General features: G+C 64.7%; 109 protein-coding genes (2 of these 109 only partly in view). 49 read left to right on the top strand and 60 right to left on the bottom strand.

Features of this window, described 5'->3' with window-relative positions; translation table 11 throughout:
• The 5 genes from OGL92_RS06745 to infA all read left to right on the top strand — a co-directional run.
• Positions 1–638 carry the 3' portion of a M48 family metalloprotease gene (locus tag OGL92_RS06745; protein WP_263142005.1) on the top strand. It extends 118 nt beyond the left edge of the window, so the window shows 638 of its 756 coding nt (coding positions 119–756); the start codon falls outside the window, past its left edge; the stop codon is at positions 636–638.
• A 63-nt stretch (positions 639–701) separates the two neighbouring features.
• Complete coding sequence (gene trxB / locus OGL92_RS06740; protein ID WP_263142003.1) at positions 702–1,649, top strand: thioredoxin-disulfide reductase; 948 nt, start codon at positions 702–704, stop codon at positions 1,647–1,649.
• A 50-nt stretch (positions 1,650–1,699) separates the two neighbouring features.
• On the top strand, positions 1,700–2,380 hold the full coding sequence (aat, locus tag OGL92_RS06735) for a leucyl/phenylalanyl-tRNA--protein transferase (protein WP_263142001.1): 681 nt from the start codon (positions 1,700–1,702) through the stop codon (positions 2,378–2,380).
• Between the two features lie 53 nt (positions 2,381–2,433).
• Positions 2,434–3,141 carry an arginyltransferase gene (locus OGL92_RS06730; protein WP_263141998.1) on the top strand — a complete coding sequence of 236 codons (708 nt, stop codon included), beginning with the start codon at positions 2,434–2,436 and terminating at the stop codon, positions 3,139–3,141.
• A 99-nt stretch (positions 3,142–3,240) separates the two neighbouring features.
• Entirely contained in the window at positions 3,241–3,459 is a 219-nt protein-coding gene (gene infA / locus OGL92_RS06725; RefSeq protein WP_002553999.1) for a translation initiation factor IF-1, read from the top strand.
• Positions 3,460–3,573: 114 nt separating this feature from the next.
• On the opposite strand, the gene clpA is transcribed toward infA, so the two are convergent.
• Together clpA and clpS are read right to left on the bottom strand one after the other, a co-directional pair.
• Entirely contained in the window at positions 3,574–5,844 is a 2,271-nt protein-coding gene (gene clpA / locus OGL92_RS06720) for an ATP-dependent Clp protease ATP-binding subunit ClpA (protein WP_263141996.1), read from the bottom strand.
• Between the two features lie 29 nt (positions 5,845–5,873).
• Entirely contained in the window at positions 5,874–6,236 is a 363-nt protein-coding gene (gene clpS, locus OGL92_RS06715; RefSeq protein WP_263141994.1) for an ATP-dependent Clp protease adapter ClpS, read from the bottom strand.
• Positions 6,237–6,460: 224 nt separating this feature from the next.
• On the opposite strand from clpS, the gene cspD reads away from it, so the two are divergent.
• Complete coding sequence (cspD, locus tag OGL92_RS06710) at positions 6,461–6,724, top strand: cold shock domain-containing protein CspD (protein WP_263141992.1); 264 nt, start codon at positions 6,461–6,463, stop codon at positions 6,722–6,724.
• A 65-nt stretch (positions 6,725–6,789) separates the two neighbouring features.
• Here cspD and icd read toward each other — a convergent pair whose 3' ends face one another.
• On the bottom strand, positions 6,790–8,046 hold the full coding sequence (gene icd, locus OGL92_RS06705) for an NADP-dependent isocitrate dehydrogenase (protein WP_263141991.1): 1,257 nt from the start codon (positions 8,044–8,046) through the stop codon (positions 6,790–6,792).
• 318 nt (positions 8,047–8,364) lie between these two features.
• Here icd and OGL92_RS06700 point away from each other — a divergent pair, with 318 nt between their 5' ends.
• From OGL92_RS06700 to nuoN, 23 genes are all read left to right on the top strand, one after another.
• Positions 8,365–8,811, top strand: a complete 447-nt coding sequence (locus OGL92_RS06700) for an NUDIX hydrolase (protein WP_263141988.1) — start codon at positions 8,365–8,367, stop codon at positions 8,809–8,811.
• 109 nt (positions 8,812–8,920) lie between these two features.
• The gene (gene mnmA / locus OGL92_RS06695; RefSeq protein ID WP_263141986.1) at positions 8,921–10,036 is read left to right on the top strand and encodes a tRNA 2-thiouridine(34) synthase MnmA; all 1,116 of its coding nucleotides are present in this window, start codon (positions 8,921–8,923) and stop codon (positions 10,034–10,036) included.
• Entirely contained in the window at positions 10,033–10,653 is a 621-nt protein-coding gene (gene hflD / locus OGL92_RS06690; RefSeq protein ID WP_263141983.1) for a high frequency lysogenization protein HflD, read from the top strand. The genes mnmA and hflD overlap by 4 nt, the downstream gene beginning before the upstream one ends.
• Before the next feature lie 2 nt (positions 10,654–10,655).
• Positions 10,656–11,525: a DMT family transporter gene (locus OGL92_RS06685; RefSeq protein ID WP_263141981.1), complete on the top strand. Its 870-nt coding sequence runs from the start codon at positions 10,656–10,658 to the stop codon at positions 11,523–11,525.
• 84 nt (positions 11,526–11,609) lie between these two features.
• Complete coding sequence (purB, locus tag OGL92_RS06680) at positions 11,610–12,980, top strand: adenylosuccinate lyase (RefSeq protein ID WP_263141978.1); 1,371 nt, start codon at positions 11,610–11,612, stop codon at positions 12,978–12,980.
• Positions 12,981–13,043: 63 nt separating this feature from the next.
• A complete protein-coding gene (locus OGL92_RS06675; RefSeq protein WP_263141976.1) occupies positions 13,044–14,210 on the top strand; it encodes a cupin domain-containing protein in 1,167 nt (388 codons plus the stop codon).
• Positions 14,203–14,628: a GNAT family N-acetyltransferase gene (locus OGL92_RS06670; RefSeq protein WP_263141973.1), complete on the top strand. Its 426-nt coding sequence runs from the start codon at positions 14,203–14,205 to the stop codon at positions 14,626–14,628. Before OGL92_RS06675 ends, OGL92_RS06670 begins: the two co-directional genes overlap by 8 nt.
• A gap of 13 nt (positions 14,629–14,641) precedes the next feature.
• The gene (locus tag OGL92_RS06665; protein ID WP_263141971.1) at positions 14,642–15,271 is read left to right on the top strand and encodes a histone acetyltransferase HPA2; all 630 of its coding nucleotides are present in this window, start codon (positions 14,642–14,644) and stop codon (positions 15,269–15,271) included.
• Positions 15,268–16,074 carry a secretin N-terminal domain-containing protein gene (locus tag OGL92_RS06660; protein WP_263141970.1) on the top strand — a complete coding sequence of 269 codons (807 nt, stop codon included), beginning with the start codon at positions 15,268–15,270 and terminating at the stop codon, positions 16,072–16,074. The genes OGL92_RS06665 and OGL92_RS06660 overlap by 4 nt, the downstream gene beginning before the upstream one ends.
• Before the next feature lie 469 nt (positions 16,075–16,543).
• Positions 16,544–18,139, top strand: a complete 1,596-nt coding sequence (locus OGL92_RS06655; protein ID WP_263141967.1) for an isocitrate lyase — start codon at positions 16,544–16,546, stop codon at positions 18,137–18,139.
• Between the two features lie 545 nt (positions 18,140–18,684).
• Positions 18,685–19,098: an NADH-quinone oxidoreductase subunit A gene (locus OGL92_RS06650; RefSeq protein ID WP_263141966.1), complete on the top strand. Its 414-nt coding sequence runs from the start codon at positions 18,685–18,687 to the stop codon at positions 19,096–19,098.
• 10 nt (positions 19,099–19,108) lie between these two features.
• Positions 19,109–19,786 (top strand): NADH-quinone oxidoreductase subunit B, encoded by a 678-nt coding sequence (locus tag OGL92_RS06645; protein WP_263141962.1) that lies wholly within the window; start codon positions 19,109–19,111, stop codon positions 19,784–19,786.
• Between the two features lie 60 nt (positions 19,787–19,846).
• Positions 19,847–21,628: an NADH-quinone oxidoreductase subunit C/D gene (gene nuoC / locus OGL92_RS06640; RefSeq protein WP_263141955.1), complete on the top strand. Its 1,782-nt coding sequence runs from the start codon at positions 19,847–19,849 to the stop codon at positions 21,626–21,628.
• Between the two features lie 12 nt (positions 21,629–21,640).
• The gene (gene nuoE, locus OGL92_RS06635; RefSeq protein ID WP_263141953.1) at positions 21,641–22,141 is read left to right on the top strand and encodes an NADH-quinone oxidoreductase subunit NuoE; all 501 of its coding nucleotides are present in this window, start codon (positions 21,641–21,643) and stop codon (positions 22,139–22,141) included.
• On the top strand, positions 22,138–23,502 hold the full coding sequence (gene nuoF, locus OGL92_RS06630) for an NADH-quinone oxidoreductase subunit NuoF (protein WP_263141951.1): 1,365 nt from the start codon (positions 22,138–22,140) through the stop codon (positions 23,500–23,502). The genes nuoE and nuoF overlap by 4 nt, the downstream gene beginning before the upstream one ends.
• 182 nt (positions 23,503–23,684) lie before the next feature.
• On the top strand, positions 23,685–26,420 hold the full coding sequence (nuoG, locus tag OGL92_RS06625; protein WP_263141948.1) for an NADH-quinone oxidoreductase subunit NuoG: 2,736 nt from the start codon (positions 23,685–23,687) through the stop codon (positions 26,418–26,420).
• The gene (gene nuoH / locus OGL92_RS06620) at positions 26,417–27,409 is read left to right on the top strand and encodes an NADH-quinone oxidoreductase subunit NuoH (RefSeq protein WP_263141946.1); all 993 of its coding nucleotides are present in this window, start codon (positions 26,417–26,419) and stop codon (positions 27,407–27,409) included. Before nuoG ends, nuoH begins: the two co-directional genes overlap by 4 nt.
• Positions 27,410–27,419: 10 nt before the next feature.
• Positions 27,420–27,968 (top strand): NADH-quinone oxidoreductase subunit NuoI, encoded by a 549-nt coding sequence (gene nuoI / locus OGL92_RS06615; protein ID WP_263141944.1) that lies wholly within the window; start codon positions 27,420–27,422, stop codon positions 27,966–27,968.
• 9 nt (positions 27,969–27,977) lie between these two features.
• A complete protein-coding gene (gene nuoJ / locus OGL92_RS06610; protein ID WP_263141942.1) occupies positions 27,978–28,478 on the top strand; it encodes an NADH-quinone oxidoreductase subunit J in 501 nt (166 codons plus the stop codon).
• Between the two features lie 3 nt (positions 28,479–28,481).
• Positions 28,482–28,790, top strand: a complete 309-nt coding sequence (gene nuoK / locus OGL92_RS06605) for an NADH-quinone oxidoreductase subunit NuoK (protein ID WP_263141941.1) — start codon at positions 28,482–28,484, stop codon at positions 28,788–28,790.
• A complete protein-coding gene (nuoL, locus tag OGL92_RS06600) occupies positions 28,787–30,634 on the top strand; it encodes an NADH-quinone oxidoreductase subunit L (RefSeq protein WP_263141940.1) in 1,848 nt (615 codons plus the stop codon). Before nuoK ends, nuoL begins: the two co-directional genes overlap by 4 nt.
• 38 nt (positions 30,635–30,672) lie before the next feature.
• Entirely contained in the window at positions 30,673–32,202 is a 1,530-nt protein-coding gene (nuoM, locus tag OGL92_RS06595) for an NADH-quinone oxidoreductase subunit M (protein ID WP_263141938.1), read from the top strand.
• 8 nt (positions 32,203–32,210) lie between these two features.
• Entirely contained in the window at positions 32,211–33,701 is a 1,491-nt protein-coding gene (nuoN, locus tag OGL92_RS06590) for an NADH-quinone oxidoreductase subunit NuoN (protein ID WP_263141932.1), read from the top strand.
• Between the two features lie 201 nt (positions 33,702–33,902).
• Here the strand turns inward: nuoN and OGL92_RS06585 are convergent, their stop codons facing one another.
• Positions 33,903–34,826: a LysR family transcriptional regulator gene (locus OGL92_RS06585; RefSeq protein ID WP_263142122.1), complete on the bottom strand. Its 924-nt coding sequence runs from the start codon at positions 34,824–34,826 to the stop codon at positions 33,903–33,905.
• A 99-nt stretch (positions 34,827–34,925) separates the two neighbouring features.
• Here OGL92_RS06585 and OGL92_RS06580 point away from each other — a divergent pair, with 99 nt between their 5' ends.
• A complete protein-coding gene (locus OGL92_RS06580) occupies positions 34,926–35,438 on the top strand; it encodes a DMT family transporter (RefSeq protein ID WP_263141930.1) in 513 nt (170 codons plus the stop codon).
• Positions 35,439–35,765: 327 nt separating this feature from the next.
• Here OGL92_RS06580 and OGL92_RS06575 read toward each other — a convergent pair whose 3' ends face one another.
• Positions 35,766–36,830 carry an AI-2E family transporter gene (locus OGL92_RS06575; protein ID WP_263141927.1) on the bottom strand — a complete coding sequence of 355 codons (1,065 nt, stop codon included), beginning with the start codon at positions 36,828–36,830 and terminating at the stop codon, positions 35,766–35,768.
• A 261-nt stretch (positions 36,831–37,091) separates the two neighbouring features.
• On the opposite strand from OGL92_RS06575, the gene OGL92_RS06570 reads away from it, so the two are divergent.
• Positions 37,092–38,711, top strand: coding sequence for a methyl-accepting chemotaxis protein (locus tag OGL92_RS06570; protein WP_263141925.1), 1,620 nt, complete (start codon positions 37,092–37,094; stop codon positions 38,709–38,711).
• A 49-nt stretch (positions 38,712–38,760) separates the two neighbouring features.
• Here OGL92_RS06570 and OGL92_RS06565 read toward each other — a convergent pair whose 3' ends face one another.
• Together OGL92_RS06565 and OGL92_RS06560 are read right to left on the bottom strand one after the other, a co-directional pair.
• A complete protein-coding gene (locus OGL92_RS06565) occupies positions 38,761–39,144 on the bottom strand; it encodes a cupin domain-containing protein (RefSeq protein ID WP_263141923.1) in 384 nt (127 codons plus the stop codon).
• 75 nt (positions 39,145–39,219) lie between these two features.
• Complete coding sequence (locus OGL92_RS06560; protein WP_263141921.1) at positions 39,220–40,035, bottom strand: AraC family transcriptional regulator; 816 nt, start codon at positions 40,033–40,035, stop codon at positions 39,220–39,222.
• A gap of 278 nt (positions 40,036–40,313) precedes the next feature.
• Between OGL92_RS06560 and OGL92_RS06555 the strand changes: the two genes are divergently transcribed.
• Positions 40,314–42,458, top strand: a complete 2,145-nt coding sequence (locus OGL92_RS06555; RefSeq protein ID WP_263141920.1) for a methyl-accepting chemotaxis protein — start codon at positions 40,314–40,316, stop codon at positions 42,456–42,458.
• Positions 42,459–42,591: 133 nt separating this feature from the next.
• Complete coding sequence (locus tag OGL92_RS06550) at positions 42,592–43,188, top strand: NAD(P)H-dependent oxidoreductase (RefSeq protein ID WP_263141917.1); 597 nt, start codon at positions 42,592–42,594, stop codon at positions 43,186–43,188.
• Between the two features lie 61 nt (positions 43,189–43,249).
• On the opposite strand, the gene queF is transcribed toward OGL92_RS06550, so the two are convergent.
• A complete protein-coding gene (gene queF, locus OGL92_RS06545; RefSeq protein WP_263141915.1) occupies positions 43,250–44,080 on the bottom strand; it encodes an NADPH-dependent 7-cyano-7-deazaguanine reductase QueF in 831 nt (276 codons plus the stop codon).
• Positions 44,081–44,202: 122 nt separating this feature from the next.
• Positions 44,203–44,754 (bottom strand): plastocyanin/azurin family copper-binding protein, encoded by a 552-nt coding sequence (locus tag OGL92_RS06540; protein ID WP_263141913.1) that lies wholly within the window; start codon positions 44,752–44,754, stop codon positions 44,203–44,205.
• 148 nt (positions 44,755–44,902) lie between these two features.
• Here OGL92_RS06540 and OGL92_RS06535 point away from each other — a divergent pair, with 148 nt between their 5' ends.
• Together OGL92_RS06535 and OGL92_RS06530 are read left to right on the top strand one after the other, a co-directional pair.
• Positions 44,903–45,583, top strand: coding sequence for a heavy metal response regulator transcription factor (locus tag OGL92_RS06535; RefSeq protein WP_263141909.1), 681 nt, complete (start codon positions 44,903–44,905; stop codon positions 45,581–45,583).
• On the top strand, positions 45,583–46,956 hold the full coding sequence (locus OGL92_RS06530; protein ID WP_276583793.1) for a heavy metal sensor histidine kinase: 1,374 nt from the start codon (positions 45,583–45,585) through the stop codon (positions 46,954–46,956). Before OGL92_RS06535 ends, OGL92_RS06530 begins: the two co-directional genes overlap by 1 nt.
• 56 nt (positions 46,957–47,012) lie before the next feature.
• Here the strand turns inward: OGL92_RS06530 and OGL92_RS06525 are convergent, their stop codons facing one another.
• From OGL92_RS06525 to OGL92_RS06515, 3 genes are all read right to left on the bottom strand, one after another.
• Positions 47,013–47,789, bottom strand: coding sequence for an ABC transporter permease (locus OGL92_RS06525; RefSeq protein ID WP_263141907.1), 777 nt, complete (start codon positions 47,787–47,789; stop codon positions 47,013–47,015).
• On the bottom strand, positions 47,786–48,718 hold the full coding sequence (locus tag OGL92_RS06520; RefSeq protein ID WP_263141904.1) for an ABC transporter ATP-binding protein: 933 nt from the start codon (positions 48,716–48,718) through the stop codon (positions 47,786–47,788). The genes OGL92_RS06525 and OGL92_RS06520 overlap by 4 nt, the downstream gene beginning before the upstream one ends.
• Before the next feature lie 65 nt (positions 48,719–48,783).
• Complete coding sequence (locus OGL92_RS06515) at positions 48,784–49,404, bottom strand: glutathione S-transferase (RefSeq protein WP_263141903.1); 621 nt, start codon at positions 49,402–49,404, stop codon at positions 48,784–48,786.
• Positions 49,405–49,866: 462 nt separating this feature from the next.
• On the opposite strand from OGL92_RS06515, the gene OGL92_RS06510 reads away from it, so the two are divergent.
• Both OGL92_RS06510 and OGL92_RS06505 read left to right on the top strand, forming a co-directional pair.
• Entirely contained in the window at positions 49,867–52,314 is a 2,448-nt protein-coding gene (locus tag OGL92_RS06510) for an acyl-CoA dehydrogenase (protein WP_263141901.1), read from the top strand.
• Between the two features lie 73 nt (positions 52,315–52,387).
• The gene (locus OGL92_RS06505; RefSeq protein WP_263141898.1) at positions 52,388–52,798 is read left to right on the top strand and encodes a PA2817 family protein; all 411 of its coding nucleotides are present in this window, start codon (positions 52,388–52,390) and stop codon (positions 52,796–52,798) included.
• 54 nt (positions 52,799–52,852) lie between these two features.
• Here the strand turns inward: OGL92_RS06505 and OGL92_RS06500 are convergent, their stop codons facing one another.
• The 5 genes from OGL92_RS06500 to OGL92_RS06480 all read right to left on the bottom strand — a co-directional run bounded on the left by OGL92_RS06500 (position 52,853) and on the right by OGL92_RS06480 (position 56,844).
• A complete protein-coding gene (locus OGL92_RS06500) occupies positions 52,853–53,662 on the bottom strand; it encodes an OmpA family protein (RefSeq protein ID WP_263141897.1) in 810 nt (269 codons plus the stop codon).
• Positions 53,659–54,015 (bottom strand): DUF4398 domain-containing protein, encoded by a 357-nt coding sequence (locus tag OGL92_RS06495; protein WP_263141895.1) that lies wholly within the window; start codon positions 54,013–54,015, stop codon positions 53,659–53,661. The genes OGL92_RS06500 and OGL92_RS06495 overlap by 4 nt, the downstream gene beginning before the upstream one ends.
• Positions 54,016–54,024: 9 nt before the next feature.
• Entirely contained in the window at positions 54,025–54,846 is an 822-nt protein-coding gene (locus OGL92_RS06490; RefSeq protein ID WP_263141894.1) for a transporter substrate-binding domain-containing protein, read from the bottom strand.
• A 319-nt stretch (positions 54,847–55,165) separates the two neighbouring features.
• The gene (locus OGL92_RS06485) at positions 55,166–56,095 is read right to left on the bottom strand and encodes an FAD-binding protein (RefSeq protein WP_263141891.1); all 930 of its coding nucleotides are present in this window, start codon (positions 56,093–56,095) and stop codon (positions 55,166–55,168) included.
• Positions 56,095–56,844 (bottom strand): electron transfer flavoprotein subunit beta/FixA family protein, encoded by a 750-nt coding sequence (locus OGL92_RS06480; protein WP_263141889.1) that lies wholly within the window; start codon positions 56,842–56,844, stop codon positions 56,095–56,097. The genes OGL92_RS06485 and OGL92_RS06480 overlap by 1 nt, the downstream gene beginning before the upstream one ends.
• A 315-nt stretch (positions 56,845–57,159) precedes the next feature.
• Here OGL92_RS06480 and OGL92_RS06475 point away from each other — a divergent pair, with 315 nt between their 5' ends.
• On the top strand, positions 57,160–58,812 hold the full coding sequence (locus tag OGL92_RS06475) for an electron transfer flavoprotein-ubiquinone oxidoreductase (protein ID WP_263141888.1): 1,653 nt from the start codon (positions 57,160–57,162) through the stop codon (positions 58,810–58,812).
• A 64-nt stretch (positions 58,813–58,876) separates the two neighbouring features.
• Here the strand turns inward: OGL92_RS06475 and OGL92_RS06470 are convergent, their stop codons facing one another.
• From OGL92_RS06470 to OGL92_RS06455, 4 genes are all read right to left on the bottom strand, one after another.
• Positions 58,877–59,446, bottom strand: coding sequence for a DUF1285 domain-containing protein (locus OGL92_RS06470; RefSeq protein WP_263141886.1), 570 nt, complete (start codon positions 59,444–59,446; stop codon positions 58,877–58,879).
• A gap of 9 nt (positions 59,447–59,455) precedes the next feature.
• On the bottom strand, positions 59,456–60,058 hold the full coding sequence (locus OGL92_RS06465; RefSeq protein WP_263141884.1) for a DUF4823 domain-containing protein: 603 nt from the start codon (positions 60,056–60,058) through the stop codon (positions 59,456–59,458).
• A 95-nt stretch (positions 60,059–60,153) separates the two neighbouring features.
• On the bottom strand, positions 60,154–61,122 hold the full coding sequence (locus OGL92_RS06460) for a radical SAM protein (RefSeq protein ID WP_263141882.1): 969 nt from the start codon (positions 61,120–61,122) through the stop codon (positions 60,154–60,156).
• Positions 61,123–61,205: 83 nt separating this feature from the next.
• Positions 61,206–61,844 (bottom strand): TetR/AcrR family transcriptional regulator, encoded by a 639-nt coding sequence (locus OGL92_RS06455; RefSeq protein WP_263141879.1) that lies wholly within the window; start codon positions 61,842–61,844, stop codon positions 61,206–61,208.
• Between the two features lie 73 nt (positions 61,845–61,917).
• On the opposite strand from OGL92_RS06455, the gene OGL92_RS06450 reads away from it, so the two are divergent.
• Entirely contained in the window at positions 61,918–63,051 is a 1,134-nt protein-coding gene (locus OGL92_RS06450; RefSeq protein ID WP_263141877.1) for an aminotransferase class V-fold PLP-dependent enzyme, read from the top strand.
• 218 nt (positions 63,052–63,269) lie between these two features.
• On the opposite strand, the gene OGL92_RS06445 is transcribed toward OGL92_RS06450, so the two are convergent.
• From OGL92_RS06445 to OGL92_RS06385, 13 genes are all read right to left on the bottom strand, one after another.
• A complete protein-coding gene (locus OGL92_RS06445) occupies positions 63,270–64,049 on the bottom strand; it encodes a TatD family hydrolase (RefSeq protein ID WP_263141876.1) in 780 nt (259 codons plus the stop codon).
• A 43-nt stretch (positions 64,050–64,092) separates the two neighbouring features.
• Positions 64,093–64,449, bottom strand: coding sequence for a PilZ domain-containing protein (locus OGL92_RS06440; RefSeq protein ID WP_263141875.1), 357 nt, complete (start codon positions 64,447–64,449; stop codon positions 64,093–64,095).
• A gap of 37 nt (positions 64,450–64,486) precedes the next feature.
• Positions 64,487–65,473, bottom strand: coding sequence for a DNA polymerase III subunit delta' (locus OGL92_RS06435; protein ID WP_263141872.1), 987 nt, complete (start codon positions 65,471–65,473; stop codon positions 64,487–64,489).
• Positions 65,466–66,098 (bottom strand): dTMP kinase, encoded by a 633-nt coding sequence (tmk, locus tag OGL92_RS06430; protein ID WP_263141870.1) that lies wholly within the window; start codon positions 66,096–66,098, stop codon positions 65,466–65,468. Before tmk ends, OGL92_RS06435 begins: the two co-directional genes overlap by 8 nt.
• Positions 66,095–67,177 (bottom strand): endolytic transglycosylase MltG, encoded by a 1,083-nt coding sequence (mltG, locus tag OGL92_RS06425; RefSeq protein WP_263141868.1) that lies wholly within the window; start codon positions 67,175–67,177, stop codon positions 66,095–66,097. Before mltG ends, tmk begins: the two co-directional genes overlap by 4 nt.
• A gap of 3 nt (positions 67,178–67,180) precedes the next feature.
• Positions 67,181–67,996, bottom strand: coding sequence for an aminodeoxychorismate lyase (gene pabC, locus OGL92_RS06420; protein WP_263141867.1), 816 nt, complete (start codon positions 67,994–67,996; stop codon positions 67,181–67,183).
• Positions 67,996–69,240: a beta-ketoacyl-ACP synthase II gene (gene fabF / locus OGL92_RS06415; protein WP_263141865.1), complete on the bottom strand. Its 1,245-nt coding sequence runs from the start codon at positions 69,238–69,240 to the stop codon at positions 67,996–67,998. Before fabF ends, pabC begins: the two co-directional genes overlap by 1 nt.
• Before the next feature lie 250 nt (positions 69,241–69,490).
• Complete coding sequence (gene acpP / locus OGL92_RS06410; protein ID WP_003283670.1) at positions 69,491–69,727, bottom strand: acyl carrier protein; 237 nt, start codon at positions 69,725–69,727, stop codon at positions 69,491–69,493.
• 189 nt (positions 69,728–69,916) lie between these two features.
• Positions 69,917–70,660, bottom strand: a complete 744-nt coding sequence (gene fabG, locus OGL92_RS06405; protein ID WP_263141834.1) for a 3-oxoacyl-ACP reductase FabG — start codon at positions 70,658–70,660, stop codon at positions 69,917–69,919.
• A 13-nt stretch (positions 70,661–70,673) separates the two neighbouring features.
• Complete coding sequence (gene fabD / locus OGL92_RS06400) at positions 70,674–71,612, bottom strand: ACP S-malonyltransferase (protein WP_263141831.1); 939 nt, start codon at positions 71,610–71,612, stop codon at positions 70,674–70,676.
• 102 nt (positions 71,613–71,714) lie between these two features.
• Positions 71,715–72,725 (bottom strand): phosphate acyltransferase PlsX, encoded by a 1,011-nt coding sequence (gene plsX, locus OGL92_RS06395; protein ID WP_263141827.1) that lies wholly within the window; start codon positions 72,723–72,725, stop codon positions 71,715–71,717.
• A gap of 3 nt (positions 72,726–72,728) precedes the next feature.
• Entirely contained in the window at positions 72,729–72,911 is a 183-nt protein-coding gene (rpmF, locus tag OGL92_RS06390; RefSeq protein WP_013791824.1) for a 50S ribosomal protein L32, read from the bottom strand.
• A 13-nt stretch (positions 72,912–72,924) separates the two neighbouring features.
• Positions 72,925–73,455, bottom strand: a complete 531-nt coding sequence (locus OGL92_RS06385; protein WP_263141819.1) for a YceD family protein — start codon at positions 73,453–73,455, stop codon at positions 72,925–72,927.
• A 107-nt stretch (positions 73,456–73,562) separates the two neighbouring features.
• Between OGL92_RS06385 and OGL92_RS06380 the strand changes: the two genes are divergently transcribed.
• Entirely contained in the window at positions 73,563–74,141 is a 579-nt protein-coding gene (locus OGL92_RS06380) for a nucleoside triphosphate pyrophosphatase (RefSeq protein ID WP_263141816.1), read from the top strand.
• Positions 74,142–74,150: 9 nt separating this feature from the next.
• Here the strand turns inward: OGL92_RS06380 and sppA are convergent, their stop codons facing one another.
• The 3 genes from sppA to rluC are packed head-to-tail and all read right to left on the bottom strand — an operon-like array spanning position 74,151 to position 76,768.
• Positions 74,151–75,131, bottom strand: a complete 981-nt coding sequence (gene sppA / locus OGL92_RS06375) for a signal peptide peptidase SppA (protein WP_263141814.1) — start codon at positions 75,129–75,131, stop codon at positions 74,151–74,153.
• Positions 75,121–75,822 (bottom strand): HAD-IA family hydrolase, encoded by a 702-nt coding sequence (locus OGL92_RS06370; protein WP_263141813.1) that lies wholly within the window; start codon positions 75,820–75,822, stop codon positions 75,121–75,123. Before OGL92_RS06370 ends, sppA begins: the two co-directional genes overlap by 11 nt.
• Entirely contained in the window at positions 75,812–76,768 is a 957-nt protein-coding gene (rluC, locus tag OGL92_RS06365; protein WP_263141812.1) for a 23S rRNA pseudouridine(955/2504/2580) synthase RluC, read from the bottom strand. The genes OGL92_RS06370 and rluC overlap by 11 nt, the downstream gene beginning before the upstream one ends.
• Positions 76,769–77,333: 565 nt before the next feature.
• Between rluC and rne the strand changes: the two genes are divergently transcribed.
• Positions 77,334–80,495 (top strand): ribonuclease E, encoded by a 3,162-nt coding sequence (rne, locus tag OGL92_RS06360; RefSeq protein WP_263141810.1) that lies wholly within the window; start codon positions 77,334–77,336, stop codon positions 80,493–80,495.
• 84 nt (positions 80,496–80,579) lie between these two features.
• On the opposite strand, the gene murB is transcribed toward rne, so the two are convergent.
• The 11 genes from murB to OGL92_RS06305 form a co-directional block, all read right to left on the bottom strand.
• Positions 80,580–81,593: a UDP-N-acetylmuramate dehydrogenase gene (gene murB / locus OGL92_RS06355; RefSeq protein WP_263142119.1), complete on the bottom strand. Its 1,014-nt coding sequence runs from the start codon at positions 81,591–81,593 to the stop codon at positions 80,580–80,582.
• Positions 81,590–82,060 carry a low molecular weight protein-tyrosine-phosphatase gene (locus OGL92_RS06350; RefSeq protein ID WP_263141807.1) on the bottom strand — a complete coding sequence of 157 codons (471 nt, stop codon included), beginning with the start codon at positions 82,058–82,060 and terminating at the stop codon, positions 81,590–81,592. Before OGL92_RS06350 ends, murB begins: the two co-directional genes overlap by 4 nt.
• Before the next feature lie 3 nt (positions 82,061–82,063).
• The gene (gene kdsB, locus OGL92_RS06345) at positions 82,064–82,828 is read right to left on the bottom strand and encodes a 3-deoxy-manno-octulosonate cytidylyltransferase (RefSeq protein WP_263141804.1); all 765 of its coding nucleotides are present in this window, start codon (positions 82,826–82,828) and stop codon (positions 82,064–82,066) included.
• Positions 82,829–83,014 carry a Trm112 family protein gene (locus OGL92_RS06340; protein WP_263141801.1) on the bottom strand — a complete coding sequence of 62 codons (186 nt, stop codon included), beginning with the start codon at positions 83,012–83,014 and terminating at the stop codon, positions 82,829–82,831. It abuts the gene before it with no gap.
• Positions 83,015–83,066: 52 nt separating this feature from the next.
• On the bottom strand, positions 83,067–84,071 hold the full coding sequence (lpxK, locus tag OGL92_RS06335) for a tetraacyldisaccharide 4'-kinase (RefSeq protein ID WP_263141798.1): 1,005 nt from the start codon (positions 84,069–84,071) through the stop codon (positions 83,067–83,069).
• Between the two features lie 2 nt (positions 84,072–84,073).
• The gene (locus OGL92_RS06330; protein WP_263141796.1) at positions 84,074–84,505 is read right to left on the bottom strand and encodes a biopolymer transporter ExbD; all 432 of its coding nucleotides are present in this window, start codon (positions 84,503–84,505) and stop codon (positions 84,074–84,076) included.
• On the bottom strand, positions 84,502–85,182 hold the full coding sequence (locus tag OGL92_RS06325; RefSeq protein ID WP_263141793.1) for a MotA/TolQ/ExbB proton channel family protein: 681 nt from the start codon (positions 85,180–85,182) through the stop codon (positions 84,502–84,504). Before OGL92_RS06325 ends, OGL92_RS06330 begins: the two co-directional genes overlap by 4 nt.
• A 72-nt stretch (positions 85,183–85,254) precedes the next feature.
• Positions 85,255–87,477, bottom strand: coding sequence for a DNA internalization-related competence protein ComEC/Rec2 (locus tag OGL92_RS06320; RefSeq protein WP_263141791.1), 2,223 nt, complete (start codon positions 87,475–87,477; stop codon positions 85,255–85,257).
• A gap of 90 nt (positions 87,478–87,567) precedes the next feature.
• Positions 87,568–88,812, bottom strand: a complete 1,245-nt coding sequence (locus tag OGL92_RS06315; RefSeq protein WP_263141790.1) for a lipoprotein-releasing ABC transporter permease subunit — start codon at positions 88,810–88,812, stop codon at positions 87,568–87,570.
• On the bottom strand, positions 88,812–89,495 hold the full coding sequence (lolD, locus tag OGL92_RS06310; RefSeq protein ID WP_263141788.1) for a lipoprotein-releasing ABC transporter ATP-binding protein LolD: 684 nt from the start codon (positions 89,493–89,495) through the stop codon (positions 88,812–88,814). Before lolD ends, OGL92_RS06315 begins: the two co-directional genes overlap by 1 nt.
• Positions 89,488–90,744 (bottom strand): lipoprotein-releasing ABC transporter permease subunit, encoded by a 1,257-nt coding sequence (locus OGL92_RS06305; protein WP_263141787.1) that lies wholly within the window; start codon positions 90,742–90,744, stop codon positions 89,488–89,490. Before OGL92_RS06305 ends, lolD begins: the two co-directional genes overlap by 8 nt.
• 93 nt (positions 90,745–90,837) lie before the next feature.
• Here OGL92_RS06305 and OGL92_RS06300 point away from each other — a divergent pair, with 93 nt between their 5' ends.
• The 3 genes from OGL92_RS06300 to OGL92_RS06290 all read left to right on the top strand — a co-directional run bounded on the left by OGL92_RS06300 (position 90,838) and on the right by OGL92_RS06290 (position 92,808).
• Positions 90,838–91,422, top strand: coding sequence for a PilZ domain-containing protein (locus OGL92_RS06300; RefSeq protein ID WP_263141785.1), 585 nt, complete (start codon positions 90,838–90,840; stop codon positions 91,420–91,422).
• 197 nt (positions 91,423–91,619) lie between these two features.
• Entirely contained in the window at positions 91,620–91,916 is a 297-nt protein-coding gene (locus OGL92_RS06295) for a phosphodiesterase (RefSeq protein WP_263141783.1), read from the top strand.
• A 169-nt stretch (positions 91,917–92,085) separates the two neighbouring features.
• The gene (locus OGL92_RS06290) at positions 92,086–92,808 is read left to right on the top strand and encodes a glycerophosphodiester phosphodiesterase (RefSeq protein WP_263141782.1); all 723 of its coding nucleotides are present in this window, start codon (positions 92,086–92,088) and stop codon (positions 92,806–92,808) included.
• Positions 92,809–92,850: 42 nt separating this feature from the next.
• On the opposite strand, the gene sthA is transcribed toward OGL92_RS06290, so the two are convergent.
• From sthA to OGL92_RS06270, 4 genes are all read right to left on the bottom strand, one after another.
• The gene (sthA, locus tag OGL92_RS06285) at positions 92,851–94,245 is read right to left on the bottom strand and encodes a Si-specific NAD(P)(+) transhydrogenase (RefSeq protein WP_263141780.1); all 1,395 of its coding nucleotides are present in this window, start codon (positions 94,243–94,245) and stop codon (positions 92,851–92,853) included.
• A gap of 179 nt (positions 94,246–94,424) precedes the next feature.
• A complete protein-coding gene (locus OGL92_RS06280; protein ID WP_263141777.1) occupies positions 94,425–95,465 on the bottom strand; it encodes an FAD:protein FMN transferase in 1,041 nt (346 codons plus the stop codon).
• A gap of 16 nt (positions 95,466–95,481) precedes the next feature.
• Complete coding sequence (locus OGL92_RS06275) at positions 95,482–96,885, bottom strand: amino acid permease (RefSeq protein ID WP_263141774.1); 1,404 nt, start codon at positions 96,883–96,885, stop codon at positions 95,482–95,484.
• Positions 96,886–96,979: 94 nt separating this feature from the next.
• Positions 96,980–98,428, bottom strand: coding sequence for a glyceraldehyde-3-phosphate dehydrogenase (locus OGL92_RS06270; protein WP_263141772.1), 1,449 nt, complete (start codon positions 98,426–98,428; stop codon positions 96,980–96,982).
• Positions 98,429–98,586: 158 nt separating this feature from the next.
• Between OGL92_RS06270 and mfd the strand changes: the two genes are divergently transcribed.
• The 3 genes from mfd (at position 98,587) to OGL92_RS06255 (ending at position 105,142) form a co-directional block, all read left to right on the top strand.
• Positions 98,587–102,027 (top strand): transcription-repair coupling factor, encoded by a 3,441-nt coding sequence (mfd, locus tag OGL92_RS06265; protein ID WP_263141770.1) that lies wholly within the window; start codon positions 98,587–98,589, stop codon positions 102,025–102,027.
• 86 nt (positions 102,028–102,113) lie between these two features.
• Positions 102,114–102,506 (top strand): hypothetical protein, encoded by a 393-nt coding sequence (locus OGL92_RS06260; RefSeq protein ID WP_263141769.1) that lies wholly within the window; start codon positions 102,114–102,116, stop codon positions 102,504–102,506.
• Between the two features lie 23 nt (positions 102,507–102,529).
• Positions 102,530–105,142 carry a DEAD/DEAH box helicase gene (locus OGL92_RS06255; protein ID WP_263141768.1) on the top strand — a complete coding sequence of 871 codons (2,613 nt, stop codon included), beginning with the start codon at positions 102,530–102,532 and terminating at the stop codon, positions 105,140–105,142.
• Positions 105,143–105,189: 47 nt separating this feature from the next.
• Here the strand turns inward: OGL92_RS06255 and OGL92_RS06250 are convergent, their stop codons facing one another.
• The 3 genes from OGL92_RS06250 to OGL92_RS06240 form a co-directional block, all read right to left on the bottom strand.
• Positions 105,190–105,927, bottom strand: coding sequence for an S-methyl-5'-thioinosine phosphorylase (locus OGL92_RS06250; RefSeq protein WP_263141767.1), 738 nt, complete (start codon positions 105,925–105,927; stop codon positions 105,190–105,192).
• A gap of 8 nt (positions 105,928–105,935) precedes the next feature.
• A complete protein-coding gene (gene nagZ / locus OGL92_RS06245) occupies positions 105,936–106,934 on the bottom strand; it encodes a beta-N-acetylhexosaminidase (protein WP_263142118.1) in 999 nt (332 codons plus the stop codon).
• A gap of 178 nt (positions 106,935–107,112) precedes the next feature.
• The gene (locus OGL92_RS06240; RefSeq protein ID WP_263141764.1) at positions 107,113–107,820 is read right to left on the bottom strand and encodes a TetR/AcrR family transcriptional regulator; all 708 of its coding nucleotides are present in this window, start codon (positions 107,818–107,820) and stop codon (positions 107,113–107,115) included.
• 234 nt (positions 107,821–108,054) lie between these two features.
• On the opposite strand from OGL92_RS06240, the gene lexA reads away from it, so the two are divergent.
• Together lexA and sulA are read left to right on the top strand one after the other, a co-directional pair.
• Positions 108,055–108,663: a transcriptional repressor LexA gene (lexA, locus tag OGL92_RS06235; protein ID WP_263141762.1), complete on the top strand. Its 609-nt coding sequence runs from the start codon at positions 108,055–108,057 to the stop codon at positions 108,661–108,663.
• A 10-nt stretch (positions 108,664–108,673) separates the two neighbouring features.
• Positions 108,674–109,150 carry an SOS-induced cell division inhibitor SulA gene (gene sulA, locus OGL92_RS06230; RefSeq protein ID WP_263141760.1) on the top strand — a complete coding sequence of 159 codons (477 nt, stop codon included), beginning with the start codon at positions 108,674–108,676 and terminating at the stop codon, positions 109,148–109,150.
• Positions 109,151–109,210: 60 nt separating this feature from the next.
• Here sulA and OGL92_RS06225 read toward each other — a convergent pair whose 3' ends face one another.
• From OGL92_RS06225 to fadA, 5 genes are all read right to left on the bottom strand, one after another.
• Entirely contained in the window at positions 109,211–109,444 is a 234-nt protein-coding gene (locus OGL92_RS06225) for a hypothetical protein (RefSeq protein WP_263141757.1), read from the bottom strand.
• A gap of 175 nt (positions 109,445–109,619) precedes the next feature.
• Positions 109,620–110,141, bottom strand: coding sequence for a DUF6586 family protein (locus tag OGL92_RS06220; protein ID WP_263141756.1), 522 nt, complete (start codon positions 110,139–110,141; stop codon positions 109,620–109,622).
• Between the two features lie 159 nt (positions 110,142–110,300).
• A complete protein-coding gene (gene topA, locus OGL92_RS06215; protein ID WP_263141754.1) occupies positions 110,301–112,907 on the bottom strand; it encodes a type I DNA topoisomerase in 2,607 nt (868 codons plus the stop codon).
• A gap of 116 nt (positions 112,908–113,023) precedes the next feature.
• Positions 113,024–113,260: a DUF1653 domain-containing protein gene (locus tag OGL92_RS06210; protein ID WP_263141751.1), complete on the bottom strand. Its 237-nt coding sequence runs from the start codon at positions 113,258–113,260 to the stop codon at positions 113,024–113,026.
• Positions 113,261–113,349: 89 nt separating this feature from the next.
• Positions 113,350–114,356, bottom strand: the 3' portion of a protein-coding gene (gene fadA / locus OGL92_RS06205; RefSeq protein ID WP_263141750.1) for an acetyl-CoA C-acyltransferase FadA. 169 nt of this gene lie beyond the right edge of the window; 1,007 of the gene's 1,176 nt are visible here — the last part of the coding sequence; its start codon lies beyond the right edge, outside the window; it ends in the stop codon at positions 113,350–113,352.

Below are 114,356 nucleotides of genomic sequence, written 5' to 3'. Positions count from 1 at the left end.
TGAGCGATGCCGAGGTGAAGAAGCTCTCCGATGGCGCCTGCGCTGAAATGGACAAAAGCAACAAGGTCGCCCCCGCCAGCAGCAAGTACACCCAGCGCCTGAACAAGATCGCCAAGGCCCTCGGCAACGACATCGACGGAGTCCCGGTCAACTACAAGGTCTACCTCACCAAGGAAGAGAACGCCTGGGCCATGGCCAACGGCTGCGTGCGGGTCTACAGCGGCCTGATGGACACCCTCAACGACAACGAAGTGGAAGGCGTCCTCGGTCACGAAATGGGCCACGTCGCACTCGGCCACACCAAGAAGCGCCTGCAGATGGCCTACGCCACCCAAGCCGCGCGCCAGACCGCAGCGTCCTCCAGCAACGCGGCCGTCTCATCCCTGTCCAGTTCCGACTACGGTGCGCTGGGCGAAGCGCTGATCAACTCGCAGTTCTCCCAATCCCAGGAAAGCGATGCCGACGCCTTCTCCGTTCAGTTGCTGACCAAGCGCAAGATCGATCCCACCGGCCTCGCCACCGCCATGGACAAGTTCTCCAAATCCGAAGGCGACGACCACAGCATGTTGTCTTCCCACCCGGCCAGCGCCGAGCGCGCCCAGCACATTCGCGACCTGATTGCCGCCAGCAAGAAGTAAGCGAACTTCAGGTATGCTTGGGCCTTTGCTCGAGCATACCTGTCACCGAAGGACCCCTTTTCGATGAGCGACGTCAAACATTCCCGCCTGATCATCCTCGGCTCCGGTCCCGCCGGCTACACCGCCGCCGTCTATGCCGCCCGCGCCAACCTCAAGCCCCTGGTGATCACCGGCATCCAACCGGGCGGCCAGCTCACCACCACCACCGAAGTGGACAACTGGCCCGGCGATATCGAAGGCCTCACCGGCCCGGCACTGATGGAGCGCATGCAGAAGCACGCCGAGCGCTTCGCGACCGAGATCGCCTACGACCATATCCATACCGCCGACCTGCGGCAGAAGCCTTTCACCCTGAAGGGCGATAACGCCACCTATACCTGCGATGCGCTGATCATCGCCACCGGCGCCAGCGCGCAGTACCTCGGGCTGCCCTCCGAAGAAGCCTATTCGGGCAAGGGCGTCTCCGCCTGTGCCACCTGCGACGGTTTCTTCTACCGCAACCAGGTGGTCGCCGTGATCGGCGGCGGCAACACAGCGGTGGAGGAAGCGCTCTACCTGTCCAACATCGCCAAGGAAGTCCATCTCATCCATCGTCGCGATAAGCTGCGCTCGGAGAAGATTCTCCAGGACAAGCTGTTCGAGAAAGCCAGCACCGGCAACGTGCGCCTGCACTGGAACAGCACCCTCGACGAAGTGCTGGGCGACGCCAGCGGCGTGACCGGCGTGCGCCTGAAAAGCATGCTCGACGGTTCGACCCGTGAATTGCCGCTGGCAGGCGTATTCATCGCCATCGGCCACAAGCCGAATACCGATCTGTTCCAAGGCCAGCTGGAAATGCGCGACGGCTACCTGATCGTCAAGGGCGGGGGCGAAGGCAACGCAACAGCCACCAGCATCGAAGGCGTGTTCGCCGCGGGCGACGTAGCCGATCACGTCTATCGTCAGGCGATCACTTCGGCGGGGGCCGGCTGCATGGCCGCCCTGGACGCCGAAAAGTACCTCGACCTCTGAGGGCCCGGGCAGCGCGTCGACGCGCTGCCCTCCCCTACCGGCTGCACGTCATGCTGACCTGGCTGAAACGCGACGCCTACGAGTTCCCTCCACTGGAACAAGCCATGCGCCAGCCCAATGGCTTGCTCGCCGCTGGCGGGGACTTGTCCGCCGAGCGGCTTTATCGAGCCTATCGCCACGGCTGCTTTCCCTGGTTCGAGGCGGGCCAGCCTATCCTCTGGTGGTCACCGGACCCGAGAACGGTGCTCTTCCCCCAAGAGCTGCATATCTCCCGCAGCCTGGGTAAGTGCCTGCGTCAAGCCCGCTATCGCGTCACCTTCGACCAGGCCTTCCCCAGGGTCATCGCCGCGTGCGCCGCCCCCAGAACCTATGCCGACGGGACCTGGATCACGCCGGAGATGCAAAGCGCCTATATCGAACTGCATCGCCGCGACCTGGCTCACTCCGTGGAAGTGTGGCGCGAGCAGGAATTGGTCGGCGGGCTGTACGGGCTCGCCATAGGCCAGCTGTATTTCGGGGAATCCATGTTCAGCCGCGCCGACAATGCCTCTAAAGTAGGATTCGTCACCCTCGTCGAACACTTGCAGGCCTGGGGTTTCGTTCTGATCGACTGCCAGATGCCCACCGGGCACCTGATCAGCCTCGGCGCACGTTCGATTTCCCGCGGCGAGTTCGGCACCTACCTGCACCGCCATCTCGACCTGCCGTCCAGTGCCGATTGGGTCGCCTAGGCGACTACCCTAGCCTGGCATACACTTACTCGAGGGTTTCCAGAGGTGCGACCATGACCGAGCTGGCTCGCCTGAAGTTTTATGCCACTCAGCCCCATCCCTGCAGCTACTTGTCCGAAGAACAGGCGACTACGCTGTTCCTGGACCCGAGTCAGCCCATGGATGCGCAGGTCTATGCCGAACTCTCGGAGATGGGCTTCCGTCGCAGCGGCGATCACCTCTACCGGCCGCATTGCCAGCGCTGCAATGCCTGCATTCCCGCGCGCATTCCCGCAGAAGGGTTTTCACCGAATCGCCAGCAACGCAAGATCCTCAATCGGAATGCCGATCTACAGGTGAACGCCTGCCATCCCGCATTCACCGAAGAGTACTACGAGCTCTACGCCCGCTACATCGAACTGCGGCATGCCGACGGCGACATGTACCCGCCCAGTCGGGACCAATTCTCCACCTTCCTGGTCCGTGACCTGCCCTTTTCACGCTTCTACGAATTCCGCCAGGCGGGTCGCCTGCTGGCGGTGGCCGTCACAGATGTGCTGCCCAACGGGTTGTCCGCGGTCTACACCTTCTATGATCCCGACGAGGAACGGCGGAGTCTGGGGCGCTATGCGATCCTCTGGCAGATAGGCGAGAGCCTGCGACTTGGCCTGCATGCGGTTTATCTCGGCTATTGGATCAGGAACTGCCGCAAGATGAATTACAAGACTCAATACCGGCCAATCGAGCTTTTCATAAATCAGCGCTGGGCCAGCCTCAGTTGAAACCCTTGGCGAATTAGGCATATTTCAGGCACAATGCATGCCGTTTTTGCCGACTGCGACTTGCACTCGGCCAGCCATTGATACCGAGGGTTCTACTGCATGTCGAAAGAAGACAGCTTCGAAATGGAAGGTACTGTCGTCGACACCCTGCCCAACACCATGTTTCGTGTGGAGTTGGAAAACGGGCACGTCGTTACCGCGCATATCTCTGGGAAAATGCGCAAGAATTACATCCGCATTCTGACTGGCGATAAAGTACGCGTAGAGTTGACGCCCTACGACCTGAGCAAGGGCCGCATCACCTACCGCGCTCGCTGAGTCTCCCCCGCCCCACACACCCCCACGCATGGCAGCGGCAGGCATACAAGCACGCTGCCCTGTGTAATGAAAACGCCCGGCATGACCGGGCGTTTTTACAAGCTCCGCAAGAGGTCAGGCCATCTCAGCGGCCGTCTCGAAGTCGAAAGTCAATTCACCCTCGACTACATCGACATGCACCACCCCACCATGCTCCGCCAGCTCCCCGAACAGGATTTCTTCGGCCAGGGGCCGCTTGATCTTGTCCTGGATGAGACGCGCCATCGGACGAGCCCCCATCTGCACGTCATACCCGCTCTTCGCCAGCCAGTCGCGTGCCGCATCGGTAACTTCCAACTGGACACGCTTGTCTTCGAGCTGAGCCTGCATTTCGGTGAGGAACTTGTCCACGATGCTTTTGATGACTTCGTGGCTCAAGCGGCCGAACTGAATGATGGTATCCAGGCGATTGCGGAATTCCGGCGTGAAGCTCTTCTTGATTACCTCCATCGCATCCGACGTGTGGTCCTGATGGGTGAAGCCAATGGAGGCCCGCGCCGCAGTCTCGGCGCCCGCATTGGTGGTCATGATCAGGATCACGTTACGGAAATCAGCCTTGCGCCCGTTGTTGTCGGTCAAGGTGCCGTGGTCCATCACCTGCAGGAGTAGATTGAAGACCTCGGGGTGCGCCTTCTCGATCTCATCCAGCAACAACACGCAGTGAGGCGTCTTGGTGATGGCCTCGGTCAGCAATCCGCCTTGATCGAAACCGACGTAGCCGGGTGGCGCACCGATCAGACGCGAGACGGTGTGCCGCTCCATGTACTCGGACATGTCGAAACGCACGAGCTCGATGCCCAAAGCCTTGGCCAACTGCCGCGCTGCTTCTGTCTTGCCGACACCCGTGGGGCCCGCGAAGAGGAACGATCCCACCGGCTTGTCCGGCGACTTCAAGCCCGCCCGCGAAAGTTTGATCGCAGTCGACAACGAATCGATGGCGGCATCCTGGCCGAACACGGTGAGCTTGAGATCGCGCTCCAAGTTGCGCAGAAGCTCCTTGTCGGAGCTGCTGACGTGCTTGGGAGGAATACGCGCGATCTTCGCGACGATATCCTCGACCTGAGCCACCTCGATCCGCTTGGCGCGCTTTTCCTCGGGCTGTAGCCGCTGATAGGCACCGGCCTCGTCGATCACGTCGATGGCCTTGTCGGGCATGTGCCTGTCATTGATGTAGCGCGCAGCCAGTTCGGCGGCGGCGCGCAGCGCCTCATCGCTGTATTCGATGTGATGATGCTGCTCGAAACGTGCCTTGAGGCCCTTGAGAATGCCCACGGTGTCCTCAACGGAGGGCTCGGTGACGTCCACTTTCTGGAAACGCCTGGCCAAAGCGCGATCCTTCTCGAAGATGCCGCGGAACTCCTGGAAGGTCGTGGAACCGATGCAACGGATCTCCCCGGAGGACAACAGGGGCTTGAGCAGGTTGGAGGCATCCATCACGCCACCCGAAGCCGCGCCGGCCCCGATGATCGTGTGGATCTCGTCGATGAATAGAATGGCGTGGGGCCGTTTGCGCAATTCGTTCAGCAGTGCCTTGAAGCGCTTCTCGAAATCGCCCCGGTACTTCGTACCGGCGAGCAAGGCGCCGAGATCCAGGGAATAAACCACGCTTTCGGCCAACAGGTCGGGGACCTGATTATCGACGATGCGTTTGGCCAAACCCTCGGCGATGGCGGTCTTACCGACACCCGCCTCACCCACCAAGAGAGGGTTGTTCTTGCGTCGACGCGCAAGAATCTGCGCGACCCTTTCCACTTCGCTCTCGCGGCCTACCAGAGGATCTATGCGCCCCTGGCGCGCCAGCTCGTTCAGATTGCTGGTGTAGGCATCCAGCGGATGCCCCGAAGAAGAAGACTCTCCACCCTCCTCATCCTGCATATCCTGCTCGCTATCGTGCTGTTCGGCGTTACCCGGCACCTTGGAAATGCCATGCGCGATGTAATTGACGACATCGATTCGCGCCACGCTCTGCTGCTTGAGCAGGAAAACGGCCTGGCTTTCCTGCTCGCTGAAGATGGCCACCAGCACGTTGGCGCCGGTGACCTCCCTTTTCCCCGAGCTCTGCACGTGGAAAACGGCGCGTTGCAGAACCCGTTGGAACCCAAGCGTGGGCTGCGTTTCGCGCTCCTCATCGTGCTGGGGAATCAGGGGCGTCGTGGAGTCGATGAACTCTTGGAGGTCATGGCGAAGCTTATCCAGGTTGGCACCGCAGGACCGCAGCACCGTGGCGGCGGCTTCGTTATCCAAAAGGGCCAGCAGCAGATGCTCGACCGTCATGAATTCATGACGTTTTGAACGAGCCTCCTTGAAGGCGAGATTGAGGGTGACTTCGAGCTCTCGGTTCAACATAGCTTCACCTCATACCCTAGCGGCCGGATTTAACCGTCCTTCTCAATTTCACAGAGTAGCGGATGCTGGCTTTCTCTCGCGTATTGATTGACTTGCATGGCCTTCGTTTCGGCAATATCGCGGGTGTAGAGGCCGCACACTGCCCGCCCCTCTGTATGGACGACCAGCATGATCTTGGTTGCCAGCTCCCGATTCATGTTGAAGAAGACTTCCAATACTTCGACAACGAAATCCATCGGGGTGTAGTCATCGTTGAACAAAATCACCTTGTACATCGGTGGAGCTTGCAACGCGGGCTTCGCTTCCTGCACGGCCACGCCGGAAGCGTCGTCCTCGTGGGGCGAGGCATGATCCTGATTGAATGTTAGTCGAATCTCGCTGGTTGCATGCATGCTGGGAAAATGTTCGCGACTGGATAGGATCGAAAGGCTGAAGGATTTTGACCAGCTTCTCAACCGGTCGTAGCCTCGCCTTGACTAACGGCGAAAGGGTGTTACAAACAATGGAATACCCATTCGGGTATTAGGGGTTCCGCGTCCTCGCCGACATGGTTGTTCGCGCGGAGTCGAAGTGGATGATACTCCAGTGATGGAGTACTTTGCAGAGGGATATCAGCATGCTTAGCGGTAAGGTCAAGTGGTTCAACAACGCCAAAGGCTACGGGTTCATTGTGGCCGACGGCAGAGATGAGGACCTATTCGCCCACTACTCGGCCATCCAAATGGACGGATATAAAACACTCAAGGCAGGTCAGCCCGTGAGCTTCGATATTTTGCAGGGCCCCAAAGGACTGCATGCCGTGAACATTCAGGCAGCGACAGCCACTCCAGCGACCACCACGCCCATCACCCAGCCCGAAAGGAGTCCGGCTGAGGTTTGAGTCCTACTCGATTTAGGACATAAAAAAAGCCGGTCATATGACCGGCTTTTTTCGTCCAGCATCGCTTACATGTGGGCGATGGTGGCGTCGCCGAACTGCGAGCACGACTGGAGCTGTGCGCCTTCCATCAAGCGCTCGAAGTCATAAGTGACCTTCTTCGCGGCGATGGCACCTTCGGTGCCCTTGATGATGAGATCGGCAGCCTCGGTCCAGCCCATGTGGCGAAGCATCATCTCGGCGGAGAGGATCAGCGAGCCGGGGTTGACCTTGTCCTGGCCAGCGTACTTGGGCGCCGTACCGTGGGTCGCCTCGAACATGGCGACGGTGTCGGACAGGTTCGCGCCGGGTGCGATACCGATGCCGCCAACTTCGGCCGCCAGCGCATCGGACAGGTAATCGCCGTTGAGGTTGAGGGTGGCGATCACGTCGTATTCCGCGGGACGCAGCAGAATCTGTTGCAGCATGGCGTCGGCGATCACGTCCTTGACCACGACATTCTTGCCGGTTTTCGGATTCTTGAACTGCATCCAGGGGCCTCCATCCAGCAGCTCGGCACCGAACTCGTCGCGCGCCACTTCGTAGCCCCATTCCTTGAAGGCACCTTCGGTGAACTTCATGATGTTGCCTTTATGGACGATGGTCACGGAGCTGCGATCGTTGTCCACTGCGTACTGGAGCGCCTTGCGCACCAGGCGCTTGGTGCCTTCCAGGGAAACCGGCTTGATGCCGATGCCGCAGTTTTCAGTGAAGCGGATCTTCTTGACGCCCATTTCCTCGGTGAGGAACTTGATGACCTTTTCCGCTTCCGGCGAACCGGCTTTCCACTCGACGCCGGCGTAGATGTCTTCCGAGTTCTCGCGGAAGATGATCATGTCCACGTCGCCGGGCTTTTTCACCGGGCTGGGCACGCCGGTGAACCAGCGAACCGGACGCTGGCAAACGTACAGGTCGAGCTCTTGGCGCAGCGCAACGTTCAGGGAACGGATACCGCCGCCTACCGGCGTGGTCAGCGGGCCCTTGATCGAAACAACGTAGTCGCGCACGGCTTCCAGGGTTTCTTTCGGCAGCCAGGTATCCTGGTCGTAGACCTGGGTGGCTTTCTCGCCGGCGTAGACTTCCATCCAGGCGATCTTGCGCTCGCCGCCGTAGGCCTTGGCGACTGCGGCGTCGACGACCTTGATCATCACCGGGCTGATGTCGATGCCGATACCGTCACCCTCGATGTAGGGGATGATCGGGTTGTTCGGCACGCTCAGGGACATATCGGCATTGACGGTAATTTTGTCACCGCCCGCAGGCACCTGGATCTTTTGGTATCCCATGCTGGACTCCGTTGTTTTCGTGGTCTGACATCTGCCCCGCGAATAGGCGTGGCAGGTGGAACTTGGGTCTCGGAAAGGCGGAACATTCTTGTAGTTTTTCTACAGAAAGTCACGCCTTTTTGCCCCCCGGAATGACTCGACACCTCGTAAAAGCCACGGCGCGCGGACCTTTCAGAGGTCTTGTAGGCGGACTACAGAAACACTACAACGCGGCTTCTTTTCGCGAAGCCATTATCCTAGCAGCTCGATCATGATCTCGCCCGTGGAGGGTGGACGGGGATACCATGGTCGGCACGATGCTTCCACGGAGGAACCCAGATGCGCTTCACCCCCCACGTCACCGTCGCCACGGTCGTCGAAGATCAGGGTCGCTTTCTATTGGTAGAAGAGTACGCCGATGGCCGCGCCGTATTTAACCAGCCTGCCGGCCATTTGGAAGCCGACGAAAGTCTGATCCAGGCTGCGATACGGGAAACCCTCGAGGAAACCGGCTGGGAAGTCGAGCTCACCGCGGTGACCGGCATCTACCTCTATACCTCCCCCGGCAATGGCGTGACCTACCAACGCGTATGTTTCGCCGGCAAGCCCGTGCGACACCTGGCGGACAGTCCGCTCGACGAGGGCATCATCGGCCCGCACTGGCTGACCCGGGAGGAGCTCGCCGCCCAGCCCGAGCGCTGGCGGAGCCGCCTGGTGCTGCGCTGCGTGGACGACTACCTCGCCGGCGAACGCTTCCCCCTCGACCTGATCCGTACCGGCAATTGATTCGCCGCGCCAGCGCGGTTCGCCGGTATCCGCCCGGCGCCCTCACGCCCGTGCAAGGGCAGGAGGGTGTTAGAATCGGCACCCCCTTGCAGTCACCGTCCAGATTCCTATGCATGATCCAGCCAATACCCGCGTGATCGTCGGCATGTCCGGCGGCGTGGACTCCTCGGTTTCCGCGCTCCTGCTGCTCGAGCAGGGCTATCAGGTCGAAGGCCTGTTCATGAAGAACTGGGAGGAGGACGATGGCACCGAATACTGCACCGCCAAGGAAGACCTGGCCGACGCCCAGGCGGTCTGCGATCGCATCGGGATCCGCCTGCACACGGCCAACTTCGCTGCCGAGTACTGGGACAACGTGTTCGAGCACTTCCTCGCGGAATACAAGGCCGGTCGCACCCCGAACCCGGACATCCTGTGCAACCGCGAGATCAAGTTCAAAGCCTTCCTCGAATATGCCTTAAGCCTCGGCGCGGACCTGATCGCCACCGGCCACTATGTGCGCCGACGGGACCTGGATGGCCGCAGCGAGCTGCTCAAGGGGCTGGACCCGAACAAGGACCAGAGCTACTTCCTCCACGCGGTCGGCGGCGAGCAGATAGGCCGGACCCTTTTCCCGGTCGGCGAACTGGAAAAACCCCAGGTTCGCGCCATCGCCGAGAAACATGGCCTGGCCACCGCCAAGAAGAAGGACTCGACCGGTATCTGCTTCATCGGCGAACGGCGTTTCAGCGACTTCCTCAAGCAATACCTGCCCGCTCAACCGGGTGATATCGAGACTGTCGAGGGTGAGGTAATCGGGCGCCATCACGGGCTGATGTATCACACCATCGGCCAGCGCCAGGGGCTGGGCATCGGCGGCATGAAGGATGCCAGCGACGATCCCTGGTACGTCCTGGCCAAGGACCTTGCGCGCAACGTGCTGGTGGTTGGCCAGGGCAACGAGCATCCCTGGCTGTTTTCACGCGCCCTGCTCGCCGCTGATATCTACTGGGTCAACCCGCAAAGGCTCGACACCCCGCGTCGCTTAACCGCCAAGGTCCGCTACCGGCAGAGCGACCAGACCTGCACCCTGGAGAAAACCGCCGAAGGCTACCGCGCCCTGTTCGACGAACCGCAGCGCGCGGTGACGCCGGGGCAGTCGGTGGTGTTCTATCAAGGCGAGGTCTGCCTCGGCGGCGGCATCATCGAGCGGGCGGAGCCCTGGTCGAGCGGAGTACGGCCATGACCCCCATCCAGGAACAATTGGTCGCCCTGGGCGCGGTGTTCAATGCCGCCGCCCTCGCCGACCGCATCGCCAAGACCGGCCAGATCAGCGAAGCCCCGCTGGGTTGCATGATCGGCAGCCTGCTGGTGCGCGACCCGCAGCGTACCCTCGAAGTGTACGGCGACGACGACCTCAACCTGCGCGAAGGCTATCGCGCCCTGGCCAGCGCATTGGAACGCGACCCCAACAGCTTGCAGCGCGAGCCCTTGCGCTACGCGCTGGCCTTGCTGGGCCTGGAGCGGCAGTTGGCCAAGCGCGACGACATGCTGGAGACCATCGGCACCCGCCTGGACCAGATCCAGCAGCAGGTGCAGCATTTCGGCGTTACCCACGAAAACGTGATCGCCGCCTGCGGCGGGCTCTACCAGGACACCCTGAGCACCTTCCGCCAGCGCATCCAGGTGCACGGCGACATGCGCTATCTCCAGCAACCCAGCAACGCCTCGAAGATTCGCGCCCTGCTGCTCGCCGGGATTCGCTCGGCGCGCCTGTGGCGCCAACTCGGCGGCCATCGCTGGCAACTGGTGATCAGCCGTCGCAAGCTGCTCAGCGAGCTTTATCCGCTGATGCGCCACTGAGCATGAGCAGGATCATCCCTTCCCGCTCGGTCAAGCCGATCCAGGGTGCCTTGCTGCTGACCCTGTCGACCCTGCTGTTTTCGTTCATGGGCGTCGGCATCCGCGAGCTGGCGGGCAATGTCAACAACGAATCGGTGGTGTTCTTCCGCAACCTGATCGGGGTGGTGTTCTTCCTCCCGCTCGTTCTGCTGAAAGGCCCCGGACCGCTGAAAACCCTGCGCCTGAAATCCCATATGTGGCGGACCACCTATGGCCTGGCGGCGATGTACTGCTTCTTCTACGCCATCGCTCACCTGCCCCTCGCCGACGCCATGCTGTTCACCTACTCGGCACCGGTCTTCACCCCACTGATCGCGTTCTGGTGGCTGAAGGAACCGCTGACCCGGCGCATGTTGCTGACCAGCGGCATCGGTCTGATCGGCGTGTTCCTGGTCGCCAAACCCTCGGAGGCGCTGTTCGATACCCAGTCACTGGTCGGGATCGCCGCCAGCCTGCTGGCCGCCTTCGCCTTCGTTTCCATCCGGGAAATGAGCGATACCGAGCCGGCGTTCCGCATCGTCTTTTACTTCGCGTTGTTCAGCACGCTGATTTCGGCGGTGCCGCTGACCTGGTCGTGGCAACCGATCAGCGGGCATGAACTGGGCCTGCTGCTGGTGGTGGGCCTGCTCGCGACGGTCAGTCAGATCGTCATGTCCAAGGCCTACGCCATGGCGCCGCCCGGTATCATCGGGCCGTTCGCCTACCTGGCCATCGTATTTTCCGGGATCATCGCCTGGCTGCGGTGGGGCGAGACACCGGACCTGGGTTCGCTGCTGGGCGCGCTGCTGATTTTCGCCTCCGGCCTGCTGTCGATCTCCCGGCGGAAGGCCTGAACGGTCGCCGTCGTGGCCGGTGCCGCGAGCGAATTCGTGTATGATACGCGCCCCTTTTCGTTGACCGATGCCCGAGAACGCCCCATGCAGCTCTCCTCGCTCACCGCGGTATCCCCTGTCGATGGCCGCTATGCCGGCAAAACCAGCGCGCTGCGCCCGATCTTCAGCGAATACGGCCTGATCCGTTTCCGCGTGCAGGTCGAAGTGCGCTGGTTGCAACGCCTCGCCAACCACACCGGGATTCCCGAGGTCACGCCATTTTCCAGCGAAGCCAACGCGCTTCTCGATCGCCTGGCCGAAGACTTCCAGCTGGAACACGCCGAACGCATCAAGGAAATCGAACGCACCACCAACCACGACGTTAAGGCCGTGGAGTACCTGCTCAAGGAGCAGGTGGCGAGCCTGCCGGAACTGGCCAAGGTCAGCGAATTCATCCATTTCGCCTGCACCAGCGAGGACATCAACAACCTGTCCCACGCGCTGATGCTGCGCGAGGGGCGTGACCAGGTGATGCTGCCGCTGATGCGCCAGATCGCCGGGGCGATCCGTGAACTCGCCCATCGCCATGCCGACGTCCCCATGCTCTCCCGCACCCACGGGCAACCGGCCTCCCCGACGACCCTGGGCAAAGAGCTGGCCAACGTGGTCCATCGCCTGGAACGCCAGATCCTGCAAGTCGCCGGTGTGCCCCTGCTGGGCAAGATCAATGGCGCGGTGGGCAACTACAACGCCCACCTCTCGGCTTATCCGAGCGTCGACTGGGAAGCCAATGCCCGGGAATTCATCGAAAAAGACCTCGGCCTGAGCTGGAACCCCTACACCACGCAGATCGAACCGCACGACTACATCGCCGAGCTGTTCGATGCGATCGCCCGCTTCAACACCATTCTCATCGACTTCGACCGCGACATCTGGGGCTACATCTCGCTGGGCTATTTCAAGCAGAAGACCGTGGCCGGCGAGATCGGCTCGTCGACCATGCCGCACAAGGTCAACCCGATCGACTTCGAGAACTCCGAGGGCAACCTGGGCATCGCCAATTCCCTGCTCCAGCACCTGGCCAGCAAACTGCCGGTTTCCCGCTGGCAGCGCGACCTGACCGACTCCACCGTGCTGCGCAACCTGGGGGTCGGCCTCGCCCACAGTCTGATCGCCTACGAGGCCAGCCTGAAGGGCATCGGCAAGCTGGAGCTGAATGCTCCGCGCATCGCCGCCGATCTCGACGCTTGCTGGGAAGTGCTCGCCGAGCCGATCCAGACCGTGATGCGTCGTTATGGCATCGAAAACCCCTACGAGAAGCTGAAAGCGTTGACCCGCGGCAAAGGCATCGGCCCCGAGGCCCTGCAGACTTTCATCGACGGGCTGGACATGCCCGCCAACGCCAAGGCTGAGCTGCGCAATCTGACTCCGGCCAGCTACACCGGCAACGCCGAGGCCCAGGCCAAGCGGATCTGATCGCTTTCGACGATGCGCACGCCCGGCTGTGCCGGGCGTTTTTTTATACCCAAGGTACCCGCCATGACCCCCGATCTTCCTCTCCAGCTCCTCGGCGGCATCAGCGCCCGCGAGTTCCTTCGCGATTACTGGCAGCGTAAGCCGCTGTTGATCCGCCAGGCCCTGCCCGGCTTCGAAAGCCCGATCTCGCCCGATGAGCTGGCCGGCCTGTCGCTCGAAGAAACCGTCGAGTCCCGCCTGGTGATCGAACATGGCGCCCAGCCGTGGGAGCTGCGTCGCGGCCCCTTTGCCGAGGACGCCTTCCAGCACTTGCCCGAGCGTGACTGGACGCTGCTGGTCCAAGCGGTCGACCAGTTCGTCCCGGAAGTCGCCGAGCTGCTCCAGCATTTCCGCTTCCTGCCGAGCTGGCGCATCGACGACGTGATGATCAGCTTCGCCGCACCCGGCGGCGGCGTCGGCCCGCACTACGACAACTACGACGTTTTCCTGCTCCAGGGCCATGGCCGTCGGCGCTGGAAGATCGGGCAAATGTGCGACAACGACAGCCCGCTGCTTCCCCACGGCGACCTGCGCATCCTCGCCGGCTTCGAGCAGACCGACGAATGGGTGCTGGAGCCCGGCGACATGCTCTACCTGCCGCCGCGCCTGGCGCATTTCGGCATTGCCGAGGACGACTGCATGACCTATTCGGTAGGCTTCCGCGCACCGAGCGCCGCCGAGGTCCTGACCCATTTCACCGACTTCCTCGCCCAGTTCCTGCCCGACGAAGAGCGCTATGGCGATGCCGGCAGCCCGCCCCCGGAAGACCCTCACCAGATCCAGCGCGACGCGCTGGATCGGTTGAAGGCGTTGCTCGCCGAGCACATGGGCGACGAACGCCTGCTGCTGACCTGGTTCGGCCAGTTCATGACCGAGCCGCGATACCCCGAACTGGTTTCCGGCAGCGAAGTCGAAGAAGAAGAGTTCCTCACCGCCCTGGACCAGGGTGCGGTTCTCATCCGCAACCCCAGCGCCCGCCTGGCCTGGTCGGAAGTGGACGAAAACCTGGTGCTATTCGCCAGCGGCCAGAGCAGGCTGCTGTCGGGACACCTGCGGGAACTGCTCAAGCTGATTTGCGCTGCCGAGGCGCTGCACCTCGACAATCTCGGGCCATGGTTGGCCGACGACGAGGGACGTAAGCTGCTATGGGAACTGGTCAAGCAAGGAAGTCTGGAGTTTGCCGATGAGTGAGATCGATATCCGCATCGCCGACTGGCACAAGGACAATGCAGACCTGCGGCGCATACGCGAAACCGTATTCATCCTCGAGCAGTCCGTACCGCCCGAACTCGAGTGGGATTCGGAGGATGCCGACGCCGTGCATTTTCTGGCCATCGAGGGCGACTACCCGATCGGCACCGTGCGCCTGCTGCCGGACGGCCATATCGGCCGCATGTCGGTACTCAAGGACTGGCGCGGGTTGAAGGTGGGCGACCGCCTGCTGCGCACCGCCATTGCCGAGGCGGAAAAACGCGGACTGCGTCAGCAGATGCTCAGCGCCCAGGTGCAGGCCACGTCCTTCTACGAGCGCCATGGGTTCGCCGTGGTCAGCGACGAATACCTGGATGTCGGTATCCCCCACGTGGACATGGTGCGCCACAGCGAATGAAGCGGAGCCCGCGATGAATCCTAACGCCCCGGAAGACCCGACCGAAGCCAGCGACTTGCCGGCCATCGATTTCGATTCACCGGGGCGTTTCTCCATCCACAACCCGGAACCCTCGCTGCCCTCCCCGCAACAATGGGAGGCGGCGCCCTTCGTTCTCGGGCAGCAGGCCGACCTGCAACGCTTCGGCAGACCGGAAGAAGCCCGCGCCCATGGGCTGGCGCTACTGCAACAGGCGCAACGCAGCCTGTGCCTGTACACCCCGGATCTGGAACCCTGGCTTTACCATCACAGCAGCGTGCAGGAAGCATGCACGCGCTTCCTGATCGCGCACCCCAGGAATCGTCTGCGCATTTTACTGCGCGACGCCACTCGCGCAGTGAAAGAAGGCAATCGCCTGCTCAACTTGGCGCGCCGCCTCTCCAGCAATTGCCACATCCGCAAGCTCAACCCGGACTATCCCAACGACGAGGCGGCCTATCTGCTGGCCGACGATCGCGGTCTGCTGCTGCGCCCGGAACCGGATGCGTATGCCGGTTACGCCCTGTACAACGACCCCGGCCGCGTACGCCTCCGCCAGACGGCATTCGATCAGGCCTGGGACAACAGCATCACCGATCCCGACCTGCGGAGCTTCCTGCTATGACCTCTCGCATCCTGCTCTTGGCCCTGTTCCTGTTCAGCGCATCGCTCCGCGCCGAAACCGAAATCATCCCGCTCAACTACAGAACCGCCGAGGAAATCCTGCCCACTGCCCAGGCGATCATGGGCAACGCCGGGCGCATCAGTGCCTATGGCAATCAACTCATCGTCAACGCCTCCCCGGGCAAGATCCAGGAACTGCGCACCCTCCTCGAGCAGCTGGACAAACAACCCAAACAGTTGTTGATCAGCGTGGAAACCGCCGAGGACCGGGCTCAGGATGACAGCGGCTATTCGGTGAACGGCTCCGCCAGCGTCGGCGGCGTGGAGGTGCAGGCCGGCCGGGGGGAAGTCCAAGGGCGCGACCAAGTCCGTATCATCCGCCGCAATACCGCTGGAAGAAGCGGGAACAGCCAACGGATTCAGGCCAGCGAAGGCTATCCGGCGCTTATCCAGGTCGGCCAGAATGTGCCCCTCACCTCCAGTGGGCGCGACGCCTACGGAAGGGTCTACCAGAACACCGAATACCACGCCGTCACGCGTGGGTTCTACGTCACCGCCAGCGTCACCGGGGATATCGTGCACGTCGCCATCAGCAGCAATAACGATCGCCTTAGCCAGACCCACCCCGGCGTGATCGACGTGCAGAGCGCCGATACCCAGCTCAGCGGCAGGCTGGGCGAATGGATGACCCTGGGTGGCGTCGCCGAGGACATCGACAGCGATCGAAACGGCGTCCTCCAGCACCGCTCCACCCAGGGTCGTAGCGACACCAGCGTGCGTCTCAAGGTGGAACTGGCCAACTGAAAGCTGACTTCCGGGTCGTTCCCGGACCGCATGTAGTGCCCTCAGAAAAACACTACAAAATGTTTGACGAACGCTTGTTCGAAAGGCATGATGACTCCGCTCCCGCTAATCAAGGCCGCTGAAACGGCCTCGGACCGCCTCCAGCCGACCAGCCGAGTCGATCCGTGTTGCTACAGCCCACAAGGCAGTTCGACGAGATTGCGACTGGAACGAAAGTTGTCCTGAGGGACGGGGAAGCGTTTTCAACGTATCAGCCGGATCGACCGGTTCAGCCCGCGACATCGCCAGCGAGATTCAGCGGCGGTTCGCCTACCTGACTGAAGTCATCCTCTGTACACCGCGCCACCCTCCCACGTCTCGCTCTCGTTCGGTCACATTCTCAACGTTCTGCGGTGAGCTACCCGTCACGATCCCCAGGGTCCACACGGGAAAGTCGGTGCTCAACCCATACACACTTGAAGGATTGACCATGTCCGCTTATCAAAACGACATCAAAGCCGTAGCCGCTCTGAAAGAGACAGCAGGTAACAGCTGGAGCGCTATCAACCCGGAATCCGTGGCTCGCATGCGCGCCCAGAACCGTTTCAAGACCGGCCTGGACATCGCCAAGTACACCGCCGCCATCATGCGCAAGGACATGGAAGAGTACGACGCCGACTCCTCCGTCTACACCCAGTCGCTGGGGTGCTGGCACGGCTTCATCGGTCAGCAGAAGCTGATTTCCATCAAGAAGCACCTGAAGACCACCAACAAGCGCTACCTCTACCTGTCCGGCTGGATGGTCGCCGCCCTGCGTTCCGACTTCGGACCGCTGCCCGACCAGTCGATGCATGAAAAAACCGCGGTTTCCGGCCTGATCGAGGAGCTGTACACTTTCCTGCGCCAAGCCGATGCCCGCGAACTGGACCTGCTGTTCACCGCGCTGGACGCGGCCCGCGCCAGCAACGACAAGGCCAAGCAAGACGAAATCCAGGCCCAGATCGACAACTTCGAAACCCACGTCGTGCCGATCATCGCCGACATCGATGCCGGCTTCGGCAACCCGGAAGCCACCTATCTGCTGGCCAAGAAGATGATCGAAGCCGGCGCCTGCTGCATCCAGATCGAGAACCAGGTGTCCGACGAGAAACAATGCGGCCACCAGGACGGCAAGGTGACCGTTCCCCACGCCGACTTCCTGGCCAAGATCAACGCAGTTCGCTACGCGTTCCTCGAACTGGGTGTCGACGACGGCGTGATCGTCGCCCGTACCGACTCCCTGGGCGCCGGCCTGACCAAGCAGATCGCCGTCACCAACGAGCCGGGCGACCTGGGCGACCAGTACAACGCCTTCCTCGACTGTGAGGAAATCAGCGAAGCCGATCTGGGCAATGGCGACGTGGTGATCAAGCGCGAAGGCAAGCTGCTGCGTCCCAAGCGCCTGCCGAGCAACCTGTTCCAGTTCCGCAAGGGCACCGGCGAAGACCGCTGCGTGCTGGACTGCATCACCTCGCTGCAGAACGGCGCCGACCTGCTGTGGATCGAGACCGAGAAACCGCACGTGGGCCAGATCAAGAGCATGGTCGACCGCATCCGCGAAGTGATTCCCAACGCCAAGCTGGTCTACAACAACAGCCCGTCCTTCAACTGGACCCTGAACTTCCGCCAGCAAGTGTTCGATGCGTTCGCCGCCGAAGGCAAGGACGTATCCGCCTACGATCGCGCCAAGCTGATGAGCGTCGAGTACGACGAAACCGAACTGGCCCAGATCGCCGACGAGAAGATCCGCACCTTCCAGCGCGACGGTTCGGCCCAGGCCGGCATCTTCCACCACCTGATCACCTTGCCGACCTACCACACCGCCGCGCTGTCCACCGACAACCTGGCCAAGGGGTACTTCGCCGACCAAGGCATGCTGGCCTACGTCAAGGGCGTGCAGCGCCAGGAACTGCGCCAGGGTATCGCCTGCGTCAAGCACCAGAACATGGCCGGCTCCGACATCGGCGACAACCACAAGGAATACTTCGCCGGTGAAGCGGCCCTGAAAGCCAGCGGCAAAGACAACACCATGAACCAGTTCCACTAAGCGGCTACGGAACGACTTAGGTCCTTCCGTCTCCTCGAAGCCCCGGTAGCGATACCGGGGCTTCGTTTTTTCCAGGTCCCGAGCGGGAAAGCCCGTCGGCGAAACCTGACCGGGCACATAGCCCTTCCCCGGCTCGATCGAGGCCGGCTCGTGTGAATCGCCAACCCTCGGTGGCGAATCATGCCGGACATTTACCCTGAAACTAATCGATAACTTCGCTCTCGCTAATATATGTAGCGGAGAGACAAGTTACCCATCAAACGATAATGACTATCATTCAGTTGAATTACTGAATTAAATGTCGCAAACCCTAGTCCACTCGAATGCGCCCGCCGCTATGATGCAAAGCCTTACTGCATGTGGGCTGTAGCGCTTCCGATAAGTAACTGAAGTGCCTGGGAGTTAATTTTTTAGTCTGAAAAATTTACTTGAGCGGCGATACGGGCATAAAATTGTCCGAATAGATTGCTGGGGAATCAGTAGGTTGCCAGCAGCACCCATTCAAACATAGCGAATGCCGTTGCTTGTTTAAGGAGTTTCCGGGCATGTCGGAAGCCACGACGATCCTCACCCACAACTGGTCCTTTGCCATTTTCCTTCTCGGGGTCGTGGGCCTCTGTGCATTCATGCTGGGCGTGTCCAGCCTGCTCGGCAGCAAGGCCTGGGGGCGCAGCAAGAACGACCCCTTCGAATCCGGCATGCTCCCCACCGGCAACGCGCGCCTGCGCCTTTCCGCCAAATTCTATTTGGTCGCGATGCTCTTCGTGATCTTCGACGTAGAAGCCCTCTTTCTGTTCGCCTGGGCCGTATCCGTTCGCGAAAGCGGCTGGGCCGGCCTCATCGAAGCTACCGTTTTCATAGCAATTCTGTTGGCAGGTCTTGTCTACCTATGGCGGATCGGTGCGCTCGACTGGGCGCCCGAAGGCCGTCGTAAACGGCAGGCGAAGCTAAAACAATGAGGCTTTGGCGATGCAATATAAACTTACACGGATCGATCCGGATGCGCCCAACGAGCAGTATCCGGTCGGTCAGCAGGAGATCGTTACCGATCCTCTGCTAGAGGATCAGGTCCACAAGAACATCTTCATGGGCAAGCTCGAGGATGCGCTGAACACGACGGTCAACTGGGGACGCAAGAATTCCCTGTGGCCGTACAACTTCGGCCTGTCCTGCTGCTACGTGGAGATGACCACCGCGTTCACGGCGCCCCACGACATCGCGCGCTTCGGCGCCGAGGTGATCCGGGCGTCGCCCCGTCAGGCGGACTTCATGGTCATCGCCGGCACCTGCTTCATCAAGATGGCGCCGGTCATCCAGCGCCTGTACGAGCAGATGCTGGAACCCAAGTGGGTAATTTCCATGGGTTCCTGCGCGAACTCCGGCGGCATGTACGACATTTACTCGGTCGTCCAGGGGGTGGATAAATTCCTCCCGGTCGACGTTTATATCCCTGGCTGCCCGCCCCGTCCCGAAGCGTTCCTGCAAGGCTTGATGCTGTTGCAGGAATCCATCGGCCAGGAGCGCCGCCCGCTATCGTGGGTCGTCGGCGATCAAGGCATCTACCGTGCCGAAATGCCGTCGCAACGCGAACAGCGCCGCGAACAGCGTATTCAGGTCACCAACCTGCGCAGCCCCGACGAAGTCTGAGCCGACCTTCCACGAGAAGGCCGGGCTCTTTCTTTACGTTGACCGATAGCGACCGAGACCATGACTGCAGACACCGCTCTGTCCATTCCGCCGTACAAGGCCGACGACCAAGACGTCGTCGCTGAACTCCATTCCCGCTTCGGCGCCGAGGGTTTCACCGCCCAGGCGACCCGCACCGGCATGCCCGTGCTTTGGGTGGCCCGCGAGCGACTGCTCGAAGTCCTGAGCTTCCTGCGCCACCTGCCGCGCCCCTATGTGATGCTCTACGACCTGCACGGCGTCGACGAGCGCCTGCGGACCCAGCGTCGCGGGCTGCCGGACGCCGACTTCACGGTGTTCTACCACCTGCTGTCGATAGAACGTAACAGCGACGTGATGATTAAGGTCGCGTTGTCCGAGCGCGATCTGTCCCTGCCGAGCGTCACCGGCATCTGGCCGAACGCCAACTGGTACGAACGCGAAGTCTGGGACATGTACGGCATCCACTTCAGCGGCCACCCGCACCTGACGCGGATCCTGATGCCGCCGACCTGGACCGGCCACCCGCTGCGCAAGGACTACCCGGCGCGAGCGACCGAGTTCGATCCCTTCAGCCTGTCCCTGGCCAAGCAGGAGCTGGAGGAGGAAGCCGCGCGCTTCAAGCCGGAAGACTGGGGCATGAAGCGCGGCAACGAGAACGAGGACTACATGTTCCTCAACCTCGGCCCGAACCACCCCTCAGCCCACGGCGCCTTCCGCATCATCCTGCAACTGGACGGCGAAGAGATCGTCGACTGCGTGCCGGAAATCGGCTACCACCACCGTGGCGCCGAGAAGATGGCCGAGCGCCAGTCCTGGCACAGTTTCATCCCCTACACCGATCGCATCGATTACCTGGGCGGGGTGATGAACAACCTGCCCTACGTGCTTTCGGTGGAGAAGCTCGCCGGCATCAAGGTACCGGCGCGGGTCGACTTCATTCGCGTGATGATGGCCGAGTTCTTCCGCATCACCAGCCACCTGCTGTTCCTCGGCACCTATATCCAGGACGTCGGGGCCATGACCCCGGTGTTCTTCACCTTCACCGACCGCCAGCGCGCCTATAAGGTGATCGAGGCGATCACCGGTTTCCGCCTGCATCCGGCCTGGTACCGCATCGGTGGCGTCGCCCACGACCTGCCCCGCGGCTGGGACGGCTTGGTCAAGGAGTTCGTCGACTGGTTGCCCAAGCGCCTGGACGAGTACGAAAAGGCCGCGCTGAAGAACAGCATCCTCAAGGGCCGCACCATCGGCGTCGCCCAGTACAACACCCAGGAAGCCCTGGAGTGGGGCATCACCGGGGCGGGCCTGCGTTCCACCGGCCTGGACTTCGACCTGCGCAAGGCGCGCCCCTATTCCGGCTACGAGCACTTCGAGTTCGAAGTGCCGCTGGCGCACAACGGCGATGCCTACGATCGCTGCATGGTCCGCGTCGAGGAAATGCGCCAGAGCATCCGCATCATCGACCAGTGCATGCGCAACATGCCGGAAGGCCCGTACAAGGCGGACCATCCGCTGACCACGCCGCCGCCGAAAGAGCGCACCCTGCAACACATCGAAACCCTGATCACTCACTTCCTGCAGGTGTCCTGGGGCCCGGTCATGCCGGCCAACGAGTCCTTCCAGATGATCGAAGCGACCAAGGGTATCAACAGCTATTACCTGACCAGCGATGGCAGCACCATGAGCTATCGCACGCGGATTCGCACGCCCAGCTATCCCCACCTGCAGCAGATCCCCTCGGTGATCCGCGGCAGCATGGTCGCCGACCTGATCGCCTATCTGGGCAGTATCGACTTCGTCATGGCCGACGTGGATCGCTGAGGAGGAATGACCATGAGCAATGCAGCCCTGATCCAGACCGACCGTTTCGCCCTCAGCGAAGCGGAACGCTCGGCCATCGAGCACGAAATGCACCATTACGAGGACTCGCGCGCGGCCTCCATCGAGGCCCTGAAGATCGTCCAGAACGCCCGTGGCTGGGTGCCCGACGGCGCGGTCTATGCCATCGCTGAGATCCTCGGCATCCCGGCCAGCGACGTCGAGGGCGTGGCCACCTTCTACAGCCAGATCTTCCGCCAGCCGGTCGGCCGCCACATCATCCGCGTGTGCGACAGCATGGTCTGCTACATCGGCGGCCATGAGTCGGTGGTGTCGGCGATCCAGCGGCAACTGGGAATCGGCCTCGGCCAGACCACCGCCGACGGCCGCTTCACCTTGCTGCCGGTCTGCTGCCTGGGCAACTGCGACAAGGCGCCGGCGCTGATGATCGACGACGACACCCACGGCAACGTCCAGCCGGACGGCGTGGCCACATTGCTGGAGGCCTACGTATGACGCTCACCTCCATGGGGCCGGCCAACCGCATCGCGCGCAGCCCGGAAACCCATCCGCTGACTTGGCGCCTTCGCGAAGACGGCGAACCCATCTGGCTCGACGAGTACCGCCAGAAGGACGGCTACAGTGCCGCCCGCAAGGCCCTCGCGGACATGGCCCAGGCCGACATCGTGCAGACGGTCAAGGACTCCGGCCTCAAGGGGCGCGGCGGCGCCGGCTTCCCCACCGGGGTGAAGTGGGGCCTGATGCCCGCCGACGAAACCATGAACATCCGCTACCTGCTGTGCAACGCGGATGAGATGGAGCCGAACACCTGGAAAGACCGCCTGCTGATGGAGCAACTGCCGCACCTGCTGTTGGAAGGCATGCTGATCAGCGCCCGCGCGCTCAAGGCTTATCGCGGCTACATCTTCCTGCGCGGCGAATACGTCGACGCGGCGCGCAACCTGAACCGGGCGATCGCCGAAGCCAAGGAAGCCGGCCTGCTGGGCAAGAACATCCTCGGCAGCGGTTTCGATTTCGAGCTGTTCGTCCACACCGGCGCCGGCCGCTACATCTGTGGCGAAGAAACCGCGCTGATCAACTCCCTGGAAGGCCGCCGCGCCAACCCGCGCTCCAAGCCGCCCTTCCCCGCCGCCGTCGGCGTCTGGGGCAAGCCGACCTGCGTCAACAACGTCGAGACCCTGTGTAACGTCCCGGCCATCGTCGGCAACGGCGTCGACTGGTACAAGTCCCTGGCCCGCGAGGGCAGCGAGGACATGGGGACCAAGCTGATGGGCTTCTCCGGCAAGGTGAAGAACCCCGGCGTGTGGGAACTGCCGTTCGGCATCCCGGCCCGCGAGCTGTTCGAGGAATACGCCGGCGGCATGCGCGACGGCTATACCCTGAAATGCTGGCAGCCTGGCGGCGCCGGTACCGGTTTCCTGTTGCCGGAACACCTGGACGCGCCCATGTACGCCGCCGGCATCGGCAAGGTCGGCACGCGCATGGGCACCGGCTTGGCCATGGCGGTGGACGAGAGCGTCAGCATGGTCTCGCTGCTGCGCAACATGGAGGAGTTTTTCGCCCGCGAATCCTGCGGCTGGTGCACGCCCTGTCGCGACGGGCTGCCCTGGAGCGTGAAGATCCTGCGCGCCCTGGAACGCGGCGAAGGCAGCGCCGAGGACATCCAGACCCTGCTCGGGCTGGTCAACTTCCTCGGCCCCGGCAAGACCTTCTGTGCCCATGCGCCGGGTGCCGTGGAACCGCTCGGCAGCGCGATCAAGTATTTCCGCGGCGAATTCGAGGCGGGCGTGAAAAGGCCTCCCGAGACGACTCCGTTCGGCGCGCCGGCGGCCTTCGCCGCCGCCCCGCTGGCTTGACATGAATCCAGACGCCGGCCGGGCGGGCAAGACCCGAGCGATGCGGAGCGAGGGCGCCCAAGCGCCCCGATGTGCTCACCCCGGCCCCTGGCGTGCGCCGGCCCTCATGGTCATCCATGACGGCGGCAGAAAAAGAATTCCATTAGCCAAATCCGCTTCGGCGGGTAGATGAAGACTGAACCATGGCCACTATCCACGTAGACGGCAAAGATCTCGAAGTCGACGGTGCGGACAACCTGCTGCAGGCCTGTCTCTCCCTCGGCCTCGACATTCCCTATTTCTGCTGGCACCCGGCGCTCGGCAGCGTCGGTGCCTGCCGCCAGTGCGCGGTGAAGCAGTACACCGACGAGAACGACAAGCGCGGCCGCCTGGTCATGTCCTGCATGACTCCGGCCACCGATAACACCTGGATTTCCATCGAGGACGAAGAGGCCAAGGCCTTCCGCGCCAGCGTCGTCGAGTGGCTGATGACCAACCACCCGCACGACTGCCCGGTCTGCGAGGAAGGCGGTCACTGCCACCTGCAGGACATGACGGTGATGACCGGGCACAACGCCCGGCGCTATCGCTTCACCAAGCGTACCCACCAGAACCAGGAGCTCGGCCCCTTCATCGCCCACGAGATGAACCGCTGCATCGCCTGCTACCGCTGCGTGCGCTACTACAAGGATTACGCGGGCGGCACCGATCTGGGCGTCTACGGCGCCCACGACAACGTTTATTTCGGCCGGGTCGAGGATGGCGTGCTGGAGAGCGAGTTCTCCGGCAACCTGGTGGAGGTCTGCCCGACCGGCGTCTTCACCGATAAGACCCATTCCGAACGCTACAACCGCAAATGGGACATGCAGTTCTCGCCGAGCATCTGCCATGGCTGCTCGAGCGGCTGCAACATCAGCCCCGGCGAGCGCTACGGCGAAATCCGCCGCATCGAGAACCGCTTCAACGGTTCGGTGAACCAGTACTTCCTCTGCGACCGCGGCCGCTTCGGCTACGGCTACGTCAACCGTCAGGATCGTCCCCGCCAGCCGTGGCTGCGGGAAGGCGATGGCGCGCGCATCCTCGGCCTCGACCGTGCCTTGGACGAAGCCGCTGCGCGCCTGAAGGGCAAGCGGGTGATCGGCATCGGCTCGCCACGCGCCAGTCTCGAAGGCAACTTCGCCCTGCGCGAGCTGGTGGGAGAAGGCCGGTTCTACTCCGGCATCGCCGCCGCCGAGCTGGAAAACCTGCGCCTGATCCGCGGGATTCTGGAGAACGGCCCGCTGCCCATCCCCACCCTGCGCGACATCGAGCAGCATGACGCGGTCTTCGTGTTTGGCGAAGACCTGACCCAGACCGCCGCCCGCGTGGCCCTCGCCCTGCGCCAGGCGGTGAAAGGCAAGGCCACCGACATCGCCGCCTCGATGAAGATCCAGGACTGGCACATGGCGGCGGTACAGAACGTCGCCCAGCACGCGCTCAACCCGCTGTTCATCGCCAGCGTCGCCGCGACCCGTCTCGACGACGTCGCCAGCGAATGCGTGCACGCCGCCCCGGACGACCTGGCCCGCCTCGGCTTCGCCGTGGCCCACGCCATCGACCCGAGTGCCCCGGCCGTGGCCGGGCTGGATGCGGAAACCAGCGCGCTGGTCCAGCGCATCGCCGATGCCCTGCTGGCCGCCAAGCGTCCGCTGCTGGTGTCCGGCGCCTCCCTGGGCAGCAAAGCGCTGCTCGAAGCGGCGGCGAACATCGCCAGCGCCTTGAAAAATCGCAGCAAGGAAGGCTCCATCAGCCTGGTCGTGTCCGAAGCCAACAGCATGGGCCTGGCCCTGTTGCTCGGCGACGATGCCGCGGATAAATCCCTGGAAGCGGCGCTGCAAGCCCTGACGTCCGGCCAGGCCGATGCCGTGGTGGTGCTGGAGAACGATCTCTACGCTCGCGTCGACGCCGCCCGCGTCGACGCCGCCCTGGACGCCGCCGAGCTGGTGATCGTCGCCGATCACCAGCGCACCGCTACCGTCGAGCGTGCCGACCTGGTCCTGCCGGCCGCCAGCTTCGCCGAAGGCGACGGCACCCTGGTCAGCCAGGAAGGCCGCGCCCAGCGCTTCTTCCAGGTCTTCGACCCGAGCTACTACGATGCCGGCATCCTGGTCCGCGAAGGCTGGCGCTGGCTGCACGCGCTGCACAGCACCCTGCAGGAGCGGACCGTCGACTGGACCCAGCTCGACCAGGTCACCGAAGCCTGCGCCGCTGCCCAGCCCTCCCTGGCCCGCATCCGCGACGCCGCCCCCTCCGCGTCCTTCCGCATCAAGGGCCTGAAGCTGGCGCGCGAACCGCACCGCTACAGCGGCCGGACCGCCATGCGCGCCAACATCAGCGTCCATGAGCCCCGTCAACCGCAGGACCGCGACTCCGCCTTCGCGTTTTCCATGGAGGGTTACTCGGGCTCCAAGGAAGACCGCCAGCAGATTCCCTTTGCCTGGTCACCGGGCTGGAACTCGCCCCAGGCCTGGAACAAGTTCCAGGACGAGGTCGGCGGCCACCTGCGCGCCGGCGATCCGGGCGTGCGCCTGATCGAAGCCAAGGGCGCCAGCCTGCCCTGGTACGCCGCCCCGGCGTCGTTCAATCCGACCCAGGGCACCTGGCAGGTGGTGCCTTTCCACCACCTGTTCGGCAGTGAGGAAAACACCTCCCGCGCCGCGCCGATCCAGGAGCGCATGCCCCAGCCCTACGTGGCGCTGGCCAAGGAAGAAGCCGCGCGCCTGGGGGTCAACGACGGCGCGCTGCTCAGCCTGACCGTCGACGGCCGCGCCCTGCGCCTGCCGCTGCACATCCGCGAGGACCTGGCCATCGGCCTGGTCGGCCTGCCCGCCGGCCTGCCCGGAATACCGCCGAACCTGGCCGGCGCCACGGTCACCGTCCTTCAGGAGGCCGCGCAATGAGCTGGTTGACGCCTACCCTCATCGACGTGATCGTCGCCGTGCTCAAGGCCATCGTGGTGCTGCTCGCGGTGGTGGTCAGCGGCGCGCTGCTGAGCTTCGTCGAGCGGCGCCTGCTGGGCCTCTGGCAGGACCGCTACGGTCCCAACCGGGTGGGACCCTTCGGCATGTTCCAGCTCGGCGCGGACATGGTGAAGATGTTCTTCAAGGAAGACTGGACGCCTCCGTTCTCCGACAAGGTGATCTTCACCCTGGCCCCGGTGATCGCCATGGGCGCCTTGCTGATTGCCTTCTCGATCATTCCGATCACCCCCACCTGGGGCGTCGCCGACCTCAACATCGGCATCCTGTTCTTCTTCGCCATGGCCGGGCTGTCGGTGTACGCCGTGCTCTTCGCCGGCTGGTCGAGCAACAACAAGTTCGCCCTGCTCGGCAGCCTGCGCGCCTCCGCCCAGACCGTCTCCTACGAGGTGTTCCTGGCGCTGTCGCTGATGGGCATCGTCGCCCAAGTCGGCTCGTTCAACATGCGCGACATCGTCGATTACCAGGCCCAGCACCTGTGGTTCATCATTCCGCAGTTCTTCGGCTTCTGTACCTTCTTCATCGCCGGCGTCGCCGTGACCCACCGTCACCCGTTCGACCAACCGGAAGCGGAGCAGGAACTGGCCGACGGCTACCACATCGAGTACGCCGGGATGAAATGGGGCATGTTCTTCGTCGGCGAATACATCGGCATCGTGACCATTTCCGCGCTGCTGGTGACCCTGTTCTTCGGCGGCTGGCACGGTCCGTTCAATATCCTGCCGTCCCTGGCGTTCCTCTGGTTCGCCCTGAAGACCGCGTTCTTCATCATGCTGTTCATCCTGCTCCGCGCGTCGATCCCGCGTCCGCGCTATGACCAGGTGATGGCCTTCAGCTGGAAGTTCTGCCTGCCGCTGACCCTGATCAACCTGCTGGTGACCGGCGCTGTCGTGCTGGCCTCGGCCCAGTAAGGAGAATCCCATGTTCAAGTACATCCTGGAGGTCGTGCTCGGCACCCTCACCCAGTTGCGCAGCCTGGTCATGGTCTTCGGCCACGCCTTCCGCAAGCGCGACACCCTGCAATACCCCGAGGAGCCGGTCTATCTGCCGCCGCGCTATCGTGGCCGGATCGTCCTGACCCGCGACCCCGACGGCGAGGAACGCTGCGTGGCCTGCAACCTGTGCGCCGTGGCCTGCCCGGTGGGTTGCATCTCCCTGCAGAAGGCCGAGACCGACGACGGCCGCTGGTACCCGGAGTTCTTCCGCATCAACTTCTCCCGCTGCATTTTCTGCGGCCTGTGCGAAGAAGCCTGCCCGACCACCGCGATCCAGTTGACCCCGGATTTCGAGATGGCCGAATTCAAGCGCCAGGAACTGGTGTACGAGAAGGAAGACCTGCTGATCTCCGGACCCGGCAAGAACCCCGACTACAACTTCTATCGCGTGGCAGGCATGGCCATCGCCGGCAAGCCGAAAGGCGCCGCACAGAACGAAGCCGAGCCGATCAACGTGAAGAGCCTGCTGCCCTAAGGAGACGCTGTGGAATTCGCTTTCTATTTCGCCGCTGGCGTCGCCGTACTGTCCACCCTGCGGGTGGTCACCAACAGCAACCCGGTGCATGCCCTGCTCTATCTGATCATCTCGCTGCTGGCGGTCTCGATGGTGTTCTTCAGCCTCGGCGCGCCCTTCGCCGGCGCGCTGGAGATCATCGTTTACGCCGGCGCCATCATGGTGCTGTTCGTGTTCGTGGTGATGATGCTCAACCTCGGCCGCGCGGTGGTCGAGCAGGAGCGCAAATGGCTGCTGCCGAAAGTCTGGATCGGCCCGGGCGTGCTGTCCGCCGCGTTGCTGGTGGAACTGCTCTACGTGCTGTTCGGCAGCCCCAGCGCGGGCGCCATCGGCCAGACCACCGTGGATGCCAAGGCCGTCGGCGTGAGCCTGTTCGGGGCTTACCTGCTGGTCGTCGAACTCGCCTCCATGCTGCTGCTGGCGGCACTGGTCGCGGCCTACCACCTCGGCCGCCACGAAGCTAAGGAATAAGCCATGCACTCGATTCCCATGGAACACGGATTGGCCCTGGCAGGCGTGCTGTTCAGCCTGGGGCTGCTCGGCCTGATGGTGCGCCGCAATATCCTCTTCGTACTGATGAGCCTGGAAGTGATGATGAACGCCGCCGCCCTCGCCTTCGTCGTCGCCGGCGCCCGCTGGGCCCAGGCCGACGGGCAGGTGATGTTCATCCTGGTGATCACCCTGGCCGCGGCCGAAGCCAGCATCGGGCTGGCGATCCTGCTGCAGCTGTACCGCCGCTTCCACACCCTCGATATCGACGCTGCCAGCGAGATGCGCGGATGAACCTTCTATTCCTGACCTTTCTGTTCCCCCTGCTCGGCTGGCTGATCCTGTCGTTCTCCCGTGGGCGCCTGTCGGAAAACGCCTCGGCGCTGATCGGCGTCGGCTCGGTCGGCCTGTCCGCCCTCACCGCCGCCTGGATCATCTGGCAATTCAATGTGGCACCGCCGCCGGGCGGGGCCTATACCCAGGTGCTCTGGCAGTGGATGGCGGTAGCCGGCTTCACCACCAGCTTCACCCTGTACCTGGACGGCCTGTCGCTGACCATGCTCGGCGTGGTCACCGGCGTGGGCTTCCTGATCCACCTGTTCGCCTCCTGGTACATGCGCGGGGAAGAGGGCTATTCGCGCTTCTTCGCCTACACCAACCTGTTCATCGCCAGCATGCTGTTCCTGGTGCTCGGCGATAACCTGCTGTTCCTCTACTTCGGCTGGGAAGGGGTGGGGCTCTGCTCCTACCTGTTGATCGGTTTCTATTACAGCAACCCGAACAACGGCAATGCCGCCCTCAAGGCCTTCATCGTCACCCGGATCGGCGACGTGTTCATGGCCATTGGCCTGTTCATCCTGTTCCAGCACCTGGGCACGCTGAACATCCAGCAACTGATGGCCCTGGCACCGCAGAAATACCTGGCCGGCGACAACTGGTTGTGGATCGCCACCCTGATGCTGCTAGGCGGCGCGGTGGGCAAGTCCGCCCAGTTGCCGCTGCAGACCTGGCTGGCCGATGCGATGGCCGGCCCGACGCCGGTTTCCGCGCTGATCCACGCGGCCACCATGGTGACCGCCGGGGTCTACCTGATCGCCCGCACCCATGGCCTGTTCCTGCTCACCCCGGACATCCTCGAGCTGGTGGGGATCGTCGGCGGCACCACCCTGGTATTGGCCGGCTTCGCCGCCCTGGTGCAGACCGACATAAAGCGCATCCTCGCCTACTCCACCATGAGCCAGATCGGCTACATGTTCCTCGCCCTCGGCGTCGGCGCCTGGGACGCGGCGATCTTCCACCTGATGACCCACGCGTTCTTCAAAGCGCTGCTGTTCCTCGCCTCCGGCGCGGTGATCGTCGCCTGCCACCACGAGCAGAACATCTTCAAGATGGGCGGCCTGTGGAAGAAGCTGCCGCTGGCCTATGCGAGCTTCATCGTCGGCGGCGCCGCCCTGTCGGCCCTGCCGCTGGTCACCGCGGGCTTCTACTCGAAGGACGAGATTCTCTGGGAAGCCTTCGCCAGCGGCCACCAATGGTTGCTCTATGCAGGCCTGGCCGGTGCTTTCCTGACTTCGATCTACACCTTCCGGCTGATCTTCATCGCCTTCCACGGCGAAGCCAAGACCGAAGCCCACGCCGGTCACGGGATTTCCCATTGGCTGCCGCTGGCGACGCTCATCGTGCTCTCGACCTTCATCGGCGCGCTGATCACTCCGCCCCTCGCCGGCGTGTTGCCGGAGAGTGCCGGGCACACCGGTGGCGAGAGCAAGCACGCCCTGGAGATCGCCTCGGGCGCCATCGCCCTGGCCGGCATCCTGCTCGCCGCCCTGCTGTTCCTCGGCAAGCGGCGGTTCGTCGGCGCGCTGGCCAAGAGCGCACCGGGACGCTTCCTCGGCGCCTGGTGGTATGCCGCCTGGGGCTTCGACTGGCTGTACGGCGTGCTCTTCGTCAAACCCTATCTGTTGCTCTGTCGTCTGCTCGGGCATGACCCGATCGACAGTGGCATCGGCCTGATCCCGCGCCTGGCACGGGGTGGACACGAGGTGTTGAGCCGCAGCGAAACCGGACAGGTGCGCTGGTACGCGGTATCCCTCGTCGGCGGCGCCGTGCTGCTGCTCGCCGCCGCTCTGCTGGCCTGAACCGACTATGCGTCTTTGCGAAAGGAATTGAGCCCGTCATGATTCTGCCCTGGCTGATCCTGATCCCCTTTATCGGCGGCATGCTGTGCTGGCTGGCGGAGCGCTTCGGCTCCACCCTGCCGCGCTGGATCGCGCTGCTGTCCATGACCCTGCTGTTCGCCCTCGGCCTCTGGCTGTGGGCCACCGGCGATTTCAGCCTCGCCCCGGCGCCCGGTGCCGATCAGGCCTGGGCCTCCGAGTTCAAGGTGCGCTGGATCGAGCGCTTCGGCATCAGCGTGCACCTGGCGCTGGACGGCCTGTCGGTGCTGATGATCGTCCTTACCGGGCTGCTCGGCGTGCTGTCGGTGCTGTGCTCGTGGAACGAGATCCAGAAGCACGTGGGGTTCTTCCACCTCAACCTGATGTGGATCCTCGGCGGTGTGGTCGGCGTGTTCCTCGCCCTCGACCTGTTCCTGTTCTTCTTCTTCTGGGAAATGATGCTGGTGCCGATGTACTTCCTCATCGCGCTCTGGGGTCATAGCGGCAGCCACGGCAAGACCCGCATCACCGCCGCCACCAAGTTCTTCATCTTCACCCAGGCCAGCGGCCTGATCATGCTGGTGGCGATCCTCGGCCTGGTGCTGGTCAACTACAACGCCACCGGCGTGCTGACCTTCAACTACACCGACCTGCTGAAGACCCAATTGGCGCCGGGCACCGAATACATCCTGATGCTCGGGTTCTTCGTCGCCTTCGCCGTGAAGTTCCCGGTGGTGCCGCTGCACTCCTGGCTCCCCGACGCCCACGCCCAGGCGCCCACCGCGGGCTCCGTGGACCTCGCCGGCATCCTGCTGAAAACCGCCGCCTACGGCCTGATGCGCTTCGCCCTGCCGCTGTTCCCCAACGCCTCGGCGGAGTTCGCCCCGATCGCCATGTGGCTCGGCGTGTTCGGCATCCTCTACGGCGCCTTCCTGTCCTTCGCCCAGACCGACATCAAGCGCTTGGTGGCCTACTCCAGCGTGTCCCACATGGGTTTCGTGCTGATCGCCATCTACTCCGGCAGCCAGCTCGCCCTGCAAGGCGCGGTGGTGCAGATGGTCGCCCACGGCCTGTCCGCCGCGGCGCTGTTCATCCTCTGCGGCCAGCTCTACGAGCGCCTGCATACCCGCGACATGCGCCAGATGGGCGGCATCTGGGCACGCCTGCCCTACCTGCCGGCGATCAGCCTGTTCTTCGCCGCCGCCGCGCTGGGCCTGCCCGGCACCGGTAACTTCGTCGGCGAGTTCCTCATCCTCATGGGCTCTTTCCAGGGCTTCCCCTGGGTCGCGTCCCTGGCCGCCACCGGCCTGGTATTCGGTTCGGTGTATTCGCTGATCATGATCCACCGCGCCTACTTCGGCCCGGCCAAGAGCGATAGCGCCCTGGAACCGATGAAGACCCGCGAGCTGTGCATGGTGCTCGGCCTCGCGGTGCTGCTGATCATCGTCGGCGTGTACCCGCAGCCGGTGCTGGACACCTCCGCTGCGAGCATGCATGGCGTGCACCAGTGGATGAGCACCGCCTTCTCCCACCTCGAATCGGCCCGGTAAGTAGCGTTATGGAATTCACCACACAACACTTCATCGCACTGCTGCCGCTGCTGGTCACCTGCGCCACCGTCGTGGTGGTCATGCTGGCGATCGCCTGGAAACGGCACCACACCCTGACCTTCGCCCTGTCGGTGGTCGGCCTCAACCTGGCCCTGCTGTCGATCCTGCCGGTGCTGAACGTCACCCCGCAGCAGGTCACGCCGTTGCTGCAGGTGGATCGCTTCGCCTGCTACTACATGGCGATCATCCTCGCCTCGACCTTGGCCTGCGTGACGCTGATCCATGCCTACCTTGGCGAGGCCACGGTCGGCAGCGGCGGCGAAGCCAGCCGTGGCTACCCCGGCAATCGCGAAGAGCTGTACCTGCTGATCCTGCTGTCCGCCGCCGGTGGCCTGGTGCTGGTCTGCGCACAGCATCTCGCCGGCTTGTTCATCGGCCTGGAACTGCTGTCCGTGCCGACCTACGGGATGATCGCCTACGCCTTCTTCAACAAGCGCTCCCTCGAAGCCGGCATCAAGTACATGGTGCTCTCGGCCGCTGGCTCCGCGTTCCTGCTGTTCGGCATGGCTTTGCTGTACGCCGAATCCGGCAGCCTGAGCTTCTCCGGCATCGGCGCCTCGCTGGCGGCCGGCAGCGCCCACAGCCTGCTGGTACAGGTGGGCATCGGCCTGATGCTGGTGGGCCTGGCATTCAAACTGTCCCTGGTGCCTTTCCACCTGTGGACGCCGGACGTCTACGAAGGCGCGCCAGCGCCGGTGGCGGCCTTCCTCGCCACGGCCAGCAAGGTGGCGGTGTTCGCCGTGCTGCTGCGCCTCTACCAGCTCTCCCCCGCCACCGCCGGCGGCTGGCTGAACGACATGCTGACGGTGATGGCGATCGCCTCGATCCTGTTCGGCAACCTGCTGGCGCTCACCCAGAGCAACCTCAAGCGCCTGCTGGGCTACTCCTCCATCGCCCACTTCGGTTACCTGCTGGTGGCGCTGATCGCCAGCAAGGGCATGGCGGTGGAAGCCATCGGCGTGTACCTGGCCACCTATGTCCTCACCAGCCTGGGCGCCTTCGGCGTCATCACCCTGATGTCCACGCCGTATAACGGCCGCGATGCGGACGCGCTGTACGAGTACCGCGGGCTGTTCTGGCGCCGCCCCTACCTCACCGCCGTGCTCACGGTGATGATGCTGTCGCTGGCAGGCATTCCGCTCACCGCGGGCTTCATCGGCAAGTTCTACGTGATCGCCGTGGGCGTCGAGTCGGGCCTGTGGTGGTTGCTCGGCGCACTGGTCATCGGCAGCGCCATCGGCGTGTTCTATTACCTGCGGGTGATGGTCACCCTCTTCATGATCGAGCCGACCCTGCGTCGCCACGATGCGCCGCTGCAATGGGCACAACGGGCCGGTGGGATCATGCTTCTGCTGGTCGCGCTGTTGGCGTTCTTCCTCGGCGTCTACCCGCAACCCCTGCTGGAGCTGGTGCAGCAGGCGGGCCTCGCCGCGCTCTGACGGCAACCGCATGGAAAACCCGGCCAAAGGCCGGGTTTTTTTATTCCACCCTGGCGCCAGTGCGCCACGCGCTGGACGCCCGTCCTGAAGGCAGGGGTTCGCCCCGGCCGATGATCGAAAGGCCGCAGGGCAGCCGTTGACCGCGGCTACAGTGGGGCGGAACGTTGCCCACTCGCCCACTCGCCCACAGCCTGGCTTCGCCTATGGCCCTGCGACGGGTTGGCGCGGCCGGCTACAGTCCATGACCATGCTTCTAAACCAGCGGTGCGCCGAATCGGCATTGCGCCGCGTGTGCCACGCCTGCTGGAACGCGAAACCAGGCAACTCGACCGGTGGCATGAAGCCTGCCAGCCCCTGGTTGCGGGCCACGGGCTCCAGCGTGCGACTTGCAACGGTCAGGATCAAATCCGTGCCCGCAAGCACCTCCGTCGACGCGCGCCAATGCGGCAGGACGAGTGCGACACGCCTGCGCAGCCCTCGGGATGCCAGGACCGCGTCGATCTCGTTGTCGGTATCCGGCCTCGTCGCCACCAGCACATGGGGACGTGCCAGCCACTGATCGAGCGACAGCTTGCCGCATTCGGGGAGCGAGCCTTGGTCGGCCACGCAGACGAAATGCTCCTCGAACAGGGTTTCCCTGACGATGTCGCTGGGCGTATTCGGGAAGACGCCCAGTGCCAGGTCGATCTCGCCGTCCGCCAACTGAGCCAACATGGATTCGCGGCTGGCCTGGCAGACCGCCAGGTCGATGCCGGGCGCCTGATCGCGCAACCGCGCCACCAACGCAGGCAGCAGCAGATGCGCCGCGTAGTCGGACATCGCGAGGCGAAAGCGGCGCAGGGTCTGGCGGGGGTCGAAGGCACGCTCCTGCAGCAGCGCATCGAGCTGGCCCAGAGCGGCTTCCAGTGGTTGCGACAGCTCCTGGGCGCGGGGAGTCAGGGCCATGCCGGCGCCGCGCCGGATCAGTAACGGGTCGCCGAAGACGTCCCGCAGTTGCGCCAGCGCGTGGCTAACCGCCGGTTGGCTCTTATGCAACCGCAAGGCGGCCCGCGTGACGTGCTTTTCCGCCAGCAAGGCATGCAGCGTCAGCAGCAGGTTGAGGTCGATACGTCGCAATTCATCCATGGAGCGAATAATGCTCGTGTAGGATTCGAATTTCCATTCAAACAGCGAATGAAGAAACATACGAAACCTTCGTTGTTTTGCTTGATGAGGATCTTCCGTATGAACGGGCTCTCTCTCTCCAGCCTGCTGCCGATGGCGATTGCCGTGATCGCAGGGGCCGCCGTGCCTTTCCAGGCCGGTAGTAACGCCGCCTTGGGACGTGCCCTGGGGCATCCGCTGTGGGCCACCCTGTCTTCGCTGGCGGTCAGCGTCCTGGTCGTCGTGCCCTTGATGCTGCTGATACGGGCTCCGGCCCCCGCCTTGGGCGCTGCGACGCAGGGGCCGGCATGGGCGTGGCTGGGCGGGGTGGCCGGAGTGGCCTATATCACGGCGGCGCTCGTATTGACGCCCAAGCTGGGCGCGGCCAGCTTCATCGTCAGCGTCATCGCTGGTCAGATGCTGGCTTCCCTGCTGATCGACCACTACGGCCTCATGGGGCTGATGCCGAAGCCTGCCGGTGCGTGGCGGGTGGCGGGCATTGCACTGATCCTGCTGGGCATGGTCGTCGTACAGGTGAGCCCTTCGACGTCAGCGTCGGTGCGGCCCCCTGTTTCCTCCGCCAAACGCCCCTGAAAGGCGTTCGCACCGGGGGCCTCGGCATCCATGCCGTTTTCTTGCCATTGCCGAAGACCTGCGTTTTGCCGATTCGACGAAGCGCTCCGGGCCGAATGCCCGGCGAAATCGCAGCTACCGCCAACGCGCGGCAGGCACGTCCGGCCCCTGTCCCGCTCTCGGCGATAACCGCCCTCCGGCGCCGGGTGTCCGGTGGCGCGCAAACGGGTGCCGCCGGGCGTTTCGGCTTCGCTTCGGGCAATGCGAGGAGCTTTCATATCTCGCTTTGCGAATTCACCTGGGCTCCGACCCGGCATCGCGGGCGACGCCCTGCGATAGACCCGTCGCTCATCGCGGCAATTGGATCACCGGCTTCTTCTCGGTGAACAAGGCCCAGGTGGACATGAACAATGCCGCCACCAAGGGCCCGACGACGAACCCGTTGAGGCCGAAGATCGCCATGCCGCCTAGGGTGGAGATCAGCACCAGGTAGTCCGGCATCTTGGTGTCCTTGCCCACCAGCAGCGGACGCAGCACGTTGTCCACCAGGCCGATGACGAATACCCCGAACAGCGCCAGCACGATGCCCTGCCAGAGCGCACCGGTGGCGAAGAAGTACACCGCGACCGGGGCCCAGACCAACCCCGAACCCACCGCCGGCAGCAGCGAGAGGAAGGCCATCAGCACGCCCCAGAGCAGCGCGCTGGGAATGTCGAGCGCCCAGAAGATGAAGCCGCCCAGTGCACCCTGGGTGATCGCCACCACCAGGTTGCCCTTCACGGTCGCCCGCACCACCCGGGTGAATTTCAATTGCAGACGGCGTTTCTGGTGCTCGGCCAGGGGGATCGCCATGCGGATCTTGCGCACCAGCTCCGGCCCGTCGCGCAGGAAGAAATACAGCAGGTAGAGCATGATGAAGAAGCTGACGATGAAATCGAAGGTGTTCTGGCCGAAGGTCATCATCTGCTTCGCCAGCACCTGCCCGCCCGCCATCGCTCCGCTCACGGCCTTGTCGCGCATGCCGTTGAAGTTGCTCATGCCGAAACGATCCAACTGGTGCTGCAGGTACGAGGGCAGCATGCCCTTGACCTGCGCCACGTACTGCCCCAGGTTGATTTCCCCGGACTCGATGCCCTGGTAGAGATCCGCCGCCTGCTGGACCATCACGATGGAGATGAAGATCACCGGAAGGATCGCCACCACCAGGCAGATGCTCAGGGTGATCAACGCGCTGGCATTGCGCTGGGTACGCAGGCGCTGGCTGATGCGCCGCTGCATCGGGGTGAAGATGACCGCCAGGATCACCGCCCAGAACACCGCGCCGTAGAACGGCAGCAATATCCACAGGAACGCCAGTGTCACCAGAATCAGCAATATCAGGAACGTCTTGTTTTCCAGGTTCGGGTTGACCACTTTCCTCTCCTTGGCACCATGCCAGAACAAGGGGTTAGTCAACGGCGGATGAAGCAAAGTGCCAGCGTTGTAGCGAACGCGGTTCTTTTCGCTCGCGACGCCCTCCGCCCGAGGCCGGCGCCGACGACCTTCCGTCGTGCCGGGCGCTGCGCCCGGGGGCAAAACGGCATTATTCGCCCCCTCGCTCCCCCTTACCGCAAGTCCCCTCTCCCCGATGTGACCTGCGCGCACCCAAAGCTCCCAAGAAGGATGTACCCCCGCATGTTCCGTCAGATCAAAACCGCACAGAGAACCCTGCTGTGCTTCGGCCTCATGATTGCCATGCTGATAGGCCTCGGCGCGTTTTGCCTGGTGCAGATGGCGGGCATCCAGAAGGCCGTCGAAGTGATCCAGAAGGAGTCCATGCCGAGCATGGCCACGGGCGATGCCCTGGGGTTGAACCTTTCCCGCCTGCGCAGCACTTCGCTGCAACTGCACACCTTCACCGAACCGGACGAGTTCGCCAAGTATTCCGGCAACTTCGACATGCTCACCCGCAAGATCGAGCAGGACCTGCGGGATTACGGCGCCGTGGCCGACACCGCCGCGGAAAAAGCCGCGCTGGCGCAGGTCGCCGAGGCTTACCAGGCCTACAAGAAAGGCATGCTCCAGGAGATCGCGCTGGAACGCGAGCAGCGTCGCGACGAGGCGCTCGCCGTGCTGCGCGGCCTGACCCAGTACTCCACCACGATGAACGACCAGACCGCCCTGCTGGCCTCGCTCAATCTGGCCGAGGCCGAAGAGGCCAGCGCCGATGCCGTCACCACCTATGACCATGCCCTGAAGGGCACCCTGGCGATGCTGGTACTGGCGCTGGTGGTCAGCCTGCTGCTGTCCTGGCGCTTCAGCCGCAGCATCATCGGCCCGCTCAGGGACGCCCTGGCCGTGGCGCAACGCATCGCCCGCAACGACCTCACCGGCCGCGTGCAAGCCCAGGGCAGCGACGAGGCGGCGCAACTGCTGCTGGCCCTCGGCACCATGCAGAGCAACCTGCGCGGCACGGTTTCCGAGATCGAGAGTTCGTCCAACCAGTTGGCCGCCGCCGCCGAGGAAATGAGCGCGGTGATGGAGGAAAGTACCCGCGGCCTGCAGCAGCAGAACGACGAGATCGACCTGGCCGTCACCGCGGTCACCGAGATGAGCGCCGCGGTCGACGAGGTAGCGGCCAACGCCGTCGGTACCTCCGAGGAGTCCCAGGCTTCCACGCGCATCGCGCAACAGGGCCAGGAACAGTTGCGCGACGCGGTGGTGTCGATCAAGACCCTGGTGGACAACGTGCTGGAAGCCTCCCGGCATGCCGAGGAACTCGCCGAGCAGACCGGCAACATCAGCAAGATGCTCGACGTCATCCGCGCGGTGGCCGACCAGACCAACCTGCTGGCGCTCAACGCCGCCATCGAAGCGGCGCGCGCCGGCGAGGCCGGCCGCGGTTTCGCGGTGGTCGCCGACGAAGTTCGCGCCCTGGCCCATCGCACCGGCGAATCCACCCGTGAAATCGAATCCATGATCGGGACCATCCAGAAAGGCACCGGACAGACCGTGGAAGCCTTGCAGCACAGCGCCAACCAGGCCACGCAGACCCTCGGCAAGGCCAGCGCCGCGGGCGACGCCCTGGAGGCGATCAACAAGGCCGTGGGCGGCATCAACGAACGCAACCTGGTGATCGCCAGCGCCGCCGAGGAGCAGGCCCAGGTCGCCCGCGAGGTGGACCGCAACCTGGTGCGTATCCGCGACCTGTCCAGCCAGACCGCCGCCGGCGCCGAGGAGACCAACGCCGCCAGCAACGAACTGTCGCGCCTGGCCAATGGCCTGAACGCCATGCTGGGCCGCTTCTCCCTCTAAGGCTTCGAGGGGTGCACGCGGGCCGCTCCGGCGGCTCGCTTCGTGCTCGTCAGATCCACAGATCGTTGCGCGCCGTGCGGCTACCACCGGCATTGCCGGTATTCAGCACGCCGCGCGGCTCGATGAGCAACAGGTGCACCTCTTCTTCCGCGTAGGGCTTGTGTTCGATGCCCTTGCCCACCACGTACAGCTCGCCGGGCCCGAGGCGGACGCAACCGTCCCTGAAATCGATGCGCACCTGCCCGGAGAGCACGAAAAAGGCTTCGTCCGTGTCGCGGTGCTCGTGCCAGACGAAGTCCCCGTGGATCTTCACCACCTTGAACTGGTAGTCGTTCATCTCGGCGACCACCCTCGGCGCCCAGTGTTCATTGAGCAGGGCCAGCTTCGCGGCGAGGTCGATGGCCGTACGGGTTTGGTCGTGTCGAGGGGTCATGGCGCGCTCCGAGGCAGGGATGAGCGCCCAGGCTAAGCCGCCCGCCCGGGGCGATCTTGTACGTTCGAGCAGGTTTCAGCGATTCGCTTTCTGCATGCGCAACCAGTAGGCCGGCGACAGGCCGTAGGTCTTGCCGAAATGCCGTGTCAGATGGCTTTGGTCGCTGAAGCCCACCGTCACGGCCACGTCCGCCAGGCCGAAGCCACCGAGCAACAGATGCCGCGCCTGCTCCAGGCGGCGCAGGGTCAGGTAGCGGTAGGGACTGGTGCCGTACAGCGCGCGGAAATCCCGCGACAGGCTCCAGCGATCGCGGCCGCTGACGCGCTCCAGCTCCGCCAGGGACAGCGGATGCCGGAAGCCTTCGAGGATATGGGCGCGGGCCCGCTCGGCGGCCGGATAGTCCAGCGCCTTGCGCCCATGGCGCGTGCCCGAGGCGGCGGCCAGCGCCATCGCCAGATCGAACAGGGCGTCGTCCTCCTCCAGCGGATCGAGGGGGCAGTCCAGGCTCTGCAGCAGCCCCTGGCTCGCCGCGAACAGCCGCGGGTCGCTGGACAAGCCGTCGCGGATGAAAGGCAGCGGCTTGCCACCGAGAATGGGCTGCAACAGGGCCGGCTCCACGTACACCATCCGGTAGTGAAAACCGCTCTCGTCGCCGGCCTGGCCGTCATGCACCTCATCGGGATGGAGCACCAGGGTGCCGCCGGGCAGGCTGTGGCGCAGGCCACGCCGATAGTGAAAGCTCTGCACCCCGGCGAGGGTTCGCCCGATCGCATAGGTGTCGTGGCGATGCAGGTCATAGCCCTGCCCGCCGAAAAAAGCCTCTATGCGCTCGAGTTTCGACGATCCCGGCGCACGGCTCATCCAGTCGAACGCGCTTGCGGGACGGGTCATGGTACAGCCCCTCTTCTATCGGTCATCGGCCATTCGCCCAGGCTTCAGGTGCTCGAAGGACATCCGCGGACGCGGCGGTATCCGGTTGGTCAACCCAGCCCCGCCGCCGCACTGCGTTCCTCCTCCACGAGGGCGCGTGGGGCGCCCAGGGTGAAAATGCACGCTATTGTCGTAACGCAGTAAGCAATCCCGTCGCGGCCGTGCATAATTTCAGTTCTTTAGGTGCCGAGTCTTCGACGCTGATCGATTCACTTGGATGCAGGAACAGGGGATATACCATGCCGTTCAATCGCCTTTCGATCCAATGGAAAATAACCCTGCTCGCGGGTCTCTGCCTGATGGGCATCGTCACCCTGCTGGTCGGGGCCTCCCTGTACCAGGGCGAGCGCAGCACCGAGCTGGTGAAGCGCGCCAGCGGCCAGATGCTCGACGAGGCCGCCAAGCAGCGGCTCCAGGCACGGGCGGAACTGCAGGCCCTGCGCGTGCAAAGCTACTTCACCGACGCCTACCAGTACGGCAAGGGTTTCTCACGGCAGGTGCTGTTCCTCAGGGAGCAAGCCGAGAAGCGTTTCCTGGACGCCTACGACCTGCGCGAGGACATGGTCCGCCAGGTACGTTCCAGCCTGGAGAACAACCCCGGCCTGCTGGGCCTCTACGTGGTGTTCGAGCCCAACGCCCTGGACGGCAAGGACGCGTTGTTCGCCAACGTGGCCGAACTGGGCAGTAACGACAAGGGCCGTTTTTCCCTCTACTGGTCGCAGCCGAAAGCCGGGCAGCTGCTGTCCGAAGCGATGGAAGAAAGCGAACTGGAGAAGACCGCCATCGGCCCCAGCGGCAAGCCCTACAACGCCTGGTACACCTGCCCCCGGGAGACCCGCCAGGCCTGCGTGCTGGAACCCTACTACGACACGGTGGACGACAAGCAGGTGCTGATGACCAGCATCGCCTTCCCGCTGGAGCTAGAGGGCAAGGTGGTGGGCGTGCTGGGCCTGGACTTCAGCCTGGACAAGTTGCAGGAGATCAGCCTGGCGGCGAACAAGGAGCTATACGACGGCCAGGGACACGTCAGCATCATCAGCCCCTCGGGTCTCTTCGCCGGCCACAGCCGCGATGCGTCGCTGCTCAGCGCCAAGCTGAACAAGGCGTTTCCCCAACAGGGCGATCGCCTGGCCGCCCTGGTGGCCGCCGGCGAGGCGGCCGAGCTGCACCACGAAGGCATGCTGAGGGTCCTGCAACCCTTCAAGCCCATTCCCACCGCCGCGTCCTGGTCGGTGTTGATCGAAGTCCCCGAGCAGGCCCTGCTGGCCCCGGCGATCGAGCTGGAAGGCCGCCTGGACCGGCAGAACGCCATCTCCCACTGGACCGCGCTGCTCATCGGCCTGGCCGCGGTACTCGCCGGCCTAGGCCTGATGTGGCTCACCGCCCGCGGCGTGACCCGCCCGATCCTCGGAGTGGCCGGCATGCTGGAAGACATCGCCAGCGGCGAAGGGGACCTGACGCGCCGCCTGGAATACGGCCGGCGCGACGAACTGGGCCGCCTGGTGAAGGGCTTCAACGGTTTTCTCGACAAGCTGCAGCCGATCATCGCCGACGTGAAACGCTCGGTGCAGGACGCGCGCGGCACGGCGGACCGCTCGGCGGCCATCGCCACCCAGACCAGTGCCGGCATGCAGCAGCAATTCCGCGAAGTGGATCAGGTCGCCACCGCCTCCCAGGAAATGAGCGCGACCGCCCACGATGTCGCCAACAGCGCGGCCCAGGCGGCGGACGCGGCCCGGGGCGCCGACCAGGCGACCCACGACGGCCTGGCGATGATTGACCGCACCACCCTGGCCATCGAGCAACTGGCCAGCGAAATGAACGCGGCCATGCAGGAAGTGGAACAACTGGCGAGCAGCAGCGAACAGATCGGCTCGGTGCTGGAGGTGATCCGCGCCATCGCCGAACAGACCAACCTGCTGGCGCTGAACGCCGCCATCGAAGCGGCCCGGGCCGGGGAAGCCGGGCGCGGGTTCGCCGTGGTGGCCGACGAGGTGCGCAGCCTGGCCAAGCGGACCCAGGATTCGGTGGAGGAAATCCGCCAGGTGATCGAGCGTCTGCAAAACGGCACGCGGGAAGTGGTGGGTTCGATGCACAGCAGCCACCGCCAGGCCCAGAGCAGCGTCGAACAGGTGGAGCACGCGGTCACGGCGCTACGGCGGATCGGCGACGCGGTGACGGTGATCAGCGACATGAACCTGCAAATCGCCAGCGCCGCCGAGGAACAGAGCGCGGTGGCCGAGGAAATCAACCGCAACGTGGCGGCGATCCGCGACGTCACCGAATCGCTGTCCGGCCAGGCCCAGGAATCCGCGGAGGTCAGCCAGTCGCTGAATCGCCTGGCGAATCACCAGCAGGGCTTGATGGACCACTTCCGCGTCTGAGCCCTGGCGGCACGCTTCCCAGGTCAGCCCGGCGCCTCCCCGCAAAGCAAGCGGCGCGTCTCCGCGCACAAGCGCTTGCCTTGGCCCGGAGCGGCCGGCTAGCCTGCGCCCTCACCCTTCAGGAGCGCTCAGCATGTTGAATTTCGCCCTCGTCGCCGGCTCCGGCCGTCCCAACAGCCAGTCGGGCAAGGTCGCTCGTTATCTGCGTCAACGCCTGATCGACCTCGGCCTGAGCAGCGAGGAACAGACCAGCATCGTCGATCTGGGCCAGGAACCCCTTGCCCAATGGCCCGATCCCCAGAGCGCTGCCTGGATCGCCCACGCCGCCAAGTTGCAAGCCGCCGACGCGGTGGTGATCGTCGCGCCGGAATGGCACGGCATGGCCGCGCCGGCGGTGAAGAACTTCTTCGTATACGCCAGCAAGGCCGAACTCGGCCACAAGCCCGGCCTGCTGGTGGGCGTCTCCTCGGGCATCGGCGGCGCCTACCCGATCAGCGAACTGCGCGCGTCCGGCTACAAGAACTGCCGCCTGGGCTATCTGCCCGAGCACCTGATCGTGCGCCACGTGGAGAAGGTGCTGAACACGCCCGAGGCGGAGAGCGAGGACGACCGTCGCATCCGCGCCCGCGCCGACTACGCCCTGGACATCCTCGGCAAGTACGCCGAGGCGTTGAAACCGGTGCGCGCGGCCATCGACATGGAAAACCCCGCCTTCGCCACCGGTATGTGAGGGACCGCCGCCCGGCGCGGCATGGGCGCCCGGCCGGCTCCTGCGCGCCGGCGAGCCGCCCTCACTGCCGCGCCAGGCGGCGATTGTCGGTCACGACATCCTGGGTGCTGCGGTACGGGTTGATGTCCAACCCGCCGCGCCGCACGTAGCGCGCATACACGGTCAGGCGCTCCGGCGCCAGCAGCCGCTGCAGATCGAGGAAGATGCGCTCCACGCATTGCTCGTGAAAATCCGCATGCTGGCGAAAGCTCACCAGATAGGCGAGCAGGCTGGCGGGATCCAGCGCCGCGCCGCGGTAGTCGACCACCAGCGAACCCCAGTCCGGCTGGCCGGTCACCGGGCAATTGGATTTCAGCAAATGGCTGTGGAGGACCTCCTCCACCGGTTCCTCGCCGCGACGACGCAACAGCTCGGCGCGAGGCCGCTCGTACTCGGCGATGTCGATCTCCAATTCGTCGATGCAGCGCCCCGGCAGCAGCACCACGCCCTCCGCGGCCACTTCCCCCAGACCGCGTACCCGCACCCGCACCGCGGCACCCGCCACCGCCGACAGATCGCGGGCCAGCACGGACGCCAGCTCTTCCGGGCCGGCGAACGGCGTCTGGTTGAGGGAGTTGAGGTAGAGCTTGAAGGACTTCGATTCGATGATGTTCGGCGAATCCGCGGGGATCGCGAATTCGCCGATGGCCACCGCGGGCTTGCCGGACGGGGTCAGCCAGGACAACTCATAGCAGTTCCAGTAGTCCACGCCGCGGTAGGGCAATTGCTCACCGTCCACGCCCAATTCGGCCCATTTAGGCGCACGGGAAATCGGGAACAACAGCGAGGGCGAATAATGGGCGACGTACTCACTGGCTTTGCCCAGCGGCGAAGCCTCGGCGGGATGCGACATGACAGCGAACCGGTAGGACGAGAAGAGCCGGCATTATAGGGGGCCGGCGCCTCCCGTGGCGCACGCCCGTCGACTCTTCGCCGCCCGCCGAGTCGGCCCGCCCGCCGCTTCCACAGCCGTCGCTATCGGGGCTGAACGACGACGCGCCCGACCATCCCGGCCTGGTAGTGGCCGGGTACGTTGCAGGCGAACTCGAGCCCGGTGGCTTCCTTGAAGGTCCAGGTCAGCTCCGCGGTCTGGCCCGGCGGCACCAGCACGCTGTTCGGATCGTCGTGCGTCATGCCGCCGTGGGGCATGGCGCCATGGTCCATGCCGGCCATCTGCCCATGTTCCGCCGTGCCCTGCTTCATCCCGGTCGGGGTCAGCATGCCGGACTGCTGCATCTTGAGCATTTCCTGTTGGTGCCGGGCATGCATGGCGGCGTCGCCCAGGTTGAACTCGTGCAGCAGGCTGCCTTCGTTCTTCAGGACGAAGCGCAGGGTTTCGCCGGCCTTCACCTCCACCGCCGCCGGCCGGTAGAACATGTCCCCCAGGACGATTTCGACGGTGCGATCGGCCTGGCTCGCCTGGGCAGGCGCCCCGAAGGCATAACCGCCGGCCGGGGCGTCCGCCCAGGCCGCTGAAACGAGGCTGCCGGCTATCGATGCGGACAGGCCGAGGACACGAAGGAACATTAGCGAACTCCAGGAGCGGAAACAGGACCTCAGCGTACCCCTGCGCGGCTGGCGCCTGGCTGACCGGAGCATTACAAAGCTGTCAGCTTCGCCGATGAGGTTCCACTCGGGGTATAAAGCCCGGGACACCCGAAGCGGCGAACGACCGATGAAACTGCTGATCGTCGAAGACGAACCGAAAACCGGCCACTACCTGCGCCAAGGCCTCAACGAAGTCGGATTCACCGCCGAACTGGCTCGCGATGGCCTGGACGGCGAACACCGCGCGCTGTCCGGCGATTACGACCTGATCATCCTCGACGTGATGTTGCCCGGCCGCGATGGCTGGCAGGTGCTGCGGGCGATCCGCGCAGCGGGATCGGCGGTGCCGGTGCTGTTCCTCACCGCCCGCGATGCCGTGGCGGACCGGGTGAAAGGCCTGGAACAGGGCGCCGACGATTACCTGGTCAAGCCGTTCGCCTTCGCCGAACTGCTGGCCCGGGTCCGCAGCCTGTTGCGCCGCGGGCAGGCACAGCCCCAGGACAACCACTTGCAATGCGCGGACCTGCGCCTGGACCTGCTGCGCCGGCGGGTCGAGCGCGCCGGGCGGCGCATCGACCTGAGCGCCAAGGAGTTCGCCCTGCTCGAACTGCTCCTGCGCCGCCAGGGCGAGGTGTTGCCGAAATCACTGATCGCCTCGCAGGTCTGGGACATGAATTTCGACAGCGACACCAATGTCATCGAGGTCGCCATCCGCCGCCTGCGGGCCAAGGTGGACGAGGGTTTCCCACGTGCGCTGATCCACACCCTGCGCGGCATGGGCTACGTGCTCGAGGCGCGCGACAGCTGATGCGCCGCCTGTCCCTGAGCGCCCGCATGGGCCTGCTGTTCGCCGTCTGTACGGCGGCGGTCTCGCTGCTGGCGGGTGTGCTCTTCGACCGTGCCAGCGAAACCCACTTCATCGAGCTGGACCGGCAACTGCTCGAAAGCCGGCTGGCGGTTTTCCGCAGCCTGTTGAGCGGCGTGGAGCATCCGACGCAGTTGGACGCCCGCCGCGCCGGCGTGGAACAGGAGCTCGCCCGCCACCCCGACCTGGGCCTGCACCTGGAGGGCCCGGCCGGCGAGCCCTGGTTCGACAGCCTGCCGAATGTGACCGAGCCGCCCGCGAACCACCATGCCGCGTCCGGAGGCGGGCGCGACGCGGTGGCCTATCGCACCCTCGATGCGCCGCTGGATGACAGCCGGGCGGACTCGCCGCGCCTACGGCTGCTGCTGGACATCACCCACCACCAGCACTTCCTCGAGCGCATGCAGCGGTTGATCTGGCTCACCGTTGGGCTGTCGGCCCTGGCCACGGCGCTGCTGGGCGCCTGGGTGGCGCGCGATGGGTTGCGGCCGCTGCGGCGGATGACCGAGCTGGCGGCGCGGATTTCCGCTCGCTCGCTCACCGAACGCTTGCCGGAGGACCAGGCGCCAGCGGAACTGGCGGAATTGATCGCCACCTTCAACGGCATGCTGGCGCGCCTGGAGGATGCCTTCGGGCGCCTGTCCGCATTCTCGGCGGACATCGCCCATGAACTGCGGACGCCGTTATCCAACCTGCTCACCCAGACCCAAGTGGTATTGGGGCGGGACCGGCCGGCGGAGGAGTACCGGGAAACCCTTCACTCCAACCTGGAGGAATTGCAGCGCCTGGCGCAGATGGTCAACGACATGCTCTTCCTGGCCAAGGCGGAGCACGGCCTGCTGGCCCCGAACCGGCAACCGCTGCAGTTGGCCGAGGAGCTCGATGCGCTCCTGGACTATTTCGCGCCCCTCGCCGAAGAGCGGCACATCGAGCTGCGCCGCCACGGCGTCGCCTGCCTGGCCGCCGATCGCAGCATGCTTCGCCGCGCCCTGTCCAACCTGCTGGACAACGCGCTGCGCTTCACTCCGGACGATGGCCAGGTCTGCGTCGACCTCGCCGAAACGCAGAGCGGCGTGAACATCCGCCTGGCCAACAGCGGACCACCGATCCCGGCGGACGCCCTGCCGCGCCTGTTCGACCGCTTCTACCGGGCCGACCCCGCACGCCGCGAGGGTTCCGGCGAACACGCCGGCCTCGGCCTGGCCATCACCCGCTCCATCGTCCTCGCCCATGGCGGGGAGATTCGCGTGGAAACGGGTGCGGACGGTACCTGCTTCGTACTGGCGTTCGCTCGACCCGAGTCGCTGCGCCGCTAGGCGAATAAGCCGCCGGCAGACGCCGGCAGCTGCTCAGGAAACCCCGGCCCGAAGGGTCATTGCCGCATCCCGCGCCCACTCACCAACAGGCGCACGCAGCTGACGTAGAGGATCGCGGTGGTGAGCAACATCAAGCCGATGGCCACGCCGATGTCGATGTCGGACACGCCGAGGATGCCGTAGCGGAAGGCATTGACCATGTGCAGGATCGGATTGCCCAGCGAGATCGTCTGCCAGAACGGCGGCAGCAGGTGGATCGAGTAGAACACTCCGCCCAGGTAGGTCAGCGGCGTCAGCACGAAGGTGGGAATGATCGAGATGTCGTCGAAGTTGCGGGCGAACACCGCGTTGATGAAGCCCCCCAGGGAGAAGATGGTGGCGGTGAGGACCACCACCAGCACCGTGATGCCCAGGTGATGCACTTGCAGCTTGGTGAAGAACAGCGACAGCAGGGTGACGATGAAACCCACCGCCAGCCCGCGCAGGACGCCGCCGATGGTGTAGCCGAGCAGGATGGTGTGGGGCGATACCGGGGCCACCATCAGCTCTTCCACCGAGCGCTGGAACTTGCTGCCGAAGAAACTGGAGACCACGTTGCCGTAAGCGTTGGTGATCACCGACATCATGATCAGCCCGGGCACGATGTATTCCATGTAGGTGAAACCGCCCATCGCGCCGATCTGCCGGCCGATGAGGCTGCCGAAGATGACGAAGTACAGCACCATGGTGATCGCCGGCGGTAGCAGGGTCTGCGCCCAGATGCGCATGAAGCGCCGCACTTCGCGGTAGACGATGGTGTTGAGGGCCACCAGGTTGGGACGCAACTCGCTCATACGGCCACCTTCGCCAGATTCTTTTCCACCAGCGAAACGAAGAGTTCCTCGAGGCGATTGGTTTTGTTGCGCAGGCTCAGCACCTCGACGCGCTGGTTCGCCAGCAGGCCGAACAACTCGGTCATGCCCCGGCTCTTGTCCACCTGGACTTCGAGGGTGTGATCGTCCAGCAGCCGCGTCGGATAGCCCGGCAACGTCGGCGCCGCGGCCAGGGGCACCTTCAGGTCGAGCAGGAAGGTCTCCACGTGGAGCTTGCCCAGCAGGCCGCGCATGCTGGTGTTCTCGACGATGGTGCCGTGGTCGATGATGCCGATGTTGCGGCAGAGCTGTTCGGCCTCCTCCAGGTAATGGGTGGTGAGGATGATGGTGATGCCCTGCCGGTTCTGCTCGGTGAGGAAGCTCCACATCGAGCGGCGCAGTTCGATGTCCACGCCGGCGGTGGGTTCGTCGAGGATCAGCAGGCGTGGCCGGTGCACCAGCGCCCGGGCGATCATCAAACGCCGCTTCATGCCGCCCGAAAGGGTGCGGGACTGCTCGTCGCGCTTGTCCCAGAGACCGAGCTGGGTCAGGTACTGCTCGGCGCGGACCTTGGCTTCGCGGGCGGGGATGCCGTAGTAGCCGGCCTGGGTCACGACGATGTCGAAGACCTTCTCGAACTGGTTGAAATTGAATTCCTGCGGCACCACGCCCAGGCACCGCTTGAGCGCGTAGGGCTCGCGGTCGAGGTCGTGGCCGAATACGTTCACCGAGCCGCTGGTCTTGTTCACCAGAGTCGAGAGAATGCCGATGGTGGTGGACTTGCCGGCACCGTTGGGCCCGAGCAAGGCGAAGAAGTCGCCTTCGGCTACATCCAGGTCGATCCCCTTGAGGGCCTGGAAGCCATTGCCGTAGGTTTTGGTCAACTGCCGGATGGACAGAGCAGAACTCATGAAATGCACGCCAAATGGAGGAAGAAGCTAGATAAAGGTTAAGGCCGGTAAATACAACCCATGGTTCAGGTCAAGGGTGTCATTACCCCGCGGCGGAATGCCGGCCGCTGCTGCAAGCGCGCGTACCAGGCCGCCAGATACGGCAGGTCCGGGCGCTCGATGGGCATCTCGAACCAGGCATAGATGAAGCTTCCCAGGGGAATGTCGCCCATGGCGAATGCGTCGCCGGACAGGTAGGGCTGGTTCGCCAGGGTCCGCTCGGGCACTTCGAGCAACGTGCCGCAGCGCTCCAGCGCGACGGCGATGGCCTGGGGATCGCGCGCCTCCAGCGGTGTCCGCAACACGCCCCAGAACAGCGGGCGGAACGCCCCGGCCAGACTCGAGGTGGTCCAGTCCATCCATTTATCGCCACCGGCACGCACCGCCGCATCCGCGGGATAGAGCGTCCCGTCGCCGTAGCGAGCGGCCAGGTAACGCACGATGGCGTTGGACTCCCAGAGCACCAGCCCGTCGTCTTCCAGGGTCGGCACCAGGCCGTTGGGATTGCGCCGACGATAGTCCGCTTCGTCGACCCGGCCGAATGCGCCCCCGGCGTCGACGGATTCATAGGCCACGCCCACTTCCTCGGCGCACCAAAGCACCTTGCGCACGTTGGAAGAGTTTTTCCGTCCCCAGATTTTCAGCATCGAAACCTCTCCATCGGCGAATGCATTTTTGTGAGGCCTGCACCCTACCGATCCTGGCGGCGGGAAAAAAGAGCGGATCGCCGATGGTGATCATCGACATGAGCGATCATCGCCCCGGGTCCTGCTTCGACCGGCTTCCGGCGCCCCAGGCTCGCCGACTCGGCCACGTTCATCGAAGGGCGCAACGGCCAGGATTCGCGATGACCGAGCAGTCATTTCTCCGCCGATGCGCAAGGGGCCGAAGGCCAGCGAACGGAATCCCCGGTGGGGGGTCACTATCCACGAGCGGCACGTCGTCGACAGGCTAAGGTTTCCATCGCGCAGGTTCCAGGGCGCAGTCGAGCCGGAAGCCTTACCAAGCGCGAACATCCGTTGCCGCTCCCGTCCTTGCGCCTATCGGCTAAAAAGGACCAAGCTCATGACGACGGACGATCCGTCCACCGTCATCACGGAGGATTTTGCATGTTGCTGCTTTGGTTAGTCGTACTGGTGCTCGGCGTCGCGTTCCTGGCGCACCGGCGTGTCTCGCCCCTGCCCGCCCTGGGCATCGTGGCGGTCTACCTGATCGCCATGGGCGTGTTCAGCCGATCGCCCGGCTGGTTGCTGGTGATACTCTGGCTGTTGCTGTTCGCGGTGGCCATTCCATTGGCGTTCGCCGACCTGCGCCGCAAGCTGTTCACCGCGCCGCTGTTCGACTGGTTCCAGAAGGTCCTGCCGCCCATGTCCGAGACCGAGCGCGACGCCATCGAGGCGGGCACGGTCTGGTGGGATGGCGAACTGTTCAGCGGTCGTCCCGACTGGGACAAGCTGCTGAGCTATCCGAAGCCGCGCCTCACCGAAGAAGAACAAGCCTTCCTGGATGGCCCGACCGAAGAACTCTGCGCCATGGTCACCGATTGGGAAATCGGCCAGGCGATGGACCTTCCACCGCGCGCCTGGGAACACATCAAGCAGCATGGCTTCTTCGCCCTGATCATTCCCAAGGAATATGGCGGCAAGGGTTTTTCCGCCTATGCCCACTCCCAGGTGGCGATGAAACTCGCGACCCGCAGCGGCGACCTCGCCTCCACCGTCATGGTCCCCAACTCCCTGGGCCCGGCCGAACTGTTGCTGCACTACGGCACCGACGAGCAGCGCAACCATTACCTGCCGCGCCTCGCCCGCGGCGACGACATCCCCTGCTTCGCCCTGACCGGCCCGCTGGCCGGCTCCGACGCTGGAGCCATGCCGGACGTCGGCATCGTCTGCAAGGGCCAGTGGCAAGGCGAGGACGTCATCGGCCTGCGCCTCACCTGGGAAAAGCGCTACATCACCCTGGGGCCGGTGGCCACCCTGCTCGGCCTCGCCTTCAAGGCGTATGACCCCGAACACCTGCTGGGCGACGAAGTGGACCTGGGGATCAGCCTGGCGCTGGTGCCCACCGATACCCCCGGCGTGAATATCGGGCGCCGCCACGTGCCCCTGGGCGCCGCCTTCATGAACGGCCCGAACCACGGCACCGACGTCTTCGTGCCCCTGGACTACCTGATCGGCGGCCAACCCATGCTCGGCAAGGGCTGGATGATGCTGATGAATTGCCTCTCCGTCGGCCGCTCCATCTCCTTGCCGGCCGTCGGCACCGGCGCCGCCAAGTACACCAGCCTGGTCACCGGCCAGTACACCCGCGTCCGCGAGCAGTTCAACGTGCCACTGTCGGCCTTCGAAGGCATCCAGGAAGCCATGGCGCGTATCGGCGGCAATGCCTGGCTGATGGACAGCGCGCGCATCCTGACGGCCAATGCCGTCGACCTGGGCGAGAAGCCCTCGGTGCTCTCGGCGATCCTGAAATATCACCTGACCGAACGCGGCCGCGAATGCATCGTGCACGCTATGGATGTGCATGGCGGCAAGGGCATCATCATGGGGCCGAACAACTATCTGGGACGCTCGTGGCAGGGAGCGCCCATCTTCATCACCGTGGAAGGCGCCAACATCCTCTCGCGCAACCTGATGATCTTCGGTCAGGGCGCGATCCGTTGCCATCCGTTCGTGCTCAAGGAGATGGCCCTCGCCCATCGCGAAGACAAGGACCAGGCACTGCGTGAATTCGATGGCCTGCTGTTGCAACACATCGGGTTCGCGGTGAGCAATGCGGCCAGCACCCTGCTGCTGAGCTTGAGCCTCGGCGGTTTCGGCCGCGTGCCGGGGGACGGCCTGAGCCGGCCATATTACCGCGCCCTCAACCGGCTGGCGGCTGCCTTCGCCATGCTCGCCGACTTCAGCATGATGCTGCTGGGCGGCGAATTGAAACGCCGCGAACGCCTGTCGGCTCGCCTGGGCGACGTGCTCAGTCACCTTTACCTGGCGTCTGCGGCGCTCAAGCGCTACCACGACCAGGACAACCCTGAACACCTGCGACCGCTGCTGCAGTGGGCGATGGAAGAGAGCCTCGGCCAGGCGGAAAAAGCGCTGGACGCGTTGCTGCACAACTTCCCCAATCGCTTCTTCGGAGTTCTGCTGCGGGTGCTGGTCTTCCCCTTCGGCCGTCGGCACAAGGGTCCTTCCGATGCCCTGGACGCCGAGGTGGCCTCGATCATCGGGCGACCGAAAGGCGATGCCGCCCTCGAGGAAGTGCTCGACGGGTGCTTCCGGCCGCAGAACGCGGACGATGCGGTCGGCGCCCTGCAACACGCCGTGGACAGCCTCGACAAGGCACTGCCCCTGCAGAAGAAACTGCACAAGGCGCATAAGGAGGGTGGGTTCAAGGCCGCGCCTGGGCAGAACCTCATCGACGCGGCGCGCCAGGCCGAGCTGCTCAGCAGCGAAGAGGCCGATGCCATGCACGTGGCCGAAAAGGCGCGGCGCAAGGTCATCGACGTCGACGACTTCAGCAAGGAAGAGCTGCTTCTCGGCGTGAACGCCGTCCGCTGACTAGCGGCCAGGCAGGACATTGGGCGCGCGGAGTTCTATACTCCCGCGCCCGTTTCGTTCATAGGACCCTGCCATGGCTCTCGCGCATCTCGACCATCACCTTGTCCTGCTCGACCATCTGCGCGGCATCCTGGTCGCCCTGGGTGAGGCGGAGCAGGTCTCCGACGACACCCATGCGCTCTTCCTCGAGCGTTTCGACGAACTGCGCGCCGAACTGCCCCGCGATCCTGAAAACAGCCTGTACCTGGGCCAGGACCTGCTCAGCCAGATCTTCCATCGCTATCCGCAAATCGCCCACCTGGTTCCCCGCGACCTGCTGTGGTTCTTCGGCGGCGACTGCCTGCACTACATGCCGGACGACGAAATAGCCCTGTATCAAGCGCTGGAAGAACGTCGCTTCGAAGCCGAGCAACAGGACGAGCCCTTCGATTGGAACCAGGAAAAGCAACTGCTGGCCCTCGCCGCGGACAGCAGCAGGCACTGAATGGTCGGCGCGGCCCGCCGCGCCCGTTCGATCGGCGTGAATAGCCCGGTAGCCTCAGCGCGGGTGTGCCAGCGTGCCCTTCTCGTTCGAGAAAACGATTTCCACCCGACGGTTCTGCGCCCGTCCGCGATTGGAGGCGTTGTCCGCCACCGGATAGGCCTCTCCGTAGCCCTCCACCTGGATGCGGGTCGGGTCTACCCCCAGGTCCACCAGCACATCGGCCACCGTCTGTGCCCGTGCCCGCGACAGGCGCAGGTTCTCGTCCCGATCCCCACTGCTGTCGCTGTAGCCTTCGATGCGCACGATGCGCTTGGGATTGAGCTGCAGGAACTGCACAAGCTTGAGCACGGTCCGGTTGGCCGAGGGTTTCAGCTCAGCCTGACCCGCATCGAACAGCACGTCGCCCAAGGTCATCACCAGGCCCCGATCGGTCTCGGTGGTCACCAGGCTGACCATCTGCTCTTCGAGCCATTTTCCCTGTTCTTGCACGCTGAGCAGCTTGGCTTCGCGCAGCGACAACTGCAGACGCTCGCGCTCCAGCTGTAGCTTGGCGAGGCGCTCCTGATTCAGGACGCGCTCGCTGTGTTCGCTGGCGATATCGCTGTAACGGCGACTCAGGTAGGCATAGTGCTCGACATCGTCGGCATTGCCCCAGTAATTCGACAGCCGCTCGGCACGCGCCAACGACTCGCCCGCGCGGATCAGATCCCTGGGCGCGCTGCGCAGTACATCGGGGTTTTCCTTGACCTGCTGGTAGCGATCCCGCGCGGCGTCGAGCACCTGCTCTTCGCTCTGTTGTGCGGCACAGCCGCCGAGACCGGCCAGGCTCAGCAGCAAGGGCAGGCAGGCGCTTCGACGATTCATGGGCGCTCCCCCACTTGCTTGCGCAGACGCTCGATACGCGTGTTCAGTTCGGCGAGCTGTTCCTGGCTCTTGCGTGTCAGCACCTTGGCCTCGGCCAGCCGGGCATCCAGTTCGGCCTGCTCCGCCAGGACGCGGGCCCGCTTGTAATCTTCCTCGGCCATGTTCTTCTGCGCCCGGGCCAGCTTGTCCTCGGCCAGGGCCAGTTCTTCCACCTGGTCATCCGCACCGACGGCCTTGGCCTGCGCCAGCACCTGTTCGGTCAGGCGCAACTGCTCGAGGGGCTGTGGATCCTTGGCGCATCCGCTCAGCGCGATAACGGCCAGCGCGAAAGCCGGTAAGCATTTTACGATCACGGGAACATCCTACTCATTAGGCACGCTGGTGGACTTCTGCTGCATCCGCCAACGTTCCAGATTGCGGCGTAGCAAGGTGTCAGGTACGCCGGCGGCGGTCAATTCTGTCATTTTTTTGGCCAACTGTCCGCGCAGCCAGGGCTCGTTACAGGCCGAGTTGTGAGACAGCGCGAGGAACAGGCCTTCGCTGGAGATCGGCGGCTCCAAGGCCTCGATATCCTCGGCCATGCCCAGCGCCTCGGCCAGCGCCAGGCCCGGATAGCGTTCGTAGAGCACGTACTCGGTACGTTGCAGCAATAACTTCTGATAGGCCTGGGTCAGGCTGGGGACGGTTTCCAGCGTGAGATTGTCCTTGGCGAATTTATCGAAGTCCTGACCGAAGCTGTTGTTCACCAGGGTGCCGCCGGTATGCCCGCGCAAATCGTTCCAGTTGGAATAGGAGAACTCCTGCCCTCTCCGGATCCATACCACGCTGGGGGTCAGGAAGGTGGCAGGGTGGATGAAATCCATGGTTTCCAGGCGCGCCAGGGTGATGAAGGCGCCAGCGACCATATCGACACGGCCGGTCCGCACCTCTTCCTGTGCCCGCGACCAGGGCCCGGTGTAGATGAGGTCGATACGAATGCCCAGCTCACTGGCGATCTGTGCGAGCAGATCCGCATTTGCGCCTACCAACTGGTGGGGATTACCGGGGTCGCGCCATAGATAGGGGGGATATTCGGGGTTTCCGGTCGCGACCAAGCGTTCGCATTTGTTGGCACTGAGGGCGAATGCCGGCAGGCATGAAAAAAACAGCAGGACGAATGATTTTCTCAGAGGGCTATCGCGCATGCTGACTACTCGCCTATACGTTCGAAGGGCGCTTACCACGCCGTTTTACCATCTCATGCTGGATGAAGCGCAGTCTAAATAATTATTCGCGATAAAAGAGTACTGATTCAGATTCTAGAAATTATCTCGTTCTTCGCCTCATCGAGGGGTTCATAACCCAACCCAGGGACCCGATGCACGGAACCCAAGCCTTGCGAGGGCGCTTGCGGAGCTGACCTGAAATCCCCACGAGCCGCCGGGTCCAGGCATGGACTATAGCTCCGGGAATCGAAAACAAAAAACCCGCTCGAGGCGGGCTTTCTGTGAACCGATTGAGCGATCAGATCGCTTTTTCGAGCTCCGGGATGGCCTCGAACAGATCCGCCACCAAGCCGTAGTCGGCTACCTGGAAGATGGGTGCCTCTTCGTCCTTGTTGATCGCGACGATCACCTTGGAGTCCTTCATCCCCGCCAGATGCTGGATCGCACCGGAGATGCCGACGGCGATGTACAGCTGCGGAGCGACGATCTTGCCGGTCTGACCGACCTGCATGTCGTTCGGTACGAAACCGGCGTCGACAGCCGCACGGGATGCGCCCACTGCGGCACCCAGTTTGTCCGCCAGGGAGTACAGGTGCTTGAAGTTGTCGCCGTTCTGCATGCCACGCCCGCCGGACACGACGATCTTCGCAGCGGTCAGTTCGGGACGATCGGACTTGGCCAGTTCTTCGCCAACGAAGCTGGACTTGCCGGCATCTGCCGGACCGCTGACCGCCTCGGTCGCGGCCGAGCCGCCTTCCGCGGCAGCGGCGTCGAAACCGGTGCTGCGAACGGTGATCACCTTGATCGCGGCGCTGGACTGCACGGTCGCGATGGCGTTGCCGGCATAGATCGGACGCTTGAAGGTATCGGCGCTCTCGACCGAGACGATTTCGGAAATCTGGTCGACGTCCAACTGCGCAGCCACACGGGGAAGAATGTTCTTACCGTTGCTGGTGGCGGCAGCCAGGATATGGCTGTAGGACTTGCCGAGCTCGGCAACCAACGGAGCGACGTTCTCCGGCAATTGGTTCGCATAAGCCGCGTTATCGGCGACCAGCACCTTGGCGACACCGGCGATCTTCGCGGCGGCTTCGGCGGCAGCGCTCACGCCCTGGCCGGCGACCAGCACGTGGATATCGCCCCCGATTTTCTGCGCGGCGGCGACGGTGTTCAGCGTGGCGGGCGCCAGCGCGGCGTTAGTGTGTTCAGCAACAACCAAGATAGTCATCAGATTACCTTCGCCTCGTTCTTCAGTTTCTCGACCAGTTCAGCCACGGACTTGACCTTGACCCCGGCGCTGCGGGCTGCGGGCGCTTCGACCTTCAGGGTCTTCACGCTGGATGCGATGGAAACGCCCAGGGCGTCCGGGGTGACGGTTTCCAGCGGTTTCTTCTTGGCCTTCATGATGTTCGGCAGCGACGCATAGCGCGGCTCGTTCAGGCGCAGGTCGGTGGTCACGATTGCCGGCAGGTTCAGCGAAACGGTCTGCAAGCCGCCATCGATCTCGCGGGTCACGTTGACTTTGTCGCCTGCGACTTCGACCTTGGAGGCGAAGGTGCCCTGGGCGTAGCCAGTCAGCGCGCCGAGCATCTGACCGGTCTGGTTGTTGTCGCTGTCGATGGCCTGCTTGCCGAGGATGACCAACTGCGGCTGCTCCTTCTCGACCACCGCCTTGAGCAGCTTGGCCACGGCCAGGGAGTTCAGCTCCTCGGCGGACTCGACCAGAATGGCACGGTCGGCGCCGAGGGCCAGCGCGGTCCGCAGCTGTTCCTGGGCGGCGCTCGGACCGATGGAGATGACGACGATCTCGCTCGCCACGCCTTTTTCTTTCAGGCGGACGGCTTCTTCCACGGCGATCTCGCAGAAGGGATTCATCGACATCTTGACGTTTGCGAGGTCAACGCCGGAGTTGTCCGCCTTGACGCGAACCTTGACGTTGTAGTCGACCACTCGTTTGACAGCTACAAGAACCTTCATGGATTCCTCGTTATTCTCCGGTGAATAATTGTCGCCTAGGACGAGCCTGGCCGAATCATCGGACGGAACCGACGGTCAGCTCCATACGGCGAGCGCAAAACCGCCCGTATCTTGACCGTATCACCTATTCCGGTCAATACGTCGAGATAGCCCTCCGGGACGCTCGAATGCAGATGCTGTCGGGCTTTGCGGGATTTCAAACAAACGTTTGTATTGGATCGATCGGAGCGTATAGATATAATGCCGCGGCCCAGGTCACAGAAACCTAGCCCTGCATCATAAAAGTACCGATGAGCCTTGAGTAGGAGATTGTCTGTGGAACGCGAATTTATGGAATTCGACGTCGTCATCGTCGGCGCCGGTCCTTCCGGTCTGTCCGCTGCGTGCCGACTGAAGCAGAAGGCCGCCGACGCGGGTCGCGAGATCAGCGTATGCGTGGTCGAAAAGGGTTCCGAAGTCGGCGCCCACATTCTCTCCGGCGCCGTGTTCGAACCGCGCGCCCTGAACGAACTCTTCCCTGACTGGAAGGAGCTCGGCGCACCGCTGAACACCCCGGTCAAGCGCGACGACATCTATTTGCTGAATAGTGCCGACAAAGCCACCAAGGTGCCCAACTTCTTCGTGCCCAAGCCGATGCACAACGAAGGCAACTACATCATCTCCCTGGGCAACCTGTGCCGCTGGCTGGCGCAGCAAGCCGAAAACCTCGGCGTGGAAATCTATCCCGGTTTCGCGGCGCAGGAAGCCCTCATCGACGAACAGGGTGTGGTGCGCGGCATCGTCACCGGTGACCTCGGCGTGGACCGCGAAGGCAACCCGAAGGAAGGCGTCTATACGCCCGGCATGGAGCTGCGTGGCAAGTACACGCTGTTCGCCGAAGGTTGCCGTGGCCACATCGGCAAGCAACTGGGCAAGCGCTACAACCTCGGCGCCGACGCCGATCCGCAGCACTACGGCATCGGCATCAAGGAATTGTGGGAAATCGACCCGGCCAAGCATGAGCAGGGCCTGGTGATCCACACGTCCGGCTGGCCGCTGAACAAAGAGAACCCAGGCGGTTCCTTCCTCTATCACCTGGAAAACAACCAGGTAGTGGTCGGCCTGATCGTCGACCTCGCCTACAGCAACCCGCACTTGTCGCCCTTCGATGAGTTCCAGCGCTACAAGCACCACCCGGTGGTGAAGCAGTACCTGGAAGGCGGCAAGCGCATCTCCTATGGTGCCCGCGCCCTGGTCAAGGGTGGCTTCAATTCGCTGCCGAAGATGGTATTCCCCGGCGGCGCGCTGATCGGCTGCGACCTCGGCACCCTGAACGCCGCGAAGATCAAAGGCAGCCACACCGCGATGAAGTCCGGCATGCTCGCCGCGGAAGCCATCGCCGATGCCCTGGCCGCGGGCCGTGAAGCCGATGAGCTGAACAACTACGTCGAGGGCTTCAAGGCCAGCTGGCTGTACGAGGAGCTCTACCAGACCCGCAATTTCGGACCGGCGATGCACAAGTTCGGCCCTCTGCTCGGCCCGGCCTTCAGCTTCATCGAATACAACCTGCTCGGCGGCAAGCTTCCGGTCACCTTGCACGACACGCGCATGGATCACACCTGCCTGAAGAAGGCCTCCGAAGCCGAGAAAATCAACTATCCGAAGCCGGACGGCAAGCTCAGCTTCGATAAGCTCAGCTCGGTTTTCCTCTCCAATACCAACCACGAAGAGGATCAGCCCTGCCACCTCAAGCTCAAGGACCCGAGCATCCCGATCGAGCAGAACCTGCCCCTGTACGACGAGCCCGCGCAGCGCTACTGCCCGGCCGGCGTGTATGAGGTGGTGAGCAACGACGACGGCAGCAAGCGCTTCCAGATCAACGCGCAGAACTGTGTCCATTGCAAAACCTGCGACATCAAGGACCCGGCCCAGAACATCACCTGGGTGGCGCCCGAAGGCACCGGCGGACCGAACTACCCCAACATGTGACGGAAAAAGAAAAGGCTCCTTCGGGAGCCTTTTTCACGCCTGGACTTCAGGGAAGCACGCGAGTCTAATCCGGCTGCGGCCCGAGGGGAAAGAAGACGCCATCGCTCCAGACACCCAACCAGACCTGCCCATCGATTTCGCGCGGAACCGCGAGCTCCACCAGTTGATAGAACACGCTGCGGCCGATCAGGGCATCCAGATTCGTGCGGACCCGCACATAGGGAGCGGGCTGCTGGGTATCGACGTCCCGCTCCACGCGCAGCGGATGCGCGGGGCCGGCCACGCACTCATCGTCCACCTGGGTGGTGAAGCGCAGCAGTTGCCGCTCGCCCTCACCCTCCACCGCCATAGCGACCGCGACGAACGGCGCATCGTCCACCTGGATTCCGACCTTCTCCACCGGCGTGACCAGGAAATAGTCCTCGCCCTCGCGCCGAATGATGCTGGAAAACAGCTTCACCATCGGCTTGCGCCCGATAGGGCTGCCCAAGTAGTACCAAGTCCCATCGCGGGCAATGCGCATGTCGATGTCGCCACAGAAGTCCGGATTCCACAGGTGCACGGGCGGCGGGCCCTTTTTCGTGCCCTCGGGAATCTGGGCCAACAGGTCCTTGGCTTTGCCGGGTGTGCTCACGCAATGCTCCTATTCGTTGAGGCCCAGTAGCCGACGGGCATAGTCCTCCAGCGGAGGGCCCAGCAAGTCCTCGGGCTTGGCATCGTAGAACGTCAGGAAACCGCCGCGGCTACGAATCCTGGCGGTATCCACCAGATAGCGGGTCGAGGTTTCGATAAGCATTAGTTGGATGACGGCACGATCGGTTCCCAAGCGATCCACGGCTTCTTGGTCCGCCCACTCGTCACCATTGCCGATGCGATCGTCGGCCGCCGCGAAGCGCGCGTACAACAGATAGTGCGCGCCGGCGGCCCGCGCCTGGGCCATGGCTTCTTCCAGCCCCAACGGACCACTGGCCCGGCGAACCAGCGGGAAATACTCGACGAACCCCTTGAACGCTTCCTCCGCCACCACGTTGGGGCGTGGGTAGGCGTCCCCCGGGGGTACGAAATGGCCCTGACCTATATAGATGAAGGAGTCGGGTTGCAGGCGCCAGCTACTGGCACGCTGGGTCCGACTGTGATCGAGAAAACCGGCGTCGCTCAACTGGCTATGTGCGCCGTCGGCCAGGTCGCTGACGCTCATGCAGCCACTCAGACCGAGCAGGAGCAGCGATAGAATCAAAGTACGCATCATGAGACCTCCAGAGCGCCAGCGTCGGAAAAACGGCGAATACCCGAGCCTGTGCAGCTTCCGCGCCAAGTGGTTCGCGCCGAGCGGGCGACGTTCTAGCCGCCGATGATTTTCATCACCGTCGCGCCGCCGGAAAACGCCACCTCCTGCTTGTCCGCCAGCGCTTTGACCAGCAGGCGCTGCAAGGCGGGAAGCGCCTGATGACGGGGCTTGTCCAGCAGGTCGCCGACGTAGTGACGGTTGCTCGACGACAGGCAGCCGTGCAGCCAGCCGGTGGACGACAAGCGCAAGCGCGAGCAGGTCCGGCAAAAAGGCACGCTTTCGTTGGCGATCACGCCGAAATGGCCCCGGCCGGGAATTTCGAAGCGCAGGGCGGTGGCATCCACCGGGGCTTCCGCCTGGACGAAGGGATGCGCCGCGCCGATTATCTCCTGCAACTCCCGCAACCCTACGAACTGCCGCTGGAAATCGACGCCCGAACCCGCGAGGTGCCCCATGCGCATCAACTCGATGAAGCGCAGCTCGAAACCGCGCTCCAGGCAGTACTCCAACAAGGGCAGCACCTGATCGAGGTTCTGCCCGCGCAGGGGCACCATGTTCAGCTTGATCCGAAAGCCTGCCGCGCGTGCTTGCTCCAGGCCGGTCAGCACCGTCGCCAGGTCGCCGCCGCGGGCGAGGCGACGGAAGGCCAGCGGATCGAGGGTATCCAGGGAAATATTCAGACGACGGATGCCGCACACCTGCAACAGCGGCAATTTGCGGCTCAAGAGTTGGCCATTGCTGGTCAGGCTGATGTCGCTCAGGCCCAGCCCGCTCACCCCTTCGAGAAAGGGCTCCAGCTTCGGACTGACCAAAGGTTCGCCGCCGGTGATGCGCAGGCGCTCGATACCGGCGGCTTCGATCAGGTAGGCCACCCCTCGCACCATCGCCCCGGCGGACAGCTCGTCCTGGGCAGCGACCAGACGCTTGCCGTCTGGGACGCAGTAGGTGCAGGCATAGTTACAGGCGGCGGTGAGGCTGATCCGCAGATTGCGGAAACGCCGCCCTTGGCGGTCGACGATCATGGCAAGCTCCGGTGCGATACCGCCGCAGTATATCGTTCGCCACCGGAACGGCGCATGCCGTTCGAGCCTTCCACGCGGCGGATTCAGCTCGTGGATGTATCCCCATCGCGCTTGCGCTTGTTGCCCATGCGCACACCGATGTCCATGAGGAATTGGAAGAAGCCTTCCTGATCCTCCAACACGTTGCTCCAGAACGGAGAGTGATAGAGCGCTACCGCGCCATGCACCAAGGCCCAGGCGGCGCAATAGTGGAAATAAGGCGGAACATCCTCCAGCTTGCCTTCGGAAATGCGGCCTTTGATCAACAGCGTCAGCCGCTCGAAGTTGGAGGCGCGGATCTTGTGCAATTGATCGACCAAGTCCGGCACCTGATTGCCCTTCACCACTTTTTCCTCGAGGCGATCGAACAACCGGTAGCGTTGCGGATCGCGCATGCGGAATTCGAAATAGGCACGGGAAAGGGCTTCCTTGTCACGGTCGACATCGGCCGAATGCAACAACGCGTTCAAATCCCGCTCATAGTCGAGCATGAGCCGCAGATACACCTCCGCCTTGGATTTGAAATGCTTGTAGATGGTGCCTTTGCCGATGCCGACCGCGTCGGCGATCATTTCCACGGTGACGCTATCCTCGCCCTGCTCCAGGAACAGCTTGAGCGCGGTATCGAGGATTTCCTGTTCGCGGCGCCGAAACTCGCGGACCTTTCGAGGTTCTTTCTGCATAGAAGGGTACGGTGTCGAAAATCAAGCCGCGTATTATGCCAAACCAGCGCCAAATTGCACGGATCATCCGATTATGAGTGGGGTTGACGACGAATTTCCGCAACCGGACGGATTGCATTATCTCAACCATGCCGCCATCGCCCCCTGGCCACGGCGTACCGCGTGGGCGGTCACGGCGTTCGCCGAACGCAACCTTTGCACCGGCGCGCGGGATTATCCCGAATGGCTGCTGGTCGAACAGCGTCTGCGGGAGCGCCTGCAGCGGCTCCTGAATGCGCCGTCCTGTGCCGACATCGCTTTGGTCAAGAACACTTCCGAGGCACTGTCCTTCGTCGCCTTCGGCCTGGACTGGAGGCCGGGCGACCAGGTACTGATCAGCGACGAGGAGTTTCCCTCCAATCGCGTGGTATGGGAGGCCTTGAACTCGCGGGGCGTGGAGGTGCTGCAGGTAAGCCTGAAGGGTGTCGACCCGGAGGGTAGCCTGCTCGCCGCCTGCGGTCCGCGGACCCGGCTGATAGCGATCAGCGCCGTGCAATATGCCAGCGGCCTGCGCCTCGACGTGCAGCGCCTGGGTCATGGCTGCCGCGCCCGTGGCGTGCTGTTGTGCGTGGATGCCATCCAGCAACTGGGCGCCCTGCCCTTCGACGTGCAGGGTTGCGACTGCGCGTTCGCCATGGCCGATGGACACAAGTGGATGCTCGGGCCTGAGGGGCTCGGCGTGTTCTATTGCCGTAGCGATCTGCGCGAAGGCCTCGCACTGCATGAGTATGGCTGGCACATGCTGGAGAACCCCGGCGACTACAACCGCAGCGACTGGCGGCCCGCGCCCAGTGCGCGGCGCTTCGAGTGCGGCAGCCCCAACATGCTCGGCACCATGGCGCTGGATGCCAGCCTGTCGCTTCTCGAAGAGGTCGGGATGCATCGGGTGGGCCAGGCCCTGGAAGACCGCGTGCAAGCATTGCTCGACGGTCTTCCGGGCATTCCGGGCATGCGCCTGCATAGCGCGCTCAATCCGCTCAGGCGTGCCGGGATCGTCACCTTCAGCCTCGACGGCCAGGATACCGCGCGCCTTTTCGAGTACCTGAAAGGTCATCAGGTCGTCTGCGCCAAGCGCGGCGCCGGCATTCGTCTCTCGCCCCACTTCTACACGACGCCCCGGGTGATCGAAGGTACCTTGACGCTGCTGCACGCCTTCGCCAAGAGTTGAGCGATGAGCCGGTCGGTGCGTATTCCAAATCCGTTTAAACAGCGAGGCGGGTTGCCTGGACGACGGGCGATATTCGCCGATACTCCAGTGACCGGCTGACATTTCCCCCAATGGCTGCCGGGCGAAGGCGGCGTGGACCGCGTGCCTTCGTTGTTACTCCTAATGGTCTTGACCCGGATTCATCCCCCAGAAGCCGGGTTTTTTTTGCCTGGACGGGCCTACGCCCTGGCCAGCGGAAACAACCGGTAGAAGTTGGCGGTGGTCAGCTCGGCCAGGGTCTCGTAGGCGATGCCCCGCTCCCCGGCCAGGAACTCCGCCACTTCCCGCACGTACTGCGGCAGATTGGGTTTGCCGCGATGAGGGATGGGCGCCAGGTAGGGCGAGTCGGTTTCGACCAGGAGCCGGTCGGCCGGCACCTGCCGGGCCACCTCGCGCAACGCCGTCGCGTTGCGGAACGTCAGGATTCCCGAAAGGGAAATATAGAACCCCAGGTCCAGCGCGGCCTTGGCCATCGGCCAATCCTCGGTGAAGCAATGCAGCACGCCCGCCTGGGGCAGGTCGGCTTCGCGTAACAGTTGCAGGGTGTCGGCGCGGGCTTCGCGGGTATGCACGATCACGGGCTTACCCGTCACGCGGGCCGCCTGCAAGTGCAGGCGAAACGCTTCGCGCTGCACCTGCGCAGCATCCGGCTGGTAGTGGTAGTCGAGGCCGGTCTCGCCGATCGCCACCACCCGCGGATGGTCCAGTTCGCCGAGCAACCAATCCAGAGCCGGCGCCCTGCCCGGTTCGAGGTCAAGGGGGTGTATGCCCACCGAGCAATGCACGTCGGCATAGCGTTCGGCCAAGGCTTTGACCGCGGCTGCATTTTCGGCGCTGACACCGATGCACAGGAAGTGCTCGACACCCCTCGCCCGCGCCGCATCCAGCGCCGCGTCCAGCGAGCCGCCGTGGCGGCTCAGATCGAGGCGATCGAGGTGACAGTGGGAGTCGACCAGCATGAAAGGAATCTCACGGGGGAACGGCCGCGGGACGCGGCGGGTATCACATGGTGTGCGTGGGGCGATCCGACTTGAGCGCGCCGGCCAGGTAGGTCTCGATTTTGTTGCGCGCGCTGGTATCGCCGTCGTTGAACTGCACGCCGATACCGGCGGCGCGGTTGCCCTGGGCACCCTTCGGGGTGATCCAGACGACCTTGCCGGCAACCGGGATTTTCTCCGGCTCGTCCATCAGGTTGAGCAGCATGAAGACTTCGTCGCCGAGTTTGTAGCTTTTATTGGTGGGGATGAATAAGCCGCCGTTCTTCACGAAGGGCATGTAGGCCGCGTAGAGAACCGACTTGTCCTTGATCGTCAGGGACAGGATTCCGTTACGCGGGCCCAAGTTCGGTGGCAGACTCATGCGGCATTCCTAGCTGGCTGACTCGATGGGCCCGATTCTAGCCCGGTCCGGGCAGGCTTGCCCACTGCACCAACAGGGCTTCGAGAAGCAAGACACGGTTGAGGTTGGCTTTGCCCAGCACTTTTTGCCGCTGGGCCAGCAGCCAGTCCTGGATCGCCAGGATTTTCGCCTGACCGCTCTTGTCGGCGAGGTACTGCACGACCTTGCGCATATCGGCCAGCCCCAGCACCTGCTGATCCCCGGTCAGGCGATAGCGCAACATCGCCTGCGACCAATCGCAGAACCAGTCGAACAGTTGGAGCAACGGCAAGGCATTCCAGCTTTCCGCGAGTTGGCTGGCGCCGATCTGCTGTTTGAGCAGTTTCTTCACCCCCTCCACCACGAGCGCGCGTTGCTCGCGCACACCTTGGGCCTGCAGCCGCAGCGCCGCGAGCGGCGAGCCTGCTGCCAGGGTCAGCAGTTCCTCGCGCTCCTCGGAGTTGCTCTGCGGCAAGGCGCCCTCCAGCCAGGCGAGGCTGCTTGCCCGGTCCGGTAGCGGACAGGCCTGCTGCACGCATCGGCTGCGGATGGTCGGCAGCAGGCGGCTGGGCTGATGGCTGATGAGCAGCAGCACGGTCTCGCCAGAGGGCTCCTCAAGGCTTTTCAGCAGGGCGTTGGCGGCGTTCAGGTTCATCGCCTCGGCCGGCTCCAGCAGGATCACCTTGCGTCCGCCGAGCTGGGCGGTCTGGACCACGAAGTTCACCAGTTCGCGAACCTGGTCCACCTTGATCGCCTTGTCCGCTTCCTCCGGCTCGAGCACGAAATTGTCCGGATGGGTGCCCGCCGCCAGCAGATGGCAGGCCTTGCAGTGCCCGCAGGCCTCCAGGCCATTCGGATGCTGGCAGAGCAGACGCGCCATCAGGCGTTCGGCCAGGGCCCGTTTACCGATGCCGGTGGGCCCATGCAGCAGATAGGCGTGGGCGTGCCGGGTACGACCGGCCAATTGCTGCCAAAGCGAAGTCTGCCAAGGGTAAATTTCAACCACGCCGATGCTCCAGCAATTCGGGAAGCAAGGCGTCCAGCGCTCGCTGCACTTCGCTCAGCGGCCGCGCGGCATCCAGCAGCCGATAGCGCCCCGGCGCCGCGGCCGCGCGGCGCAGATAGGCCTGGCGCACGGCATCGAAGAACGCTCGGCCTTCCTGCTCGAAACGGTCCAGCCTGCCACGTGCCGCAGCGCGGGCCAGCCCGACCTCCACCGGCAGGTCGAACACCAGGGTGAGGTCCGGACGCAGTTCGCCCTGGACGAAGCGTTCCAGCTCGGCGATGCGGCCCTCATCGAGCCCACGCCCGCCACCTTGATAGGCATAGGTGGCATCGGTGAAGCGGTCGCAGAGCACGATGGCACCACGGGCGAGAGCCGGGCGGATGACTTGGGCCAGGTGCTGCGCCCGGGCCGCGAACATCAGCAATAACTCCGTATCCGCTGCCATCGGCTCTTCGCTGGGCGTCAGCAGCAATTCGCGGATGCGCTCCGCCAACGGCGTTCCACCGGGCTCGCGGGTAAGCAGGATTTCCTGGCCCCGCTCCCGCAATCTCTCCGCCAAGTACTCGCGATTGGTGCTTTTCCCGGCGCCTTCGGGGCCTTCCAGGGTGACGAACAGACCGCTCACTCGGCGCTCCTCATGTCGGGGGGACTCGCTGGCGTAACCGGGGCCAGCGGGGCGGGACTCGAACGGTAATCCGCACGGCGCTTCAACTGGTACTCGCGCACCGCGCGGTTATGGTCGTCCAGGGAATCGGTGAAGACGTGGCTGCCGTCGCCACGTGCGACGAAATAGAGGCTACGCCCATCGAGCGGATGGAGCGCGGCGTGGATCGCATCCCGGCCGACCATCGCGATGGGCGTCGGCGGCAGGCCGGGGTGTACGTAGGTGTTGTAGGGGGTCGGCTCGCGCAGGTGAGCGCGGGTCAGCTTACCGGTGTAGCGCTCGCCAAGCCCATAGATCACCGTGGGATCGGTTTGCAGCAACATGCCCTGCTGCAGACGACGGACGAACACCCCGGCGATTTGCGCACGCTCGCTGGGTACCCCGGTTTCCTTTTCCACCAGCGAAGCCATGGTCAAAGCCTGGTACGCCTCGGTGTAGGGAAGCCCTTCGGCGCGCATCCGCCACTCCTCGTCGAGCACCTTGTCCAGGCGCTGACGGGCCTGCTTGAGCAGATCGATATCGCGCATGCCACGGACGTAGTTATAGGTATCCGGATAGAACCGCCCTTCGGGGTAGACCCCTGGCATACCAAGGCGAGCCATTACCTCTTCGTCGCTGAGGCCCGCGAGGGTCTGCTGGAGTTTTTCCTGGCGGCCCAGGGCCGCGCGTACCTGACGAAAAGTCCAGCCGTCCACCAGGGTCAAGCCGTACTGCACGACCTCGCCCTGCCGCCAGAGCTCGAGCAGGCTCGCCGCATCCATACCCGGTGTCAGGCGATACTCGCCGCTGTGCAAGGCCTGCCCTGAAAGATTGAAACGCCAATACAGTCGTAACAGATAGGCGTCGTCGAGCACGCCCTCTTCCTCCAGGCGATTGAGGGTGCCGCCAGGGGTGGCACCCACGGGCACGTCGAGCAAGCGCTCCTCGCTCACCTGCAAAGGTTGTCGCAGCGCTTCGCGCTGGAGCCAACCGACAGCGGCCAGTGCCAGCCCGGCCAGAAGCAGGCCGCCCTCCAGCAGCGCCAAGAATTTGCGTATCACGTATCAGGAGTCCAAGAGGCCGCGGGCGATGCCCTGCAGTTTACGGGTGAGTGCCCCCACCGGCCAACGGTGTTCGCCGATGGCGCGTACCGGCCATACGCCATATTGACTGTTGCACAGGAAGACTTCGTCCGCTTCCAGCAGGTCTTCATGGGGGATATCGCGCACCTCCACCGGTACGCCGATGCGGACGGCCTGCTCGATCAGCTCGGCTCGCATCACCCCGGCGACGCCACAGCGGGAAAGGTCGGCCGTCGCTAGGACCCCGTTCCTGGCCAGGAACAGGTTGCTGTAGACCCCTTCGATCACCCTGCCGTGGACGTCACGCAGCAGGCCTTCCGCCAGGCGGCTATCGCTCCATTCGGCACGTGCCAGCACTTGCTCGAGGCGATTGAGGTGCTTCAATCCCGCCAGCAAGGGCTGTTCGGCCAGACGGGTGACGCAGGGAAACAGGCTCACCCCTTCTTCGGCATGACGCGCGGGATAGGCGGCGGGCGAATGGCCCAGCAAGACTCGTCGAGGATGGACCGGCGCGGGAGCCGCATACCCCCGCGGGCCCTCGCCACGGGTGAGGATGAGCTTGATCACGGCCTCCCCATGAAGGGCCGCGAACGCCTGTATTTCGCGCCCGACGAGTGCCCGGTCGAGCGGAATCGACAAGCGCCGCGCGCCATCCTCGAGCCGGCTCAGGTGCCGCTCCAAGAGGCGCGGCCGGCCGGCGCGCACCCCAATGGTTTCGAACAATCCATCGCCGTAGGCCAACCCCCGATCCGCCAGCGCCAGGCTGGCGCAGGGTTGGCCGTCGACCCAACTGGTCATCAATCGGCGTACCGACGGAACACCAGTGAGCCGTTGGTGCCACCGAAACCGAAGGAGTTCGACAGCGCCACTTCGATCGGCAGTGCTTTCGCCTGGTGCGCGACGAAATCGAGGTCGCATCCCTCGTCGGGATCGTCCAGGTTGATGGTGGGTGGCGCGACCTGGTCACGAATCGCCAGGATGCTGAAGATGGCTTCCACCGCGCCCGCCGCGCCGAGCAAGTGGCCGGTCATGGATTTCGTCGAGCTGACCGAAAAACGCCGGGCGTGATCGCCGAACACGGTTTTCAAGGCCGCGACCTCAGCCAGATCCCCGGCCTGGGTCGAGGTGCCGTGGGCATTGACGTACTGCACCTGGTCAGGATTGAGCCCGGCATCGCGCAAGGCATTCTTCATGCAACGCGCGGCACCGGCGCCGTCGTCCGGAGGCGAGGTCATGTGGAAGGCATCGCCGCTCATGCCGAAGCCAACCAGTTCCGCGTAAATGGTCGCACCGCGCGCGCGCGCGTGCTCCAGCTCCTCGAGAACCAGCGCACCGGCGCCGTCGGAGAGCACGAAACCGTCGCGGTCCTTGTCCCAGGGTCGGCTCGCGCGCTGCGGGTCGTCGTTGCGGGTGGACAGGGCGCGGGCCGCACCGAATCCGCCGAGGCCAAGGCCGCACGCGGCCATTTCCGAGCCGCCGGCGATCATCACATCGGCTTCGTCATAGGCGATGTTGCGTGCCGCCATGCCGATGCAATGGGTGCCGGTGGTACAAGCGGTGGCGATGGCGTAGTTCGGACCCTGCGCGCCCAGATGGATCGAGAGGAAACCCGACACCATGTTGATGATCGAACCGGGCACGAAGAACGGCGAGATCCGCCGCGGGCCTTGTTCGATCAAGGCGCGGCAATTGTTCTCGATGTTGGTCAGGCCGCCGATGCCGGAGCCCATCGCGATACCGATTCGCTCCCGGTTGGCATCGCTGATTTCCAGGCCGGAATCGCGCACCGCCTGGAAACTGGCGGCCAAGCCGTACTGAATGAACAGATCCAGCTTGCGCGCTTCCTTCAACGACAGGTATTCCTCGACGTTGAATCCCTTCACCGAACCCCCGAAACGGGTGCTATAGGCTGACAGATCCATGTGCTCGATCGAGCCGATGCCACTGCGACCGGCGAGAATCCCCTGCCAGCTGCTCGGCACATCGGTACCCAGCGGCGACAACATCCCCAAACCGGTGACCACGACGCGTCTACGCGACACAGCGATCTCCTTTCTACTCTTCAACAGGCGATGAAAAGGCGCTCAACATCCGCTCGAGGGTACGCGTCTCACGCGTTCGATTCGAGTCCGGGCGTAACGGTTTGACGAAGGACTGCTGCCTACTCCGTTTTTGCCCGCGCGGCGCGGCTGGAATGCCGCTGGCGAAATGATGAACAGGCTCTTAAAGAAAAACCGCACGCCTCGTGAGGGGTCGTGCGGCTTTTACGCGTCGGGAAGCGACGATTACGACTTATTGCGCGTGCGCATTGATGTAGTCGATGGCTTCCTGAACGGTGGTGATCTTCTCGGCTTGCTCGTCCGGGATCTCGGTCTCGAATTCCTCTTCCAGGGCCATCACCAGCTCAACGGTGTCAAGGGAATCGGCACCCAGGTCCTCGACGAAGGAAGCGCTGTTGGTGACTTCCTCTTCCTTGACGCCCAGTTGCTCAGCGACGATTTTCTTGACGCGCTCTTCGATGGTGCTCATACCTTGTTTTCACTCCTATGGAAAAATCCGTGCAGGCTGGGCTGCAGTGTATAGAAAGGGTTTTCTGCATTTCAAGCTGAACGCCATCTCCAACGGGAACCCACCTCTCAACGATCCACACCCGCCTGTGCATTTCTCAGCGGATTTCGGACAGTTTTTGAGACAGTTTCCCCGGAAGATTCGTCACATTCAGCTCATGTACATTCCGCCGTTCACAGGGATAGTAGCTCCTGTCACGTAGGCTGCGCCATCGGAGACGAGGAAGGCCACCACTTGGGCGATCTCCTGAGCCTGCCCCAGACGCCCCAGGGGGATCTGCGTCAACAGCGCCTCACGCTGCGCCTCGGGCAATTCCCGCGTCATATCCGTGTCGATGAAACCGGGCGCCACGGCGTTCACCGTGATGGCACGGGAGCCCACTTCGCGCGCCAGGGCGCGGCTGAAGCCCTCCAGCCCGGCCTTGGCAGCGGCATAGTTGGCCTGGCCGGCGTTGCCCATGGCGCCCACCACCGAGCCAATGTTGACGATGCGGCCCCAGCGCGCCTTGGTCATCCCGCGCAGCACCGCCTTGGACAGGCGGAAGAGGCTGTTCAGATTGGTATCGATGACATCGAACCACTCGTCGTCCTTCATGCGCAGCATCAAGTTGTCTCGCGTGATCCCGGCATTGTTCACCAGGATCGCCGGCGCGCCGTGCATCTGCTGGATACGCTCCAGCACAGCCGCCACCGACTCGCTGTCGCAGACATCGAGCATCAGCCCGCCGCCTTCGATGCCCTGCGCCTTGAGCGTCTCGCCGATGCGCTCGGCGCCGGCCTGGGATGTCGCGGTACCTATCACCACAGCCCCCAGACGCCCCAATTCCAAGGCGATGGCCTGGCCGATGCCACGACTCGCCCCGGTGACCAGCGCCACCTTACCTTGCAGACTCATAATGTTTCCTCGTTCAGGCCAGCGCCGCGCGGGCTGCGGCAAAAGCATCAGGGGTGTCCAGGTTGAAAAGGCCGATGCCTTTCACGCAGCGCTTGTTCAAGCCGCTCAATACCTTGCCAGGGCCGCACTCGACCAACTGGGTCACGCCCAGTTCGGCTAGGCGAACGATGGATTCGGTCCAGCGCACCGGGCTGTACAGCTGGGCCAGAAGAGCTTGCTTGAGGCCTTGAACGTCCTTCACCACATCGGCGCTGACGTTCTGTACCAGAGGGATTCGCGGCGCTTGCCAGTCGACGGCTTCCACCGTCTCGGCGAAGCGTTCGGCAGCCGGACGCATCAAGGCGCAATGGGAAGGCACGCTCACCGGCAAGGCCATGGCGCGCCGCGCGCCGCGCGCATTGCAGGCCTCGATGGCACGCGCGACTGCCGAAGCGTTACCGGCGATCACCACCTGGCCAGGGGCGTTGAAATTGACCGCGCTGACCACTTCACCTTGCTCGGCCTCGGCACAGGCCGCCATGACCTCGGCATCCTCGAGACCGAGGATGGCGGCCATACCGCCCTGCCCGGCCGGTACGGCCTGCTGCATCAATTGGCCACGCAACTCGACCAGCTTCACCGCCGCCGCGAAATCGAGGCTGCCGGCGGCGACCAGGGCCGAATATTCGCCGAGACTATGGCCTGCCACATAAGCAGGCGCAGCGCCGCCCTCGGACGCCCAGAGCCGCCAGAGCGCGATGGAAGCCGTGAGGATGGCCGGCTGGGTTTTGTCGGTCTGATTGAGCGCGTCTTCGGGACCTCGCTGCGCCAACGCCCAGAGGTCATAGCCGAGAACCGCGGAAGCCTCGGCGAAGGTATCGAGAACGCCGGGATGACGCTCGCCGTGCTCGGCGAGCATGGCCAGGGACTGCGAACCCTGACCGGGGAAGACGAATGCGAGGGATGCGGACATTGACTGTTCCCTTGGTAACGGATCGTCGTGAGAGAAAGGCCTGGCTGCGCCAGGCGCGTCGAACTGAACTGTTGGATGACGACCTTTGCCCGGCGGTCACATCTACAGCAACAGATCCTCGAGGCGGCCATGGAGATGCTGCGGCAGGTTTTCCCTGACTTCGGCGAACGTGCGCCGGATCGCGCTCTGGAAGCCCTCCTGGCCCGCCGCGCCATGGCTCTTCACCACGATGCCCTGCAAGCCGAGGAAGCTCGCGCCGTTATGTCGCGCCGGCGCGAGCTCGCCCTGTAAGCGACGCAGGATGGGCAACGCCAACGCACCGACCAGGCGCGAACCCACGCCCTGCGTAAAGAGTGCCTCGATGCGCGCGGAGATCATCGTGACCAGACCTTCGCTCGCCTTGAGCAGAATGTTGCCGACGAAGCCGTCGCACACGACCACATCCGCTTCGCCGCGATACAGCCCGTCGCCCTCTATGAAGCCGACATAATTCAGGCCCGGCGCCTGGCGCAGCAGACTCGCCGCCAGCTTCACCTGCTGGTTGCCCTTGGTCTCCTCCGTACCCACGTTGAGCAGCGCTATACGTGGATGCGGCGTCCCGAGAAGCTCGGCGGTCACCGATCCCATCACCGCGAATTGATAGAGCTGCTCGGCGCTGCAATCGACATTGGCCCCCAGATCGAGCAGATGGCATTCGCCCCGCGAAGTGGGAACCGCCCGGACCATGGCGGGCCTGTCGATGCCCGGCAAGGTCTTCAGGATATGCCGCGACAACGCCATCAGAGCGCCCGTATTGCCGGCGCTGACACACGCCTGCGCGCGACCCTGGCGAACCAGATCCAGCGCCACCCGCATCGAAGCGTCCGGCTTGCCGCGCAGAGCCTGCGACGGACGCTCGTCCATGCCGATCACCTCGCCGGCATGCTCGACGTGCAGGCGACGACGATCGACCGCGGACGCGCGAGCGATGAGTTCTTCGAGGAAAGGGGCTTGGCCGACGAGGACCAGATGCAAGGAGGGAAACTCAGCCAGACAGGCGATGCTGGCCGGAACAATGCAGTGGGGACCGAAGTCCCCACCCATTGCATCAATCGCGATGACAGGAGCGGACAAGGATTACTCGTCGGCGCCCTTGTCGATCACTTTACGACCCCGGTAAACGCCTTCCGGGGAAACGTGGTGACGCAGGTGAACTTCGCCAGTGCTCTTCTCGACGGACAAGGCATTGGCCTCGAGCGCATCGTGGGAACGACGCATGTCGCGGGCAGAGCGGGATTTTTTGTTCTGCTGAACAGCCATAATAGATTAACTCCTAAACGTTTGGGTCACGCTTTAACTGCGCCAGTACGCTGAACGGGTTGGACCGCGTTACCTCGTCTTCGCTCGGCTCGGGCTCGTCGTGAACCGTCCCCGGCTGCTGGCAATCTTCAGGGTCATGGGCCGGAACGATGGGCAGGGCGAGCAGAAGCTCATCCTCCACCAACGTCATCAGATCCAGAGGATCCTCGCCCACTTCCAGCACGTCATAGCCCTTCGGCAGCGACTGGGTATCCGCGCCTTCCTTGACGACCGCGTACACGGTTTCGCTGTGGATAGGCAAAGTGACCAACTCCAGACAACGCTGGCAAACCATTTTCACCTCGACGTCGAGTGCGCTATGGATGACCATGGCGCGACGTTCGTCGCGATCGAAAAGCAGCTTTACCCGCACGACGCCGGTGTCGTCCGCAAGCGGATCGCAGAGTCGCTCCAAACCGGACAATGGCATTTCACCCTCAAGGGTGGCGCCACGATCTGCCAGTTTGCGCGGATCAACGTGAGGTGGAATCGGCCCATTCAACATGGCGCGACATTCTAGGGATGGCCCCCGCCTCTGTCAAAGAAATTCCGCATTGTCAGGCACTTGCCCTGCCCGCTTAGAATGGACGCCTCGCCACCCCGGAGACTCCCATGACCCCACTGCTGCTGGCCTCGAGCTCGCGTTATCGGCACGAACTGCTCGAACGCCTACGCCTACCTTTCGTCTGGATGGCGCCGGACATCGATGAAAGCCCTCGACCCGGCGAGCCCGCCGAGGCCCTGGTGAAGCGCCTCGCGGAACAGAAGGCACGCGCCCTGAGCGCCCATCACCCTGACGGCCTGATCATAGGATCGGACCAGGTCGCGGTGAACGGCGAGCGCATCCTCGGCAAGCCGGGAGACTTCGAACGGGCGAAAGCTCAGCTAGTGGCAGCCAGCGGGGGCAGCGTACGCTTCCTGACCGGCCTGGCGCTGCTCGACAGCCGCAGCGGCCGCTGCCAGGTGGATTGCGTGCCCTTCACCGTGCACTTCCGCCCCCTGGACGAGCCCCAAATCACCCGCTACCTGCACGCCGAACAGCCTTACGACTGCGCCGGCAGCTTCAAGGCGGAAGGCCTGGGCGTAAGCCTGTTCCGCAAGACCGAAGGGGAAGACGCCACCAGCCTGATCGGCCTACCGCTGATCCGGCTGGTGGACATGCTTATAAAGGAAGGAATCGAGATTCCCTGACCGCCCTGCCTAGCGCAGGGTCGGCCCCTGGAAGCCCATCCAGAGCGCCGCATGCTCGGCGATACTGGCACCCAGGCGCTTGGCGAAACGGTCGAACGGCGAATCCTGGACGGTGTAGTCGACGATGTCCTTTTCACCGATGACCTCGCGTGCCACATAGCTGCTGTTGCCCAGCCGATCCACCAATCCCAGTTGCAACGCCTGCTCGCCGCTCCAGACCAAACCGGAGAACAGCTCGGGATGGCCCTCGGTCTTCAGGCGGTCGCCCCGCCCCTTCTTCACGCTGTCGATGAACTGCTGGTGGGTCGTGTCGAGCACGCCCTGCCAGAAGCGGGTTTCGTCTTCCTTCTGCGGCTGGAAGGGATCGAGGAACGCCTTGTGCTCGCCCGAGGTGTAGACACGCCGCTCCACGCCGACCTTGTTCATCACATCGACGAAGCCAAAGCTGGCAGCCGTGACGCCGATGGAACCGACCAGGCTGGCCTTGTCCGCATAGATTTCGTCGGCGGCGCTGGCGATGTAGTAGGCGCCGGAGGCCCCGAGGTCGGTAATCACCGCATAGACCTTGATGTCCTTGTGTTCTTCGCGCAGGCGGCGGATTTCATCGTAGATGTAGCCCGACTGCACCGGGCTACCGCCCGGACTGTTGATTCTGAGAATCACGCCCTTGGTCTTCGGATCCTCGAAGGCGGCCCGCAGGCTGGTGACGATATTGTCGGCACTGGCCGCTTCCTGATCGGCGATCATGCCGCGCACCTCGACCAGCGCCGTGTGGTTCCCCGAACGAGCAGCGCTTTTCTTCAGGTCGAAGGCCGGCGAGAACAGCGCCAGGGCGATGAACAGGTACAGGAAGGTCAGGACCTTGAAGAAAATCCCCCAGCGCCGCGAACGGCGCTGCTCCTGCACGCTGGCCAATACCGCCTTCTCCAACAGCCTCCAGCTTCGGTCATCGGCATCACCGGCTGCCGGTGCCTTCCATTCATCCGCCATGCTCATTCACCTCTAAGGTCTTTAATTCAGCGCCCCCGGACGTTAGCCAGGCACGCAATTCGTCGAAGCGCTCGATGGCCAGGCAGGGCGATTCCGCCCGCAGGATTTCCAAGGATTGCGCCCCGTAGCCGACCGCTACCGCATCCATCCCGGCATGCCGGGCCATGCGCAGGTCGAAGGGCGAGTCGCCGATCATCAGTGCCCGCTCGGGCGCCACCCGGCAGTGGGCCAGGATTTCATGCAGCATCAGCGGGTCCGGCTTGCTCGCCGTCTCGTCCGCGCAACGGGTCACATCGAAGTAATCCAGCCAGCCGTGCCCCTGCAGGACGCGATGCAAACCCCGACGACTCTTACCCGTGGCCACCGCCAGGCGATAACCCTGCTCGCGAAAAGATGCCAGCGCCTCGGTCACGCCCGGGAAAAAGGCCGAGGGCTCGGCATCCAGGGTCAGGTAGTGATCGCTGTACAACGCTCGAAAGCGCTCCAGGCAACTTCCGTGCTCCAATGCCGGATAAAGGGTACGGATGGCCTCCGGAAGACCGAGCCCGATGATGCCCTTGATCGCCGCTTCGTCCCGCACTGGCAGATCGCAGCCCGCCGCCGCGACGCGCATGGATTCGACGATGCGCGCGATGGAGTCGACTAGTGTGCCGTCCCAATCGAACACCAGCAAATCATAGTCAGGATGCACTCAAACGCTCCAGGGTCTGCGCCCACATGGCGTCCACCGGCGCCTCGACGTGCAGCTCGCCGCCATCGGGCATGGCGATGCGCAGCGAATAGGCATGGAGGAACAAGCGCTTGCCGCCCAGCTCGCGGATCTCGCGGGTGAAGTCTTCGTCGCCATACTTGGGATCGCCGGCGATCGCATGCCCGGCGTGTTTCGCATGCACGCGGATCTGGTGAGTGCGCCCGGTCACCGGACTGGCCTCCACCAGCGTCGCGAACTCGCCGAAACGGCGCAACACGCGGAACAGCGTCAACGCATCCTTGCCCTGGTCATTGACCTCGACCATCCGCTCGCCGGAACGCAGGTTGTTCTTCAGCAGCGGCGCATTGATCTGTTTCTTGGAGGTGGGCCAACTGCCGCGCACCAGCGCCTGGTAGCGCTTGTCCACGCCATCGCCCCTCAACGCCTCATGGAGATGCCGCAGCATGCTGCGCTTCTTGGCGATCATCAGCAGTCCGGAAGTGTCCCGGTCGAGTCGGTGCACCAACTCCAGATCCTTGGTATCGGGACGCAACTGGCGAAAAGCCTCGATCACGCCATAGCTCAGGCCGCTGCCGCCATGCACCGCGATACCCGCCGGCTTATTCAGGACGATCAACGCCTTGTCCTCATGGACGATGGCGGCCTCGAGCCGCTCCAGCAGGCTTTGCGCCAGGGGCGCCGCTTCGTCGCGCTCGGCCAGCCGTATCGGCGGGACCCGCACGACATCCCCGGCCTGCAACTTGTAGTCTGGCTTGATGCGGCCCTTGTTCACTCGTACCTCACCCTTGCGCAAGATGCGGTAAATCAGGGTCTTGGGCGCGCCTTTCAACTGGGTGCGCAGAAAATTATCGATGCGTTGGCCGGCGTATTCCGGCGGGACCTCGAGCAGGCGGACTGCGGAGATCGGAGAGGCGGGAGTGGTCATCGCAGCATGATAACAATTTTTTATTGAATTGAAGCACTTAATGATTGCTGCTATATTCGCAAGGCCGCCAAAAGCGGCCTGGCTCGCGGATGATCCCCAAAACTGCCATCCCGGCCACTTGCAATCCTTTCAGGACGTCAGGCCGTCCGACGCGATATCCAGCGCATCGCCCTGGATAGTCCGAAAACAGAGCCTTGAGCCATGACGCGTGATCTGCCCCAGGGTCGATTACGGTAAATGCAACCCGCTCCGGATTCTGCGAGCGGCACCCGATTTTCAAGGATTACGTGTAGGGTGGAGATGCACAACCGTCGGACTGCGTAGCACAGGCTTTACTCAAGACGCTCCATCTCGTCCGCTACCGACGGTTGATTCCTCCTCCTGACCCAAGCGCTTCTGTTGCCACAACAGCGAGCAGGAAACGCTGTCGCGACCCGGCCCCTCTGGCCGATCGTCGCTAGACCCAGCGGCGGCCCGGCCGTCGCTGATGCGCGCCCGACACCGACCGTGAGAGTCGTGTGTGCCGAACGCCGTTTCCGGTAGCCCCGGAAACCATTGGTATCACATGAAGAGAATGCTGATTAACGCGACTCAGCCCGAAGAGTTGCGTGTAGCGCTGGTCGATGGGCAACGCCTGTATGACCTGGACATCGAGTCGGGCGCCCGCGAACAGAAAAAGGCCAACATCTACAAAGGCCGCATCACCCGCGTCGAGCCCAGCCTCGAAGCCGCCTTCGTCGACTTCGGCGCCGATCGCCACGGCTTCCTGCCCCTCAAGGAAATCTCCCGCGAATACTTCCGCAAGAACCCGGAAGGCCGGGTCAACATCAAGGAAGTCCTGAACGAAGGCCAGGAAGTCATCGTCCAGGTCGAGAAAGAGGAACGTGGCAACAAGGGCGCCGCCCTCACCACCTTCATCAGCCTCGCCGGCCGCTACCTGGTACTGATGCCGAACAACCCGCGCGCGGGCGGCATTTCCCGGCGCATCGAAGGCGAAGAACGCAACGAACTGCGCGAGGCGCTGAACGGCCTCGACGCCCCGGCCGACATGGGCCTGATCGTGCGTACCGCCGGCCTCGGCCGCAGCAGCGAAGAGCTTCAATGGGACCTGGACTACTTGCTGCAGCTGTGGAGCGCCATCAAGGAAGCTTCCGTGGAGCGCGGCGCGCCCTTCCTGATCTACCAGGAATCCAACGTCATCATCCGCGCCATCCGTGACTACCTGCGCCAGGACATCGGCGAAGTGCTGGTGGACAGCGTGGAAGCCCAGGAGGAAGCCCTGAGCTTCATCCGCCAGGTGATGCCGCAATACCAGAACAAGATCAAGCTCTATCAGGACAGCGTTCCGCTGTTCAACCGTTTCCAGATCGAGAGCCAGATCGAAACCGCCTTCCAGCGCGAAGTGAAGCTGCCGTCGGGCGGCTCCATCGTCATCGACCCGACCGAAGCCCTGGTGTCCATCGACATCAACTCGGCGCGCGCCACCAAAGGTGGCGATATCGAAGAAACCGCCCTGCAGACCAACCTGGAAGCGGCTGAAGAAATCGCCCGCCAGCTGCGCCTGCGCGACATCGGCGGCCTGATCGTCATCGACTTCATCGACATGACTCCGGCCAAGAACCAGCGCGCCGTCGAGGACAAGGTCCGCGAAGCGCTGGAAGCCGACCGCGCGCGCGTGCAGGTCGGTCGCATCTCGCGCTTCGGCCTGCTGGAAATGTCCCGCCAGCGCCTGCGCCCGTCCCTCGGCGAGACCAGCGGCATCGTCTGCCCGCGTTGCAACGGCCAGGGCATCATCCGCGACGTCGAATCCCTGTCGCTGGCGATCCTCCGCCTGATCGAGGAAGAAGCCCTCAAGGACCGCACCGCGGAAGTCCGCGCCCGCGTGCCTTTCCAGGTTGCCGCCTTCCTGCTCAACGAAAAGCGCAACGCGATCACCAAGATTGAGCTGCGTACCCGCGCGCGCATCTTCATCCTGCCGGACGATCACCTCGAGACCCCGCACTTCGAAGTACAGCGCCTGCGCGACGACAGCCCTGAACTGCTGTCCGGACTCTATAGCTACGAGATGAGCCCGGAAGAACACGATGAAGTCCAGCCGGTCAGCGCCACGCGCACCCTGGTTCGTCAGGAAGCCGCCGTCAAGACCATCGCCCAGGACCGTCCGGCTCCGCCGGTACAGGCCCACGAAGCCGAAGTGCAGCCCCAGGCCGCGCAACCGGCCCCGGCCGCTCCCAGCCCGAGCCTGCTCAAGGGCCTGGTGAAGTCCCTGGTCGGCTTGTTCGCCGGCAAGGAAGAAGAAGCGCAGCCCGTCGCCGCCGAGAAGCCGGCGGCCACCGAACGTCCGGCGCGCAGCGAAGAGCGCCGCAACGGTCGCCAGCAGAACCGTCGTCGCGAAGGCGGCCGCGAGGAGCGCAAACCCCGCGAAGAGCGTGCGCCCCGCGAAGAACGCCTGAGCCGCGAGCCCCGCGAGGAGCGTCCGGCCCGTGAGCCGCGCGAAGGCCAGGAGCCTCGCCGCGAGCGCGCCGAGCGTCCGCCCCGCGAAGAGCGCGCCCCCCGCGAGGAGCGCCAGCCACGCGAGGAGCGTGCGCCGCGCGAAGAGCGCCCTGCCCGCGAAGAACGTGCGCCCCGTGAAGCCCGGGAAGAGCGTCCGGCACGCGAGCCGCGCGAACCCCGCGAAGAGCGTCCCGCACGTGAGCCGCGCGAGGAGCGTCAACCTCGCGCCGAACGCGAACCCCGCGAAGGTCAGGAACCCCGTCGCGAACGCGCCGAGCGTCCGCCTCGCGAAGAGCGTCAGCCCCGCCCGGAGCCGGCAGCGACCTCCAGCGAAGAAGAATTGCTGACCACGGACGAGACCCTCGACGACGACAGCCAGGATAACGGTGACGGCGAACGCCCACGCCGCCGCTCCCGTGGCCAGCGTCGTCGCAGCAACCGTCGCGAACGCCAGCGTGAAGTCGGCATCGAGGAAGGCGGCGAAACCGCCGAGGAAAGCGCCGGCGAAGTGTTCGCCGCGACCGCTGCCAACGCCTTGAGCGAAGCGGCCATCGCAACGGAAACGGCAGTCATCGCCGGTGAACCCGAAGCGGACCTGGCTTTGCAGGAACGCCCTCTTCCGCCGACGACCGAAACCACCTCGAACGAGCCGGTAGAAGCCGTGGAAGAAGCCAGCCTGGCGACCTCGACCTACGCTGACGAGCCGGCCCTGCTGCCGGTCGAAGCGCCCGCCGAGGCGTTCTCGTCGGCCGAGGACGCTCCGTCGATCGCTGCGGAGCCTTCCGAGGCCAGCGCGGCCCCCGAAGTACCTGCGGTCGCAGATGCCTCCGCTCCGGTCAGCGCGGGTGGCCGTGCGCCCAACGATCCGCGCGAAGTTCGCCGTCGTCAGCGCGAAGCCGAGCGCCTGGCCCGGGAAGCCGCTCTGGCCCCCAAAGCCGAGCCTGTCGCTGCGACCAGTCCAGTTGCGGTCGACGCCGAACCTGCAACCGCCGAGCAATCGCCAGTGGATGAAGCACCGGCGAACGAGCCCGAGCTGGCCGCAATGCCTGAACAGGCAGAACAGGCAGAACCGGCACAGCAGGCGCACGCCGTGGAGCCGCTGCCCCAGGTGGATGAAACCACCGGTGTGGACAGCGTCGCGACGTCTCCCTTCACCGTCGATTCCGAGCTGTCGGACGAAGAGAAGGAACTGGAAAACAAGGCACGCCACTCGGATGAGCATCCGCGTACCTGATTTTCCAAGCTGACGAAAAAGGGGATGCCATTGGCATCCCCTTTTTCATTCCCTCACGGAAATCCTGGGCGTCGGGATCGCCGTTCAGACCAGGTTCGGCTCCATCTCCAGTGCCACGCCGAAACGAGCCTGGACGTCTGCCTGGATGCGCTGCGCCAGCCCGAGAATATCCGCGGCACTGGCCTGGCCATGGTTCACCAACACCAATGCCTGGTTCTGATGGACGCCGGCATCGCCGTCACGAAACCCTTTCCAACCGGCACGCTCGATCAACCAGCCAGCGGCCAGCTTGACCTGCCCGTCGGCCACCGGGTAAGCCACCAGATCGGCATAGCATTCACGCAGGCGCGTGGCGGCGTCGGCGCTCACCAGGGGGTTCTTGAAGAAACTGCCGGCATTGCCCAGCACCGAGGGATCGGGCAGCTTTTCCTGGCGAATGGCGCAAACCGCATGGCTGACGTCCAGCGCGGACGGGGCCGCTATGCGCCGCTCGGCCAGCCAATGGCGCAGCGGGCCGTAGTCCAGCTGCAGGGGCGCCTGACGATCGAGAGCGAAGCGCACCCTGAGAATCACCCAGCGCTCCGGTTCGCGTTTGAACAGGCTGTCGCGATAGCCGAAGGCACAGGCCTCGGCATCGAACGCGACGAGGCGCCCATCGGACCTGTCCAATGCGTCCAGTCCGGAGAACGCATCCTTCAATTCCACGCCATAGGCACCGATGTTCTGCACCGGGGCGGCACCGACGGTGCCCGGTATCAGGCTGAGGTTTTCCAGGCCGGCGAAACCCCGCGCCAGGGTGAACTGCACGAAGGGATGCCAAGGCTCCCCGGCTTCCGCCTCAATCAGCGCGCGCCGACCATCGTCCTCGAGGACGCGGATACCGCGGCTGGCCATGCGCAGCACCAACCCATCCGGGTCCCTGCTGAACAGGAGATTGCTGCCGCCCCCGAGCAGCAGCAGCGGAATGCCCCGCGCGCGGGCGAACGAGAGGGCCTCGAGCACCTGCTGGTCATCGTTCGCCTCGGCGAAGTAACGCGCCCTGACGTCCAGACCGAAGGTGTTGTAGGGCTTAAGGGAAACCCCCTCCTCCACCGTCAGGTGCACAGCCGCGCCTCCACTTCCGCGAGCAGCCCGTCGCAGCCCCGCTCGATCAGGTCGAGCACCTGCTCGAAGCCTTGCTCGCCGCCGTAATAGGGATCGGGGACCTCGTGGGGCTCCAGGCCGTAGCGGCGCAGGAAGAGATCCACCTCCGCGGGAGCCGCAGCGGGCAGCAGGCTTTGCAGATGGCTGAGGTTGCGGGCGTCCATCGCCAGCACCAGGTCGAACGAGGAGAAATCCTCCACGCCGACCTGGCGCCCGCGCAGGGCGGAAAGATCGTAGCCGCGACGCAGGGCTGCGTCGCGGGTGCGGGGATCGGGCGCCTTGCCCAGGTGCCAGTCACCGGTCCCGGCGGAATCCACCGAGACCCGGGCGTCCAGCCCCGCCGCACGCAAACGCTGGCGGAAGATCGCTTCGGCGGTCGGCGAGCGGCAGATATTGCCCAGGCATACGAAGAGTACGCGCATGCCTCAAGCCTCCAGCAGACGGCGGACCCGCTCCAGATCCTCCGGCGTGTCGACCCCGGTGGGCGGGGCTTCCAGGGCGTCGCCCACGTGGATGCGCACACCGTGCCAAAGCGCGCGGAGCTGCTCCAGGCGCTCGGTCTGCTCGAGCCAGCAGGGTCCCCAGGCGACGAAATCGCGCAGGAATCCGGCGCGGTAGGCGTACATGCCGATGTGTCGGCGATAGGGTACGCCGGCGGGCAGGCGCTCGCGGTCCCCGGCGAACGCATCCCGCGCCCAGGGCAAGGGCGCGCGGCTGAACGTCAGGGCCAGGCCATCGCGGTCATGGACGAGCTTGACCACGTTGGGATTGAACAGCGCCGCGACGTCCTCGAGTGGCTCGGCCAGGGTGGCGATTCCCGCCTCCGGGTGGGCTGCCAGGTTGGTCGCGACCTGATCGATGATCGAGGGCGGAATGAGCGGCTCGTCGCCCTGGACGTTCACCAGGATTTCGGCATCGCCCAAGCCGAGATGAGCGGCCACTTCCGCCAGGCGATCGGTACCGGAATCGTGCTCGGCGCGGGTCATCACCACCTCGGCGCCGAAGGCCTCGCAGGCCGCGAGGATACGGGCATCGTCGGTGGCCACCAGTACCCGCTGCGCCGAACTCAGGCAGGCGCGCTCCCAGACGTGCTGGACCATCGGCTTGCCCGCGATGGCCTGCAACGGCTTACCCGGAAAGCGGCTGGAGGCGAAGCGCGCCGGGATGACCACGATGAAGGCGTCGTTCATTTATTTTTCCAGGCGTTCGTCGGTGTTCAGGCTGCGCGCCTCGCTTTCCAGCATCACCGGGATGCCGTCGCGGATCGGGAACGCCAGGCCCGCGCCCTTGCTGATCAGCTCGCTCTTGTCGTCGCTGAGCTTGAGCGGTCCCTTGCAGATGGGGCAGGCGAGAATATCGAGCAGTTTCGGGTCCATGGTGGGTCCTCGGAGCGGGAGAAGGGTCGCGGGCCCACCGGTACGGCGGGAATCAGCGACGGTCGGGCAGCAGATGCGTCAACTCATCGTCCAGCCAACGGACGAAAGCGCCGGACGGCTCGGCCTCCACCGCCAGATACCACCAGTCGGCGGCGGCGAAAGCCTGACACTTCACCGCATCCTTCTCGGTCATGACCAGCGGTGCCGAGGGACTGAAATCCAACAGGGCTTCGCTGTAGCGGGCATGGTCGGGGAAAGAGTGCGGAATCGGCCGCCAGTTTAGCGTTTCGAGCGTGGCGAAGAAACGCTGCGGATTGCCGATGCCGGCCACCGCATGCAGGACCTGGCCGGTCGGAAAGTGATCGAGGGCGACGCGCGCGCCACTGCGCAGGTTGACCAGGGCGGTCGGCCTGAGGCGGAACCCATAGGCGCCCTGTGGGTCCTCGGAGGCGCCGTTGTGCAACACGGCATCCACGCTGAGCAGACGCTCGGCCGGTTCGCGCAGCGGACCGGCGGGCAGGCAATGACGATTGCCGAGGCCACGGGCCGCATCGATCAGCACCAACTCGAGGTCGCGGGCAAGGCGGTAGTGCTGCAGGCCATCGTCGCTCAGCAGCAGATCCAGCGGCTCCGCCTCGAGCAGGGCCCGTGCGGCCCGTGCGCGATCCGGATCGATCATCAGCGGTACAGCGGCGCGCCGGACGATCAGCAATGGCTCGTCGCCCGCCTCCCGCGCATCCTGTTCGGCCGTCACCCGCCAGGGCAAGCGCGGCGGTTGCGCGCCATAGCCCCGGCTGATCACCCCAACCCGCAGGCCCCGCGCGCGGCAGTGCTCGATGAGCCAGAGAATCAAAGGTGTCTTGCCGGTGCCGCCGACGGTGATGTTACCCACCACCAGCACGGGTACCGGGGCCCGATAGGCCTCGCTCCGGCCGCTGAGAAAACGTGCGCGCTTGCGCGTCACTACCCACCGATAGAGCCCCTCGAGGGGGCGCAGCAGGACCAGTCCGGGGTGACCCCGGTACCAGGCGGAGAGCAGGCGGTCGGCGAGGGACACGATCAGGGCTTGGCCGCCTGGGCCTCGACGGTGGCGATACGCAGGTGGGAAAAGCCCAGCTTGCCGGCCGCATCCATCGCGGTGATCACGGCTTGGTGCGGAGTCTTGCCGTCCGCGCTGATCGACAGCGGCAGGCTATTGTCGCCGGACGACTCCTTCTGCAGGGCGGCCATCAGGCTGTCCAGGTCGCTCTTCAGCAGCAGTTGGCCGTTCAAGGCGTAGGTGCCGTCGGCACTGATGGAGATTTCCAGTTGCTTGAGCTCGGTGTTCTCGACCGGTGTGCCACTGGCGGCTTCGGGCAGGTCGACCTTGAGCTGGGTCTCGCGGGTGAACGTCGTGGTGACGACGAAGAACAGCAGCAGGATGAACACCACATCGATCAACGAAGCCAGGTTGATCTCGATGTTCTCCCGTGCCTTGCGCCGGAATTTCACGCCTTCTTGCCCTCTTTGCGAGTGTCCTTGCGCGTTTCCCTGATCTCGACCCGGGGTTCGCCCATGTCGACGTCGCGGTCGCCCTGCACCACTTCCACCAGCTTGATCGCCTCCTGCTCCATGCCGACGACCAGCTCATCCACCCTGCGCACCAGGAATCGATGGAAGAACAAGGCGGGAATGGCCACCAGCAGGCCCGCGGCGGTGGTGATCAGCGCGGTGGAAATCCCGCCGGCCAGGGAGGCCGCGTTGGTCGTCCCCGCCCCCATGAAAGCGCTGAATATCTGGATCATGCCGATCACCGTACCCAGCAACCCCATCAGCGGTGCCATGGCGGCGATGGTGCCGAGGGTATTGAGATAACGCTCCAGTTCGTGGATCACCCGTGCGGCGGCCTCCTCGATGCACTCTTTCATGATCTCGCGACCGTGCTTGGAGTTGGCCAGGCCGGCGGCCAGTACCTCGCCCAGCGGCGATGACGCACGCAGCTCCTTGAGCTTCTGGCCATTCAGTTGCTTCTCCTTGATCCACAGCCACACCTGCCCGAGCAGATGCGGCGGCGCGACCTTACTGGCGCGCAGGGTCCAGAGACGTTCGGCGATGATGCCGAGGGCCGCGATAGAACTCAAAATGATCGGCAGCATCATCCAGCCGCCTGCTTTGACCAACTCCCACACGGTGACGAATCCCCCTCGAAAAAGTGGCGCCACTCTAGCATAGGGACGGAAGCTCGCCGACGGCCCCGGTTCTCATTTTTCCCGCCAGAAACGTGCTTGATCACGCAGATTCGACGCCTGCCGGTAATCGCCCAGGCGGAGCCGTATCGCTCCCGACTCGGCGCTGTCGAGTATCTGCGCGCCTTGCGCCCGGTAGCGCTGCAGGACGACGGGGTGCGGATGACCGAATGCGTTCGACCAGCCGCGGGATATCAGCACCGCCTTGGGCGAAGTCGCACGCAACAGCGCGGTCGACGAGGAACTGCGGCTGCCGTGATGAGGGGCCAGCAGCCAATCGACGCGATGATCGCCCGGCGTCGCCAGCCAGGCGGCTTCGGCGGCCGTGCCGATATCGCCGGTGAGCAACAGGCGCTCGCCGTTGGCCTCCACGCTCAGCACGCAAGAGGCATCGTTGCCGGTGCGCGCGAGCGGCCAGCGCCAGGTGGCGAAGCGCACCCCGTTCCACTCCCAGCGCTCCTCCGTGCAGGGCTGCGCATGCAAGGCGGCGGGCAGCAGCGGCGCCTCCCCGCTGAGCACGCGTTCCACCGGCATGCCGCGCTGGACGGCGAGCGCACCGCCGGCATGATCGTTGTCGGCATGGCTGAGTAGCATCAGGTCCAGTCGCGCGAGTCCCAGGGCGCGCAAGGACGGCAGCACCACCCGGTCGCCGAGGTCGAACGCGCCCTGGCGCGGCGCGGCATCGTACAGCAGGCTGTGGTCGCGGGTACGCACCAGCACCGAGAGCCCCTGCCCCACGTCCAGCATCCACACGTCCGCGCGACTTTCCGCAGGCCGCTGCAACACGGGGAAAAACAGCGGCAGCAGAAGCAGTCCGCCCAATGCGCGAAACGGCACGCCGCCCGGAAGCAGCAGGACCGATACGCCGATGCCGGCGAGCAGCCAGCTCCAGAACGGCAACGCCACCGGCAGCCAAGCGGGCAACCAGGGGGCGATCCAGCCGAGGACGGCGAACAGCGCGGCCAGGGAGGCGCCGGCCAACCAGAGCAATCCGTCGCCCAGATAGGGAATCGGCAGGCAGAGCATCCCGGCCAGCCCGAGGGGTACGCTGACCAGGCTCACCCAGGGCACTGCCAGCAGGTTCGCCGCCGGCCCGGAGAGACTCAGCGGCAAACCCAGCCAGCCGAGCAGCGGCATCAGCCCCAGGGCCAACAGCCATTGCGCGCGCCACCAGGTGCGCCATGGGCCCCAGGCGCCCAAGCGTCCGCTGAACGTCCAGGCGAGCAAGGCCATCGCAGCGAACGACAACCAGAAACCCGGCTGCAGGCTGGCCAGCGGCTCGCCCAGCAGGACGCCGCACAATGCCAGCAACAATGGGGTCCAGACGCCGAGAGGGCGAAACCGCAGGCGCCAGATCAGCACCACCGCGACCATCAGGCAGGCGCGTCGCACAGGGACGTCGAAGCCCGCGAGCAGGCCATAGCCGCTGGCTCCGGCAAACGCCAGGGCGCAGGCGAAGGGCAGCCAGGGCCAGCGTCGCGGCCACGCGCCATGGCGCGCCAGCCAGGCCACCAGCGCGTACAACAGCCCGGCGAGCATCACGATGTGCTGCCCGGAAATCACCAGCAGGTGCACGGTGCCGGTGTCCTGCAGCAAACGCCAATCGGCCGGGCTCAACCCCGAGCCATCCCCCAGGATCAGCGCGGCCAGGGCGCCTTCGCGGCCCATCGCGGGGCTCGCCAGCAAGCGCCCACGCACGCGATCACGCCAGGCGGCCAGCCCTTGCGCGGCCTGCAGGCGCTCGCCGGCCTTCACGCTTCCGGTGGCGCCGATGCGCTGGGCCAACAGCCAGGCGTCGTAATCGAACGCTTGCGGATTGACCAGGCCACGGGGACGTTTCAGTTTCACCGCCAGTCGCCAGCGTTCGCCGGCCTCGAGCGGCGGCGCGTTCTGCCAGGACAGGCGCAGGCGCGCCGGCAAGCGCGCCCGCCGCGAGTCGGCCTCCTCCAGCTGGAAACGCACGGTGCCCTCCTCCCATTCCGGCAACCCCACCACTTGCCCTTGCAGCCAGAGGATGCGCCCATCCAGCTCGGCGGGCAGGCGATCGTCCAGGGCCTGCTGTGCGGACAGACAGGCCCAGCAGAAGCCGAGCATGGCGAGCGCGAGGGGGTAGCCGCGGGACGGCAACAGCAACGAGGCGGAGACAGCCAGCGCCGCCAGCACCCAACCGGGTGGCAGCGCCGGCAGGCAACGCAGGAGCAGCAGCCCTGCGGCAAGGCCCAGCAGTGCGAGACGCATCGAATGTCCTGGAATCCGTTCCGGGGATGGCCGCATCCTGCGGCCGTCCGACAGCTTAGCCGCTAATCGAGCCCTCTGCGGCCGTCGGCATCATTCGTAGCGCAGGGCCTCGGCCGGCTGGGTACGGGCCGCGCGCCAGGCCGGGTATAGGGTGGCGAGGAAGCTCAGCAGCAATGCCGCCGTGCAGATCATCGCCACGTCTCCGAATTGCAGGTCGGAAGGCAGGTAATTGATGAAGTAGACGTCGGAGGTGAGGATCTGCTGATGGGTGATACGCTCGATCCAGCCCACCAGGCTGCTCACGTTCAACGCCGCGAGGACACCGAACACTCCGCCGATCAGGGTGCCGATCACGCCGATCACCGTTCCCTGGACCATGAAGATGCCCATGATCTGGCGTGGCGTGGCGCCGAGGGTACGCAGGATCGCGATGTCGGCGCGCTTGTCGGCGACCACCATGATCAGGGTGGCGATGATGTTGAAGGCCGCCACCGCGATGATCAGCAGCAGCAGCAGACCGATCATGGTCTTTTCCATCTTCATCGCGCTGAACAGACTCCCCTGGGTATGGGTCCAGTCGTCGGCGCGGAAGCCCGCGCCCAGCTCCTTGACGATGGCTGCGGCCACGCTGGGCGATTGGTACAGGTCCTTGAGGGCGATGCGCACGCCCTGCACCTGCCCGGGTTGCAGGCGCTGCATGGCGCCGGCATCGGCGTAGTGGATCAGGCCCAGGGAGCCATCCAGCTCGGCGCCGACCTTGAAGATACCCACCACGTTCAAGCGCTGCATGCGCGGGGTGATCCCGCCCGGGGCGCTGCTGGCCTCCGGCACGATGAGCGTCAGCTTGTCACCGGTATTCAGGTGAAAGCGGCGCGCGGTGATCTCGCCGATGACGATGCCGAAGGAGCCGGGCTGCAGGTCGTCCAGGCTGCCCTGGACGATGTGCTGGCCGATGATCGACACCTTGGGCTCTTCCCGCGGATCGATGCCATGGATCTGGATCGGCTGCATGGTGCCTTTGTAGGACAGCATGCCCTCCAGCTCGGCGAAGGGCACCGCGCCAATCACCTGCGGCTGGCGCATGGCCACCGCGGCGACGTCGTGCCAATCGTCGAGGGGATGCTCGGCGGCGAGGGTCGCGTGGGGCACCATCCCGAGGATGCGCGCACTCATTTCCTTCTGGAACCCGTTCATCACCGACAGCACCACGATCATCGCCAGCACGCCCAGGGCGAGCCCGATCATCGAGGTGAGGGAGATGAACGAAATGAAGTGGTTGCGCCGCTTGGCGCGGGTATACCGGGTGCCGATGAAGATCGAGAGAGGTCTGAACATCACGCCGCTACCAACCGGCCTTCTTCGAGCCGCAGGACGCGGTCCATCTGCTGCGCCAGCTGCAAGTCGTGGGTCACCACCATGAAGGCGGTGCGCGACGAGGCACTGAGCTCCAGCATCAGTTCCTGGATGCCCTGGGCAGTGTGCTGGTCGAGGTTACCGGTCGGCTCGTCGAGCAACACCAGGGCCGGGTTGTTCACCAGGGCGCGAGCGATGGCCACCCGTTGACGCTCGCCGCCGGACAGCTCCGCCGGCTTGTGCGCCAGCCGGTGCCCGAGCCCGACCCGCTGCAACAGCTCGGTCGAACGTTTGCGGGCTTCCGGAATCGCGGTCTTGCCGATCAGCAAGGGCATGCAGACGTTCTCCAGGGCGGTGAACTCCGGCAGCAGGTGATGGAATTGATAGACGAAACCCAAGGCACGGTTACGCAGCAATCCGCGGGCCTTTTCGTTGAGGGCGGACAGCTCCTCGCCGGCCAGCCAGACGCTGCCGCGGGTCGGGGTGTCCAGGCCGCCGAGCAGATTGAGCAAGGTGCTCTTGCCGGAACCGGAACTGCCGACGATGGCGACGCGTTCCCCCGGCAGCAACTCCAGCGCCACGGCGGACAACACTTCCACCGATTGCGGGCCTTCCTCGTAGCGTTTGCCCAGGTCGCGGCAACTCAGAACGGCCTTCTCACTCATAACGTAATGCCTCCGCAGGCTGGGTACGCGCGGCACGCCAGGCCGGATATAGGGTCGCGAGGAAACTCAGGATCAGGGCGGCGGCGCAGACTTGTAGCACATCCTGGGCCATCAACTGGGACGGCAGGTAGTCGATGAAGTACACCTCGGCATCGAGGAACTTATGTCCGATCAGGCCCTCCAGACCGGCGATCGCCCGGCTGACGTTGAGCGCCGCGAGTATGCCGAGTACCGCGCCGATCAGGGTGCCGAACACGCCGATCACCGTGCCTTGCACCATGAACGTGGCCATGATCTGCCGCGGGGTCGCCCCCAGGGTGCGCAGGATGGCGATGTCGGCCTTCTTGTCGGTGACCACCATGACCAGGGTGGAGATGATGTTGAACGCGGCGACCGCGACGATCAGCAGCAACAGCAGGCCGATCATGGCTTTCTCCATGCGGATCGCCTGGTAGAGATTGCCATGGGTGCGCGTCCAGTCCCGGGCGTAGTAATCGCCGGTCTTGGCCAGTTCCCAGGCCACCCGCGGCGCCTCGAACAGGTCGTCGAGCTTGAGCCGCAGCCCCTGCACCTGGCCAGGCTTCCAGCGCAGCAGGCGGGCGGCGTCGTCCAGATGGGTCATGGCCATGTAGCCATCGATCTCGCCCGCGCCGACGTGGAAGATCCCCACCACGGTGAAGCGCTTCATTCGCGGAAACATGCCGGCCGGGGTGACCGACACTTCCGGTGCGACGAAGGTGACCTTGTCGCCCACCCCCACGCCGAGTTTCTCCGCCGCGCGGTTACCGATGAGGATGCCGAATTCCCCGGCCTTGAGGGCATCCAGCGATCCCTTGGCGCCGTCTTCCGGCTTGAACGCCTTGCCGATGCTGGAAACGCTGGCCTCCAGGCTCGGGTCGACCGCGGTGATCAGGATTTTCTGCACCTTGCCGTTGTTGGTCAGCAGCCCCTGCATCTGGGTGAAGGGCGCCACCGCCACCACACGCGGATGCCGGCGCACGCGCTCGGCGAGAGCGTGCCAGTCGGCGATGGGCTGTTCGCCCTCGATGCTGGCCTGAGGCACGATGCCCAGGACGTTGGTGCGCATCTCATGGTCGAAGCCGTTCATCACGGACAGCACCACGATCATCACCACCACGCCCAGGGCGAGGCCGATGATGGAAGTGAGGGAAATGAAGGAAACGAAATGGTTACGGCGTCTGGCCCGCGTGTAACGCGCGCCGAGGAAAACAGGCAAGGGTCTGAACATGTCGGAAGCTATGTGAAAAGAATAGGACGCCTTGTAGCGGCGCTCGGCTGGCAGCGTCTACACTCGGACCACTACTGCTGCCTTGGGTTCGTCATGTCGACACGAGACGCGGATGACCGCCGCGAATACTATCGCATCGAAGATACGATCGCACTGGAATTCAGCCTCCTCACCGGCGCCGACGCGCTGGCCAGCGAAGCGCTTCACGATGCCTCGCCGTTGTTCAATCTGCTGAGCGACCTGCACCTGCTGGACTTCGAGTCGCAACACCTGCTGCGCCACATCAGCGAGCGTGATCGCACCCTCGCCAGCTACTTCAAGGTGATGAACAAGCGCATCGACCTGATCGGCCAGGCGATGGCCCAGAGCCTGCTGCGCGAGATCGGCATGCCGCGACACGTCACCCTGTCCGAAGGCGGCATCAGTTTCGATCATGCCCAGGCGCTCGCCGTGGGCACCCACCTTGCCCTCAAGATCGTGCTGATGCCCCAGGCGCTCGGTCTGCTGCTACGGGCCCAGGTGGTCCATTGCCGTATCCGCGAGGACGGACAATTCGAAATCGGCACCGAGTTCGAGGCCCTTTCCGATGCCCAGCGGCAGTTGCTGGCGCGGCACATCCTGCAAAAACAGGCGATGGAACGGCGCAAGGCCCGCGACCAGGCGAACGGCCCCCAGTAACCCCTCTTCCCCTTCGTGTCCGTCGAGTAGCGCCAGCCCGCCACCCGCGTGCTCCCAACCGGGCGCCGAACGGTTTCCACCCGCGATCGCCAGCGGTGGCAGACTCCGCAAAGCCTGCACTGCATCACAGCGGTGCGCGCGGCAATCGCTATCCTAGCGAGCCACTCCCCCGACCCTTCCATTTGCAGGAGCCCGCCATGTTCCGTTTCGCCGTGTTGTTCGCGCTCTGGTCGGCGCTGCCGGCCCAGGCCGATACCCTGAGCATCCCTCTCGGCCAGCAAGGCGCCGCGAATATCTCCATGCCCGCCCGCGGAGCCTCGCAGAAAGCCGTCCTGGACCGCTTCGGCCTGGCGGACGAGGAACACCCCGCCGTGGGCACGCCGCCGATCACGCGCTGGGACTACCGCGATTTCTCGGTCTACTTCGAAAGCGGCCGGGTGATCGACAGCGTCGCCCACCATGTCCCGGCCAACGCCGCGGCGCCGACGCGCTGATCGAGCGGCTTCACTAACCGTCGCGCGTCGAATCGGAACACTGTCCACGGCACCGTTCGCGACCTGACGCCCCGCAGCTGCCGCCTCGCCGCCCGCGCGCCCAAATGGCGCTACACGGCATGGGCTTTTTTATGCAGACTGGTGGCTCTTTCCCTTTCGAGGAATCGGCATGACCCTGATCTACGGCCATCGTGGCGCCAAGGGCGAAGTCCCGGAAAACACCCTCGCCAGTTTCCAGCGTTGCCTGGAGCATGGCGTCCGCCGCTGCGAACTGGACTTGCATCTGTCCCACGATGGCGAGCTGATGGTGATCCATGACCCCACCCTCAAACGCACCACCGGCCGCCGCGGCAAGGTGGCCGAGCGCGATGCCGCGGAACTGGTCACCTACGATGCCCGCCTGGGCGGCCCCGGCGCCCTGCAGGCCTGCCCGATCCCGCGCCTGGAAGAACTGTTCGAGCGCTGCCCATTCGAGCATTGGCAACTGGAAGTGAAGAGCGCCTCGCGGGTGCGCGCCGCGCGGACCGTCGAGGCGATCGCGGCACTGGCCGAACGGCATGGCGTGAACGACAAGGTCTGCGTGACGTCCAGCTCGCGGGAGGTGCTTCGCGCGCTCCAGCAAGTGGCGCCGCATCTGCAGCGCGGCCTGGTGGCGGAGTACGCCTGGCTGGACCCGTTGAAGGTCGCCGCCAACTACGGCTGCACGCTGCTGGCGCTGAACTGGACCCTATGCACCCCGGAGCGCCTGCTGAAGGCGCAGAAACAGGGCTTGCACGTATCGGTGTGGACGGTGAACGAACCGGCGCTGATGCGCCGGCTCGCCGATTTCGGTGTGGACAGCCTGATCACAGACTTTCCCGGTTTGGCCAGCGCCACCCTCGGGAATCGCTGAAGTCCTTGTCTCCGACCGGCTCAGGCCACCGGCCGGAGCCGCTCAAAAAAGCCGGTTGAGGCCGTCGAAGGCGGCCACTCGATAGGCTTCCGCCATGGTCGGGTAGTTGAAGGTGGTGTTGACGAAATACTTGATGGTATTCGCCTCGCCCGGCTGATTCATGATCGCCTGGCCGATGTGCACGATCTCCGAGGCCTGGTAGCCGAAGCAGTGCACGCCGAGCACTTCCAGCGTCTCGCGGTGGAACAGCAACTTCAGCATGCCCACCGGTTCATGGGAGATTTGCGCCCGCGCCATGCCCTTGAAGAAGGCCTTGCCCACTTCATAGGGAATCTTCGCCTGGGTCAGCTCGCGCTCGTTCTTGCCGATGGAGCTGATCTCCGGAATGGTGTAAATCCCGGTCGGCACGTCATCGACGAAGCGCCAGCTGCCGTTGTCGACGATGCTGCCCGCAGCCGAGCGGCCCTGGTCGTAGGCAGCGCTGGCCAGGCTCGGCCAGCCGATCACGTCGCCCGCGGCGTAGATGTTAGAGACGCCGGTGCAGTAGCTTTGGTCGACGTCGATCTGCCCGCGGCTGTTCACCTTGATGCCGATGTTCTCCAGGCCGAGGCGGTCGGTGTTGCCGGTACGGCCGTTGCACCAGAGCAAGGCATCGGCCTTGATCTTCTTGCCCGACTTCAGGTGCAGGATGACCCCGTTGTCGGTGCCCTCGACGTTTTCGTATTCCTCGTTGTGCCGCACCAGCACGTTGTTGTTGCTGAAGTGATAGCTCAGCGCCTGGGAAATCTCCGCGTCGAGGAAGCTGAGCAACTGGTCGCGGGTATCGATGAGGTCGACCAGCACCCCGAGGCCGCTGAAAATCGAGGCGTATTCGCTGCCGATCACCCCGGCGCCATAGATGATCAGCCGGCGCGGCGTGTGGCTCAGGGTAAGGATGGTGTCGCTGTCGTAGACCCGCGGGTGGTTGAAGTCGATGTCCGCCGGGCGATAGGGTCGCGAGCCGGTGGCGATGATGATCTGCTTGGCGACCAGTTTTTCCACCGCGCCATTGAGACAGACCACTTCGATGGTTTGCTCGTCGGCGAAGCTGCCGGTGCCGAAGAAGGTGTCGATGCGGTTGCGGGCGTAGTAGCTGGTGCGCGAGGTCACCTGCTTGGCGATCACCTTCTCCGCGCTTTTCAGCACGTCCGGGAAGGAGAACCACCGGGGTTCGCCGATCTGCCGGAACATCGGATTGGTGTTGAACTGCATGATCTGCCGGACCGAATGGCGCAAGGCCTTCGACGGGATGGTGCCGAGGTGCGTGCAATTGCCGCCGACCACGCGGCGGCTGTCGACCACGGCCACCTTGCGCCCGGCCTTGGCGGCGTTCATCGCCGCGCCTTCGCCGGCCGGGCCGGAACCCAGCACCACCACATCGTAGTTGTAGACCGCCATCTGTCATTCCCCTTCGTTACGGCGTCGCGCCCGCGGGAGGGGCATGACGTCTTGTCCTCGCAGCTTAACCGCGCTGCAAAACGCTGCACATTAGCGCGTGGTCGCGGCGTAGGCGAGCGTTGCGTCCACTACATGGCAAAGCGTAGCGCCTCCCGGCGGCACGCCCTGCCCATTCGCGATCAGGGCCCTGCGACCGGCAAACGGTCGAAGGCGGAGCTGGCGCGCTCGACGAATCCCTCGCCCTCATGGCTGACGAACAGCGCGGCGATCCCCTGCCGCTCGGCATAGGCCAGACCGCGCCGCGGGCCCAGCACCATCAGGAGCGTGGAAAGCCCGTCCGCGCGCAGCGCCGAAGGCGCCACCACGGTGACCGACGCCAAGGCATGTCGGATCGGCGCGCCGGTGGCGGGGTCGAGAGTATGGGAATAACGCCGCCCGTCCCGCTCGAAGTAGTGCCGGTAATCGCCGGAGGTGGACACCCCCTGGCCGTCGAGGGCCAGGCGTCGCTGCGCCTCGCGCCGATCGGCGTGCGGTGCCTCGATGCCGATCCGCCAGGGCGAGCCGTCCGGGCGATGCCCCTGGGCCTTCAATTCGCCGGTGATCTCCACCAGGAAGTTCTTCACGCCCAGCGCCTCCAGCCGCGCGGCGACCCGATCCACCGTGTAACCGGCGGCGATGGCATTGAAATCCAGTTGCAGGGCCACGTCCTTGCACAGCGCGCGCGCCTCGATCCGCAGGTGGCGATGGCCCACCCGCTGCCGCACGGCGTCGATTTCCGCGGGTGTCGGCACGCGCTCGCCCCTGGACTGCGGGCCGAAGCCCCAGAGATCGAGCAAGGGTTCGAGGGTCAGGTCGAAGGCGCCGTCGCTTTCACGTGACAGCGCCGCGCCGGCGCGCGCCAGTTCCAGCACCTCGTCGGGCATCGCCTGGCAGGTGCCGGCCGGGGCGGCATTGAAGCGGGACACCTGCGAGTCGCCGCGGTAGGTGGAAAAGTCCCGGTCGATCTGTCCGAGGATCGTCTCCACCTCCCCTTGCAAGGCGTCCCGCGAAGGCAGCCCCGCGACACCGACGTATTGCACCGAGTAGCGGCTGCCCATCGTCGGCCCCTCGAAGCGCTCCAGCGCGGGCTCGCACCCGGCGAGCGCGCACGACAGCAGCAGCGCGGCGAAACCCCGAACGAAGCCGACAGCGGGTCCGTTCGCCCCCACGCCCTTCGCCATGGCCGACGCCCGATCCTCAGGCCCTGGCCTTCAGCTCGCCGCCCCTGGAGACCCGCAGCCGGTAGCAGACCCAGATGAACAGCAGCCAGACCGGCATGGCGTAGACCGACACGTTGATACCCGGAATCATCAGCATGATGCCGAGGATGAACACCACGAACGCCAGGCACAGGTAGTTGGTGAAGGGCGACCAGAACGCCTTGAAGCCCGGCTCGATGCCACGCGCGACCAGCACCTTGCGGAACTTGAGGTGGGACAGGCTGATCATCGCCCAGTTGATCATCAGGGCGGCCACCACCAGCGCCATCAGCAGTTCCAGCGCTTCGCGCGGGGCCAGGTAGTTCACCACCACGCAGAGGAAGGTGATCAGCGCCGAGACGCCGATGGCCAGCACCGGCACGCCACGGCGGTCGACCTTGGCCAGGGCCTTGGGCGCATCGCCCTGCTCGGCCATGCCATAGAGCATCCGGCTGTTGCAGTAGACGCCGCTGTTGTAGACCGACAGCGCAGCGGTCAGCACCACGAAGTTGAGGATGTGCGCGGCGGTGTCGCTACCGATCAGCGAGAAAATCTGCACGAAGGGGCTGCCGCTGTAGGGGTCGCCGGCGGCGCCGAGGGTCGCCAGCAAGCGGTCCCAGGGATAGAGCATCAGCAACACGCTGAGGGCGCCGATGTAGAAGATCAGGATGCGGTAGATCACCTGGTTGATCGCTTTGGGGATCACCTTGCGCGGCTCGGACGCTTCCGCCGCGGTGATGCCCACCAGCTCGAGCCCGCCGAAAGAAAACATGATGATCGCCAGGACCATCACCAGCCCCTTGAGGCCGTTGGGGAAGAAGCCGCCGTGGCTCCAGAGGTTGCTCACCGCCGCTTGCTCGCCGCCCTTGCCGCTGACCAGCAGGTACAAGCCGAGCAGGATCATGCCGATGATCGCCACCACCTTGATCAGGGCGAACCAGAACTCCGTCTCGCCGAAGACCTTCACGTTGCCGAGGTTGACCAGGTTGATGACCACGAAGAACAGGGCCGCGGTGACCCAGGTCGGCACGTCGGGCCACCAAAACTGCACGTACTTGCCGACCGCGGTCAGTTCCGCCATGCCCACCAGCACGTAGAGCACCCAGTAGTTCCAACCCGACAGGAAGCCCGCGTAGCCGCCCCAGTAACGATGGGCGAAATGGCTCACGGAACCGGCGACCGGCTCCTCGACGATCATTTCGCCGAGCTGACGCATGATCAGGAAGGCGATGAGCCCGGTGATCGCGTAGCCGAGGATCATCGAAGGGCCGGCCGACTTGAGCACCCCGGCGGAGCCGAGGAACAGTCCGGTCCCGATGGCGCCGCCGAAGGCGATCAACTGGATATGGCGATTCTTCAGGCCGCGCTTGAGCGGGCCCGACTGCAAAATGTGTCCATCCATCGAGGGCTCCCCGGATAACCGGATAAAGTGAAGGACTGCCTGTCGTGCAATGAAAAACGGGAGCCTAGGCCCCCGTTTTCACGACGCGCGCAGCTTACCGCGGGAAGGCCGGCGGGTTAACCCCGGCCATGTCTTCCATCACACGCACGACCTGGCAGCTGTAGCCGAACTCGTTGTCGTACCAGACGTAGAGGACCACGCGGTTATCGTTGGCGATGGTCGCTTCCGCGTCCACCACGCCGGCATGCCGCGAGCCGACGAAGTCGGTGGAGACCACTTCCTGGGAATTGACGTAGTCGATCTGCTTGTGCAGGTCGGAATGCAGCGCCATGTATCGCAGGTAATCGTTGATTTCCTCGCGGCTGGTAGCCTTTTCCAGGTTCAGGTTGAGGATCGCCATGGATACGTTCGGCGTCGGCACGCGGATCGCATTACCGGTCAGCTTGCCGGCCAGTTCGGGCAGCGCCTTGGCCGCGGCGGTGGCGGCACCGGTCTCGGTGATCACCATGTTCAGCGCGGCGCTGCGGCCACGGCGATCGCCCTTGTGGAAGTTGTCGATCAGGTTCTGGTCGTTGGTGTAGGAGTGGACCGTTTCCACGTGGCCGTTGACGATGCCGTACTTGTCGTTGACCGCTTTGAGCACCGGCACGATGGCGTTGGTGGTGCAGGACGCGGCGGAAACGATCTTGTCGTCGTCAGTGATTTCGCTGTGGTTGATGCCGTGGACGATGTTCTTCAGCTTGCCCTTGCCGGGAGCGGTCAACACCACGCGGTCCACGCCCGGGCACTTGAGGTGCTGGGACAAGCCTTCGGCGTCGCGCCATTTGCCGGTGTTGTCCACCAGCAGCGCGTGCTCGATGCCGTATTGGGTGTAGTCGACGCTGGCCGGGTCGTTGGAATAGATCACCTGGATCAGGTTGCCGTTGACGGTCAGGGTGTTGTTGGCTTCATCGACCACGATGGTGCCGTCGAACGGGCCGTGCACCGAGTCGCGACGCAGCAGGCTGGCGCGCTTGACCAGGTCGTTGTCGGCACCCTTGCGCACGACGATGGCGCGCAGGCGCAGGCCGTCGCCGCCGCCGGTCTTCTCCACCAGGATGCGCGCGAGCAGGCGACCGATGCGGCCGAAGCCGTACAGCACCACGTCGGTGCCCTTGCGCTTCACGTCGCTCTGCTTGCCGGCGACTTCGGCCAGTTCGTCGCGGACGAACTGCTCGAGGCCGCGACCGGCGCCTTCGCTCTTGAACTTGGCGACCATCTTGCCCAAGTCGACCGAGGCTGTGCCCAGTTTCAGCTCGCCCATGGTCTTGAGGATCTGGAAGGAGTCGTGCACCGAAAGCTCGGCGTCGTCACCCAGGCGGTGGCGGGCGAAGCGATGGGCCTTGAGGATCGAGATGACCGAACGGTTGATCAGGCTGCGGCCGAAGATCGAGGTCACCACGTTGTTATTGCGGTAGAGCTGACCGATCAGAGGAATCATCGCCTCGGCGAGGGCTTCACGATCGATCCATTCACCAAGACACTGGTCGGGCTTCTGAGTCACGGGCAGTACCTTCCACATGTAGGAGCTGAAAAAAGGGGCTACATTATGACGGCGCCGGCAACCGGCGGCAATCTGCAGCAGCCTAAACACTGACAGCGGCACATTCCGATCGTTACAATCGGTCCGCTCGAATCCCCCGACCGGAGTCACGCCTGCCCGTGCCTGTATTGCGCCTTCCGAGCCTGCCCGCCGCGGCCGGCAAACAACACTGGGGTAACCTGCCGGGTGCCGCGCTGAGCCTGGCGATCGCCGAAGCCGCCAGCGCCGCCAAGCGCTTCACCCTGTTGCTCACCGCCGACAGCCAGAGCGCCGAGCGCCTGGAACAGGAGCTGAGCTTCTTCGCCCCGCAACTGCCGGTGCTGCATTTCCCCGATTGGGAAACCCTGCCCTACGACCTCTTCTCGCCGCACCAGGACATCGTCTCCCAGCGCATCGCCAGCCTCTACCGGCTGCCGGAGTTGAAGCACGGCATCGTGGTAGTGCCGATCACCACCGCCCTACATCGCCTCGCCCCGACCCGTTTCCTGCTCGGCGGCAGCCTGGTGCTGGATCTCGGCCAGCGGCTTGACGTCGCCGCCACCCGTTCGCGCCTGGAAGCCGCAGGCTACCGCTGCGTGGATACCGTCTACGAACATGGCGAGTTCGCCGTGCGTGGCGCGCTGATCGACATCTTTCCGATGGGCAGCAGCCAGCCCTATCGCATCGACCTGTTCGACGATGAAATCGAAACCCTGCGTACCTTCGATCCGGAAACCCAGCGCTCCATCGACAAAGTGGACTCGATCCGCCTGCTGCCGGCCCGCGAGTTCCCCCTGGACAAGAAAGCCGTCACCGATTTCCGCGGGCGCTTCCGCGAGCGCTTCGACGTCGACTTCCGCCGCTGCCCGATCTACCAGGACCTGGCCAGCGGCATCACCCCGGCCGGTATCGAGTACTACCTGCCGCTGTTCTTCGAAGAGACCGCGACCTTCTTCGACTACCTGCCGGAGGACACCCAGGTGTTCTCCCTGCCGGGCATCGAGCAGGCGGCCGAACAGTTCTGGAGCGACGTGCGCAACCGCTACGAGGATCGCCGCGGCGACCTCGAACGGCCGATCATGCCGCCCGCCGAACTCTTCCTGCCGGTGGAGGACTGCTTCGCCCGGCTGAAGAACTGGCCGCGGGTGGTGGTCAGCGCCGAGGACATCGAGACCGGGGTCGGCCGCGAACGCTTTTCCGCCCGGCCGCTGCCGGAACTGGCCATCGAGGCCAAGGCCAGCGAGCCCCTCGGCGCCCTGCGGCGTTTCCTCGACGGCTACGACGGACGGGTGCTCTTCACCGCGGAAACCGCCGGGCGCCGGGAAGTGCTGCTGGAACTGCTCGCCCGGCTCAAGCTGAAACCGGTGGAGGTCGCCGGCTGGCCGGATTTCACCGCAGGCAAGGAGCGCCTGGGCATCTGCATCGCGCCGCTGGACGAAGGCCTGCTGCTGGACGAACTGGCGCTGGTCGCCGAAAGCCCGCTGTTCGGCCAGCGGGTGATGCAACGCCGGCGTCGCGAGAAGACCCGCGATGGCGGCGACAACGTCATCAAGAACCTCACCGAGCTGCGCGAAGGCTCGCCGGTGGTGCACATCGATCACGGCGTCGGCCGCTACCTGGGGTTGATCACCCTGGAAATCGAAGGCCAGGCCGCGGAATTCCTCGCCCTTGAATATGCCGAGGAAGCCAAGCTCTACGTGCCGGTGGCCAACCTGCACCTGATCGCCCGCTACACCGGCAGCGACGACGCCCTGGCGCCGCTGCACCGGCTCGGCTCGGAAACCTGGCAGAAGGCCAAGCGCAAGGCCGCCGAGCAAGTCCGCGACGTGGCCGCCGAACTGCTCGACATCTACGCCCGCCGCGCCGCCCGCGAGGGCTTCGCCTTCGATGATCCGAAGATGGATTACGCCACCTTCTCGGCCGGCTTTCCCTTCGAGGAGACCCCCGACCAGCAAGCGGCCATCGAAGCGGTCATGGCCGACATGCTCGCGCCCCGGCCGATGGATCGGCTGATTTGCGGCGACGTCGGCTTCGGCAAGACCGAAGTGGCGATGCGCGCCGCCTTCATCGCGGTGCACAGCGGCAGGCAGGTCGCCGTGCTGGTGCCCACCACCCTGCTCGCCCAGCAGCACTACAACAGTTTCCGCGACCGCTTCGCCGACTGGCCGGTGCGGGTCGAGGTGATGAGCCGCTTCAAGTCCGCCAAGGAAGTCGACGAGGCGATGCAGAAGCTCGGCGAAGGCCAGTTGGACATCGTCATCGGCACCCACAAGCTGCTGCAGAGCGACGTGCGCTTCAGCAACCTCGGCCTGGTGATCATCGACGAGGAACACCGTTTCGGGGTGCGCCAGAAGGAACAGCTCAAGGCGCTGCGCAGCGAGGTGGACATCCTCACCCTCACCGCCACGCCGATCCCGCGCACGCTGAACATGGCGGTGTCGGGCATGCGCGACCTGTCGATCATCGCCACGCCGCCGGCGCGGCGCCTGTCGGTGCGCACCTTCGTCATGGAACAGCAGAAGCCGGTGATCAAGGAAGCGCTGCTGCGCGAGTTGCTGCGCGGCGGCCAGGTCTACTACCTGCACAACGACGTGAAGACCATCGAGAAGTGTGCCGCCGACCTCGCCGAGCTGGTGCCCGAGGCGCGCATCGCCATCGGCCACGGGCAGATGCGCGAGCGCGACCTGGAACAGGTGATGAGCGATTTCTACCACAAGCGCTTCAACGTGCTGATCGCCTCCACCATCATCGAGACCGGCATCGACGTGCCGAGCGCCAATACCATCATCATCGAGCGCGCGGACAAGTTCGGCCTGGCCCAGTTGCACCAGTTGCGCGGCCGCGTCGGGCGTAGCCACCACCAGGCCTACGCCTACTTGCTCACCCCGCCGCGCAAGCAGATGACCCCGGATGCCGAGAAGCGCCTGGAGGCCATCACCAATGCCCAGGACCTCGGCGCCGGCTTCGTCCTCGCCACCCACGACCTGGAGATCCGCGGCGCCGGCGAACTGCTCGGCGACGGCCAGAGCGGGCAAATCCAGGCGGTCGGCTTCACCCTCTACATGGAAATGCTCGAACGGGCGGTGAAGTCCATCCGCAAGGGCGAGCAGCCGAACCTGGAGCAACCGCTCGGCGGCGGCCCGGAAATCAACCTGCGCCTGCCGGCGCTGATCCCCGAGGACTACCTGCCCGACGTCCACGGCCGGCTGATCCTCTACAAGCGCATCGCCAACGCCGCCGACGAGGATGGCCTGAAAGAATTGCAGGTGGAGATGATCGATCGCTTCGGCCTGCTCCCGGAACCGACCAAGAACCTGGTGCGCCTGACCCTGCTCAAGCTGCAGGCGGAACAGTTGGGGATCAAGAAGATCGACGCCGGCCCCCAGGGCGGGCGCATCGAATTCGCCGCCGATACCTGTGTCGATCCCTTGGTGCTGATCAAGTTGATCCAGAGCCAGCCGAACCGCTACAAGTTCGAAGGCGCGACCCTGTTCAAATTCCAGGTGCCCATGGAGCGCGCGGAAGAGCGCTTCAATACCCTGGAAGCGCTGTTGGAACGGCTGGCACCCAAGGCGACCTGAGGCGTCGACGCGCCTCGGCAACCGGGCGCCACGCCCTCACCCATCGCCCGCGACGCCAGCGTCGCGGTCAACGCACGAGGATCTCCATGCGCGTCGCTACCTGTCTCGCCTTGCTGCTCGCGCGTCTCGCGTCCCAGGCCTTCACGGCCGCGTCCCAGGCCAAAACCATCCTGTTCCGCCAGTCCGGGCAAGTCTCGCCGAGCCCGGCCAACGGCCATCAGGTGTCGCGGCACGAGGCCTGGGCCAGCGGAAACGTCGCGGCCCTGCGGCTCCGGCACGTCCCGGTGGCGGGCCACCTGGCGCTCGGCCAGAACCGCGCCATCCAGATGGACATGAACCTGCGGGTCAACCCGTTCGCCCCGCGGGCTCTGCTCACCGGCAGCGAGCGGCTGAAGCGGAGCGCCCGCCTGAAAGCCGGCGAGCCGACTGACCCGAATCACCCCAACCTGGGCATGCTGCCCAGGGTCACGTCGCTCTAGCCCGATCACTCCGACGCCGTTCGATGGAATTTCCAGAGCTGTCCGCGTTGTGCGACCACCTGCAGAGCGTGCCCTGGCGCACCGCCTTCGATGAGCGGACGCTGCAACGCGGGCAGGCCTATGCGGCGGAAGGCCGGGTCGGCCTGGAGCGAATCGGCCACACCGGCATCCAGGCCCATTGCCGGGGCTCCCTGGAACGCTTCTATCGACAGAACATCCTGCTGACCGGTGTCGGCCGGGTTTCGGTGAATGCCACCTGCAGTTGCCCGGTGGCCTACAACTGCAAGCATTGCGCCGCGGTGCTGTTGCACCTGGAAAGCCTGTCCCCGCCCCCGGACACCGCGCCCGCGCCGCTGGCCGAAGGGAAGGCGGCGCCGCCATCGCCGCACCTGACCCTCGGCAGCCATCCGCACACCTACTACGACGCCCGCAGCCGGCGCATGCTGACCACCCCGCAACACCGGGCCGGCCTGACCTTCCTCTATGGCGGGCACGCGGTGCACGGCCCGCTGCGGCGCGGCCCCGGGCAACCCGCGATACCGCGCCACCCTCAGGCCGAGCAGGTACTGCGCGAGCGCCTGGGCGAACTCGGCTTCAGTCCGGCCCTGCGGCAGAGCGCCGCCCTGCCCAAGGATTCCGCGGAAGCCTTCGAGCTGCCCTCCGACGCGGAATGGCAGGCGTTCGTCGAACAGGCATTGCCACGGTTGCGCGAGCAAGGCTGGCAGGTGGAGATCCGCCCCGGCTTCCAGTTCGACCTGAGCCCCGTGCAAGCCTGGTACGCCGACGTGGAGGAATCGCCCGCCCACGACTGGTTCGACCTGGAGCTGGGCATCCTGGTCGAGGGCCAACGCATCAGCCTGTTACCGGTACTGCTCAAGGCGATCCGCCGCAACCCCGAACTGCTCGCCCCCGCTCAACTGCAACGGCATGCGGACAACGAACCCTTGCGCCTGCAACTGGATGCGCTCGGCGAAGCGGGTCGCCCCTTGCAGGTGACCCTGCCGTTCGGTCGGCTCCGGCCGGTGCTGGCGCTGCTGGGCGAACTCTACCTGCGCGACCCGAGCCTGGACGGCGAGACCCTGCGCCTGGCCACGCCGGACGCGGCGCGCCTCGGCGCCCTGGACACGCTGCCTCTGGAATGGCAGGGCGGCGACCGCTTGCGGGCGTTCGCGCGGCGCCTGCGCGATTTCAGGAAAGACCCGTTGGACGCACCGCCCGGGCTGCGGGCGCACCTGCGCCGCTATCAACTGGAGGGCCTGCGCTGGATGCAGGCACTGCGGGAACTGGGCGTCGGCGGTGTTCTCGCCGACGACATGGGGCTGGGCAAGACCTTGCAAACCCTGGCCCATCTGCTGGCGGAGAAACAGGCCGGGCGCCTCGACCGTCCCGCGCTGGTGGTCATGCCCACCAGCCTGATTCCCAACTGGCAGGATGAGGCCGCCCGCTTCGCGCCGGCGTTGCGGGTGCTCGCCCTGCAAGGGCCGAAACGACGCAAGGCGTTCGCCCAGCTCGACCGCTACGACTTGCTGCTGAGCACCTACGCGCTGCTCCCGCGGGACATTGACGCCCTGGCCGGGCAGGTGTTCTCGGTGCTGGTGCTGGATGAAGCGCAATACATCAAGAACCCCAGCAGCAAGGCGTTCCTCGCGGTGCGCCGCTTGCAGGCCGGGCAACGCCTGTGCCTGTCCGGCACGCCCTTGGAGAATCACCTCGGCGAGCTCTGGGCGCTGTTCGATTTCCTCATGCCCGGCTGGCTGGGCGACGCCAGGCGCTTCACCCGGGACTACCGCACCCCCATCGAACAGCACGCCGATGGCGCACGCCTGACGCACCTCAACGCGCGGATCAAACCCTTCATGCTACGGCGCAAGAAGGAACAGGTCGCCAGCGAACTGCCGCCCAAGAGCGAGATCGTCCACTGGGTCGAGCTGAGCGAAACCCAGCGCGACCTCTACGAGACCGTGCGCCTGGCGCTGGATCGCAAGGTGCGTGAGGAAATCGGCCGCAAGGGCCTGGCGCGCAGCCGGATCGTGGTCCTCGAGGCTCTGTTGAAATTGCGCCAGGTCTGCTGCGACATCCGCTTGGTGAAACCCGAGGCGGAGCCCGGTCGGGGTCACTCGGGAAAGCTCGACAGCCTGCTGATCATGCTCGGCGACATGCTTGCCGAAGGCCGCCGCGTGCTGCTGTTCTCGCAGTTCACCTCGATGCTGGCGCTGATCGAGGACGAGCTGCGCAAACGCGGCATCGACTATGCCCTGCTGACCGGCGACACCCGCGACCGGCGCGTCCCGGTGGAACGCTTCCAGCGCGGCGAGGTTCCGCTGTTCCTGATCAGCCTGAAAGCCGGCGGCGTCGGCCTCAACCTGACCGCCGCGGACAGCGTGATCCACTACGACCCCTGGTGGAACCCGGCGGCGGAAAACCAGGCGACCGACCGCGCCTATCGCATCGGCCAGGACAAGCCGGTCTTCGTCTACAAGTTGATCGCCCGCGGCACCGTCGAGGAAAAGATCCAGCGCCTGCAACAGGAGAAGGCCCTGCTCGCCGCCAGCGTCCTGGAAGGCCAGGGCGAAGGCGCCTGGGAGCTGCGCGCCGACGATATCGATGCGCTGTTCGCGCCGTTGTCGAAGGGCTAACGGCGGGCGCCGCGAGGCGACCCTGCGCCGGCCGGGCCGACGCGGGATCAGGCCGCCAGCAGGTGAGCCAGCACCTGGCGAATCCGCCCGATTCCTTCGCCGAGCGCGGCCTCGATCTCGGCCATGGTGATGATCCCGGACGCCTTGCCCGCCGCCGGATTCACCACCAGGGACAGACAGGCGTAAGGCAGATCCAGCTCACGCGCCAGGGCGGCCTCGGGCATGCCGGTCATGCCGACGATGTCGCAGCCATCCCGCTCCATCCGGGCGATCTCGGCCACGGTTTCCAGGCGCGGACCCTGGGTGCACCCATAGACGCCATGGTCGCTGTGGGCGAAGCGGCAGACCCGCAAAGCCTCCAGCAAGCGTTCGCGCAGGGGCTCGTCGTAGGGATGGGAGAAGTCGATGTGGGTGACGTGATCGAGCTCGCCTTCGTGGAAAGTGCCGGCGCGCCCGTGGGTGTAATCGATCAACTGATGGGGAACGGTCAGGTGCCCGGTCCCCATGCCGGCGTGGATACCGCCCACCGCGTTCACCGCGATCACCGCCTGGGCGCCAGCCTGCTGCAACGCCCAGAGGTTGGCACGGTAATTCACCTGGTGCGGCGGAATCCGGTGCGGATGGCCGTGGCGGGCGAGGAACAGCACCTCGCGGCCGGCGTACTCGCCGCGCACGATGCCCGCGGACGGCACGCCGAACGGCGTCTCCGGGCTGAGCAGGGCTTTCATTTCCAGGCCTTCCAGTTGGGTCAGTCCGGTGCCCCCGATGATGGCGTAGACGGTCATGGCATTCCTCAATCGATCAAGTCGGCGTGGCGCAGGTCGGCGACGGCCGCCGACCAGCGGGGATCGCTGCGGTATTCGCAGCCCGGAAACGCGCGGCGGCGCATGCGTGCCAGGCGGCGCGGTGGAGTGACCTTCAGGCTTTGCAGGCGGCTCAGCGCCAGCTCGGCGGCCGCCCTGTCGTTGCACACCAGGCCCATGTCGCAGCCGGCGCTCAGCGCCGCCTCGACCCGCGCGCCGGCGTCGCCCACCACGTGGGCGCCGGCCATGGACAGGTCGTCGCTGAAGATCACCCCGTCGAAGCCCAATTCGCCGCGCAGGATGTCCTGCAACCAGTGCGGCGAGAAGCCGGCGGGCCGGGCATCCACCTGGGGATAGATCACATGGGCGGGCATCACCCCGTCCAGGTGCGTGGCCAGCCGCGCGAAGGGGATCAGGTCGCTGGCGCGGATATCTTCCAGGTTGCGGGTATCGGTGGGGATCGCCACGTGGGAATCGGCCTCCGCCCAGCCGTGCCCGGGGAAATGCTTGCCGGTCGCCGGCATGCCGGCCGCGTGCAGACCGCGGATGAACGCGCCGGCCAGCTCGCCGGCGCGCTGCGGGTCCGCCTCGAACGCGCGGGCGCCGATCACCGCGCTGCGGCCATGGTCGAGGTCCAGCACCGGGGCGAAACTGAGGTCCAGCCCAGCCGCCAGCACTTCGGTCGCCATCAACCAGCCGCACTGCTCGGCCAGGCGCAGCGCGTCCGGCTTGGCGCCCAGGGCGCGCATCGTCGGCAGCCTCACGAAGCCCTGGCGCAGGCGCTGAACCCGGCCGCCCTCCTGATCCACCGCCAGGAGCAGGTCCGGGCGCAGCGCGCGGATGGCGGCGCAGAGATCGCGAACCTGGCGCGGATGTTCGATGTTCCGGGAAAACAGGATCAAGCCGGCCACTTCCGGCTGCCGCAGGAGCTGGCGGTCCTCGGCAGTCAGCCAAGTGCCGGCCACATCCAGCATCAGCGAGCCTTGCAAGCCCATACGAGCGGTCCTCATGAAAACGAATGGATAGGGATGACGCGCGGGAGGGTCATCCTACGGGAAGGAGGCGGATATGTCCGCGCGAGGGAATACCTGCCATCGAGGGCCGGCGGGGTCGAGCGGACGCCAGAGGCGGCCAAGCTTAGCCGATGGACGCGCCCTCGCCCACCGCTCAGACCTTGCCGGCGGGAACCGTGCTCTTGCTGCGCGGCTTGAGCGCGGCCTGGGCGAGCGCCTGATCGTCGACGCCGCTTTCCGCACGCATGCCGGCGGCCAGGAACGGCACCATCATGCGCATCACTTGCTCGATGGAGGTGTTCACCCCGAAATCGTTTTCGGCCATGGCGCGCAGCGCCTTGATACCGGACATGCTGAAGGCGGCGGCGCCCAGCATGAAATGCACCCGCCAGAACAATTCCAGTGGCGGCAAGCGTGGAGCGGCCTCGTGGACCAGCAGCATGTAGCGGCGGAACACCTTGCCGTAGACTTCTTCCAGGTACTTGCGCAGGTGGCCCTGGCTCTGGCTGAAAGCCAGCCCCAGCAACCGCATGAAGATGGAGAGGTCATTGCCGCTGCGAGGCTTTACCGCCAGCGCTTGTTCGACGAGTATCTCCAACAGCTCCTCGAGCACGGCCTTTCCTTCGGCCTTGGCCTGGCGACGGTCCAGCTCACGTTCGAGACTCTGGCAGAAAGGCCCGAGAAAACGCGAGAACACCGCCTGGATCAGCGCCTTCTTGGAGCCGAAGTGATAGTTCACCGCAGCCAGGTTCACCCCGGCCTTACTGGTGATCAGCCGCAGGGAGGTTTCCGCGAAACCCTTTTCCGCAAATAACTGCTCCGCCGCATCGAGAATGCGTTCAACGGTTTCCGACTGGGCCATGACTGGTACCTGACAAACATCTGTTTGAAACATACGTTTCAAGCGGCGAATCTGTCAAGCCGCACCCACCATCTTTTGACGCTACGGTCACGGCTGCGAAATCCGAATGAGCCGATCGGGCCTGTACAAGTCACGGGCTGTGTAACCCCGACCCGTTGGTCGCCATGAGGATTGCCATCCCCGGCACACTGTATATAATTCCAGTCACTGTATATAAAGACAGAGCGATTCCCCATGCAGAAACTCACGCCACGCCAAGCCGAAATCCTGGGCTTCATCAAGAGATGCCTGGAAGACAACGGCTACCCTCCGACCCGGGCTGAGATCGCTCAGGAGCTGGGCTTCAAATCGCCCAATGCGGCCGAGGAACACCTGAAAGCGCTGGCCCGCAAGGGCGCGATCGAGATGACGCCGGGCGCCTCCCGCGGAATCCGGATCCCCGGCTTCGAGCCCAGCGCCGAAGGCGATGGCCTGCCGATCATCGGACGCGTGGCCGCCGGCGCGCCCATCCTGGCACAGCAACATATCGAGGAATCCTGCCGGATCAACCCGGCGTTCTTCCATCCGAAAGCCGACTATTTATTGCGCGTGCGCGGCACCAGCATGAAGGATGTGGGCATCCTGGACGGCGACCTGCTCGCGGTACACACCACCCATGAAGCCAGGAACGGGCAAATCGTGGTCGCGCGCCTCGGCGACGAGGTCACGGTGAAACGCTTCAAGCGCGAGGGAGACAAGGTCTGGCTGATTGCCGAGAACCCCGAATTCGCGCCCATAGAAGTCGACCTGGAAGAACAGGACCTGGTGATCGAAGGCTTGAGTGTCGGCGTAATACGCCGCTAGAGGAGGCAACATGCAGTTCCCCCAGTCGCTTGACCGCACCCAGCTTTCACTTTTCCAGGAAGCCCTGTTCAGCCAGCCCGTCATTCCGATGCCGCCGAAGACCCTGCACGATCAGTGGCTGGACGAGCGGGAAGCTTTCAGCGAAGTCACCTTGAAAGGCAGCACCGGGAACTGCCAGCATCTGCTGGCGCCCATCCTTCGCGCCCTCAGCGAAGATCAGGACGCGCGCTGGCTGACCTTGGTCGCCCCGCCTGCCGAGCAGACGCAGGCCTGGCTGCGCAAAGTAGGCCTCAACCGCGAACGCATTCTCTTGTTGCAGCCCCGTGGCGACCAGACATCCTTGCAGCTTGCCTGCGAAGCCTTGCGCCTGGGACGTAGCCATACGGTGGTGAGCTGGTTGAACCCGCTGGACAAGGCTTCCAAGCAGCGCCTCGCCCAGGCCGCGCGACAAGGTGAGGCGCAGAGCCTGAACATACGGCTTGGTTGAGCGGCAGGCAGGGCATATCGGGAAGGCGAAGCCGTCGGACTATTCGCGGCGGCCGCGGGATCAGTGAAGAACGCGAGGGCCTTCGTCCGGCTCCAGTTCCCCTTCCGCCAGCCGCCCGGCCATTTGCACGCCCACGTTGAGCATGGCCTTGGCGACTTCGACGTGATGCCCTTGCAGGAAGGCCTTGGCGTCGGAAGAAAAATCCAGGGTAACCAGAACCTCTTCGTCCTCCGCACGGCGCAGGATGATGCGCCCGTCAGGTAGTTCGACGATTTCCAGGAAGGACGTAGGCATGACAGGGGTTTCTCCACGTAAGACCGGCCATTGTACCAGCCCGCCCGCGTACGCCCCAACCCAGGGCTTGCCGGCCATCCGAGCGTATGGCTCCAGCCATCGCCTCGTGATGAGGAGAGGACGACCACTTCCGCTTCATCGCCCTACGACGGACGCATAAACCCGCTCCAAGTGCTCAGCATTCCGACAAGGCCTCACGGTAGCGGAGCGCTAGGCCCTTCAGGGCCTGCCGCCAGGCCTCCAGCTCATCGCGCGTCAAGGGTTGTGCTACCTCTTCTTCCAGCGTCACGGCCTGGATGAGAGGAAGGGTCGGGTCCACTTTGGTTTTTCGGGGCGCCTGTAACGGCAGGAATAACCCTTGATAGGCAGCCAATAGCCGGGCGAGCCAGGTTTCCGGCTGTTGCGCCAGTTCGACCAGCTCAGCCAGTTCGGGGCTGGGCGCGGCAGCCAAAACCGCCGGTGTCAGAAAGGCTTCCGCGCGGCTGGCAGCAGCCTCGGGCAAGCGATAATAGCCGGCGATCTCATGACATAACCCCAGCAGGGCGCCGTACAGGTGGAACAGAGCCGCTTCGCGCTCGGCCTGGAACAGGGCCTGGGCATTCATGGGGCGCATCCCTTCGGCCTTGCGCCAGCTTTCCAACGCCAGGCCGGCGAAATAGATTTTCTGGTTGGTGCGGGTGTACAGCTCTTGGGCCATTGGCGACGCTCTCCGAGTGGTGCGATGACCTTGCCAGCATGGCGCCATCGCGCGGCGCTGTCGACCTATCGAGCCGCCCCCAGCTTCCCGTCCTGAAAAAAAGGGCGACCCTTGGGCCGCCCTTCTCCAGCGCGATCGACAGAAGCTGCGGACGCTGCCTCAGCGTTTGTCTTCGACCTTCCAGCGACCGTTATCGTAGAAGGCGCGCCAACCGGTAGGCTTGCCGTCCACCTCGGATTGCACGTACTGCTCCTTGGTCTTGCGGCTGAAGCGAATCACCGCGGCCCGACCTTCGGGATCCTTCTTCGGCGCCTCCAGCAAGTAGTGATACTTCGGATCGATCTCGTCCTTGTGGGGAATCAATTCGCTGACCAGGGGCGCACGGGTCTCGCGGTTCTTCGGAAACTGGCTGGCCGCGAGGAACAGGCCCGAGGCACCATCCCTCAGCACGTAAGTGTCGTTGACCTTCTCGCACTTGAGCTCCGGCATCTTCACCGCATCCATTTTCGGCGGTGCCGCCTCGCCGCTGCGCAGCAGTTTGCGGGTGTTCTTGCACTCCGGATTGGTGCAGCCGAAGAACTTGCCGAAGCGGCCGGTCTTCAGTTGCATCTCGCTGCCGCACTTATCGCATTCCAGGCTCGGGCCTTCGTAGCCTTTGATCCGATACTGGCCTTCCTCGATTTCGTACCCTGGGCAATCGGGGTTGTTGCCACAGATGTGCAGCTTGCGCTTCTCGTCCAGCAGATAGGCATCCATCGCCGTCCCGCATTTCGCGCAGCGGTGCTTGCTGCGCAGCACGCGCGACTCCGACTCGCCCTCGTCGTCCTCGGCCACTTCGTCGCCGGGGATCAAGTTGATGGTGGCCTTGCAGCGCTCTTTCGGCGGCAACGCATACCCGGAGCAACCGAGGAACACGCCGGTGGAAGCGGTGCGGATCATCATCGGCCGGCCGCATTCCTTGCACGGGATGTCGGTCAGGGTCGGCTGGTTGGCGCGCATGCCCTTCTCGCTGACCTCGGCCACTTCCAGCTTCTTCTTGAAGTCGCCATAGAACTCGTCGAGCAGATGCTTCCAGTCCCGCTCGCCCTGGGCCACGTCGTCCAGGTTTTCTTCCATGCCGGCGGTGAAGCCATAGTCCATCAGATTGGCGAAGCTTTCATTGAGCCTATCGGTGACGATGTCGCCCATCTTTTCCGCGTAGAAACGGCGATTCTGCACCGTGACGTAACCACGCTCCTGGATCGTGGAGATGATCGCCGCATAGGTCGACGGCCGGCCGATGCCCCGCTTTTCCAGCTCCTTGACCAGGCTCGCCTCGGAGAAGCGCGCCGGCGGCTTGGTGAAGTGCTGGCTGGGCTCGAGCTGGATGAGCTTCAAGGCTTCGCCTTCCTTCATGTCCGGCAGGACCGCGTCTTCGCCGGGCCGGCTCTGCTGGGGCAGCACGCGGGTGTAGCCATCGAACTTGAGGATACGGCCCTTGGCGCGCAACTCGAACTCACTGGCCTTGACGCTGACGGTGGTCGACAGGTATTCCGCGGGCGGCATCTGGCAGGCGACGAACTGGCGCCAGATCAGGTCATAGAGGCGCTCCGCATCGCGCTCCATACCGGTTAGCTGGGTCGGACGCAGATTGACGTCGGAAGGCCGGATCGCCTCGTGGGCCTCCTGGGCGCCCTCCTTGCTCGAATAGGAGTTGGGCTTGGCCGGCAGGTACTTGGCACCGAACTCGCCGTCGATGAAGCCCCGCACCATTTCGATGGCGTCGTTGGACAGGTTGGTCGAGTCGGTACGCATATAGGTGATGTAACCCGCCTCGTACAAGCGCTGGGCCATCATCATGGTCTTCTTGACCCCGAACCCCAGGCGGTTGCTGGCGGCCTGTTGCAGGGTGGAGGTGATGAAGGGCGCGGACGGACGACTGCTGGTCGGCTTGTCTTCACGCTTGATCACGCTGTAGCTGGAGGCCTTGAGCTTCTCCAGAGCGGCCATGGCCTGGGCTTCGTTGAGCGGCTTGAACGCCTCGCCGTTCTGTCGGGCCACCTCGAAGCGAACCTTGGCATCCTTGGCGGTGCCCAGGTCGGCGTGTATTTCCCAGTATTCCTCGGGAACGAAAGCACGGATTTCCCGCTCGCGCTCGACCACCAGCTTCACCGCCACCGACTGCACGCGCCCGGCGGACAGGCCGCGGGCGATCTTTTGCCAAAGCAGCGGGGAGACCATGTAGCCCACGACCCGGTCGAGGAAGCGCCGCGCCTGCTGGGCGTTGACCCGGTTGATGTCCAGCTCGCCCGGCCGCGAGAAAGCCTCCTGGATGGCTTTCTTGGTGATTTCGTTGAACACCACGCGCTTGTAGCGGCTTTCGTCCCCGCCGATGGATTCGCGCAGATGCCAGGCGATGGCCTCCCCTTCACGGTCCAAGTCGGTCGCGAGGTAGATGGTGTCGGCATCCTTGGCCAGGCGGCGCAGTTCGTCGATCACCTTTTCCTTGCCGGGAAGGATTTCGTAGTGAGCCTTCCAGCCATGCTCCGGGTCGACGCCCATGCGGCTGACGAGCTGGCGCTTGGCCTTTTCCTTGGGCGACAGGGCCGGCGCTTCGGCAGCGGCCTTGCCGCGCTTCGCCGGCTCCTTGGCGGCACTCGCCGAACCGCTCGTGGGCAGGTCGCGGATATGGCCGATGCTCGACTTCACCACGTACTGGTTGCCCAAGTACTTGTTGATGGTCTTGGCCTTGGCCGGGGATTCCACGATGACCAGCGATTTGCCCATGGATCAGAAGATTCCTGAATACGAAGAGAAGAAAGGCGGGGGTCCGCCTGACGCGGCACCGCTATATATAGTGGCGACTCGTGCAAGGTCAAGCGTGGTGCTGAGCCGGAAGGCGCTCAGGAACGCGGAAACGGATCGGTTTCGGCACGGATCAGCGCGAAGCGGGCGATCTGCTCGCCGTCCACTTCGACCGTCCCGGCGAACATCGCCAGCGGCCTCACCCAGAGCCCGTATTCGCCATACAGCGCCTGATAGACCGCGACTTCCTCGTCGGTTTCGGAATGCCGCGCCACGCCAAGCAGCCGGTACTGCTGCCCCTTGTAGTGACGATAGAGTCCGGTTTGCAGGGTCATGTTCCCTCCTCGGTCTTCAGGAAAAACGAAAGCCGGGGCACTGGGCCCCGGCTCCTGTCGCTAACGGCGGACGCGCGTCGCGAAACCGCTTAGATGCGCTCGAACACCGTACTGATGCCTTGGCCCAAGCCAATGCACATGGTGGCCACGCCGAGCGTACCGCCATTCTGCTTCATCACGTTCAGCAGGGTGCCGGAAATCCGCGCGCCGGAACAGCCGAAGGGGTGACCCAGGGCGATGGCGCCGCCATGCAGGTTGACCTTCTGCTCCATCTTGTCCAGCAGCTTCAGGTCTTTCAGCACCGGCAACGCCTGGGCGGCGAAGGCCTCGTTCAACTCGACAAAATCGATGTCGTCCATGCTCAGGCCGGCGCGCTTGAGCACCTTCTGGGTGGCCGGGACCGGGCCGTAGCCCATGATGGCCGGATCGACGCCGGCCAGGGCCATGGCACGCACCACGGCCATCGGCTGGATGCCGAGGTCCTGGGCGCGCTGGGCGGACATGACGATCATGCAGGAAGCGCCGTCGGTGATCTGCGAGGAAGTCCCCGCGGTGACGGTACCGCCTTTCGGGTTGAACGCGGGCTTCAACGCCGCCAGGCTCTCCAGGGTGGTTTCGGGACGAATGGTCTCGTCGTAGTCGAACACCTTGAGGAAGCCCTTCTCGTCGTAGCCTTGCATCGGGATGATTTCATCCTTGAACTTGCCTTCGACGGTGGCCTTGTGAGCCAGGCGATGGGAACGCACGCCGAACTCGTCCTGCTTCTCGCGGCTGATGCCGTGCATCTTGCCGAGCATTTCGGCGGTCAGGCCCATCATCCCCGACGCCTTGGCGGCATACAGCGACAGGTGCGGGTTCGGGTCGACGCCATGCATCATGCTGACGTGGCCCATGTGCTCCACGCCGCCGACGACGAAGACGTCGCCGTTGCCGGTCTGGATCGCCTGCACGGCGGTGTGCAGGGCGCTCATCGACGAACCGCACAGGCGGCTGACGGTTTGCGCGGCGCTGGTGTGGGGGATCTGCGTCAGCAGCGAGGCCATGCGCGCGATGTTCCAGCCCTGCTCCAGGGTCTGGTTGACGCAGCCCCAGATCA

Source organism: Pseudomonas sp. RIT-PI-AD (assembly GCF_025642785.1).
In the GTDB taxonomy this organism is placed as follows: domain Bacteria; phylum Pseudomonadota; class Gammaproteobacteria; order Pseudomonadales; family Pseudomonadaceae; genus Pseudomonas_T.
This window is presented reverse-complemented; position numbering and strand designations above follow the sequence as displayed.

Bases quoted from the DNA above. Each gene is read 5' to 3' on its own strand.
- trxB (WP_263142003.1), top strand. From the start codon at position 702: ATGAGCGACGTCAAACATTCCCGCCTGATCATCCTCGGCTCCGGTCCC.
- aat (WP_263142001.1), top strand. From the start codon at position 1,700: ATGCTGACCTGGCTGAAACGCGACGCCTACGAGTTCCCTCCACTGGAA.
- OGL92_RS06730 (WP_263141998.1), top strand. From the start codon at position 2,434: ATGACCGAGCTGGCTCGCCTGAAGTTTTATGCCACTCAGCCCCATCCC.
- infA (WP_002553999.1), top strand. From the start codon at position 3,241: ATGTCGAAAGAAGACAGCTTCGAAATGGAAGGTACTGTCGTCGACACC.
- clpA (WP_263141996.1), bottom strand. From the start codon at position 5,844: ATGTTGAACCGAGAGCTCGAAGTCACCCTCAATCTCGCCTTCAAGGAG.
- clpS (WP_263141994.1), bottom strand. From the start codon at position 6,236: ATGCATGCAACCAGCGAGATTCGACTAACATTCAATCAGGATCATGCC.
- cspD (WP_263141992.1), top strand. From the start codon at position 6,461: ATGCTTAGCGGTAAGGTCAAGTGGTTCAACAACGCCAAAGGCTACGGG.
- icd (WP_263141991.1), bottom strand. From the start codon at position 8,046: ATGGGATACCAAAAGATCCAGGTGCCTGCGGGCGGTGACAAAATTACC.
- OGL92_RS06700 (WP_263141988.1), top strand. From the start codon at position 8,365: ATGCGCTTCACCCCCCACGTCACCGTCGCCACGGTCGTCGAAGATCAG.
- mnmA (WP_263141986.1), top strand. From the start codon at position 8,921: ATGCATGATCCAGCCAATACCCGCGTGATCGTCGGCATGTCCGGCGGC.
- hflD (WP_263141983.1), top strand. From the start codon at position 10,033: ATGACCCCCATCCAGGAACAATTGGTCGCCCTGGGCGCGGTGTTCAAT.
- OGL92_RS06685 (WP_263141981.1), top strand. From the start codon at position 10,656: ATGAGCAGGATCATCCCTTCCCGCTCGGTCAAGCCGATCCAGGGTGCC.
- purB (WP_263141978.1), top strand. From the start codon at position 11,610: ATGCAGCTCTCCTCGCTCACCGCGGTATCCCCTGTCGATGGCCGCTAT.
- OGL92_RS06675 (WP_263141976.1), top strand. From the start codon at position 13,044: ATGACCCCCGATCTTCCTCTCCAGCTCCTCGGCGGCATCAGCGCCCGC.
- OGL92_RS06670 (WP_263141973.1), top strand. From the start codon at position 14,203: ATGAGTGAGATCGATATCCGCATCGCCGACTGGCACAAGGACAATGCA.
- OGL92_RS06665 (WP_263141971.1), top strand. From the start codon at position 14,642: ATGAATCCTAACGCCCCGGAAGACCCGACCGAAGCCAGCGACTTGCCG.
- OGL92_RS06660 (WP_263141970.1), top strand. From the start codon at position 15,268: ATGACCTCTCGCATCCTGCTCTTGGCCCTGTTCCTGTTCAGCGCATCG.
- OGL92_RS06655 (WP_263141967.1), top strand. From the start codon at position 16,544: ATGTCCGCTTATCAAAACGACATCAAAGCCGTAGCCGCTCTGAAAGAG.
- OGL92_RS06650 (WP_263141966.1), top strand. From the start codon at position 18,685: ATGTCGGAAGCCACGACGATCCTCACCCACAACTGGTCCTTTGCCATT.
- OGL92_RS06645 (WP_263141962.1), top strand. From the start codon at position 19,109: ATGCAATATAAACTTACACGGATCGATCCGGATGCGCCCAACGAGCAG.
- nuoC (WP_263141955.1), top strand. From the start codon at position 19,847: ATGACTGCAGACACCGCTCTGTCCATTCCGCCGTACAAGGCCGACGAC.
- nuoE (WP_263141953.1), top strand. From the start codon at position 21,641: ATGAGCAATGCAGCCCTGATCCAGACCGACCGTTTCGCCCTCAGCGAA.
- nuoF (WP_263141951.1), top strand. From the start codon at position 22,138: ATGACGCTCACCTCCATGGGGCCGGCCAACCGCATCGCGCGCAGCCCG.
- nuoG (WP_263141948.1), top strand. From the start codon at position 23,685: ATGGCCACTATCCACGTAGACGGCAAAGATCTCGAAGTCGACGGTGCG.
- nuoH (WP_263141946.1), top strand. From the start codon at position 26,417: ATGAGCTGGTTGACGCCTACCCTCATCGACGTGATCGTCGCCGTGCTC.
- nuoI (WP_263141944.1), top strand. From the start codon at position 27,420: ATGTTCAAGTACATCCTGGAGGTCGTGCTCGGCACCCTCACCCAGTTG.
- nuoK (WP_263141941.1), top strand. From the start codon at position 28,482: ATGCACTCGATTCCCATGGAACACGGATTGGCCCTGGCAGGCGTGCTG.
- nuoL (WP_263141940.1), top strand. From the start codon at position 28,787: ATGAACCTTCTATTCCTGACCTTTCTGTTCCCCCTGCTCGGCTGGCTG.
- nuoM (WP_263141938.1), top strand. From the start codon at position 30,673: ATGATTCTGCCCTGGCTGATCCTGATCCCCTTTATCGGCGGCATGCTG.
- nuoN (WP_263141932.1), top strand. From the start codon at position 32,211: ATGGAATTCACCACACAACACTTCATCGCACTGCTGCCGCTGCTGGTC.
- OGL92_RS06585 (WP_263142122.1), bottom strand. From the start codon at position 34,826: ATGGATGAATTGCGACGTATCGACCTCAACCTGCTGCTGACGCTGCAT.
- OGL92_RS06580 (WP_263141930.1), top strand. From the start codon at position 34,926: ATGAACGGGCTCTCTCTCTCCAGCCTGCTGCCGATGGCGATTGCCGTG.
- OGL92_RS06570 (WP_263141925.1), top strand. From the start codon at position 37,092: ATGTTCCGTCAGATCAAAACCGCACAGAGAACCCTGCTGTGCTTCGGC.
- OGL92_RS06565 (WP_263141923.1), bottom strand. From the start codon at position 39,144: ATGACCCCTCGACACGACCAAACCCGTACGGCCATCGACCTCGCCGCG.
- OGL92_RS06560 (WP_263141921.1), bottom strand. From the start codon at position 40,035: ATGACCCGTCCCGCAAGCGCGTTCGACTGGATGAGCCGTGCGCCGGGA.
- OGL92_RS06555 (WP_263141920.1), top strand. From the start codon at position 40,314: ATGCCGTTCAATCGCCTTTCGATCCAATGGAAAATAACCCTGCTCGCG.
- OGL92_RS06550 (WP_263141917.1), top strand. From the start codon at position 42,592: ATGTTGAATTTCGCCCTCGTCGCCGGCTCCGGCCGTCCCAACAGCCAG.
- queF (WP_263141915.1), bottom strand. From the start codon at position 44,080: ATGTCGCATCCCGCCGAGGCTTCGCCGCTGGGCAAAGCCAGTGAGTAC.
- OGL92_RS06540 (WP_263141913.1), bottom strand. From the start codon at position 44,754: ATGTTCCTTCGTGTCCTCGGCCTGTCCGCATCGATAGCCGGCAGCCTC.
- OGL92_RS06535 (WP_263141909.1), top strand. From the start codon at position 44,903: ATGAAACTGCTGATCGTCGAAGACGAACCGAAAACCGGCCACTACCTG.
- OGL92_RS06530 (WP_276583793.1), top strand. From the start codon at position 45,583: ATGCGCCGCCTGTCCCTGAGCGCCCGCATGGGCCTGCTGTTCGCCGTC.
- OGL92_RS06525 (WP_263141907.1), bottom strand. From the start codon at position 47,789: ATGAGCGAGTTGCGTCCCAACCTGGTGGCCCTCAACACCATCGTCTAC.
- OGL92_RS06520 (WP_263141904.1), bottom strand. From the start codon at position 48,718: ATGAGTTCTGCTCTGTCCATCCGGCAGTTGACCAAAACCTACGGCAAT.
- OGL92_RS06515 (WP_263141903.1), bottom strand. From the start codon at position 49,404: ATGCTGAAAATCTGGGGACGGAAAAACTCTTCCAACGTGCGCAAGGTG.
- OGL92_RS06510 (WP_263141901.1), top strand. From the start codon at position 49,867: ATGTTGCTGCTTTGGTTAGTCGTACTGGTGCTCGGCGTCGCGTTCCTG.
- OGL92_RS06505 (WP_263141898.1), top strand. From the start codon at position 52,388: ATGGCTCTCGCGCATCTCGACCATCACCTTGTCCTGCTCGACCATCTG.
- OGL92_RS06500 (WP_263141897.1), bottom strand. From the start codon at position 53,662: ATGAATCGTCGAAGCGCCTGCCTGCCCTTGCTGCTGAGCCTGGCCGGT.
- OGL92_RS06490 (WP_263141894.1), bottom strand. From the start codon at position 54,846: ATGCGCGATAGCCCTCTGAGAAAATCATTCGTCCTGCTGTTTTTTTCA.
- OGL92_RS06485 (WP_263141891.1), bottom strand. From the start codon at position 56,095: ATGACTATCTTGGTTGTTGCTGAACACACTAACGCCGCGCTGGCGCCC.
- OGL92_RS06480 (WP_263141889.1), bottom strand. From the start codon at position 56,844: ATGAAGGTTCTTGTAGCTGTCAAACGAGTGGTCGACTACAACGTCAAG.
- OGL92_RS06465 (WP_263141884.1), bottom strand. From the start codon at position 60,058: ATGCGTACTTTGATTCTATCGCTGCTCCTGCTCGGTCTGAGTGGCTGC.
- OGL92_RS06460 (WP_263141882.1), bottom strand. From the start codon at position 61,122: ATGATCGTCGACCGCCAAGGGCGGCGTTTCCGCAATCTGCGGATCAGC.
- OGL92_RS06455 (WP_263141879.1), bottom strand. From the start codon at position 61,844: ATGCAGAAAGAACCTCGAAAGGTCCGCGAGTTTCGGCGCCGCGAACAG.
- OGL92_RS06450 (WP_263141877.1), top strand. From the start codon at position 61,918: ATGAGTGGGGTTGACGACGAATTTCCGCAACCGGACGGATTGCATTAT.
- OGL92_RS06445 (WP_263141876.1), bottom strand. From the start codon at position 64,049: ATGCTGGTCGACTCCCACTGTCACCTCGATCGCCTCGATCTGAGCCGC.
- OGL92_RS06440 (WP_263141875.1), bottom strand. From the start codon at position 64,449: ATGAGTCTGCCACCGAACTTGGGCCCGCGTAACGGAATCCTGTCCCTG.
- pabC (WP_263141867.1), bottom strand. From the start codon at position 67,996: ATGACCAGTTGGGTCGACGGCCAACCCTGCGCCAGCCTGGCGCTGGCG.
- acpP (WP_003283670.1), bottom strand. From the start codon at position 69,727: ATGAGCACCATCGAAGAGCGCGTCAAGAAAATCGTCGCTGAGCAACTG.
- fabG (WP_263141834.1), bottom strand. From the start codon at position 70,660: ATGAGTCTGCAAGGTAAGGTGGCGCTGGTCACCGGGGCGAGTCGTGGC.
- fabD (WP_263141831.1), bottom strand. From the start codon at position 71,612: ATGTCCGCATCCCTCGCATTCGTCTTCCCCGGTCAGGGTTCGCAGTCC.
- rpmF (WP_013791824.1), bottom strand. From the start codon at position 72,911: ATGGCTGTTCAGCAGAACAAAAAATCCCGCTCTGCCCGCGACATGCGT.
- OGL92_RS06385 (WP_263141819.1), bottom strand. From the start codon at position 73,455: ATGTTGAATGGGCCGATTCCACCTCACGTTGATCCGCGCAAACTGGCA.
- OGL92_RS06380 (WP_263141816.1), top strand. From the start codon at position 73,563: ATGACCCCACTGCTGCTGGCCTCGAGCTCGCGTTATCGGCACGAACTG.
- sppA (WP_263141814.1), bottom strand. From the start codon at position 75,131: ATGGCGGATGAATGGAAGGCACCGGCAGCCGGTGATGCCGATGACCGA.
- rluC (WP_263141812.1), bottom strand. From the start codon at position 76,768: ATGACCACTCCCGCCTCTCCGATCTCCGCAGTCCGCCTGCTCGAGGTC.
- rne (WP_263141810.1), top strand. From the start codon at position 77,334: ATGAAGAGAATGCTGATTAACGCGACTCAGCCCGAAGAGTTGCGTGTA.
- OGL92_RS06350 (WP_263141807.1), bottom strand. From the start codon at position 82,060: ATGCGCGTACTCTTCGTATGCCTGGGCAATATCTGCCGCTCGCCGACC.
- kdsB (WP_263141804.1), bottom strand. From the start codon at position 82,828: ATGAACGACGCCTTCATCGTGGTCATCCCGGCGCGCTTCGCCTCCAGC.
- OGL92_RS06340 (WP_263141801.1), bottom strand. From the start codon at position 83,014: ATGGACCCGAAACTGCTCGATATTCTCGCCTGCCCCATCTGCAAGGGA.
- OGL92_RS06320 (WP_263141791.1), bottom strand. From the start codon at position 87,477: ATGCGTCTCGCACTGCTGGGCCTTGCCGCAGGGCTGCTGCTCCTGCGT.
- OGL92_RS06315 (WP_263141790.1), bottom strand. From the start codon at position 88,812: ATGTTCAGACCTCTCTCGATCTTCATCGGCACCCGGTATACCCGCGCC.
- lolD (WP_263141788.1), bottom strand. From the start codon at position 89,495: ATGAGTGAGAAGGCCGTTCTGAGTTGCCGCGACCTGGGCAAACGCTAC.
- OGL92_RS06305 (WP_263141787.1), bottom strand. From the start codon at position 90,744: ATGTTCAGACCCTTGCCTGTTTTCCTCGGCGCGCGTTACACGCGGGCC.
- OGL92_RS06300 (WP_263141785.1), top strand. From the start codon at position 90,838: ATGTCGACACGAGACGCGGATGACCGCCGCGAATACTATCGCATCGAA.
- OGL92_RS06295 (WP_263141783.1), top strand. From the start codon at position 91,620: ATGTTCCGTTTCGCCGTGTTGTTCGCGCTCTGGTCGGCGCTGCCGGCC.
- OGL92_RS06290 (WP_263141782.1), top strand. From the start codon at position 92,086: ATGACCCTGATCTACGGCCATCGTGGCGCCAAGGGCGAAGTCCCGGAA.
- sthA (WP_263141780.1), bottom strand. From the start codon at position 94,245: ATGGCGGTCTACAACTACGATGTGGTGGTGCTGGGTTCCGGCCCGGCC.
- OGL92_RS06280 (WP_263141777.1), bottom strand. From the start codon at position 95,465: ATGGCGAAGGGCGTGGGGGCGAACGGACCCGCTGTCGGCTTCGTTCGG.
- OGL92_RS06275 (WP_263141774.1), bottom strand. From the start codon at position 96,885: ATGGATGGACACATTTTGCAGTCGGGCCCGCTCAAGCGCGGCCTGAAG.
- OGL92_RS06260 (WP_263141769.1), top strand. From the start codon at position 102,114: ATGCGCGTCGCTACCTGTCTCGCCTTGCTGCTCGCGCGTCTCGCGTCC.
- OGL92_RS06255 (WP_263141768.1), top strand. From the start codon at position 102,530: ATGGAATTTCCAGAGCTGTCCGCGTTGTGCGACCACCTGCAGAGCGTG.
- OGL92_RS06250 (WP_263141767.1), bottom strand. From the start codon at position 105,927: ATGACCGTCTACGCCATCATCGGGGGCACCGGACTGACCCAACTGGAA.
- OGL92_RS06240 (WP_263141764.1), bottom strand. From the start codon at position 107,820: ATGGCCCAGTCGGAAACCGTTGAACGCATTCTCGATGCGGCGGAGCAG.
- lexA (WP_263141762.1), top strand. From the start codon at position 108,055: ATGCAGAAACTCACGCCACGCCAAGCCGAAATCCTGGGCTTCATCAAG.
- sulA (WP_263141760.1), top strand. From the start codon at position 108,674: ATGCAGTTCCCCCAGTCGCTTGACCGCACCCAGCTTTCACTTTTCCAG.
- OGL92_RS06225 (WP_263141757.1), bottom strand. From the start codon at position 109,444: ATGCCTACGTCCTTCCTGGAAATCGTCGAACTACCTGACGGGCGCATC.
- OGL92_RS06220 (WP_263141756.1), bottom strand. From the start codon at position 110,141: ATGGCCCAAGAGCTGTACACCCGCACCAACCAGAAAATCTATTTCGCC.
- topA (WP_263141754.1), bottom strand. From the start codon at position 112,907: ATGGGCAAATCGCTGGTCATCGTGGAATCCCCGGCCAAGGCCAAGACC.
- OGL92_RS06210 (WP_263141751.1), bottom strand. From the start codon at position 113,260: ATGACCCTGCAAACCGGACTCTATCGTCACTACAAGGGGCAGCAGTAC.